Genomic DNA, 114,168 nt, shown 5'->3' with positions numbered 1-114,168 from the left:
GGCCAACATCGTCGCGGCGGAGCTGGGCGCGGGCATCCGGGTGACCAGCGGGCCGGCCATCGAGCGCTCCGGTGACCTGGCCGCGATCCTGACCAGCCTGGCCGAGGGCGACGTGCTCTTCATCGACGAGATCCACCGGATCGCCAAGCCGGCCGAGGAGCTGCTCTACAGCGCCATGGAGGACTTCCGGGTCGACGTGGTGGTCGGCAAGGGCCCCGGCGCCACCGCCATCCCGCTCGATGTGGAGCCGTTCACGCTGGTCGGCGCCACCACCCGCTCGGGTCTGCTGACGGGCCCGATGCGGGACCGGTTCGGCTTCGTCGCGCACCTCGACTTCTACTCGCCGGCCGACCTGGAGACGCTGCTGCACCGCTCCGCCCGGATCCTCGGCGTGCCGATCACCACCGACGGCGCGGCCGAGATCGCCGGCCGGTCCCGGGGCACACCCCGGATCGCCAACCGGCTGCTGCGCCGGGTGCGCGACTACGCCGAGGTGCGGGCCGACGGCGTGGTGACGGTGGAGACGGCGCGGTCCGCGCTGACCGTCTACGACGTGGACGCGCTCGGCCTGGACCGGCTGGACCGGGCGGTGCTCACCGCGCTGGTCGACTCGTTCCGGGGCGGCCCGGTCGGGCTCTCCACCCTGGCGGTGGCCGTGGGGGAGCAGCCGGACACGGTCGAGGAGGTCTGCGAGCCGTTCCTGGTCCGGGCGGGGCTGCTGGCCCGGACCCCGCGGGGTCGGGTGGCGACGGCGGCTGCCTGGCATCATCTGGGGCGTACGCCCCCGAATGGTACATTTGGCGCGGACGCCCCGGCCGGGCCCGATCTGTTCTCGGTCCAGACCGATCAGCCGTGATCCGAACGTGATCTGTGCCGCATTCGGTGTTCTCAGGAGCAGGGACTAGACTTCGCCGCGGTCTGTACAGGACGTGAGAATCCGCCTCCGCTGCGGTGCCCTCCGGGGCCGGCGGGGGCCAACCGGAAGGTCGACACCGTGCTTTACGCAGCAGCGAGTGGCGGGGGAGCCGGCGGTCTGACGCCGATCCTCATGATCGCTCTGCTCTTCGTCGTCATGTACTTCATGATGATCCGTCCGCAGCAGAAGCGCCGCCGTGAGGCCGAGCAGATGCAGTCCGCCCTCTCCCCGGGCGACGAGGTGGTCACCATCGGCGGCCTGCACGGCACGGTCACCGTGGTCGAGGACGACACCGTCCTGCTGGAGGTCGCTCCCGGCGTGCAGACCCGCTACGCGCGCCCGGCCGTCGCCCGGGTGATCAAGCGGGCCGAGGCGCCGGCGGCCGAGACGATCAGCGAGGAAGCCGAGCCGGTCAAGGAGTGACCGCCCGCCCCGGACGGGGCAGCGGGGACACCCGCACAAGTGGATAGTTGGGTCGGCGTCGGACGCCGGCACGCGGGCAGGCCCGCGCGGCGCCCCCGCGTCGCGTCCGGGTCGGCGTGCCGTCCGCCGGGGCCGACCAGCCGGAGCAGTCGGGCGGACACCCCCGGCCCGACAGTTGTCGCCGCCGCGGAAGCGGCGCGACCGTACAGGGAGACAGGACAGCCGTGGCACCACCTCAGGGACAGATGCGCCCCGGACGGCAGCTCGCCGTGCTCGGGTTCATCTTCGTCGTCCTCTATCTTTTGGTGTTCTTCTCGGGCGGCGCCAGCGGTGGCTGGAAGGACCGGCTGGAGCCCCGGCTCGGCCTGGACCTCATCGGCGGCACCCGGATGACGCTCGAGGCCACCAACACGGTGGACGGCAAGCCGCCGACCGCCGACAACCTCGAAGAGGCGCGCCAGATCATCGAGAGCCGGGTCAACGCCTACGGCGTGGCCGAGGCCGAGGTGGTCACCGAGGGCAACCGCAACATCGTCATCTCCCTGCCCGGCCAGAACCGCGACCTGACCGACGTCGGTGAGGCCGCCGAGCTGCGCTTCCGCAAGGTGCTCAAGGCCACCGACGGCAGCGGCGCGGCCCTCGCCCCGCCGCCGAGCCCGAGCGCCAGCCCGGCCCCGTCCGGCAGTGCCAGCCCCAAGCCGTCGGGCAGCGCGTCGGCGAAGCCGTCCGGCAGCGCCTCGCCGAAGGCGAGCACGAGCGCCAAGGCGACCGCCTCGCCGAGCGCCGGCGGGCAGGGCGGCATGGCCCCCGCGCCGAGCGCGACGCCGACTCCGTCGGCGTCGCCGAGCGCCGCCGCGCCGAGCCCGAGCGCCAGCGCCGCCCCGGTGCCGCAGAGCATCGAGCAGCAGCGCAAGGCCGTCGAGCAGAAGGTGGGCGCGGCCGCCTGGGGCGCCGCCTCCGGCCTGAAGGCCCCGGCCGACCTCGCGACCGACCCGTCGCTGGCCGACAAGCTCAAGCCGTTCGGCACGCTCTCCCCGCAGGAGATCGCGGTGCTGCCGGCGGACATGCAGTTCAACGTCCCCTCGATCACCTGCGCCCAGCTCGACAAGCGGCCGGCCGGCTCGATCAACGACCCGAAGCAGACGGCGGTGGCCTGCGAGGCCGGCGCGAAGAACCTGCTCGACGTGGCCAAGGTCGAGGGCACCGACGTCAAGAACGCCTCCGCCCAGCTCGACCAGACCAGCCAGTGGGTGGTCAGCCTCAACTTCACCGGCAGCGGCCAGGAGAAGTGGACCGCGCTGACCCGCGAGTCGTTCAACAACGAGGGTCAGGCCTGCGACCAGACCGCGCTCGGCCAGGACGGCAAGTGCCGGGTCGCCGTGGTGCTGGACAACCGGATCGTCTCCTCGCCGGAGATCCAGGGCGTGCTCACCGGTGACTCGCAGATCACCGGCAGCTTCGACAACAAGTCGGCGAACGCGCTGGCCAGCCAGCTCCGCTACGGCGCGCTGCCGGTGACGTTCGAGCCGCAGGAGAGCCAGAACGTCACCGCGACGCTCGGTGACAGCCACCTCAAGGCGGGTCTGCTGGCGGCCGGCATCGGCATGCTGCTGGTCATCATCTACTCGTTCTTCTACTACCGGCTGCTCGGCTCGGTCATCTTCCTCAGCCTGGTGCTCTCCGCGCTGCTGGTCTTCGGCGCGCTGGTGGTGCTCGGCCGGTCGATCGGCTTCACGCTGACGCTCGCCGGCATCGCCGGCATGATCGTCTCGCTCGGTGTGGCGGCGGACTCGTTCGTCATCTACTTCGAACGACTCAAGGACGAGATCCGCGAGGGCCGCAGCCCGCGCAGCGCGGTCCCGCGCGCGTGGATCCGGGCCCGCCGGACGATCATCTCGGCCAACGCGATCACTCTGATGTCGGCGGTCGTGCTCTACATCGTGTCGGTCGGCGCGGTGAAGGGCTTCGCCTTCGCGCTCGGCCTGGCGACCGTGCTGGACCTGGTCGTCGTGTTCCTCTTCCGCCACCCGATCATGACGATGTTCGCCCGTACCCGGGCGTTCCTGTCCCCGCGGGTCAGCGGTCTGGGTCGGGCGCTGCCGGCCCGGTCGGCCGAGTCGGGCGCCGCCCGCAACCCGCGTGTCAAGGAGGCCTGAGATGGCGAAGAGTGGTCTGGCCGCCCGGCTCTACCGGGGCGAGGCCGATCTCAACATCGTCGGCAAGCGCAAGGTGTGGTTCGCCGTCGCCGGCGCGCTGGTGCTGATCGCCGTGCTCAGCTTCGCGATCCGGGGCTTCAGCCTCGGCATCGAGTTCGCCGGCGGCAACTCGTTCCAGGTGCCGGCCAGCGTGGGCACGCTCGACCAGGCCGAACGCACCGTCGACGACGTGCTGGCCAAGGAGGCGCCCGGCGTCGAGGTGGTCACCGCGCAGAAGGTCGGCGGCGCTGGCGGCGAGACCTACGAGATGCGCACCGGGCAGCTCAGCCAGGACCAGGCCAACGCGGCCAAGGCCGCGATGGCGGAGGAGTTCGGGATCCAGGCCGACCAGATCAGCGGCAGCCAGGTCTCCGAGGCGTGGGGCAGCCAGGTCACCTCGCGGGCGCTGCTCGGCCTGCTGATCTTCATCGCGGTGGTGTCGATCTACCTGGTGCTGCGCTTCGAGTGGCGGATGGCGGTCGCCGCGATCGCCTCGCTGCTGACCAACCTGGTCCTCACCGCCGGCATCTACTCGCTGGTCGGCTTCGAGGTCACCCCGTCGACGATCATCGGCTTCCTCACCATCCTGGGCTTCGCGCTCTACGACGTGGTGGTGGTCTTCGACAAGGTGCAGGAGAACACGCGGGGCATCACCGCGAACAACAACCTCACCTACGGCGAGGCGTCCAACCTGGCGCTCAACCAGAGCCTCATGCGCTCGCTGAACACCTCGGTCGTCGCGTTGCTGCCGGTCGGCGGTCTGCTCTTCATCGGCGCCGGCCTGCTCGGCGCGGGCACGCTGAAGGACCTGGGCCTGGTGCTCTTCGTCGGTATGGCGGTGGCGTTCCTGACCTCGATCCTGCTGGCCACCCCGCTGCTGGTGCTGCTGAAGAACCAGGACCCGCGGATCAGCGCCCACAACAAGCGGGTGCTCGCCCGCCGGGGGGCGCTCGCCCGGGGCGAGATCACCCCGAAGGGCGCGCCGCGCGCCGCGCCGGTCGGCGACGAGCCGATCGACCCGGACGCGGCGGCGCTGGCCGGCGCCGCGCCCAAGGTCGGCGCCCGGCCGGCCGGCAAGCGTCCCAGCGGCGCCCGGGGCGGTCGCCCCGCCGGCGGCGGGGGCAACCGGCCCGGTGGCGCGAAGCGCCGCTGACCCGGACGGAATCGACCGGACGGCGTCCGTCATGCTGGTGTCACGGCATGACGGACGCCGTCGTCGTTTCGAGAGGACATGGGACGCACCGTGACGGAGACCCACACCGCCGGCGTACGGGGAGACAGCGGCCCGGAGGTCGCCCAGCTGGTCGCGAGCCGGCTGCTCGACGTGCCGGACTTCCCCAAGCCGGGGGTCATGTTCAAGGACCTGATGCCGCTCTTCGCCGACGGCGTCGCGTTCCGCGAGGTGATCGACGGGATCATCGCCTACCACGGGCCGGACTCGTTCGACACCGTCGCCGGGATCGAGGCGCGCGGGTTCGTGCTGGCGGCGGCCGTCGCGTACGCCACCGGGGTCGGTGTGGTGCCGGTGCGCAAGGCCGGCAAGCTGCCCCGCGCGACCCACTCCGCCTCCTACGCGCTGGAGTACGGCGAGGCGACGCTGGAGGTGCACCAGGACGCGTTCACCGCCGGGCACCGGGTGCTGGTGCTCGACGACGTGCTGGCCACCGGCGGCACCGCCGAGGCCACCCTCGACCTGGTCGAGCGGGCCGGCGGCACGGTCTCCGGTTTCACCGTCCTGCTGGAGCTGGGCTTCCTCAAGGGCCGCGAACGGCTCGCCCCGCGTCCGGTCCATGCCCTGTTGACCGTTTGACCCGCCGGCCGGTCGGCGCGACCGGCTCGGACCGTCCGGCGGAGCGGCGGCGTACCCTGCGTACGGGTAGCATTGCCCTTTGCCTGACCGGGCGGGCGACCGTCCGGGGCGGCGAGCCGCCGGGGCCCGGCCCCGGTGACCGGCGCGGAACAACACCGACCCCCGGGTCGGTTGAACCAGACGTCGGCCGCACGGCCGACGCATCCCCGGCGAGCGGTGAGGAGGCCGGTGTCCCACGATGTCGTCCCTCCGGTGGAGGGCACGGTGCACCCGACAGGCGACGCGGACGGCTCGGTGACCGAGCGCAGCGGCAACCCTCCGGCCCGGGCGACCGGCGCCACCGGGGGCGTGCCCGACGCGACGGCCGACGGCGGCGCGGTCGTGGTGCCGTTCCCGACCGACGACCCCTCGACCAGCGGCGGGTTCGCCCTCTCCAACGCGCCGACCGGCCGTCGGGTACGCGCCCGGCTGGCCCGGTTCAACGCGCCCTGGCAGACTTCGCAGGTCAGCGAGGTGCTGGAGCCGCTGATCTCCACCCACCGGGACGCCCACCCCAAGGCCGACGCCCGGCTGCTGCAGCGCGCCTTCGACACGGCCGCGCGCTGGCACTCGGGTCAGTACCGCAAGTCCGGCGACCCGTACATCACCCACCCGCTCGCCGTGGCGACCATCCTGGCCAACCTGGGCATGGACACCACGACGCTGGTCGCGGCGTTGCTGCACGACACGATCGAGGACACCGAATACACGCTCGACGCGATGCGGGCCGACTTCGGCGGTGAGGTCGCGCTGCTGGTCGACGGCGTCACCAAGCTCGACAAGGTCAAGCTGGGCGACGCGGCCAAGGCGGAGACGATCCGCAAGATGGTCGTGGCCATGGCGAAGGACCCGCGGGTCCTGGTGATCAAGCTGGCCGACCGGCTGCACAACATGCGGACGCTGACCTTCCTGCCCCGCCCCAAGCAGGAGCAGAAGGCCAAGGAGACGCTGGAGATCCTCGCCCCGCTGGCGCACCGCCTCGGTATGAACACGATCAAGTGGGAGCTGGAGGATCTGGCCTTCGGCACGCTGTTCCCGAAGCGGTTCGAGGAGATCAACCGGCTGATCGGGGAGCACCAGCCGCAGCGCGAGGCGCTGCTGCGCCAGGTGACCCAGAAGGTGTCGACCGACCTGAAGGCCGCCAAGATCAAGGCGGAGACCACCGGCCGGCCGAAGCACCTCTACTCGATCTACCAGAAGATGATCGTGCGGGGGCGCGACTTCAACGACATCTACGACCTGGTGGGTGTGCGGATCCTGGTCGACACGGTGCGCGACTGCTACGCGGCGCTGGGGGTCATCCACGCCAACTGGCAGCCGGTGCCGGGCCGGTTCAAGGACTACATCGCCATGCCCAAGTTCAACATGTACCAGTCGTTGCACACGACGGTCATCGGTCCCACCGGCAAGCCGGTGGAGATGCAGATCCGCACCTACGCGATGCACCGCACCGCCGAGTTCGGCATCGCCGCGCACTGGAAGTACAAGGAGCACAAGGGCACCCCGGTGGTGGGCCCGCCGGCGCACATCGACGAGATGACCTGGCTGCGGCAGCTGCTGGACTGGCAGCGCGAGGCCGCCGACCCGAGCGAGTTCCTGGACGCGCTGCGCTTCGACCTGTCCAGCCAGGAGGTGTACGTCTTCACCCCCAAGGGTGACGTCATCCCGCTGCCGACCGGGTCGACGCCTGTCGACTTCGCGTACGCGGTGCACACCGAGGTCGGGCACAAGTGCATCGGGGCGCGGGTCAACGGCAAGCTGGTGCCGCTGGAGTCGACGCTGTCCAACGGCGACGTGATCGAGATCTTCACGTCGAAGTCCGACACGGCCGGCCCGACGCAGGACTGGCTGGGCTTCGTCAAGAGCCCGCGCGCCCGCACCAAGATCCGCCAGTACTTCAACAAGGAGCGGCGCGAGGAGGCGATCGAGGCCGGCAAGGACGCGATCGTCAAGGCGATGCGCAAGCAGGGCATGCCGTTGCAGCGGATGCTCACCTCGGACGCGTTGATGGCGATCGCCCGGGACCTGCACCTGGCCGACGTGGCCTCGCTCTACGCGGCGGTCGGCGACAGCCAGGTCTCCGCGCAGTCGGTGGTGCAGAAGCTGATGGCCTCCTACGGCGGCGAGGAAGGCGCGGCGGAGGACATCGCCGAGACCGCCGTCGCCACCCGGCCGCCGCGCAGCCGGCAGAGCAGCGCCGACCCGGGCGTGGTGGTCCGCGGCGTCAGCGACGTCTGGATCAAGCTGGCCCGGTGCTGCACACCGGTTCCGCCGGACTCGGTGTTCGGCTTCGTCACCCGCTCCGGCGGGGTCAGCGTGCACCGCGACGACTGCGCCAACGCCGAGGACCTGCGCGCCCAGCCCGAGCGGGTGGTCGAGGTGAGCTGGAAGCTCACCTCCGCCTCCACGTTCCTGGTCGCCATCCAGGTGGAGGCGCTGGACCGGCACAAGCTGCTCGCCGACGTCACCCGGGTGCTCTCCGAGGAGCGGGTGAACATCCTCTCCGCCACCGTCACCACCACCCGGGACCGGGTGGCGGTCAGCCGGTTCAGCTTCGAGATGGCCGACCCGAAGCACCTCGGGCACCTGCTCGCCGCGGTGCGCAAGGTCGACGGCGTCTTCGACGCGTACCGGGTCACCTCGGGGGCCTGAGCCGCCCACCCCGCACGCGGAAGCGCCCGCCGGCTGATCCCAGCCGGCGGGCGCTTCGTCGTCGCGCGGGTGCTCAGCCCTGGATCGGGCTCAGGCTCACCTTCGTCATCACGAGCTCCTTCTTCGGGTGACCGCCGCCGGCCTGCTGGGCGAACGCGCCGTCGTCGCCGGCCGCCGCGACCTGCTTCACCACGTCCATCCCGCCGGTGATCGTGCCCAGCACCGTGTAGTTCGGGTCGAGCTGCGAGTCGCCGTACACGATGAAGAACTGGCTGCCGGTGCTGCCCGGCTGGCCGGAGTTGGCCATCGCGATCACGCCCTGCGGGTACGGCGGGCGCTTGTCGGTGGGGAGGTTCTCCTCGGCCAGGTTGTAGCCCGGCCCGCCGGTGCCGTCGGTGTCCCGCCAGCCCTTGCCCGTCGCGCTCGGGTCGCCGCACTGGAGCACCTGGATGCCCTGGGTCACCAGGCGGTGGCACTTGGTGTTGTCGAAGAAGCCCTTGCTGGCCAGGTGGGTGAAGCTGCCCGCGGTGCAGGGCACCTTGGCGCGGTCCAGCTTGGCGGTGATCGGGCCCAGGTTCGTGTCGATCGTCATCGTCTGGCTGCCCTTGGCCGCCTGCTCCGCCGGCGGCAGCCCGACGTCCTTGATCTGCGCCGGCCGGCCCTCCTTCGGCACCTCGGTGTAGGCGCACTGGACGAAGCCGGCGGCGGTGCCGCCCTGCTTGTCGTCGTCATCGTCGCCGAGCGAGGTGGCGAGCCAGACGGTGCCGGCCACGACGAGCACCAGCACGGCCGCGGCGCCGACGATCGCCTGCGTCTGCCGGCGCTTGCGGGCCTTACCGGCCCGCTCGGCCATCTCCCGTTCGAGCCGGGCCCGCGCCGCCGCGCGCTGGCGGTCTCTCGTGGACGTCACGGTCTCTCCTCACCTGCTGGGTATCGGGGGACGGCGCCGCGCGCCGTCGAGTCATGGGTGGGTCAGCGTCGGCTCAACCGGCGCTGGGGCTGCTCGCCGGCGCGCTGGACGCGGCCGGCGCGGCGTTCGGGTCGCCGACGGTGAGGCTCTGGATCACCACGTCCGTCTTCGGCTTGACCTTCGCGCCGCTGCCATTGTCCACGGTCGGGAGCGCGCCGATCTTCTCCACCACGTCGAGGCCGCCGGTGACCCTGCCGACCACGCTGTAGTCCGGCTTGGCCGGGTTGAAGTCCTTGAAGAAGATCAGGAACTGGCTGCCGTTGGTGCCGGGCGGGTTGCCGATCATGGCGACCGTGCCCTTCGGGTACGCGGGCGGCTGCCCCGGCGCCGGCGAGGCCGACGGGCTGGGCTCCGGCGCGGAGGGGACGTTCTCGTTGTAGAACGAGTAGGTCGGGCCGCCGATCCCGGTGCCGCTCGGGTCGCCGCAGCGCAGCGCGCCCTCGGTGGTGATCTCGTGGCAGTTGGTGCCGTTGTAGAACGACCGGCTGGCCAGGTGGGCGAGGCTCGCCGCGCCGCACGGGGCGTCGGCCAGGTCCAGGCCGACGGTGATCGGCCCACCCTGGTTGGTGGTGATCGTCATCGACCGCGTGCCCTCGGTGGGCAGGTCCTTGGTGGCGGGCGTGCCGACGTCCTTGAGGTTGGTGTTCGCCGCGCCGTCCTGCGGGGTCCAGAGGCAGACGTCCTCGGCGGTCGGCTTCTCCGGATCGGAGTCGAACGCGCCGAGCGCCCAGGCCGAGCCGGCCACGATCAGCGCGAGCACCACCGCGGCGCCGACGCCGGCCTGGATCTGCCGGCGGCGCTTCGCGACCGCGGCCCGCCGGGCGAGCTGCCGGTCGAGCTTGGCCCGCGCCAGTTTGCGCTGCCGGTCCCTACTGGAAGCCACCGGTGCTCCCCTTCCTCTGCCTGATCTGCCGGCGTCGCCGACGCCGCCCGCCGTCCCGGTCGGGGTGCGCCACGCCACACGCCCGCCAGAGTGTACGGGTACCGACTGTGAATGTGGTGTACGAGGTCCCGCCTGCGTTTATCGGAAGGTGTCACTGGGACTGTTGGGGCAGGCGGGTCCGGTGGCGGGCGAAACCCGCTCGCCGGTGCGACTAGGCTGCTGGGCGAGGACGACGACCGGACGGAAAGGGGACGGACGTGCTCGTGGCCGGCTTTCCCGCGGACGCCTTCGGCACCAACTGCTATGTGGTGGCGACCGCTCCGGGGGAGCAGTGCGTGGTGGTCGATCCCGGCATCGGGGTGCTCGACCGGCTCGACGAGGTGCTCGCCGAGCACCGCCTGCACCCGGCCGCCGTGCTGCTCACCCACGGGCACCTGGACCACACCTTCTCGGTCGCGCCGGTCTGCGGGGCGCGCGGCATCGCCGCCTACGTCCACCCGGAGGACCGGGAGCTGCTGGCCGACCCGTCCAAGGCGCTCTCGATGGACCTCACCGCGCTCTTCGGCGGTCGCCTGCCCTACGCCGAGCCCGACGACGTGGCCGAGCTGACCGACGGCGCGACCCTGTCGCTGGCCGGGTTGGAGATCACCGTCGACCACGCCCCCGGCCATACCGGCGGGTCGGTGCTGTTCCGGATGCCCGGCGCCGGCTCGCCCTGGGAGGCCGACGAGATCTGCCTCTCCGGTGACGTGCTCTTCGCCGGCTCGATCGGGCGCACCGACCTGCCGGGCGGCAGCATGCCCCGCATGCTGGCCAGCCTCCGGGAGAAGGTCCTCCCGCTGGCCGACGACACCGTCGTCCTGCCCGGCCACGGTCCCGCGACCACCATCGGCCGCGAGCGCGCGACCAACCCCTACCTCGTCGAGGTGGCGGGGTCCGCGCGCCCGGCCGCGCCCACCCGAGGCCTCTAGACCGCACCCGCGCCCCGCGCGGGTTTCCAAGGAGTACGTCATGAGCAAGCCCACGCCCATCTCCGGCTTCCCCGAGTGGACGCCGGCCCAGCGGATGATCGAGCAGTTCGTGCTCGACCGGATCCGCGCCACGTTCGAGCTGTACGGCTTCGCGCCGCTGGAGACCCGCTCGGTGGAGCCACTCGACCAGCTCCTGCGCAAGGGGGAGACCTCCAAGGAGGTCTACCTGCTGCGCCGGTTGCAGGCCGACGCCGACGGGCCGGCCGGCGACGACGCGCTCGGCCTGCACTTCGACCTGACCGTGCCGTTCGCCCGCTACGTGCTGGAGAACGCCGGCAAGCTGCAGTTCCCGTTCCGGCGCTACCAGATCCAGAAGGTGTGGCGGGGGGAGCGGCCGCAGGAGGGCCGCTACCGGGAGTTCCTCCAGGCCGACATCGACATCGTCGACCGGGACACACTGCCGGCGCACTACGAGGCCGAGATGCCACTGGTGATCGGTGACGCGCTGCGGTCGCTGCCCATCCCGCCGGTGCGGATCCAGGTCAACAACCGCAAGATCTGCGAGGGCTTCTACCGGGGCATCGGGCTGACCGACCCGGAGGCGACGCTGCGCGCCGTGGACAAGCTCGACAAGCTCGGCCCGGCGAAGGTGGCCGATCTGCTGGCCGAGACCGCCGGGGCGAGCGAGGCCCAGGCCAAGGCGTGCCTCGCGCTCGCCGAGATCTCCGCGCCGGACGCCTCGTTCGCCGACGCGGTCCGCGCCCTCGGGGTGAGCGATCCCCTGCTCGACGAGGGCATCGCGGAGTTGACCGCGGTGGTGGAGACCGCCGCCGCGCACGCGCCCGGCCTCTGCGTCGCCGACCTGCGCATCGCCCGGGGCCTGGACTACTACACCGGCACGGTCTACGAGACGCAGATGATCGGCTACGAGCGGTTCGGCTCGATCTGCTCCGGCGGCCGCTACGACAACCTGGCCAGTGCGGGCAGTGTGCGGTTCCCCGGGGTGGGCATCTCGATCGGGGTGACCCGGATGCTCGGCCTGCTCTTCGGCGCCGAGGCGCTGTCGGTGTCCCGCTCGGTGCCGACGTGCGTGCTGGTCGCGGTCACCGCCGAGGAGGATCGGGCGGCCAGCGACGCGGTCGCGGCGGCGCTGCGGTCCCGGGGCGTGCCCACCGAGGTGTCGCCGTCCGCGGCGAAGTTCGGCAAGCAGATCCGGTACGCCGAGCGGCGGGGCATCCCGTACGTCTGGTTCCCCGGCGCGGACGGCGACGAGGTGAAGGACATCCGTTCCGGCGAGCAGGTGGCCGCGGCGGCGGGCGAGTGGACGCCGCCCCGGGCGGACCTCAAACCGCTGGTCGGTCCGGCCGGCACTGGCGCCTGAGGACGTTTGGACCTACGGTGGCGTAAGTTACGCCACCGTAGGGAGAACGTCGTGTCCGTGCTCAGCCAGACCGCCCTGCTCACCGAACTGGAGCCGGTGGTCGAGAAGAACCTCGACCGCCACCTGTCGCTGGCCAAGGAATGGTTCCCGCACGAGTACGTGCCGTGGAGCGACGGGCGCACCTTCGACGGCCCGCTCGGCGGGGAGCCCTGGTCGGAGGCCGACTCGACGATGTCCGAGGTGGCCCGCACCGCGCTGATCGTCAACCTGCTCACCGAGGACAACCTGCCCTCCTACCACCACGAGATCGCCACGCTCTTCGGGCGCGACGGCGCGTGGGGCACCTGGGTGCACCGGTGGACCGCCGAGGAGGGGCGGCACGGCACCGCCATCCGGGACTACCTCACGGTGACCCGGGCGGTGGACCCGGTGGCGCTGGAGCGGGCGCGGATGGTGCACATGTCCGCCGGCTACCGCAACACCCACGACGACGAGGTGCTGCACTCGCTGGCATACGTGTCGTTCCAGGAACTCGCCACCCGCATCTCGCACCGCAACACCGGCCGGGCCACCGGCGACCCCGCCTGCGAGGCGCTGCTGGCCCGGGTGGCGGCGGACGAGAACCTGCACATGGTCTTCTACCGCAATCTGCTCGGCGCCGCGTTCGAGCTGGCGCCGAGCCAGGCCATGCGGGCGGTGGCCGACGTGCTGGCCGACTTCCAGATGCCCGGGGTCGGCATCGACGGCTTCGCCCGCAAGTCGGTGGCGATCGCGCTGGCCGGCATCTACGACCTGCGGCAGCACCGGGACGAGGTGGTGGTGCCGGTGCTGCGCCAGTGGAACCTGTTCGACGTCACCGGCCTGGACGCCGACGGCGAGACCGCCCGCGACCAGATCGCCGCCCACCTGGACACCCTGGAGACCCAGGCGTCCCGCTTCGAGGAGCGCCGCGCCGCCCGCGCCTCCCGCCTCACCACCCCCCGCTGACCACCCCACCCCACCCCACCCCACCCCACCCCACCCCACCCCACCCATCCCTCACCCTCACCCCTCGGCGATCTTGCAGTTGCTGCCCGGGCAAAAGCCGTGGATCAGGCGTTCCGTGGGCCGAAAGTGCAAGATCGCGGGGCGGGGCGGGGCGGGTCAGGCGGGCTGGTCGAGGGGGAAGAGGAGGCAGGTGGAGGTGGCGTGGGCGACGAGGCGGTCGGCGGGGTCCGTCAGGCGGGCCTCGGCCAGGGCGGTGCGGCGACCGCGTTGCAGCACGGTGCCCTCGCAGCGCAGCGTGCCGCTGTCCACGGTGACCGGGCGCAGGAACTTCACGTTGAGGTCGAGCGAGGTGTAGCCGACGCCGGCCGGCAGCGTGGTGTGCACGGCACAGCCGGCGGCGGTGTCCAGCAGCGTGGAGAGGACCCCGCCGTGCACGGTGCCGAGCGGGTTGTAGTGGAACTCCTGCGGCAGCAGCTCGACCACGACCCGGCCCTCGTCGGCCTCCATCCGGGCCATGTCGATGAGGTGCATGACCGGCGGCGCGGCCAGCTCGCCGGCGATCATCGCGCGCAGCAGCTCCAGGCCGCCGCGCCGGCCGACGTGGGCGGCCCCGGCGACCGGGTCGGACCAGGTGAACGTACGGCTGCGCTCCTGCGTCTGTGTCATGGACCCAGCGTCGCAGCGCGTTGCTGAGTCTGTCAATCAGACCTAGCCTGGTCGACATGAGACCCGCGGCACTGGACTGGTCGGTGGAGAACTGCACCATCGCGCGCGCCATGGAGATCCTCGGCGAGCGGTGGACCGTGGTCGTGCTCCGCGAGGTGTTCAGCGGCGTGCGCCGCTTCGACGACATGCGGGTGCGCACCGGCATCCCGCGTCAGGTGCTGACCAACCGCCTGTCGATGCTGGTGGAACGGGGCGTGCTGCGCCGGGAGCCGTACCGGGAGCCGGGCAGCCGGCCGCGGCAGGAGTACCGGCTCACCGAGATGGGACTGGACCTGTGGCCGGTGCTGGTCGCGGTGCTCGGCTGGGGTGACCGCCACCTGGCCGACCCCGAGGGCGCGCCGCTGACCGTGGCGCACCGCGACTGCGGCGCCGAGGTCCGGGTCGCGTTGCGGTGCGCCGACGGGCACGACGTGACCGATCCCCGGGAGGTACTGCCCCGCCCCGGCCCGGGGGCGCGCCGTCGCGCCTGACCGCCCTGAGCGGCTCTGACACTCCATGACGATGTTGTTGCCGCGCCGTTACATCGGGGTCCGGTGCGAATCCGGGCAAAGTCATGTCTTGCTTACGATCTTAAATATGTGAATACTTTGGTCAGCCCGGACGGTTTCCCCAGGTCGCCCGGGTTGTCCTCGGGCGCTTCCCCATGACAGCGCCCGTTCACCCCCATTCGGAGGTTGTTACATGCGACCCACGAGGTCCACGCTCCGTCGCGCCGCCGCCGTCGCCCTGGCCGGCACCCTGGCCACCGGCTCCCTGCTCGGCGCGCCCGCCCAGGCCGCGCCCTCGCCCCTCTCGCCGGACGCCGCCGCGACCCTCGTCGAGAAGCTCGGCGACCGGGCCGCCGGCGCGTACGGCGACGCCAGCGGCAAGATGGTCGTCACGGTGACCGACGCCGCCGCCGCCCGCCAGGTGCACGCCGCCGGCGCCACCCCGAAGCTGGTCACCCGCGGCGCCAAGCAGCTCAGGGCCGCCACCAGCGAGCTGGAGCGCTCCGCCAAGATCCCGGGCACCGCCTGGTGGACCGACGCGGCGACCAACCAGGTCGTCGTCTCCGTCGACAGCACCGTCACCGGCGCCAAGCTGGCGCGGGTCAAGGCCGCCGCCGCCCGCACCGGCGGCGCGGTCCGGATCGAGGCCGAGGCCGGCACGCTCAGCACCCGGATCTCCGGCGGCCAGGCCATCTACGCCGGGGGTGGGGGCCGCTGCTCGCTCGGGTTCAACGTCCGCAGCGGCTCGACCTACTACTTCCTCACCGCGGGCCACTGCACCAACATCTCGTCGAGCTGGTACAGCAACTCCTCGCAGACCAGCCTGCTCGGCACCCGCGCCGGGACGAGCTTCCCGGGCAACGACTACGGCATCGTCCGGCACAGCAACTCGGGCAACGCCGCCGGCAACGTCTACCTCTACAACGGCAGCTACCGCGACATCACCGGCGCCGGCAACGCCTACGTGGGCCAGAGCGTGCAGCGCTCCGGCAGCACCACCGGCCTGCGCAGCGGCTCGGTCAACGCCACCAACGCGACGGTCAACTACGCCGAGGGTTCGGTCTACGGCCTGATCCGGACCAACGTCTGCGCCGAGCCCGGCGACAGCGGCGGCTCCCTCTTCTCGGGCAGCACCGCGCTCGGCCTCACCTCCGGCGGCAGCGGGAACTGCCGCACCGGTGGTACCACCTACTTCCAGCCGGTCACCGAGGCGCTCAGCGTCTACGGCGTGAGCGTCTTCTGATCGAGACCCCACGGACGGGCCGCCGGGTGACCGGCGGCCCGTTCCGCGTTCCCGACCGGGTCGGTGACGCGGGTCAACCACCTGCTCCCGGCCGACCCGGAGGGACCGGCGCGGGGGCGGATGTCGTGGCCGCCCGGCGGGCCGACAGGACCGCGGCCAGCGGCCAGAGCGCGACGGCCAGGGCCGCCACCCGCTCGGCCAGCCCGGTCCGCGAGCCGCCGGTCACCTCCATCACGAACCAGCCGAACAGCACCAGCAGGACCGCGGTCACGGTCAGCGCCACCGGCCGGCGGAACGCCCACGGGGGCGTGCCGGTGGGCGAGGCGGCCACCTCCCGGCGCACGGCGCGCGGCAGGCGCAGGGCCGAGCCGGCGGGCCAGAGCGACAGCGCGAGCACCGCGACCGTGGCCACCACACCGTGCGCCGGCGAGCCGCCCACCTCGGGGCGGGGGAACGCGAGCAACCCGACGGTGGCCGTGCCGCCGAGCGCGAGCAGGAACCGACTGGCCAGCCCGGCGGCGTGCAGCACCGCGGCGGTGGCGACGTAGGCGACGCCGAGCAGCACCAGGACGCCCCCCATCAGCCAGGGGTCGGTCGCCCCCTCGCCGGCCAGCTCGCTGATCGTGTCCCGCACCGGGTCGTAATCCGGGGGCTGGCGGGCGCCGGCGACCGTCCATCCCGTCACCAGCATCGCGGGCGCGGCCGCCGCGACGGCCACGGCCCAGCTCGGTACGGCACGCACCCGGCCACGGTAACCGTCCGCCCGGGTCACGGCCCGGCTTTGCCACACCCCCGGGCCGGGCCGCTCCGACGGGTGCCCGGGAGCCGGCCGGTCCGCCCTGACAGAATGCGGGAAGCAGTCGTGGACCAGATGAGGAGACGCCAGCCGTGATCCGTACCCACAATGCCGGAAGCCTGCGCGCCGCGGACGCCGGCTCGACGGTGACGCTCGCCGGGTGGGTGGCCCGCCGGCGCGACCACGGCGGTGTCATCTTCGTCGACCTGCGCGACGCCTCCGGCGTCGTGCAGGTGGTCTTCCGCGAGGAGGACGCGCACGCGCTGCGCAACGAGTTCTGCGTCAAGGTCGTCGGCGAGGTGACCCGTCGCCCCGAGGGCAACGAGAACCCGGACCTGCCGACCGGCGAGGTCGAGGTGACCGCCGCCGCGCTGGAGGTGCTCTCCGAGGCCGCGCCGCTGCCGCTGCCGGTGGACGACCAGATCGAGGCCGGCGACGACATCCGGCTCAAGTACCGCTACCTGGACCTGCGCCGGGGCGGCCCGGCCAAGGCGATGCGGCTGCGCTCGAAGGCCAACCAGCTCGCCCGCACGGTGCTGCACGAGCGGGACTTCCTGGAGATCGAGACGCCGACGCTGACCCGCTCCACCCCGGAGGGCGCGCGCGACTTCCTGGTGCCGGTGCGGCTGCAGCCGGGCAGCTGGTACGCGCTGCCGCAGTCGCCGCAGCTGTTCAAGCAGCTGCTCATGGTCGGCGGCATGGAGCGCTACTACCAGATCGCCCGCTGCTACCGCGACGAGGACTTCCGGGCCGACCGGCAGCCGGAGTTCACCCAGCTCGACATCGAGATGTCGTTCGTCACCGAGGACGACGTGATCGACCTCGGCGAGGCGATCGTCTCCTCGCTCTGGAAGGACCTGGCCGGGCACGAGATCGTTCGGCCGATCCCGCGGATCACCTGGCACGACGCGATGGCCCGCTACGGTTCCGACAAGCCGGACCTGCGCTACGGCGTGGAGCTGACCGAGCTGACCGACTACCTGCGCGGCACCGAGTTCCGGGTGTTCGCCGGCGCGATCGACGCGGGCGGCTACGTCGGCGCGGTGGTCATGCCCGGCGGCGCGAGCCAGACCCGCAAGGAGCTGGACGGCTGGCAGGACTGGGCCAAGGCGCGCGGCGCGCGCGGCCTGGCCTACGTGGTGCTGGACGCGGAGACCGGCGAGGCGCGCGGCCCGGTGGCCAAGAACCTGTCCGAGGCGCACCTGGCCGGCCTGGCCGACGCGGTCGGCGCGAAGCCCGGTGACGCGGTCTTCTTCGCCGCGAGCACGAACACCCGGGAGGCGCAGGAGCTGCTCGGCGCGGCCCGGATCGAGATCGCCAAGCGGTCGAACCTGGTCGACGAGAGCGCGTGGGCGTTCTGCTGGGTGGTCGACGCGCCGATGTTCGAGCGCACGGACGAGGGCGGCTGGACCGCGGTGCACCACCCGTTCACCTCGCCGAACGCGGAGTGGGTGGACCGCTTCGAGTCCGCGCCGGACCGGGCGTTGGCCTACGCGTACGACATCGTCTGCAACGGCAACGAGATCGGTGGTGGCTCGATCCGTATCCACCGGGGTGACGTGCAGCAGCGGGTGTTCGACCTGCTCGGCATCACGCCCGAGGAGGCGCAGGACAAGTTCGGCTTCCTGCTGGAGGCGTTCAAGTACGGCGCCCCGCCGCACGGCGGGATCGCGTTCGGTTGGGACCGGGTCTGCATGCTGCTGGCCGGCGCGGACTCGATCCGCGAGGTGATCGCGTTCCCGAAGACGCGTGGCGGCTTCGACCCGCTGACCGGCGCGCCGACCCCGATCACCGGGCAGCAGCGCGCCGAGGCCGGCATCGACGCCAAGCCGAAGGCGCCGGTCGGCCCGCACGCCGGCACCGCCGGCCCGGCCGCCCCGGTGGCCGACCCGACCTGATCCTGGCTTCGTCGAAAGGCCCGCGTCATGTGACGCGGGCCTTTTCGATCTTCAGGGGGACGGATGAACCTGCTCGTGGTGGGCGCCAGCGGCTTTCTCGGTGGCGAGGTGTGCCGGCAGGCGGTGGCCGCCGGGCACCGGGTGGTCGGCACCTACCACTCGACCGCCGTCGGGGTGCCGGGCGTCGCGCCGCGCCGGCTCGACGTGACCGACCGCGCCGCCGTGCGTGAGCTCCTGACCCGGGTACGCCCCGACGCGGTCGTGGCGACCCCCTACCGGTACGACGACTGGGCGGTCACGGCGGACGGGGCGGCCCACATCGCGGTCGCCGCCGCCGAGGTGGGCGCGCGGTTGGTGCACCTGTCCAGCGACGCGCTGCACGCGGGGCGGCCGACGGCGTACGCCGACGACGACGTGCCCACGCCGCTGCACGCGTACGGGGCGGCGAAGGCGGCGGCGGAGACGGCGGTGCGGGCGGTGGATCCGGGCGCCGCGCTGGTGCGGACGTCGCTGATCCTGGGGGAGGGGAGCAAGCAGATCCAGCTCTGCCGGGACGCGCTCGCCGGCCGGGCGACGCTCTTCACCGACGAGCTGCGCTGCCCGGTCCACGTCGCCGACCTGGCCGCCGCCGTGCTGGAGCTGGTGCCGGGCGACTACGCCGGGCTGCTGAACGTGGCCGGGCCGGACGCGGTGAGCCGTGCCGAGCTGGGAGTCCTGGTGGCGCGGCACGACGGCGTGGACGCGGGCTCACTGAGGACGACCACGATCGCGGGCGCCGGCCTGCACCGGCCGGCCGAGGTGGTGCTGGACTCCGCCCGCGCCGTCGGGCTGCTGCGGACCCGGCTGCGTGGGGTCGCCGAGCTGTACGGCTAGTTGCACACTTTCTTTGCAAGACTCTTGTGCATGTAATGTGTGCACAGATACTGTGCAACTCATGGAGGAACAGAAGAGAGAGCGGACCGAGGACCGCGCCGTGCGCATCGACCACCGGCAGGTGCGCGCCCTGGCCCAGCCGCTGCGCATGCGGCTGATCGGGGCGCTGCGGGTCAGTGGCCCCGCCACGGCCACCGCCCTCGCCGAGATGCTCGGCACCAACACCGGCGCGACCAGCTATCACCTGCGTCAGCTCGCCGAGGTGGGCCTCGTGGTCGAGGACCCGAACCTCGGCACCGGCCGGCAGCGCTACTGGCGGGCCGCGCACGACGCCACCAGCTGGGAGGCCTCCGACTTCGACGACGACCCGGACGCGCGGGCCGCCATCGAGTGGATCGAGGAGGACTACGTCCGCTTCTTCGCCCATCACGCGGAGCGCTGGTTCGCGGGGCGCCACGAGTGGTCGCCCGCCTGGCGCGACGCGTACGGCATGGGTGACTTCTTCATGCGGATCCCGGCCGCCCGGCTGGAGGCGATCAAGGCCGAGGTCTTCGCGGTCTTCGAACGCCACCGGGACGAGACCGACCCGGACGACCCCGACGCCGAGATGGTCCAGCTCTACCTGGCCGCCTTCCCGCTGAGCACGGTGCTGCCGCCGGCCGGGGAGAAGCCGTGAGCGCGCTGTCCGTACGCCAGGTCCGGTCCCGCTACCTCATCCTCTTCGGCCTGCGCTGGCTGCCCGCCGGCCTGATGATCCCGGTGATGATCCTGCTCATGCAGGAGCGCGGGCTCTCGCTGTCCCAGATCGGCCTGGTCTTCACCGCGCAGGGCCTGGTGGTGCTGGCGCTGGAGCTGCCCACCGGCGGGTTCGCCGACGCGCTCGGCCGCAAGCCGGTGCTGCTGGCCGCCTGGGTGGTCTGCCTCGCCTCGCTCGCGCTCATGGCGGTGGCCGACTCGTTCTGGATGTTCTTCCTGGTCTGGGCGTTGCAGGGTGTCTACCGGGCGCTCGACAGCGGCCCGCTGGAGTCCTGGTACGTCGACGCCACGCTGGCCGCCGACCCGGCCGCCGAGTACGAACGCGGCCTCGGCTGGGCCGGCACCGTCGTCGGCGTCGCGATCGGCGCGGGCGCGCTGCTCAGCGGTGGTCTGGTGGCGCTCGGACCGGTCGGTCCGGTCAGCGCGCTGACCCTGCCGGTGCTGGTCGCGGTCGTGCTCCAGGCGGTCTCGATCGCGGCGCTGCTGGCGTTGCTCGTCGAACGGCGACCCGCCTCCGGCCCGGCCGCGCTGCGCGCCTCGGTGGTCGAGGCGCCCCGGATGGTCGGGCAGGCCGTCGGTCTGCTGCGCCGCAACCGGGTGCTGCTGGCCCTGGTCGCGGTCGAGCTGTTCTGGGGCTTCGGGATGGTCACGTTCGAGTCGTTGCTGCCGGTCCGGCTGTCCGAGGTGGTCGGTGACGCCGACCGCGCGGCCGCGCTGCTCGGCCCCGCCGGCTCCGCGGCCTGGCTGGCCAACGCGGCCGGGGCCGCGCTCACCCCGCTCCTGCTGCGCCGCCTCGGCGCCGCGCCGGCCGCCGCGCTGATGCGGATCCTGCAGGGCGCGACGGTGGTCGGCATGGGCCTGCTGGCCGGCCCGGTCGGTGTGCTCGTGGCCTACCTGGCCTGCTACGCCGTGCACGGCGCCTCGAACCCGCTGCACCAGGGCCTGCTGCACCGGCAGGTCGACGGTCCCTACCGGACCAGCGTGCTCTCGCTGAACTCGATGATGGCCGGAGCGGCAGGAGCGCTCGGTGCGGTGGTGCTGACCGCGCTCGCCGACGCGACGAGCGTCGGGGTCGCCATGCTCGTCGGCGCGGTGGTGCTCGCCGTGGCCGCGCCGCTCTACCTGCCGGCCTGGCGCGCCGGCCGGGCCGCCGCGGACGGCCCTACCGGCCCGGTCGGCGGCCCTACCGGCCCGGATCAAGCCCTCGTCGGTCCCGGCGCGGTGGCCGGTGTGCCGACGTCGGACCGGCCGGCCGTGGCCGGCGCCGCCGACCGGCCCGCCTGACCGGCCGGGAGGTCGGTCGGCGACGACGAACCTGGTGACACGAACGACCCGGGCGGGGCGCGGGACTACGAGGCTCCCGATCCGTCCGGGTCGTCAGGTTCGTCACCACCGCACCCCCGTCCCCGGACCCGCCGCCTGGCCGCCCGGCGAGGTCAGGCCAGGTGGACCGAGGTGCGCGGCTCGGTGCCGGTGAAGCCGAGCCGGCGGTAGAGCCGGATCGCGCCGACATTGGCGGTGTAGACGCCGAGCGCCACGTGGTCGTACCGGGCGAACAGCGCCGCCGTCATCCCTGCGGTCAGCGCCGCGCCCAGCCCTCGGCCCCGGCGCCCGGGTGCTACGGTCAGGCCGGCCACGAAACCGATGTCGCCGCGGCTGCGGTCCGCGCCGCAGGCCACCAGGCGGTCACCGTCCCGGATGCCGTACCAGTCGACCACGCGCGGGTCGCCGGGCTGGGAGGTGGAGCTGGGGAACGCCTCCTCGACGAGCGCGGCGAGCGCGGGGTGGTCGGCCCCGGTGAGCCGGACCACCCGGTCCTGCGCCGGCTGCGGTGGTGGTGGCGCGGTGGTCCAGAGGAAGTCCCACTCGTCGAGGCGGGCCACCGGAAGGCGGGCGGCCACCTCGGCCGGCGCGGTCCGGGGCAGGTGCACCGACTGGCCGGCGCGCAGCGTTCCGTCGGCCCGCAGGCCGGCGAAGACCTCCAGCGCCGGCCCGGCGGCGCCGAGCGCGCCGCCCGCCGGCCCCTGTCCCGGGGGGAGCAGCCAGCCCACCGCGTCGTCGCGTCGCCAACCCCGCGCCTCCTGGTCGCGCCAGAGCGCGTGCCGGGCGTACGGATGGTGGCCGGTGGCGGCGAGCAGGGCCTCGCGCCCGGTCAGCGCCGGGTCGGCAGTGATCATGTCGTCAGCCTAGACACCCGCCCGGGCGAGCCGTTCCACGGTGGAGATTGACGAACAGACCGATCGGGTACATCCCTCGCCGACCTACTGGGAACCCCCACCGGAGGAACGACATGCTCGCCATTCTCGCGGCCATCGTGTTCGGCTTCGCGCTGCTGCTGGACTTCCTGAACACCAACTTCGGCGCGCCGGACCTGTTCAACAACTGGACCCTCAGCCTGATCGGCTTCCTGCTGCTCTCGCTCTACCTGGCCGGCGTCGGCTCCGGCCCGCGCGGTGGCGGTGGCGGCCGCTGGTACCGCGGCCGTCGTCCGGGCCGCGGCTGACCGGAAACGACCACCCGGGTCGGGTCGGCGGCGCGATTCCGGCGCCGTCGGTCCGGCCCGGTACTGTTCTCGTGATGGAATCCGACGCCCTCTTCACCCTCGGCGAGCCCGCCGGAGCGCCCGGCGCACCCGCGGGCTCCGGTGGCGTCGACGGGTTCACCGCCGCCCGGGCCGACTCCCCGCTGCCCGTCCGGATGCGGCCGGCCGGCATCGACGAACTGGTCGGGCAGGAGCACCTGCTCGCCCCCGGCGCGCCGCTGCGCCAGCTGGTCGAGGGCGCGACACCGATGTCGGTGATCCTCTGGGGCCCGCCCGGCAGCGGGAAGACCACCATCGCCCACCTCGTGGCCCGGGCCACCGACCGGCGCTTCGTGGCGATGTCCGCGCTGACCGCCGGCGTGAAGGACGTCCGCGCCGTGATCGAGACCGCCCGGCGGCAGCGCCGCTCCGGTGGCCCGCCCACGGTGCTCTTCATCGACGAGGTGCACCGGTTCAGCAAGACCCAGCAGGACTCGCTGCTCGCCGCCGTCGAGGACCGCACGGTCACGCTGCTCGCGGCGACCACCGAGAACCCCTACTTCTCAGTCATCTCGCCCCTGCTCTCCCGCTGCGTGCTGCTCACCCTCCAGGCGCTCGACGACGACGCCGTGCGCGGGCTGCTGCGTCGCGCGGTGGCCGACGAGCGCGGCCTCGGCGGCACGTTGACCCTGGCCGAGGAGGCGGAGGACCACCTCGTCCGGCTCGCCGGCGGTGACGTCCGCAAGGCGCTCACCGCGCTGGAGGCGGCGGCGGCCACCGCGACCGCGCTCGGCGCCGGCCGCATCGACCTGGCCGTGGCCGAGCAGGCGGTCGACGTGGCGGCCGTGCGCTACGACCGCGACGGCGACGCCCACTACGACGTGACCAGCGCGTTCATCAAGAGCATGCGCGGCTCGGACGTGGACGCGGCGCTGCACTGGCTGGCCCGGATGCTGGTCGCCGGCGAGGACGCCCGGTTCATCGCCCGGCGGATGGTGATCTTCGCCAGTGAGGACGTCGGGATGGCCGATCCCACCGCGCTGACGGTGGCCACCGCCGCCGCCCACGCCGTGGAATACGTCGGCCTGCCCGAGGCGCAGCTCAACCTCGCCCAGGCCGTCATCCACCTGGCCACCGCGCCGAAGTCGAACTCGGCCACCACCGCGATCGGCGCCGCCGTCGCCGACGTGCGCGCCGGGCGGGGCGGGTCGGTGCCGCGCGGGTTGCGCGACGCCCACTACTCCGGCGCCCGTGGCCTCGGGCACGGGGCCGGCTACCGCTACCCGCACGACGACCACCGGGGGGTGGTCACCCAGCAGTACGCTCCGGACGATCTCGTGGGGACGGACTACTACCGGCCCAGCGGGCACGGCGCGGAGCGGGCCGTCGCCACCCGGCTGCCGGTGCTGCGCCGGATCGTCCGGGGGTTGCCGGCACCCGCGACCCGGGCGGGGGCGGGCGCCCCGACCGGGGGCCCGGCGGGGGGCACCGAGCAGGCCAGCGGGGCGAGCGAAGGTGGCGGCGACGTCACCGAGGGGGGTCAGTAGTGATGGCGCGTGGTCCGGAGCGGCCGGCGGACGGCCCCGACGAGCGGCGCGATCCGCGGGCCAAGGGCCGCCGGTGGGGGCGCGGCCGGGCCGAGGCGGAGCCGGATCCGGCCGTCGCCGGCGAGGAGTTCGGCTGGATCGACGACCTGCGCACGGCCAAGCAGCAACGGGGCGAGCTGGGCCCGGAGGGGGAGACGCCGGCCGGTCCGGGCCCTCGGTCCGGCGCCGGCCCCGTCCCGGGACCGGGTCGGCCACCGGGCCCCGGCACCCCGCCCGCACCCGCGCCCGAGCCGGGCCGACCGCCCCGACCGGGCGCCGGTCCCGGCGCGCCCGCGCCGGCTCCGCCCGGTCCCGGCGCGGCGATGCCGCCGGCCGGACCGGGTTCGTCGTCGGGGACCGGTCCGCCGCCCCCGGCGGCCGCCCGGACCGCTCCGCCGCCCGTTCCCGGCCGGCCCCACCCGCCCGCCGCCGCTCGTCCGGACGCGCCGCCGTCGGGCCGTCCCGGCCCGAGCGTGCCGTCGGGTCGCCCGGACGCGACCGCGCCACCGGCCGGCCGTCCCGACCCGATGACGCCGCCGCCCGGCGGCCCCGGCGCGCCGATGCCTCCGACGTCCCGTCGTCCTGGCGCGCCGCCCCCCGGCGCCGGTCGTGCCGGACCCCCGGTCCCCGGCCGATCCGGTGGCGAGATGCCCACCGCCCCCGGCCGGCCCGGTGGCGAGATGCCCACCGCGCATGGTCGGCCCGGTGGCGAGATGCCCACCTCGCCCGGTCGTGCCGGCGCGGCCGTCCCGGGCGGTGGCGGCCGCCCTGGTCCGGAGACGCCCGGCGGCGGTCGCCCCGGGCCGCGTCCTCCGGTCGCGCGCCGTGACCCCGACATGGCCGGACCGGCCGCCCCGCCGGTCCGCCCGGGCGGACCCGATCCGGCCGCCCCGCGTCGCCCCGTCGACGGTCCCTGGCCCGGTGTGCCCGAGGCGCCCCGGCCGGCCGGTTCCCGGTACAGCCGGAGCACGGACGAGCCCACCGGATCGCAACCGCCGGTGGTCGGCCGTCCCGCCGGACCTCCGCCCGCCGGACGACGGGGACCCGAGCGCGCGCCGGCCGAGCCCGCGCCGGGCCGATCCCGGCCCGGGGACGGCGACGACCAGCCGGTCGCGGTGCCACCCACCCCGCGCGGCCGGCACGGCGCCGAGGCTCCCGGCGGAACCCACCCGATGCGCACCGACCCCGCGATGCCGCCCGTGCCCGGTGGACGCCGTGCGCTGCCCGACGACTCCGGCGTCCGTCCCGTGTCCGGCGCGGGTCGTCGGGCGCGGCCCGACGACGTTCCGGCCGCCACGCGACCGGTGTCCGGCGCCGGCCGTCGCGCCGCGCCGGAGGGCGCCGGCCCGAACCCGGCCGGCCCCGACCCGGCCGCCCGTGCGGCCTCCGCCGGCGCGCGGCGGGCCCGCCCGGACGATCCGACCGCCGCCGGTGGCCACCGCGCGCCGGTCGATCCGGCCGCGCGGCCCGTCTCGGGTGCCGGTCGGCGGGCCGCCGAGCCGGACCGGCCGCCCGCCGTCCCGCGCAGCGGAAACGCGCCGCAGATGCCCGGTGCTGGTCCCGCCGCCCCGGTGTCCGGCGGCCCGGCGCCCGCGCCCGGCTCCCGCCGCACCCCGGCCGGCGGCCGGCGCGCCGCGCCCGACCCGGTCGACGCCGCCGACCGCTCCGGTTCCGTCCCCGCCGCACCGGGTCGGGCCGCCCGCGACGAGAACGGCGGGCCGCGACCGCAGCGGCCGGAGCGCCCCGCCGACTGGCTGCGGCAGGCCGGTCGCACGCCGCACACCGACCCCGCCATGCCGGCCGCCCGTCGTCCGGCCGGCGCGCCGCCGGACGGGCCGGGTGCCCGTGCCGGCGCTACCGACCGCGCTCCGGGCGCCCGTGCCGGGGCAGCCGTGCCGCCGGCCCGCACCGAGCAGCCCGGCCCGGCCGCGCCGCCCGTCCGACCCGAACAGGCCGGTCCCGTCCGGGGCGCCGCCCGCGCCGGCGCGCCGCCGACGGCCGGTGGCGGGCCGGGCCGTCCGGGCGTCGCCCCGGCCGCCGGTGACCGCGCGGGTCGTCCCGGCGCCCCGCCGGTGGGTGACCGCGCGGGTCGTCCCGGCGCGCCACCGGTGAGTGACCGCCCGGGTGCCCCGACCGGTCCCGGCATGCCGCCGGGCGCCGGCGACCGCACCGCCGGCGGCCCGGGTCGTCCCGTGGGGCCGGGCGGACCCGCGTCGCCCGGTGACCCCGAACGGACCGGTGGCATGCCGGTCGGTGGCGGCCGTCCCGGAGGGCGTGGACCGGCCGACGACCGGACCCGCGCCGCCGGCCGCCCGTCCGGCGTGGACGGCGGGCGTCCCGGCCCGGACCGGGGCGCGTCCCCGGTCCGCCCCGGACCCGCTCCGTCCGGCCCCGACGGGCCTGGACCGGCCCGTCCGGACGGCGCCGTCGCGCCCGGCGCCGGCGGTCCGCCCCGCCCGGGCACCCGGGGACCGTCCACCGGCCCGGTGGTCGCCCCCGGGCCGGTCGCTGGACCGGCGCCCGTTCGGGCGGCGGCCGGGGTGGCCCGTCCCGCCGGGCCGGAGGAGCGCACCACCGGCCGGGCCGTTCCGCCCGCCCCCGAATCGATGGGGCCGGCTCCGGGCGGGCCGGGACCGGGCGTGCCGGCGGTGGCCCGGGCCGCCGCGGTCGTACCTCCGGTGGAGCCGGCGGGGATCCGGCCCGGCGAGGCGCCGGCGCCGCGACCGACCGGCCCCGACGACGACGCGGCGGCCGGCGGTCTGCGCGGCGCCCGGTCGGAGCTGCGCCGGCAGGTACGCGAGCGGCGTCGACTGCGGATGGGCATCCTCGCCCTGGTCAGCCTCGTGCTGCTGGGCGCGGTGCCGCTCTACTTCGGCATGCGCACGCTCAGCCGCGACCCGGTCTTCGACACCCTCGACGCGCTCGACGTGCCGTCCTGGGCGGCCACCAAGACGGTCGACAACGTCAGCGGCAGCCGGTGGTGCCTGCAGGACTGCCGGCTGCGGGAACGCGCGGTCGAGTCGGAGCAGGGCTGGAAGCAGACGGTGACGGTCTACGAGGCGGCCCTGGCCAAGGACGGCTGGCGACGCTGGAAGGTCGACCGCTGCCCGGAGGAGAAGGTCGAGGGCAGCTACACCTGCTGGCGTCGGGACGAGCTCACGCTCGACCTGTGGGTCCGGGACCCCGCCTGCACCCCGCCGCCGGTGGACGGGGAACCGGCGCCGTCCGCGCCGCCCGCGCCCGCAGCGGCGACGTGCACCGGCTCGTTGGTGTCGGTGAAGGTCCGTAACGCGATCGACGACGAGCGGACCGGGCCGACACCGACCACCGATCCGTCACTCACCGGAGAGGATCCCTACCCGACCCTCACCGACGACCCGCTCGGCGAGCCGACCCCCTCACCGTCGTGAGCCGACTTCCATCACGGACGGTAGGGTCTGGGGCTGGCGCGCCCGCCCGCGCCCGGTGACCGGGTCGGCGTGGCGCGAAGTGGGTAGGGACGGTCGCGCGTCCCGGAGCCGTCCGGCGCCGGGACACTGCTTGAGGAGGACATGCGCGTGAGTGGTGGAGAGATCGCTGCGCTGATCGCGGCCGGTGCGTTCCTGATGCTGGTGCTCGTGCTGGCGGTGCCGATCCTGCGGCTGCGGCACACCGTCGACGCGACGACCCGCATGATCGGTGACCTGAACGACCGCACCGCGCCGCTGCTCGGAGACGTCAACACCACGGTGAAGAACGTCAACGTGGCGCTGGAGCAGGTGCAGACCTCGCTGGACGGGGTGAACCTCCAGCTCGCCAAGGTGGACACGATGACCACGCACGCGCAGAACGTCACCGCGAACGTGGCGAACCTGGCGACCGTGGTCTCCGCCGCCGCCGCGAACCCGCTGGTCAAGGTGGCCGCGTTCGGCTACGGCGTGCGCAAGGCCGCCTCCGCCCGCCGGCACGCCGAGACCGAGCGCGAGGTGCGCGACACCATCAAGCAGCAGCGCCGGGCCGCCAGGCGCGGCAACCGCTGACCCCGACCGGCGTACGCGGAAGGATGAGAGCATGAGGCGGTTGTTCTGGCTGGGCATCGGGCTGGCCGTGGGCGTCCTGGTGGTCCGCAAGGCCACCCGGACCGCGCAGGCGTACACCCCGGCGGGCATCGCCAGCGGGCTGTCCGAGTCCGCCGGCGGGCTTGTCGAGTCGGTGCGCGCCTTCGTGGACGACGTCCGGGTCGGTATGGCCGAGCGTGAGCAGGAGATCCACGAGGCCTTCGCCCGCGGCGAGGCGTACGACGACGAGTTCGCCGAGCTGCGGGAGGACCCGCGGATCGGCGACCGAGAGATTTTCCCGGAGGAGCACCAGCGATGAAGACGGCGGAGATCAAGCGGCGGTTCCTCGCCCACTTCGAGGCGAACGGGCACGCCGTGGTGCCGTCCGCTCCGCTGCCCGCCATCAGCGACCCGAACCTGCTGTTCATCAACGCGGGCATGGTGCAGTTCGTGCCCTACTTCCTGGGCCAGCAGAGCCCGCCGTACGCGCGGGCGACGAGCGTGCAGAAGTGCATCCGGACGCCGGACATCGACGAGGTCGGCAAGACCAGCCGGCACGGCACGTTCTTCCAGATGAACGGCAACTTCTCCTTCGGCGACTACTTCAAGGACGGGGCGATCCCGCTCGCCTGGGACCTGGCCACCAAGTCGGTCGAGGCGGGCGGCTTCGGGCTGGACCCGGAGCGGATCTGGGCGACGGTCTACCTGGACGACGACGAGGCGTACGACATCTGGCGGGCCACCGGCGTGCCCACCGAGCGGATCGTGCGCCGGGGCAAGGCCGACAACTTCTGGTCGATGGGCATCCCCGGCCCGTGCGGCCCGTGCTCGGAGCTCTACTACGACCGCGGCCCGGAGTACGGCCGCGAGGGCGGCCCGGAGGTCGACGAGGACCGCTACCTGGAGTTCTGGAACCTCGTCTTCATGCAGTTCGAGCGCGGTCCGGGCGTCGGCAAGGAGGACTTCCCGATCCTCGGCGACCTGCCGGCGAAGAACATCGACACCGGCATGGGCCTGGAGCGGATGGCCTCGCTGCTGCAGGGCGTGGACAACCTCTACGAGATCGACGAGGTCAAGCCGATCCTGGACCGGGCGGCCGAGCTGACCGGCAAGCGCTACGGCGCGCACTCGGGTCACGCGGCCAACCAGTCGCACCCGGACGACGTGCGGCTGCGGGTGATCGCCGACCACGTGCGCACCGCGCTGATGCTGATCGGCGACGGCGTGACCCCGTCGAACGAGGGCCGCGGCTACGTGCTGCGCCGGATCATGCGCCGGGCCATCCGGGCGGTGCGGCTGCTGGGTTACCAGGACCGGGCCCTGCCGGAGCTGCTGCCGGTGGCGCGGGACTGCATGGCCCCGTCGTACCCGGAGCTGGCCGAGGAGTTCGGCCGGATCTCCCAGTACGCGTACGCCGAGGAGGACGCGTTTCTCGCCACGCTGCGCGCCGGCACCACGATCCTGGACACCGCGATCGCGGAGACCAAGTCGGCGGGCAAGCCGGCGCTCTCCGGTGACAAGGCGTTCCAGCTGCACGACACGTACGGCTTCCCGATCGACCTGACCCTGGAGATCGCGGCCGAGCAGGGCCTGCAGGTCGACGCGGACGGCTTCCGCCGCCTGATGGCCGACCAGCGCAGCCGGGCCAAGGCCGACGCGCAGGCCCGCAAGACCGGGCACACCGACGTGTCGGCGTACCGGTCGGTGCTCGACGGCGGCGGCCCGGTGGAGTTCACCGGCTACACCGAGCTGAACCGCGAGTCCCGGGTGCGCGCGCTGCTGTCCGGCGGCGCCGCGATCTCGGCGGCGGTCGAGGGCGACACGGTCGAGCTGGTGCTCGACACCACCCCGTTCTACGCCGAGGGCGGCGGGCAGCAACCCGACCAGGGCCTGATCACGGTCGGCGGCGGCCAGGTCGAGGTCTTCGACGTGCAGCAGCCGGTGCCCGGCCTGATCGTGCACCGGGCCCGGGTGGTGCGCGGCGAGGTCCGCACCGGCGAGACCGGGTACGCCGAGATCGACGTGTCGCGCCGGCGGGCGATCTCCCGCTCGCACACCGCGACGCACCTGGTGCACCAGACGATGCGCAACTTCCTCGGCGAGTCGGCGACCCAGGCGGGCTCGCTGAACGCGCCGGGCCGGCTGCGGTTCGACTTCAACACCCCGACCGGGGTGGCGCCGAGCGTGCTGCACGACGTGGAGCAGCAGGTCAACGAGGTGCTGCTGGCCGACCTGGAGGTGCACGCGTTCGTCACCAGCCAGGAGGAGGCCCGCCGGATCGGGGCGATGGCCCTGTTCGGCGAGAAGTACGGCGAGCGGGTCCGGGTCGTCGAGGTCGGCGACTACGCCCGCGAGCTGTGCGGTGGCACGCACGTGGCCCGCTCCGCCCAGCTCGGCCTGGTGAAGATCCTCTCCGAGGCGTCGGTCGGCTCCGGCGTACGCCGCATCGAGGCGCTGGTCGGCATGGACGCGTTCGGCTTCCTGGCCCGCGAGCACCTGCTGGTGTCCCGGCTGGCCGAGATGTTCCGGGTGCCCGGCGAGCAGGTCGCCGACCGGGTGGAGCAGACCGTCACCCAGCTGCGCGACGCGGAGAAGGAGCTGGAGAAGCTCCGCGCCCAGCTCGTGCTCGGCGGCGCCGGCGCGCTCGCGGCGCAGGCGAAGGACGTGCGCGGGGTCGCGTACGTGGGCACCGAGGCGCCCGAGGGCGCGGCGGCCAACGATGTGCGGACCCTGGCCCAGGAGATCCGGGGCCGGATCGACGCGGCCCGCCCGGCGGTGGTCGCGGTGGCGGCCCGGGCGAACGGCAAGGCGTCGCTGGTGGTGGCCGTCAACCAGGCCGCCCGGGGGCGGGGCCTGAGCGCCAAGGAGCTGGTCAAGGCGGCGTTCTCCGGGCGGGGCGGCGGCAGCGACGACCTGGCCCAGGGCGGCGGACTGCCCGCCACTGAGGCGCCGAACCTGCTGGTCACGGTGGAGAAGGCGGTCGCGGACGCGGCATGAGCGAACGCACCGAGCGGAGCGAGGGCCGTGAGGGCATGCCCGGTCGGCACGGCATGAGCGAACGCACCGAGCGGAGCGAGGGCCGTGAGGGCATGCCCGGTCGGCACGGCATGAGCGAACGCACCGAGCGGAGCGAGGGCCGTGAGGGCATGCCCGGTCGGCACGGCATGAGCGAACGCACCGAGCGGAGCGAGGGCCGTGAGGGCATGCCCAGCCAGCACGGCATGAGCGCACTGATCGACACCAGGGCGGACCTCCCGGTCCGCCCTGGCCCGTACCGGCTTCGGAGGTGTGGCGGCCGATGACCGAGTTCGCCCGTGGCGTTCGGCTGGGTGTGGACGTCGGCCAGGTCCGGGTCGGCGTGGCCCGCAGCGACCCGCACGGCATCCTCGCCACCCCGCTGGTCACTCTGGCCCGCGACCTGAGCGCCGAGCCGGACGCGGTGCCCGCCGACATGGCCGAGCTGGTTCGGCTGGCCGCCGAGCACGAGGCGGTCGGGATCGTCGTCGGGCTGCCGGTCAACCTCGCCGGAAAGCACGGCCCGGCGGCGGCGAACGTCTCGGCCTACGCCACCCGTTTGGCCGATGTAATGGGGTCGATTCCGGTGACGCTGACGGACGAGAGGATGTCGACCGTCGTCGCGAGTCGTAGGCTGGCCGAACGGGGCGTCCGGGGAAAGCGCCAACGGGCGGTGGTCGACCAGGCCGCCGCGGTGGAGATTCTGCAGAGCTGGCTGGACGCACAGCGGAGGCGGACGCAATGATCGACGACCTTGACCTGGGATTCGACGAGACGGAGAGGGGGGAGAAGGGCCGGCACCGGCGCGGCGCGGTGCGCCGGCGGCAGGGCAAGTCCGGCGGCGGCCGGGGCAAGACCCTCCTCGCCCTCGCGCTCGCGCTGATCCTGCTCGGCGGCATCGGCGGCGGCGCGTTCTACGGTTTCGACCGGGTGCAGAACTACTTCGTCACCCCCGACTACGACGGCTCCGGCACCGGCGAGGCGATCGTCGAGATCAAGCAGGGCGCGTTGCTCGCCGACATGGCCGACGCGCTGGTCGCGGCGGACGTGGTGAAGAGCACCAAGGCGTTCATCGAGGCGGCGGAGGAGAACTCCCGCAGCAAGAACATCCAGCCCGGCACCTACAAACTGCGCAAGCAGATGAGCGGTGACGCGGCGGTCGCGGCCATGCTCGACCTGAAGAACAAGGTCGTCAACGGGCTGACCATCCCCGAGGGGCGCACCGCGAAGAACGTCTACAAGCTGCTCTCCGAGAAGACGGACATCCCGGTCAAGGACTTCGAGGCGGCGGCGAAGGACCCCGAGGCGCTGGGTGTGCCGGACTGGTGGTTCAAGCGCTCGGACGGCAAGAAGGTCAAGCCGTCCATCGAGGGCTTCCTCTTCCCGGACACCTACGAGATCCCGCCGAAGGCCACCGCCGAGTCGGTGCTCAAGCTGATGGTGGACAACTTCCTCACGGTTACCGCGGGCATGCAGTTCGCCGACCGGGTGCAGAAGGAGCGGGGCGGGGTCAGCCCGTACGAGGCGCTGATCGTCGCGTCGCTGGCCCAGGCGGAGGCGGGCAACAAGGACGACCTGGGCAAGGTCGCGCGAGTGGCCTACAACCGGGTCTACGGCGAGTTCGACTGCAACTGCCTGGAGATGGACGTCACGGTCAACTACTACCTGGAGCTGACCGGCCAGAAGACCAAGGCGTCGAAGGACATGACGCCCGCCGAGCTGGACAACCCGAAGAACCCGTACAACCGCAAGCTGCGCGGCTTGGTTCCCACGCCGATCAACAACCCCGGTAAGCAGGCCCTGGAAGGGGCGATGGACCCGCCGCCGGGCAAGTGGCTCTTCTTCGTGGCGATCGACAAGGAGGGCCACTCGGCCTTCGCCGAGACCTACGAGGAACAGAAGCGCAACGAGCAGAAGGCCAAGGAGGCCGGGATCATCTGATGGCGGCCCTCCACCGTGCGGCGGTGGTCGGCAAGCCGATCGCCCACTCGCTCTCCCCGGCGATCCACACCGCCGGGTACGCGGCGGCCGGGTTGACCGGCTGGTCGTACACGACGATCGAGGCCGGCGCGGACGAGCTGCCCGGCCTGGTCGCGGGCCTCGGCCCGGAGTGGGCCGGGCTGTCGGTGACCATGCCCGGCAAGGAGGCGGCGCTCGCGCTGGCCGACGAGGTCTCGCCGGTCGCCGCCGCCGTCGGCGCCGCCAACACGCTGGTACGCCGGCCCGACGGCACCTGGTACGCGGACAACACCGACGTGACCGGCATGGTCGAGGTGCTCACCGGCGCCGGCTGCGTGGCCGGGGCGGTGGTCACCGTGCTCGGCGCCGGCGGCACCGCCCGGGCGGCGATCGCGGCGGCGGCCCGGATCGGCGCGGCCGAGGTGACGGTGGTGGCCCGCCGGCCCGAGGCGGTGGACGAGCTGCGCCCGGTCGCGGAGGCGGCCGGCGTGCCGCTGGCCGGCGCGGAGTGGGACGGTGCGCCCGCGCACGCCCGGGCCGACCTGGTGATCTCGACCGTGCCCAAGGGTGTCGCCGACCCGCTCGCCGACAACTTCGACTGGCGGCCGGAGTCGGTCTTCTTCGACGTGGTCTACGACCCGTGGCCGACGCCGCTCGCCGCCACCGCGCTGGCCTCCGGCTGCCGGGTGGTTTCCGGGCTGGACCTGCTGCTGGCCCAGGCGGTGGGGCAGTTCGAGCACTTCACCGGCGTCGCCGCGCCGCGCGCCGCGATGCGCGCCGCGCTTGCGGTTTAAGGAAGGGCCCCTTCTTAACGCCTCCGGTAGAGGAAGGGCCCCCTGTTAACACCACCGCCCTCTGCTGGGAGATCAGCGCGCGGAGGCGGCCTGTCCGGTGGGCGGGACGCGGCGACCGGCGTACGGCGGCGACCACCCGGCGTGACACACTGACCGCTGTGTTGCGCTGGCTGACTGCAGGTGAATCGCACGGACCCGCCCTCGTCGCGTTGCTGGAGGGGGTGCCCGCCGGCATCGAGGTGACCACCGGGGAGATCTCCGGCGAACTGGCCCGGCGCCGGCTCGGCTACGGCCGGGGCGCCCGGATGTCGTTCGAGCAGGACGAGGTCGAGATCATCGGCGGGCTGCGGCACGGCGTGACGCTGGGCAGCCCGGTGGCGATCCGGGTGGGCAACTCCGAGTGGCCGAAGTGGCGCACCGTGATGGCCGCTGACCCGGTCGACCCGGACGAACTGGCGAGTCAGGCCCGTAACGCGCCGCTGACCCGCCCCCGTCCGGGCCACGCGGACCTCGCCGGCATGCAGAAGTACGGGCACACCGACGCAAGGCCGATCCTGGAGCGCGCCAGCGCCCGGGAGACCGCCGCCCGGGTCGCCGTCGGCACGGTCGCCAAGGCGCTGGTCCGGCAGGCGCTCGGCGTCGAGATCGTCTCGCACGTGGTGGAGTTGGGTCCGGTGGCGGTGAAGCCCGGCCTGCGGCCCACGCCGGAGGACGCGGCCCGGATCGACGCCGACCCGCTGCGCTGCCTCGACGCCGAGGCCAGCGCCCGGATGGTCGCCGAGGTCGATGCCGCGAAGAAGGCCGCCGACACGCTCGGCGGCGTGGTCGAGGTGCTCGCGTACGGGGTGCCGCCGGGCCTGGGCAGCCACGTGCAGTGGGACCGCAAGCTCGACGCCCGCCTGGCCACCGCGCTGATGTCGATCCAGGCGATCAAGGGCGTGGAGATCGGTGACGGGTGGCAGCAGGCCCGCTCCCGCGGCTCCGAGGCGCACGACGAGATCATGCCGACGGCGACCGGGGTGCGCCGGGTGACCGACCGGGCCGGCGGCCTGGAGGGCGGCATCACCACCGGCGAGCCGCTGCGGGTGAAGGCGGCGATGAAGCCGATCTCGTCGCTGAACCGGGCCCTCGCGACGATCGACGTGACCACCGGCGAGCCGGCCACCGCGATCAACCAGCGCTCCGACGTGTGCGCGGTGCCGGCGGCGGCGGTCGTCGCCGAGGCCATGGTGGCGCTGGTGCTGGCCGAGGCGGCGGTGGAGAAGTTCGGTGGCGACTCGATCGCCGAGATGCGGCGCAACCTGGCCAGCTACCTCGACAGCCTGGTGGTTCGGTGAGCGCGAGGAACGCAGCGCAGCGGAGTCCCGCAGTCGCGAACGGAAGGTGGCACCGGTGAGCACCCGACCGGTCTGCGTGCTGGTCGGGGCGCCGGGCTCCGGCAAGACCACGGTGGGGACCGCGCTCGCCGCCGCGCTCGGCGTCGACTTCCGGGACACCGACACCGACATCGAGCGGCAGGCCGGCAAGCCGATCCCGGAGATCTTCGTCGACGAGGGCGAGGATCACTTCCGCGCGTTGGAGCGGGCCGCGGTGGCGGCGGCGCTGGCCTCGCACGCCGGGGTGCTCGCGCTCGGCGGCGGCGCGGTCCTGGCCGAGGAGAACCGGGCCGCGCTGATCGGCCACACCGTGGTGCACCTGTCGGTGGAGCTGCCCGACGCGATCCGGCGGGTCGGGTTGGGCGCGGGCCGGCCGCTGTTGGCGCTGAACCCGCGCGCCACCCTCAAGCACCTGCTGGACCAGCGCCGCCCGCTCTACGCCGAGGTGGCGACCGCGACGGTGATCACCGACGGGCGTGCCCCGGAGGAACTGGCCACCGAGATCGCCGCGCTGCTCAAGCCCTGACCACGGCCCGCCCTCGGCCCGGCCCTGCCCTGGCCGGCGCGCAGGCGGGCAAGTCCGGCCGCATCGTGACACCCATGGTGTTCCACTCGGTGCCGTTGGCGCCGGTGGGTGGAACGCTATGGGTGTCTGCGGAGGGTTGAGGCACCCATGATGTTCCACTCGGTGCCGTCGACGCTGGTGGGTGGAACGCTATGGGTGTGCGGGCGGATCGGGTGCCGGTGGTGGGAGTCACCGGCCAACCACGCGGTCAGCGTGCGGCCCGACGCCGGCTCGCGGGGCGAACTGGCCCGGACTGCTGCGGCCGTCCGCGCGCCGCGTGGTGAGGTGCGGCAGAATAGCGAGCAGCCTGCACGGCGTGTGCGGCAGAAGCCGCGAGCAGTCCGCACGGCGTGTGTGGCAGAGCTGCGAGCATCCTGCACGGCGGGGTGCGGCAGAGCTGCGAGCATCCCGCGCCGCGCGGTCTGTGGTGCGTTCGCGCTGGTCACGCCCGGGCCGGCGCGGGGCCGGTGGCCGAGCGGTCGGCCGGACGGCGGGCCGGGCGCTCCGGACGCCAGGTGGCGAGCAGGGCGAGCGCGAGGGCGATCTCGGCCAGGTCGCCGAGGTAGTACATCAGGGTGGCGCCGGCGCGCAGCTCGGCGGAGCCGGCCGGCACGTCGACGAGGACGCCGGCGTAGAGCAGTTGGGCGATCGTGGCGTGCGCGGCGACCCCGACGCCGAGCACCACCAGCCGGACCGGCACCCGGGGGCGGTGCGGGCCGGGGTCCGGCCCGGCGATCGACCAGGCGAAGAGACAACCGCTGAGCAGGAAGTGGGCCTGCACCAGTGTGTGCAGGGCGGGGTTGTCCAGCGTGGCCCGGTAGAGCGGGGTCAGGTAGAGCAGCCACAGGCCGCCCGCGGTAAGCAGCAGACCGGTCGCCGGGTGGCCGAGCACCCGCGCGACCGGGTGCCGGAGCACGTGGACCAGCCGGCGTCCGGCGCGCCGGTCCAGAGTCCGCAGCACCAGCGTGACCGGCGCGCCGAGGACCAGGGCCAGCGGCGCGAGCATGCCGATCAGCAGGTGCTGCCACATGTGCCCGACGAAGTCGTCGGCCGGCCGGAGCAGCCCGAGGGCCACCAGCAGCGTGCCCAGCCCGAAGCTCGCGGTCCGCCCGTGTGCCCAGCCCGGCCCGTCGGGGTCCCGCAGCCGCAGCGCGGCGGCCAGGTAGGCCCAGAACAGGACCGCCGGGAGCAGCGCGGTCGCCGGGAACCCGTCGGTGGCGTGCCCGGCGTGGGCGAGGGTCACCGACGCTCCGGCGCGCAGAGGTCCACCCCGTCGGCCCGCCGCTGGATCACCCAGCCGACCGCGATCAGGACCACGCCGAGGGCGAGGAAGCCCAGGTCCCACCAGGTCTGGTACGGGCCGGTGCGGACGTGGTGGATGCCGAGCAGGTGGTGATCGACGATCCCCTCGACGAGGTTGAACAGCCCCCAGCCGACCAGGACCCAGCCCCAGAGCATCGGCGAGCGCCAGAGCCGGCCCCGGGACCGGGTCACCCGGGCATAGAGCAGGGCCAGCCCGGTCAGCACCGCCACCCAGGTGACCACGTGGAACAGGCCGTCCCACACCGTGTTCATCTGCAGCCCCGGCACCGTGTCGACCGGGTAGTCCCTGATCCCCACGTGGTCGGCGTTGGTGCTGCTGAGCATGTGGTGCCACTGGAAGACCTGGTGCAGGAGGATGCCGTCGACGAAGCCGCCCAGCCCGATGCCGAGGATCGTGGCGGGGAGCCGGATGCTCGTGCGCTGCGTGCTCTCGCTCATCCGGCCGCCCTACCCGGGGCGCGCGCGGACAAACGCCCCACGGAGTGGACAGTCGCCGCGCCGGGGGCGGGCGCTGGACTAGGCTGCCGGCGATGGACGAGGTGACCCGGATCCCGGTCGGCGGCGAACGGCCGTACGACGTGCTGGTGGGACGCGACCTGCTCGACCCGCCGCCCCGGCTGCTGCCCGGCGCGGAGCGGGTGGCCTTCCTGTACGCGCCGCCGCTGAAGGCGCTGGCCGAACGGCTCGCCGAGCGGCTCCGCGCCGACGGCGTGGCGCCGCTGCTGGTGGAGGTGCCCGACGCCGAGGCGGGCAAGCACGTCGACGTGGCCGCCGGCTGCTGGGACCGGCTCGGCGCGGCGGGCTTCACCCGTACCGACGCGGTGGTCGGGGTGGGCGGCGGCGCGGTCACCGACCTGGCCGGCTTCGTCGCGGCCAGCTGGCTGCGCGGCGTGCGCTGGGTGCCGGTGGCGACGTCGCTGCTCGGCATGGTCGACGCCGCGGTGGGCGGCAAGACCGGGATCAACACGGCGGCCGGCAAGAACCTGGTGGGCGCGTTCCACCCGCCGGTCGGCGTGATCTGCGACCTGGCGACGCTGGACAGCCTGCCCCCGGCCGACCTGGCCGCCGGCCTGGCCGAGGTGGTCAAGTGCGGGTTCATCGCCGACCCGGTGATCCTCGACCTGGTGGAGCGGGATCCGGCCGCCGCGCTGGACCCGACCGGCCCGGTGCTGCGCGAGCTGGTCGAGCGCGCGGTGCGGGTCAAGGCCGACGTGGTCGGCGGTGACCTGCGCGAGTCCGGGGTACGCGAGGTGCTCAACTACGGGCACACCCTCGCCCACGCGATCGAGAAGGTCGAGGGCTACCGCTGGCGGCACGGGCACGCGGTCGCGGTCGGGCTGGTCTACGCGGCCACCCTCGCGCGACTCGCCGGCCGGCTCGACGAGGCGACCGCGCGCCGGCACCGTGACGTGCTGGCGGCGCTCGACCTGCCCACCGGCTACCGGGCCGACGCCTGGCCGGAGCTGCTCGCCGCGATGCGGGTGGACAAGAAGGCCCGGGGCAGCCGGCTGCGGTTCGTGGTGCTGGACGGGCTCGCCCGCCCGGCGATCCTGGAGGCGCCGTCGGACGACCTGCTCGCCGAGGCGTACCGGGAGATCAGCTCGTGAGGGTCCACGTGCTCAACGGGCCGAACCTGGGCCGGCTCGGCACCCGCCAGGTCGACGTCTACGGCGTGACCAGCTACGCCGACCTGGTGGCCGACTGCGAGCGGACCGGGCGTGAGCTGGGCCTGGACGTGGTGGTGCGGCAGACCGACGCCGAGCACGAGCTGCTGGGCTGGCTGCACCAGGCGGCCGACGAGGAGGCGGCGGTGGTGCTCAACCCGGCCGCCTGGTCGCACTACTCGATCGCGGTCCGCGACGCCTGCGCCCTGCTGCGCGGCCCCCTGGTGGAGGTGCACATCTCCAACATCCACGCCCGCGAGGAGTTCCGGCACCACTCGGTGGTCTCCGCCGTCGCCACCGGGGTGATCTGCGGCCTGGGCGTGGACGGCTACCGGCTGGCCCTGCACCACCTGGCGCTCCGGCTCGGTGCTGGCGCCTGACGCTGCGTCACCTGGGGCCGGGGTCCGATTCGACACAGCTAGTAGACTTGGTGGGTCTGTCCGCCAATTGATGATCAAGGCAGGAAATGGCCACCACCAACGACCTGAAGAACGGCCTGGTACTCAACCTGGACGGCGAGCTGTGGGCCGTCGTCGAGTTCCAGCACGTCAAGCCCGGTAAGGGTGGTGCCTTCGTGCGCACCACGCTGAAGAACGTGCTGTCCGGCAAGGTGGTCGACAAGACCTTCAACGCGGGCACCAAGGTCGAGACGGCGACCGTGGACAAGCGCACCATGCAGTACCTGTACGCCGACGGCGAGGACTACGTCTTCATGGATCTGGAGACGTTCGACCAGATCACCGTCATGGGCGGCGTCGTCGGTGAGGCCGCCAACTACCTCCTCCCGGAGGCCGAGGCGACCGTCGCCACCCACGAGGGCGTCCCGCTCTACATCGAGCTGCCGACCTCGGTCGTGCTCGAGGTCACCTACACCGAGCCCGGCCTGCAGGGCGACCGGTCGACCGGCGGCAACAAGCCGGCCACCGTCGAGACGGGCGCCACGGTCCAGGTGCCGCTGTTCATCACCACCGGTGAGAAGATCAAGGTCGACACCCGCGACGGCCGTTACCTCGGCCGAGCCTGATGGCCGAGGGTCCGAAGCAGCAGATGCCGGCGCGCCGCAAGGCGCGCAAGCGGGCGCTGGACGTGCTCTTCGAGGCCGACCTGCGCGACCGGCCCCCGGTCGAGGTCCTGGCCGGTTACCTGGAGCGGATCGAGCAGCCCCGCCCCGACCACCTCGGCTACGCGGTCGGGCTGGTCGAGGGCGTCGCGGCGCACCTCGACCGGATCGACGAGACGATCGCCAGCTACGCCGAGGGGTGGACGCTCGACCGGATGCCGGTGGTCGACCGCAACCTGGCCCGGATCGCCGTCTACGAGCTGCTCTACGTCGACGAGATCGACGACGCGGTGGCGATCAGCGAGGCCGTCGAGCTGGCCCGGCAGATGTCGACCGACGACTCGCCCCGGTTCCTCAACGGCATCCTCGGCCGGATCGCCGAGTACGCCACGCGCTGACGCGCCGCGACGACGAAGGGCCCGTGCCGGACGGCACGGGCCCTTCGACGTACGGGTGGGTCAGGAGGCGAAGAACGCCCGCGGGTCGGCGACCAGCACACCGTGCTCGGTCAGCCGCTCGATCAGACCCGACGGCGAGGCGTCGTAGACGATGGCGAGGGCGCGCAGGTCGTCGGCGCGGATGGAGAGCACCCGGCCGTTGTAGTCACCGCGCTGCTGCTGGATGGCGCGGGCGTACCGGGCGACGTACGCGAGGTCCTCGGAGGCCTCGTCGTAGAGCCGCTCCAGGTCCAGCACGATCTTGCTGGTGGGCTCGTGACGCACCCCACTGCCGTCGGGCAGCAGCTCCGAGACGGGAACGCGGTAGAAGTCGGCCAGCTCCGCCAGGCGGGACACGGTGACGGCCCGGTCGCCGCGCTCGTACGAGCCGACCACCACGGCCTTCCACCGCCCGTTCGACTTCTCCTCCACACCCTGCAGGGACAGGCCCTGCTGCTGGCGGATGGAGCGCAGGCGGGCGCCCAGCGACTTGGCGTATTCAGAGGGCATTCGGACACTCCCAGTGCTGCTCGGGGTTCTCCCAGCTATCGCTACGGAGCGTGACGGTACGGGGATTGCGACACGTGGTCAAGTGTTGCTCTCCACCGGGTCCGGGGGGCCGGTCTGGCTTGTCCGCATTTCTCCGGGCTGACCAGCAGGTCAGGACCGGCGACGGGGGGCCCGGTGACCGCTGGTAACGTGGCGTGAAGCCCCGGTCCGGGCCCCCGCGGGTCCGCCGGAGTCGATCAGACGTCCTTTAACGACCCGTCCCGTGAGGCGGGGAAGGAGGTCCGCCGTGGCCTACCCACCGGCTGCCCAACCGTCGCCGCCGCGACAACCCTCGGTGAAGGTGATCCTCGCCGCCGCCGACGTCTCGCGGGTGGTCGACCGCATCGCCCACCAGATCCTGGAGAAGACCCAGGGCGCCGCCGACACCGTGCTGCTCGGCATCCCCACCCGGGGCGTGCCCCTGGCCAGACGGCTCGCCGCCCGGATCAGCACCTTCGAGGACGTGACCGTCCCGGTCGGCGTGCTCGACATCACCCTCTACCGCGACGACCTGCGCCGGCACGCCACCCGCGCGGTCGGCCCGACCGACCTGCCGCCCGGCGGGATCGACGGCAAGCGGGTCGTCCTCGTCGACGACGTGCTCTTCTCCGGCCGCACCGTGCGGGCCGCGCTGGACGCGCTCAGCGACGTCGGCCGCCCGGCCTCCGTGCAGCTCGCCGTCCTGGTCGACCGCGGCCACCGCCAGCTGCCGATCCGCGCCGACTACGTGGGCAAGAACATCCCCACCGCGCTGGCCGAGAACGTCAAGGTCACCCTCGCCGAGACCGACGGCACCGACGAGGTCAAGTTGTACGGGGGGTCACCCGCATGATCCGTCATCTGCTCTCCGGCGCCGACCTGGACGCCGACACCGCCACCCTGGTCCTGGACACCGCGGCCGAGATGGCCACCGTGGCCGGCCGCGAGGTCAAGAAGCTGCCCGCGCTGCGCGGGCGCACCGTGGTCAACCTCTTCTACGAGGACTCCACCCGGACCCGGATCTCGTTCGAGGCGGCCGCCAAGCGGCTCAGCGCCGACGTGATCAACTTCTCCGCCAAGGGCTCCAGCGTGGCCAAGGGCGAGAGCCTCAAGGACACCGCGCTGACCCTCCAGGCCATGGGCGCCGACGCGGTGGTCGTGCGGCACCCCGCCTCCGGCGCGCCGCACCGGCTGGCCGACTGGGTGGACGGGTCGGTGGTCAACGCCGGCGACGGCACCCACGAGCACCCCACCCAGGCGCTGCTCGACGCGTACACGATGCGGTCCCGGCTGGGCCGGCTCGCCGGCCTGCACGTGGCGATCGTCGGCGACGTGCTGCACTCCCGGGTGGCCCGCTCGAACGTGCTGCTGCTCAGCACGCTGGGCGCCAAGGTCACCCTGGTCGGCCCGCCGACGCTGATCCCGCGCGACATCTCCCCGGCGCTCGCCCCCGGCACCGACGTCTCCTACGACCTCGACACCGTTCTTCCCGGTGTGGACGTGGTGATGATGCTGCGGGTGCAGCGGGAGCGGATGAGCGACTCCTACTTCCCCTCGGCCCGGGAGTACGCCCGCCGCTACGGGCTCGACGGGCCGCGCATGCGTCGGCTGCCCGAGCACGCGATCGTCATGCACCCCGGCCCGATGAACCGGGGGATGGAGATCACGCCCGAGGTCGCCGACTCGTCCCGCTCCACCATCGTCGAACAGGTCGCCAACGGGGTCTCCGTGCGGATGGCCGTCCTCTACCTGCTGCTCGGAGGGAACAACCGGTGACCGCGTACCTCATCAGGAACGTCCGTGTGCTCGACGGCGAGCCGACCGACCTGCTCATCCGCGACGGTGTGGTGGCCGGGGCCGGCGCCGGCCTGACCGCCGACGACGCCACGGTGCTCGACGCGACCGGCCTGGTCGCGCTGCCCGGCCTGGTCGACCTGCACACCCACCTGCGCGAACCCGGCCGGGAGGACGCCGAGACGGTCGAGTCCGGGTCCCGGGCGGCGGCGCTCGGTGGCTACACGGCGGTCTGCGCGATGGCGAACACGTCGCCGGTCGCCGACACCGCCGGCGTGGTCGAGCAGGTCTGGCGGCTCGGCCGGGAGGCCGGCCTGGTCGACGTGCAGCCGATCGGCGCGGTCACCGTCGGGCTGGCCGGGGAGCGCCTGGCCGAGCTGGGCGCGATGGCCGACTCCGCCGCCCGGGTGCGGATCTTCTCCGACGACGGGCACTGCGTGGCCGACCCGCGGCTGATGCGCCGGGCGCTGGAGTACGTCAAGGCGTTCGACGGGGTGATCGCCCAGCACGCCGAGGAGCCCCGGCTCACCGAGGGCGCGCAGATGCACGAGGGCGAGGTGTCCACCCGGCTCGGGCTGACCGGCTGGCCGGCCGTCGCCGAGGAGGCGATCATCGCTCGGGACGTGCTGCTGGCCGAGCACGTCGGCAGCCGGCTGCACGTCTGCCACGTCTCCACCGCCGGCAGCGTCGAGGTGCTGCGGCAGGCCAAGGCGCGCGGGGTGCGGGTGACCGCCGAGGTGACGCCGCACCACCTGCTGCTGACCGACGACCGGGCCGAGACGTACGACCCGGTCTTCAAGGTCAACCCGCCGCTGCGCACCGCCGCCGACGTCGCCGCGCTGCGGGCCGCGCTGGCCGAGGGCGTGATCGACATCATCGCCACCGACCACGCGCCGCACGCCGTGGAGGACAAGGAGTGCGAGTGGGCGTACGCCCGGCCGGGCATGCTCGGCCTGGAGACGGCGCTGTCCATCGCGCTCGACGTGTTCGGCCCCCGCTGGGACCTGATCGCCGAGCGGATGTCCCGCACGCCGGCCCGGATCGCCGGGCTGACCGGGCACGGCCTCGACCCGGCGCCCGGCGTGCCGGCCAACCTGACCCTGGTCGACCCGGCCGCCCGCCGCGTGATCGAGCCGGCGGAGCTGGCCAGTCGCAGTCGCAACACCCCGTACGCCCGCATGACGCTGCCGGGTCGCATCGTGGCGACCTTCCTGCGCGGCGAGCCGACGGTCCTGGACGGAAAGGCTGTGAAGTGAAGAGACGTTCCGCGATCCTCGTCCTGGAGGACGGGCGCACGTTCCACGGCGAGGCGTACGGCAGCGTCGGGGAGACCTTCGGCGAGGCGGTCTTCAACACCGGCATGACCGGCTACCAGGAGACGCTCACCGACCCCTCCTACCACCGGCAGGTGGTGGTGCAGACCGCGCCGCACATCGGCAACACCGGCGTCAACGGCGAGGACGACGAGTCCGGCCGGATCTGGGTGGCCGGGTACGTGGTGCGCGACCCGGCCCGGATCGGCTCGAACTGGCGCGCCACCGGCGGCCTGGAGGACCGGCTCGCCGCCGAGGGCGTGGTCGGCATCAGCGGGGTGGACACCCGGGCGCTCACCCGGCACCTGCGTGAGCGCGGCGCGATGCGGGTCGGTGTCTCCAGCGTCGAGGACGACCCGGCCGCGCTGCTGGAGCGGGTACGCCGCTCGCCGCAGATGGTCGGCGCCGACCTGTCCGCCGAGGTGAGCACCGCGCAGCCGTACGTCGTCGAGGCGCAGGGCGAGCACCGGTTCACGGTGGCCGCGCTGGACCTGGGCATCAAGCGCAACGTGCCGCGCCGGCTCGCCGCCCGCGGCGTCACCACCCACGTCCTGCCGGCCGGCTCGACGATCGACGACCTGCTGGCCACCGGCGCGGACGCGGTGTTCTTCTCGCCCGGCCCGGGCGACCCGGCGACCGCCGACGGCCCGGTGGCCCTGGCCCGGGAGGTGCTGACCCGGCGGATCCCGCTGTTCGGCATCTGCTTCGGCAGTCAGATCCTCGGCCGGGCGCTCGGCTTCGGCACCTACAAGCTCGGGTACGGCCACCGCGGCATCAACCAGCCGGTGCTCGACCGGGTCACCGGCAAGGTCGAGGTGACCAGCCACAACCACGGCTTCGCGGTCGAGGTGCCGGGCGCCGGGGACGGCGCGGTGGTGCCGGATCAGGTGATCCAGACCGAGTTCGGCGGCGTCCAGGTGTCACACCTCTGCCTCAATGACAACGTGGTCGAGGGGCTGCGGGCCGTGGACGTGCCTGCCTTCACCGTCCAGTACCACCCGGAGGCGGCGGCCGGTCCGCACGACGCGGACTACCTGTTCGACCGCTTCGCCGAGCTCATCGAAGGCGGCAAGAATGCCTAAGCGGACCGACCTGAAGCACGTGCTGGTGATCGGCTCCGGGCCGATCGTGATCGGACAGGCCTGCGAGTTCGACTACTCCGGCACCCAGGCCTGCCGGGTGCTGCGCAGCGAGGGGATCCGGGTCAGCCTGGTCAACTCCAACCCGGCGACGATCATGACCGACCCGGAGTTCGCCGACGCCACCTACGTCGAGCCGATCACCCCGGAGTTCGTCGAGCTGGTCATCGCCAAGGAGCGCCCGGACGCGCTGCTGCCCACCCTGGGCGGGCAGACCGCGCTGAACACCGCGGTCGCCCTGCACGAGGCGGGGGTGCTGGAGAAGTACGGCGTCGAGCTGATCGGCGCCAACATCGAGGCGATCAACCGGGGCGAGGACCGGCAGCTGTTCAAGGACATCGTGGCCAAGGCCGGCGTACGCCTGGGCCTGGACGACCCGTCGACGCTGACCCCGCGCTCGCGGGTCTGCCACTCGATGGACGAGGTCCGGGACACGGTCGCCGAGCTGGGCCTGCCGGTGGTCATCCGCCCGTCGTTCACCATGGGCGGTCTCGGCTCCGGCATGGCGCACACCGACGAGGACCTGGAGCGCATCGCCGGCTCCGGGCTGGCCGCCAGCCCGGTGCACGAGGTGCTCATCGAGGAGAGCGTGCTCGGCTGGAAGGAGTACGAGCTCGAGCTGATGCGCGACCGCCACGACAACGTGGTGGTGGTCTGCTCGATCGAGAACGTCGATCCGATGGGCGTGCACACCGGCGACAGCGTCACCGTCGCCCCGGCCATGACGCTGACCGACCGGGAGTACCAGCGGCTGCGCGACCTCGGCATCGCCGTGCTGCGCGAGGTCGGGGTGGACACCGGTGGCTGCAACATCCAGTTCGCGGTCAACCCGGCCGACGGCCGGATCGTCGTGATCGAGATGAACCCGCGGGTGTCGCGCTCCTCGGCGCTGGCGTCGAAGGCCACCGGCTTCCCGATCGCCAAGATCGCCGCGAAGCTCGCCATCGGCTACACGCTGGACGAGATCCCCAACGACATCACGCTCAAGACGCCGGCCGCGTTCGAGCCGACGCTGGACTACGTGGTGGTGAAGATCCCCCGGTTCGCGTTCGAGAAGTTCCCCGGCGCCGACCCGGAGCTGACCACCACCATGAAGTCGGTGGGCGAGGCGATGAGCCTGGGCCGCAACTTCACCGAGGCGCTGAACAAGGCGATGCGCTCGATGGAAACGAAGTCGTCCGGTTTCTGGACCACCCCGGACCCGGCGGGCGCCACGAAGGAGAACACGCTCGCCGCGCTGCGGATGCCGCACGACGGCCGGCTCTACACCGTCGAGCGGGCGCTGCGCCTGGGCGCGTCGATCGCCGAGGTGGCCGAGGCCTCCGGCGGCATGGACCCCTGGTTCCTGGACCAGATCACCGCCCTGGTCGAGCTGCGCGCCGAGATCGTCGACGCCCCGGTGCTCGACGCCGCCCTGCTGCGCCGGGCCAAGCGGGCCGGCCTGTCCGACCGGCAGCTCGCCGCGCTGCGGCCCGAGCTGGCCGCCGAGGACGGGGTACGCACGCTGCGCCACCGGCTCGGGGTCCGGCCGGTCTACAAGACGGTGGACACCTGCGCGGCCGAGTTCGAGGCGACCACGCCGTACCACTACTCGACCTATGACCAGGAGACGGAGGTGGCGCCCTCGGAGCGGCCGAAGGTGCTCATCCTCGGCTCGGGGCCGAACCGGATCGGGCAGGGCATCGAGTTCGACTACTCGTGCGTGCACGCCGTCCAGGCCCTCCGGGACGTGAACTACGAGACCGTGATGGTCAACTGCAACCCGGAGACCGTCTCCACCGACTACGACACCGCCGACCGGCTCTACTTCGAGCCGCTGACCTTCGAGGACGTGCTGGAGGTCTGGCACGCCGAGGACTCGTCGGGCAGGGCGGCCGGCGGGCCGGGCGTGGTCGGGGTGGTCGTCCAGCTCGGCGGCCAGACCCCGCTGGGCCTGGCGCAGCGGCTCAAGGACGCCGGGGTGCCGATCGTCGGCACCTCCCCGGAGTCGATCCACCTGGCCGAGGAGCGGGGCGCGTTCGGCGCGGTGCTGGCCCGGGCCGGACTGCGGGCGCCCGCGCACGGCATGGCCACCTCGTACGACGAGGCGAAGGCGATCGCCGACGAGATCGGGTACCCGGTGCTGGTGCGGCCGTCGTACGTGCTCGGCGGTCGGGGCATGGAGATCGTCTACGACGACGCCACGCTGCGCGACTACATCGGCCGGGCCACCGACATCTCGCCCGACCACCCGGTGCTGGTGGACCGCTTCCTCGACGACGCCATCGAGATCGACGTGGACGCGCTCGTCGACGCGGACGGCGACGTCTACCTGGGCGGCGTGATGGAGCACATCGAGGAGGCCGGCATCCACTCCGGCGACTCCTCCTGCGCGTTGCCGCCGATCACGCTGGCCGGCTCGCACCTGACGCAGGTGCGCCGCTACACCGAGGAGATCGCCCGCGGCGTCGGGGTGCGCGGCCTGCTCAACGTCCAGTACGCGTTGCAGGGCGACACGCTCTACGTGCTGGAGGCCAACCCCCGCGCCTCGCGTACGGTGCCGTTCGTGTCGAAGGCCACGGCGGTGCCGCTGGCCAAGGCGGCGGCCCGGATCGCGTTGGGCGCGACGATCGCGCAGCTGCGCGCCGAGGGCCTGCTGCCACCGACCGGTGACGGCGGCACCATGCCGGCCGACGCGCCGATCGCGGTCAAGGAGGCGGTGCTGCCGTTCAAGCGGTTCCGCACCCCGGCCGGCAAGGGCATCGACGTGCTGCTCGGCCCGGAGATGCGGTCCACCGGCGAGGTGATGGGCATCGACACCGGCTTCGGCCGGGCGTTCGCCAAGTCGCAGGCCGCCGCGTACGGGTCGCTGCCGACGGCCGGGAAGATCTTCGTCTCGGTGGCGAACCGGGACAAGCGCGGCATGATCTTCCCGATCAAGCGCCTGGCGGACCTCGGCTTCGAGATCGTCGCCACCACCGGCACGGCCGAGGTGCTGCGCCGGCACGGCATCGCCTGCGAGCAGATCCGCAAGCACTACGAGTCGGGCGAGGGGGCGGACGCGGTCTCGCTGATCCTCGGCGGCGACGTGGCGCTGGTGGTCAACACCCCGCAGGGCTCCGGCGCGAGCGCCCGCTCGGACGGCTACGAGATCCGCAGCGCCGCGGTCACCGCGGACATCCCGTGTGTCACCACCGTCCCCGGCGCCGCCGCCGCGGTCATGGGCATCGAGGCGAGGATCAACGGCGACCTCCAGGTCCGCCCCCTCCAGGACCTGCACGCCGCCCTGCGGGCCGGCGAGTGACCACCCCGACGTCCGCGTCGATCATGAGGTTGGCGGCGGCAGCGGAGATCCACATCGCCGCCAACCTCATGGTCAACGGGTCGGGGGCGGGGCGGTGATCTTCGAGAAGGTGGTGCGGCCGCGGCTGTTCGCGCTCGGGGGCGGGGACGCCGAGGCGGCGCACGAGTGGACCCTCGCCCGGCTGGCCGCGCTGTCCCGGCGGCCGGCGGTCCTGGCGGCGCTGCGTCGGACGTACTTCCGGGCCTCGCCGCGGGAGGTGTTCGGGGTGCGCTTCCCGAACCCCGTCGGCTTGGCCGCCGGCATGGACAAGAACGGTCTGGCGCTGCCCGCCTGGCCGGCGCTCGGCTTCGGTTTCGTCGAGGTCGGCACCGTGACCGCGCACGCCCAGCCGGGCAACCCCCGGCCCCGGCTGTTCCGGCTGCGCGACAGCGAGGCCGTGATCAACCGGATGGGCTTCAACAACGCCGGCGCGGACGCCCTGGCCGCCCGGCTGGCGGCGCTGCCGCGCCCGCTCGGCGTGCCGCTGGGCATCTCGCTGGGCAAGTCCAAGGTGACCCCGCTGGACGAGGCGGTCGAGGACTACCTCGCCTCCTACCGGGCGCTCAAGGGGCACGGCGACTACTTCGCGGTCAACGTGTCCTCGCCGAACACCCCGGGTCTGCGGTCGTTGCAGGACCGGTCCCATCTGGACGCCCTGCTCGCCGCGCTGGTGGGGGAGAAGCCGGTGCTGGTGAAGATCGCCCCGGACCTCAGCGAGCCGGCCGTCGCCGAACTGCTGGAGGTGTGCCTGGACCGGGGCGCGGCCGGCGTCATCGCCACCAACACCACGCTCGGTCGGGACGGGCTCGCCCCCGCCGACCGGGCGCGCGCCGCCGAGACGGGCGGCCTCTCCGGCCGGCCGCTGACCGACCGCGCCCGGGAACTGGTCGGCTTCGTGCACCGGGAGACCGGGGGCCGCCTGCCGGTGATCGGCGTCGGCGGCATCCTCGACCCCGACGACGCGACCCGGATGTTCGATGCCGGCGCCGCCCTGGTCCAGCTCTACACCGGCTTCATCTACCGCGGCCCCGCCCTCACCCGGGCCATCACCCGCACCACCCGTTGACCCCAGTTCGCGCGATCTTGCAGTTTCGGCCCCGGCACACCGCTCACACCGGGCGCGACCCGGGCCGATACCGCAAGATCGCCGGGGAGGGGCGAAGGAGGAGAGTCCGTGACGCCTGACGAGATTCTCGCCGTTGATCGCCGGCACGTCTGGCATCCCTACGCGACGCTGCCGCCGGCCAGCCCGCCGCTGGTGGTGGAGAGCGCCGCCGGGGTGCGGTTGCGGCTGGGCGACGGGCGGGAGCTGGTCGACGGCATGTCGTCCTGGTGGGCGGCGATCCACGGCTACCGGCACCCGGTGCTGGACGCCGCGGTGACCGACCAGCTCGGACGGATGAGCCACGTGATGTTCGGCGGCCTCACCCACGAGCCCGCGGCACGCCTGGCGCGCACCCTGGTCGAGCTGGCCCCGGACGGGCTGGAACACGTCTTCCTGGCCGACTCCGGCTCGGTGAGCGTCGAGGTCGCGGTGAAGATGTGCCTGCAGTACCAGCGCGCCGTCGGGCGCCCGGGACGCCGCCGGCTGGGCACCTGGCGGGGCGGCTACCACGGCGACACGTTCCACCCGATGAGCGTCTGCGACCCGGAGGGCGGCATGCACCACCTGTGGGGCGACGTGCTGCCCCGTCAGGTGTTCGCGCCGGTGCCGCCGCCCGGCTTCGACGCCACGCCCGACCCGGCGTACGAGGCGGCGCTGGTGGAGGCGGTGGAGCGGCACGCCGACGAGCTGGCCGCGGTGATCGTCGAGCCGGTGGTCCAGGGCGCCGGCGGGATGCGGTTCCACCACCCGCACTACCTGCGGGTGCTGCGCGAGGTGACCCGGCGGCACGGCATCCTGCTGGTCTTCGACGAGATCGCCACCGGCTTCGGCCGGACCGGCCGGATGTTCGCCGCCGAGCACGCCGGCGTCACGCCGGACGTGCTCTGCGTCGGCAAGGCGCTCACCGGTGGCTACCTGACGCTGGCGGCGGCGCTCTGCACCCCCGAGGTGGCCGGGGCGATCTCCGCCGACGGCGTGCTGGCGCACGGTCCGACGTTCATGGGCAACCCGCTCGCCTGCGCGGTCGCCAACGCCTCCCTGGGCCTGCTGCGGGCCGGGGACTGGTCCGGGCGGGTGGCGGGGATCGCGGCGGGCCTGCGGGCCGGCCTGGAGCCGTTGCGCGGCACGCCGGGCGTGGCCGACGTGCGGGTGCTCGGCGCGATCGGCGTGGTGCAACTGGACCACGAGGTGGACCTGCCGCGGGCGACCGCCGCCGCGGTCGGGGAGGGGGTGTGGCTGCGCCCGTTCCGGGACCTGGTCTACACCATGCCGCCGTACGTCTGCGACGAGGCGGACGTGGCCCGGATCGCGGCCGGCGTGGCCGCCGCGGTCAAGGCCGGCTGAGTCCCGGCCGGGCGGTCGAGGCCGGCCAGGTCCGGCCGGGCGGTCGGGGCCGGCCGGGACGACCTGACGCGACGGGAGGTCCGTCGCCTGGACACGGAGGCGGCCCCGGCCGCCGGAAGAGGGAGATGCGCGATGGAGACGTTCGGCGCCCGCCTGCACCGGGCCGTGGCGGAGCGGGGACCGCTCTGCGTGGGGATCGACCCGCACCCGGGTCTGCTCGCCGACTGGGGCCTGCCCGACGACGTCGAGGGGCTCGAGCGGTTCAGCCGCACCGTGGTGGAGGCGATCGGCGACCGGGTGGCCGTGGTCAAGCCGCAGTCGGCTTTCTTCGAGCGCTTCGGTGCGCGGGGTGTCGGCGTGCTTGAGTCAACTATCCGACAGTTGCGAAATGCGGGCGCGCTCGTTCTTCTCGACGTCAAGCGCGGTGACATCGGTTCGACGGTCCGCGCGTACGCCTCGGCGTACCTCGATCCATCCAGCCCGCTGTATGTCGACGCGGTCACCGCGAGCCCCTACCTGGGGGTGGGTTCGCTCGCCCCGATGTTCGAGTTGGCCGCCGCGCACGGCGGCGGGGTGTTCGTCCTGGCGCTCACCTCGAACCCCGAGGGCGCCGCCGTGCAGCGTGCCGTGGCCGCCGACGGACGCACCGTGGCGCAGACCGTGATCGACGAGATTTCCCAGCTCAACCGGGGTGCGGAGCCGCTCGGCAGCATCGGCCTGGTGGTCGGCGCGACGATCGGTGAGACCGGTCACGACCTGGATGCGGTCAACGGTCCGCTGCTCGCGCCGGGCCTCGGTGCGCAGGGCGGGACGCCCGCCGGGCTGCGGGCGGTCTTCGGCGCCGCCCTGCCGTCGGTGCTGCCGTCGTACTCCCGTGAGGTGCTGGGCGCGGGGCCGGACCAGGAGGCCCTGCGGGCCGCCGTCGAGCGGGTGCTGACCGACTGCCGGGCCGCCCTGACCACCGCCTGACTGACTGACGGCTCCGTCACTTTACGTTGATCATCGCGCGTCCACGTTGCCGAAAACTCCGTTGACCGCTAGTTTTCCCCGCGCTGGGAACCACGGACCCCTTTGGTTGCCAGCGACACCACGTTTCACAGCTGCGGTGGGGCGCTCCGCCCGCCGTACTAGGGACCTGAGGAGAACTGGTGCCGCTCCCGTCACTGACCCCCGAACAGCGCGCTGCCGCGCTGGAGAAGGCCGCGGAGATCCGCAAGGCCCGCGCTGAGCTGAAGGAGCAGCTCAAGCAGGGCAAGACCACCCTCGCCACCGTCCTCGAGCGGGCCGAGTCCGACGACGTCGTGGGCAAGCTGAAGGTTTCGGCAGTGCTCCAGGCGATGCCGGGCATCGGCAAGATCCGGGCCACCCAGATCATGGAGAAGCTCAAGATCGCGGACAGCCGTCGCCTGCGCGGCCTCGGCGAGCAGCAGCGTAAGGCGCTGCTCGGAGAGTTCGCCGCCAACTGAACGGCCCACCGTGTAGAAACAAGCGGTGAGCACGGATGACGAGGCGCGCTCGGCGGCTCGGCTCACTGTCCTTTCCGGCCCCTCGGGGGCCGGGCGGGGCAGTGTCGTCGAGTTGGTCCGGGCGCGCCTCGCGTCCGTGTGGGTGCCGGTGGTCGCCACCACGCGGCCGCCGCGCCCGGGGGAGCGCGACGGTGTGGACCGGCTCTTCCTCGACCCGCCCGCCTTCGACCGGCTGGTCGCGGCCGGTGAGCTGCTGGAGTGGTGCCGGATCGGGCCGTACCGCCGGGGTGTGCCCCGCGCGGACGTGCGGTCCCGGCTCGCGCAGGGCCGTCCGGTGCTGCTGCCGTTGGACCTGGCCGGCGCGCTCGCCGTCCGGGCGGTGGCGCCGCGGGCCCGGCTGGTGCTGCTCGCGCCGCCGGCGTACCGGGCCGAGCCGGCCGTCGCGGCCGCCTTCACACACGCCGTGGCGCACGACCGAACCGAGCGTGCCGCCACCGAGCTGGTAGGATTGCTCGGTTCGTCATTCCTGGCCCCGGCCCGACCGCCTCCCGGCGGTTGAGCGGCCCGCCAGCCGGTCACCGCCCCTGGGCGGCGCACGAGACGCAGAGGTTTGAATTCGTGGGATCCATCGCCACCAACCCCGAGGGCATCACCAACCCGCCGATCGACGAGCTGCTCGAGAAGACCACCTCGAAGTACGCGCTGGTCATCTTCGCCGCCAAGCGTGCCCGCCAGGTCAACGCCTACTACAGCCAGCTCGGTGAGGGCCTGCTGGAGTACGTCGGCCCGCTGGTGGAGACCACCCCGCAGGAGAAGCCGCTCTCCATCGCGATGCGGGAGATCAACGCGGGCCTGCTCACCGCCGAGCCGACCGACCAGCCGTAGTTCCGCCCGCGCCGATGCCCGCCGAGATCGTCCTCGGGGTCGGCGGTGGCATCGCCGCCTACAAGGCGTGTGAGCTGCTCCGGCTCTTCACCGAGTCGGGTCACCGGGTCCGGGTCGTGCCGACCGCGTCGGCGCTCCGCTTCGTCGGGGCGCCGACCTGGGCCGCGCTCTCCGGCCAGCCGGTGGCCGACGACGTCTGGTCCGACGTGCACGAGGTGCCGCACGTGCGGCTCGGGCAGCACGCCGACCTGGTCGTGGTGGCGCCGGCCACCGCCGACCTGCTCGCCAAGGCCGCGCACGGCCTCGCCGACGACCTGCTCACCAACACGCTGCTGACCGCGCGCTGCCCGGTGGTGCTGGCCCCGGCCATGCACACCGAGATGTGGGAGCACCCGGCGACCGTGGCCAACGTGGCCACGCTGCGCTCCCGGGGCGTACGGGTGATCGAGCCGGCGGTCGGCCGCCTGACCGGGCGGGACACCGGCAAGGGCCGGCTGCCCGACCCGGCGGAGATCTTCGCCGTCGCCCGGCGGGCGCTGGCCCGCGGCGTGGCCGCCCCGGCCGACCTGGCCGGCCGGCACGTGGTGGTCACCGCCGGCGGCACCCGCGAGCCGCTCGACCCGGTCCGCTTCCTCGGCAACCGGTCCTCCGGCAAGCAGGGGTACGCGTTCGCCCGCGCCGCCGTGGCCCGGGGCGCCCGGGTGACGCTGGTGTCGGCGAACGTGGCCCTCGCCGACCCGGCCGGCGCCGACCTGGTCCGGGTGGGCACCACCGAGGAGCTGCGCGAGGCCACGCTGGCGGCGGCCGCCGACGCGGACGCCGTGGTGATGGCCGCCGCGCCCGCCGACTTCCGTCCGGCCAGCTACGCCACCGGGAAGATCAAGAAGTCGGAGGACGGCGTCGCGCCGACCGTCGAGCTGGTCACCAACCCGGACATCGCCGCCGAGTTGGGCCGGGATCGCCGGCCCGGGCAGGTGCTGGTGATCTTCGCCGCGGAGACCGACGACGCCGAGGCCAACGGCCGGGCCAAGCTCGCCCGCAAGCGCGCCGACCTGATCGTGGTCAACGAGGTGGGTGTCGACAAGGTCTTCGGCGCGGAGACCAACGCGGCGACCGTGATCGGGGCCGACGGCGCCGTGCACCGGCTGCCCGAGCAGCCCAAGGAGGACCTGGCCGACGCCGTCTGGGATCTCGTGGCGGCGCGCCTGGGCCCGCCGTCCTGACGGTTGGTCTGCTCGCCGTTCCCGGGGCCGGACCGGAACGGGGGCGACTAAACTGCCGCCGAGCGACCTTTAAAAGTCTTCACATGCTTAGGAGTGCCGTGACACGTCTCTTCACGTCCGAATCGGTCACGGAGGGCCACCCGGACAAGATCGCCGACCAGATCAGTGACGGCATTCTCGACGCGCTGCTCGCGCAGGACCCGCACAGCCGGGTCGCGGTGGAAACGCTGATCACCACCGGGCAGGTGCACGTCGCCGGCGAGGTGACCACCAAGGCGTACGCCGACATCCCGACCATCGTCCGGGAGACCATCCTCGGCATCGGCTACGACTCGTCGAAGAAGGGCTTCGACGGCGCGTCCTGCGGCGTGAGCGTGTCCATCGGCGCCCAGTCGCCGGACATCGCGCAGGGCGTGGACAACGCGTTCGAGCTGCGCACCGGTGGCTCGGAGAGCGCGCTGGACGCGCAGGGCGCGGGCGACCAGGGCATGATGTTCGGCTTCGCCTGCTCCGAGACGCCCGAGCTGATGCCGCTGCCGATCGCGCTGGCGCACCGGCTGGCCCGCCGGCTCGCCGCGGTGCGCAAGGACGGCACCATCCCCTACCTGCGTCCGGACGGCAAGACCCAGGTCACCATCGAGTACGACGGCCTGCGTCCGGTGCGCCTGGACACGGTGGTCGTCTCCAGCCAGCACGCGGCGGACATCTCGCTGGAGTCGCTGCTCACGCCGGACGTGCGGGAGCACGTCATCACGCCGGAGCTGGAGGGCCTGGGTCTGGAGACCGAGGGCTACCGGCTGCTGGTGAACCCGACCGGGCGGTTCGAGATCGGCGGCCCGATGGGTGACGCCGGCCTGACCGGCCGCAAGATCATCGTGGACACCTACGGCGGTTACGCCCGGCACGGCGGGGGCGCGTTCTCCGGCAAGGACCCGTCGAAGGTCGACCGGTCCGCCGCGTACGCGATGCGCTGGGTGGCCAAGAACGTGGTCGCCGCCGGCCTGGCCGAGCGGTGCGAGGCGCAGGTCGCGTACGCGATCGGCAAGGCGCACCCGGTGAGCCTGTTCATCGAGACCTTCGGCACCGAGACGGTGGCGGTGGCCTCGATCGAGAAGGCGGTGGCCGAGGTGTTCGACCTGCGTCCCGCCGCGATCATCCGGGACCTGAACCTGCTGCGCCCGATCTACCAGCAGACCGCCGCGTACGGCCACTTCGGCCGGGAGCTGGCGGATCTGACCTGGGAGAGCACCGAGCGGGCCGCCGACCTCAAGTCGGCCGCGGGAGCCTGACCGCCACCACGCGCCGCGACCGGCGACCCGCCGAGGGGTCGCCGGTCGCTCGCGTCTGCGTGGACGTGCCGCTGCCGCACCTCGACCGGCCGTTCGACTACCTGGTCCCGGAGGCGCTGGACGCCGACGCCCGGCCCGGGGTGCGGGTGAAGGTCCGGTTCGCCGGGCAGCTCGTCGACGGCTGGCTGCTGGAACGCGTCGCCGAGTCGGCGCACCCCAAGCTGGCGTACCTGGAGAAGGTCGTCTCCCCGGTGCCGGTGCTCTCGCCGGAGGTGGCCCGGCTGGCCCGGGCGGTCGCCGACCGCTACGCCGGGAGCCTGGCCGACGTGCTCCGCCTCGCCGTGCCGCCCCGGCACGCCCGCGCCGAGAAGGCCGTCACCGCCGCCGACGCGTCCGCGGACCCCGACCCCGCCCCGGACGCCGCCGGAGAGACCCGCGTCGACGCCGGCGTCGCGCCGTCGGCGGCCGCCGACACGTCCGCGGACCCCGACCGCGCGCCTGCCGCCACCCCGGCGGACCCCGGGTCCGCGCGACCGGAACCGGTCGGCGCGCCCGTCGATCCGCGCGGCTGGCGGGACTACCCGGCCGGGCCGGCGCTGATCCGGGCGCTCGCCGACGGCCGGGCGCCCCGCGCCGTGTGGTCCGCGCTGCCGGGGGAGGACTGGGCCGAGCGGTACGCCGACGCCGTGGCCGCCACCGTGGCCGGCGGCCGGGGAGCGCTGGTCGTGGTCGCCGACGCCCGGGACCTGGACCGCCTCGACGCGGCGCTGACCGCGCTGCCGGGCGCGGGGCGGCACGTCCGGCTCACCGCCGCCGACGGCCCGGCCGCCCGGTACCGCGCCTTCCTGACCGCCCGCCGGGGCGAGGCGCGGGTGGTGATCGGGACCCGGGCCGCCATGTTCGCCCCGGTGGAGCGGCTCGGCCTGGTGGCCGTCTGGGACGACGGCGACGACCTGCACGCCGAACCCCGCGCGCCCTACCCGCACACCCGCGAGGTGCTGCTCACCCGGGCCCAGCTCACCGGCGCGGCCGCCCTGGTCGGCGGCTACGCCCGGACCGCCGAGGCGCAGCTGCTGGTGGAGACCGGCTGGGCCCGGGAGGTGGTCGCCGACCGCGCCATCGTCCGGGCGCGGATGCCGGCCATGGCGCCCACCGGCGACGACCCGCAGCTGGCCCGGGACCCCGGCGCGGCCTCCGCCCGGCTGCCCAGCCTGGCCTGGACAACCGCCCGGGACGCGCTCCGCGCCGACCTGCCGGTGCTGGTGCAGGTGCCCCGCCGCGGCTACCTGCCCTCGGTCGCCTGCGCCGACTGCCGGGCCCCGGCCCGCTGTCCGCACTGCGCCGGTCCGCTGAGCCTGCCCTCGGCCCAGGGCACGCCGGCCTGCCGCTGGTGCGGTCGGGTGGCCGCCGCGTACGCCTGCCCGGAGTGCGGCGGGCGGCGGCTGCGGGCCTCGGTCACCGGCGCCCGGCGCACCGCCGAGGAGCTGGGCCGGGCGTTCCCGGGCGTGCCGGTGCGGACCTCGGGCCGGGAGGAGGTGCTGGCCGCCGTGCCGGGTGGGGCCGGGCTGGTGATCGCCACCCCGGGCGCGGAGCCGGTGGCCGAGGGCGGCTTCGGCGCGGTGCTGCTGCTCGACTCGTGGGCGCTGCTCACCCGGGCCGACCTGCGGGCCGGGGAGGAGGCGCTGCGTCGGTGGATGGCCGCCGCCGCGCTGGCCCGCCCCGGCGCGGCCGGGGGCCGGGTGGTGGTGGTCGCCGACGGTGCCCTCGCGCCGGTGCAGGCGCTGCTGCGCTGGGACGCGGCCTGGTTCGCCGAACGGGAGCTGGCCGAACGCCGCGAGCTGGGTTTCCCGCCGGCGGTGCGGATGGCCAGCGTCACCGGCGTGGCCGAGGCGGTGGCCGACCTGCTGGCCGGCGCCCGGCTGCCGGACGACGCGGAGGTCCTCGGCCCGGTGCCGGCGGAGGAGGGGCGGGAGCGGATGCTGGTCCGGGTCCCCCGGGCCCGGGCCGCCGCCCTGGCCGACGCGTTGCACGCGGCGGCCGGGCAGCGCAGCGCGCGCAAGGCGGTCGATCCGGTCCGGCTCCAGGTCGATCCGCTCAGCCTGTTCTGACCGGCCCCCGACGGCCGTGACCCAGCGCACCCGGGCCGGCGCGCACGGTCGTGAGCTGGGGTTTGCCGCACACCTGGTCCGGCAATTGGGTAGCGGGCGGTGATAGCATCGCCCGTCATGCCCAGGCGCGCGGTTTTCCGCGCGGGACACGGCGCGGCGAATGCTCCCAGCACGTCGGGCCGACACGGATTCGATGTCGTCAGTCAGCCGGTGAGCAGGGGTGGACCAGTCGTGACCGTTCGTCAGTCGATCGTCTTCAACGGCGACCTCGGCAGCGGCAAGAGCACCGTTTCCGTCGAGATCGCCAAGCGGCTCGGCCTGCGCCGGGTCAGCGTCGGCGACCTCTACCGGCAGATGGCCCAGGAGCGGCAGATGACCGCCCTCCAGCTCAACCTGCACGCCGAGCTGGACCAGGCCGTCGACGGCTACGTCGACCAGCTCCAGCGCGACATCGCCGCCTCGGGCGAGTCGCTGGTGATGGACTCCCGCCTGGCGTGGCACTTCTTCACCGACGCGCTCAAGGTGCACATGATCACCGAGCCGACCGAGGCGGCCCGGCGGGTGCTGGCCCGCCCGTCCGGTCCGGCCGAGAGCTACACCTCGCTGGAGGAGGCGCGGGCCAAGCTGCGCGAGCGCAGCGAGAGCGAGCGCGGCCGCTTCATCGTCCGGTACGGCGTCGACAAGGCCCGGCTGCGCAACTACGACCTGATCTGCGACACCACCCGGGCCAACCCGGAGCAGGTGATCCAGCACGTGGTCGACGTCTACGAGGGCCGGCTCGGTGCCGAGGTGCTGCGCGCCGGCCAGCCGCTGCTGCTGCTCGACCCGAACCGGGTCTACCCGACCGAGGACGTGGCCACGCTGCGCGGTCTCTGGGACTCGGAGTTCGCCGGCGAGGTGGCCGAGGCCGGCGACGAGGCGCTGGAGCCGCTGAGCATCGGCTACACCGGTGAGTACTTCTTCGTCGTCGACGGGCACCGGCGGCTCAGCGCCGCGGTGCGCGGCGGGTTCCCGCTGGTGCCCGCCCGGCTGGTCGCCGAGGTCGACGAGCCGGTGGTCGGCGGCATGAGCGCCGTCGACTTCTTCGCCGCCCAGGCCCGGCCGGGTCTGATCCACGACTGGGAGGACGCGCACGGCATCGCGCTGACGCTGCCGGAGCACGCCCTGCTCGGCGGTGGTGCGGTGCTCGCCGGGGAGCCGGGCGCCGGGGCCTGACGGCCGTCCGGGCGCGGCGACGGGATCGCCCGATCCGGCGGAAACGGGGCATGATGGGGGTCTCCGACGCCTGGGGAGGCCGACCGTGGACCCTGCCGATGCCCTCGCGCTGCTGATGTCCCCCGCGGGTCGGGTCGACCCCTACCCGACGTACGAGCGGTTGCGCGCGCACGGCCCGGTGGTCCAGGCCGGGCCCGTCTTCTACGTGGTGACCGGGTACGCCGAGGCCGACGCGATCCTGCGCGACGCCCGGTTCGGGGTGATGGACGACGGCCTGCGCGACCAGTTCATGCCCGGCTGGCGGGAGAGCCCGGCGGTGCTGTCCATCTCCCGGTCGATGCTGCGCACCAACCCGCCCGACCACAGCCGGATGCGGCGCCTCGCCGCCGGCGCGTTCACCCCCCGCCGGATCGCCGCGATGCGCGACGTGGTGCAGGCGCAGGCCGACGACCTGGTCGACCGGCTGCTGGCCGGCGGGCGGGGCGGCGCGCCGGTCGACTTCATGGCCGAGTTCGCGTACCCGCTGCCGGTCGGGGTGATCTGCGCGCTGCTCGGCGTCCCGGCGGCGGACCGGCCGCTGTTCCGGCGCTGGGCCACCGACCTGACCGGGGTGCTGGAGCCGGAGATCACGGCCGACGAGCTGGCCGTGGCCGACCGGGGCGCGGGCGAGCTGCGGGCCTACTTCACCGAGCTGGTCGCGGCCCGCCGCCGGGCCCCCGCCGACGACCTGACGACCGCGCTGGTCCAGGCCCACGACGGCCATAATTCGGCCTCCGCGCCGCAAGACGGCGCTCCGGACCGAATGAGGGCCGACGCCGACGGTGAGAGCCTCTCCGGCGACGAGCTGCTGGCCAACCTGATCGTGCTGCTGGTGGCGGGCTTCGAGACCACCACCAACCTGCTCGGCAACGGTCTGGTGGCGCTGCTCGACCACCCCGACGCGGCCGCGACGCTGCGCGAGCACCCGGAGTTCGCCCCCGGATACGTCGACGAGCTGCTGCGCTACGACTCGCCGGTGCAGCTGACCTCCCGGATGAGCACCGAGCCGTCCCGGCACGGCGGCCTCGACCTGCCGCCGGAGAGCTGGGTCATCGTGATGCTCGGGGCGGCCAACCGTGATCCCCGCCGCTACCCGGAGCCGGCGCGCTTCGACCCGTGGCGACCGCAGATCCACCCGCTGTCCTTCGGCGCCGGGCCGCACTACTGCCTCGGCGCCGCGCTGGCCCGGCTGGAGGCACAGGTGGCGTTCCCGCTGCTGCTGCGCCGGCTGCCCGGCCTGGCTCTGGCCGGCGCGCCCGAGCGGCGGGTCCGGCTCACCCTGCGCGGTTACGCCACGCTGCCGGTCACCGTCGGGCGGGAGGCGGCCCCGGTCACCGTTCCCGGTACGCCACCGGAGGCGTCCGGCCGCACTCCGTAGACTGGGACGGCACCACCCGTCCCAGACAAGGAGCCACGCCGCGTGACCGTCCAGCCCATCCGTCTGTTCGGCGACCCGGTGCTGCGCACGCCGGCCGACCCCGTGGTCGACTTCGACGCCGAGCTGCGCAAGCTGATCGCCGACCTGACCGACACGATGCGCGAGCAGAACGGCGCCGGCCTGGCCGCGCCGCAGCTCGGGGTGGGCCTGCGGGTGTTCACCTTCGACGTCGACGACATGCTCGGCCACCTGGTCAACCCGGTGCTGGAGTTCCCCGACGAGGAGGAACAGGACGGCCCGGAGGGTTGCCTGTCCATCCCTGGGCTCTACTTCGACACGAAGCGCCGGCAGAACGTGATCGCCAAGGGCTTCACCGCCCACGGCGACCCGATGCAGATCGTCGGCACCGGCCTGATGGCCCGCTGCCTGCAGCACGAGACCGACCACCTCGACGGGGTGCTCTTCCTGGACCGCCTCGACGCGGCCGGCCGCAAGGAGGCCATGAAGGCGATCCGGCAGGCGGACTGGTACGACCAGGCCGCCCCGCCCACGGTCAAGCTGAGCCCGCATCCCGTCACCAACCCGTTCGGCCTGGGGCGGTGACCCGGATGCGCCTGGTCTTCGCCGGCACGCCGGCGGTCGCCGTGCCGGCCCTGGACGCGATCGCCGCCTCCGGCCACGAGCTGCTCGCGGTGGTCACCCGCCCCGACGCCCCGGCCGGCCGGGGCCGAGGGCTGCACCGCTCGCCCGTCGGCGCGTGGGCCGACGCGCACGGCGTCGAGGTGCTCACCCCGGCCCGGCCACGCGAACCGGAGTTCCTCGACCGGCTGCGCGCGTTGGCGCCGGACTGCGTCCCCGTGGTCGCCTACGGCGCGCTGGTGCCGCCGGTGGCGCTGGAGATCCCCCGGCACGGCTGGATCAACCTGCACTTCTCGCTGCTGCCCGCCTGGCGGGGCGCGGCGCCGGTCCAGCACGCCGTGCTGCACGGCGACGAGCTGACCGGGGCCAGCGTGTTCGAGCTGGAGGAGGGGCTGGACACCGGCCCGGTCTACGGCACGGTCACCGACGAGATCCGTCCCACCGACACCTCCGGCGACCTGCTGGAACGGCTGGCCCACTCGGGCGCCGGGCTGCTGGTCGCCGTGCTCGACGCGATCGACGCCGGCACCGCCCGGGCGCAGCCGCAGCCGTCGGAGGGCGTCTCGCTCGCCCCGAAGCTCACCGTCGAGGACGCGCGGGTGCGCTGGACCGACCCGGCGTTCGCGGTGGACCGGCGGATCCGCGCCTGCACGCCGGCCCCGGGCCCGTGGACCACCTTCCGCGACGACCGGGTCAAGCTCGGCCCGGTCACCCCGCTGGCCAACGGCCCGGAGCTGAAGCCGGGCGAGCTGCTGGCGGAGAAGTCCGGCGTCCTGGTCGGCACCGCGACCGGGCCGGTGCGCCTCGGTGAGGTGCGTGCCGCCGGCAAGAAGCCCATGTCGGCCGGAGACTGGGCGCGCGGCGCCCGGGTCGCCGCGGGCGAGGTTTTCGCGTGACGCGGCCGGAACGGCCCGTCGAGGGCGAGCGTCCCCGGGGGTACGGGCGCGGCGAGCGCGGTTCCGGGCGTCCCGGAGACCGGTCCGGCGGGCCGTCGCGGGGCGGCTACGACCGGCGGGACGCGCGCCGCCCGGTGCGGCCCGCGGTGGACCTGCCCCGGCAGGTCGCCTACGAGGCGATCGCCGCGGTGCACCGCGACGACGCGTTCGCCAACCTGGTGCTCCCGACGATGCTGCGCGAGGCGGGGCTCAGCGGCCGCGACGCGGCGTTCGCCACCGAGCTGACCTACGGCACGCTGCGGCACACCGGCACCCTGGACGCGATCGTCACCGACGCGGCGGGCCGGGACGTGCAGCGCATCGACCCGCCGGTGCGGGACGCGCTGCGGCTCGGGGCCTACCAGCTGCTGCACACCCGGGTGCCGGCGCACGCCGCGGTCTCCTCCACCGTGGACTTGGTCCGCACGGTGGGGCCCGGCGCGACCGGCTTCGCCAACGCGGTGCTGCGCGAGATCGCCGGGCGGGACGCCGACGCGTGGGTGGCCAAGCTCGCCCCGGCCGAGGAGACCGACCCGATCGGGCACCTGGCGCTGGCGTACAGCCATCCGCAGTGGATCGTCCGGGCGTTCGCCGAGGCGCTCGGCGGTGACCTGGGGGAGACCACCCGGCTGCTGATCGAGGACAACGAGCGCCCACCGGTGCACCTGTGCGCCCGACCCGGCCTGGCCGACCCGGTGGCGCTGGCCGACGAGGTCGGCGGCGCGCCGGGCGCGTTCTCGCCGTACGCGGTCTACCTGCCCGGCGGCGCGCCGGGTGACCTGGCGGCGGTGGCCGACGGGCGGGCGCACGTGCAGGACGAGGGCTCCCAGTTGGTGGCCGACGCGCTGGCGAACGCGCCGCTGGAGGGCCCGGACGGCCGGTGGCTGGATCTGTGCGCCGGCCCGGGCGGCAAGTCCGGCCTGCTCGGTGCGATCGCGGCGACGCGCGGGGCGCGGTTGACCGCGGTCGAGGTGGCCGAGCACCGGGCCCGCCTGGTCGCCCAGGCCACCCGCGGGCTGCCGGTCACGGTGGTGCACACCGACGGGCGCACCGTCGGCGGGGACCCGAAGTTGCCGGAGGGGCACTTCGACCGGGTGCTGGTCGACGCGCCGTGCACGGGGCTGGGGTCGCTGCGCCGCCGGCCGGAGTCGCGCTGGCGTCGCCAGCCGGCGGACCTGCCGCCGTTGACCCGCCTGCAGCGTGAGCTGCTCACCGCCGCGCTGCGCGCGGTCCGTCCGGGTGGCCTGGTCGCGTACGTGACCTGCTCGCCGCACGTGGTGGAGACGCACGTGACGGTGACCGAGGCGTCCCGGCGCTGCGGCCTCCCGGTCGACTTCGTCGACGCCCGGCCGCTGCTGCCGGCCGGCATGCTGGGTCTGGGCGACGGCCCGACGGTGCAGCTCTGGCCGCACCGTCACGGCACGGACGCCATGTTCCTGGCCGTCCTGCGCCGAGGCTGACCGGCTCCGCCCCTCCGCTGGGTTGATCAAGGAGTTCGCCGTCGGATCGCCGACGGCGAACTCCTTGGTCAGTCCGAAGGTGGCGGGAGAGAGGCATCCCGGGGGCGGTAGGGGGTTGGTGGGATGTGACGCGCCGTTGACTGCGCGATCGATACATGTAACTGTTCCGATCACCGGTCGACCCGTCACCCCCGCCCGCCGACCCCCATGAGGAGTCTCCATGAGACGCAGCACGCCGACCACGAGCCTCGCGCTCGCCCTCGTCGCCACCCTGACGACGGCGAGCCTGGCCGGCACCGCCTCCGCCGCTCCCGCGCCGGCCCCCGCCCCGGCGCCCGCCACCGCCGCCGCGCTCGCCGCGCCGGACGTCTCCCTGGCCAACATCCAGGCCCACCTCACCCAGTTCAACTCCATCGCCAGCAGCAACGGCGGCAACCGACGGGCCGGCTCGGCCGGCTACGCCGCGTCGGTCAGCTACGTCAAGGGCAAGCTCCAGGCGGCCGGTTACACGGTCACCGAGCAGAACTGCACCACCTGCACCTACCCGGGCAGCAACCTCATCGCCGAGTGGCCGCAGGGCCCGACCGACCAGGTCGTCATGTTCGGCGCCCACCTGGACAGCGTCTCCGCCGGCCCGGGCATCAACGACAACGGCTCCGGCTCGGCCACCCTGCTGGAGAACGCCCTGGTGCTCGCGGCGCAGAACCCCACCATGACCAAGCGGGTCCGGTTCGCCTGGTGGAACGGCGAGGAGCAGGGGCTGCAGGGCTCGAAGCACTACGTCAACCAGCTCAGCTCCACCCAGCGGGGCTACATCAAGGGCTACTACAACTTCGACATGGTCGGCTCGCCCAACGGCGGCTACTTCATCAACCGGATCACCTCGGCCACCGCGGCGCCGCTGAAGGCGTACTGGGACTCCTTCGGCATCCAGCCGGAGGAGAACACCGAGGGCCAGGGCCGCTCCGACGACTACTCGTTCGCCAACGCCGGCATCCAGACCTCCGGGTACGCGGCGGGCGCCAGCTACACCAAGACCGCGGCGCAGGCCAGCAAGTGGGGCGGCACCGCGGGCGCGGCGTACGACGGCTGCTACCACCGCTCCTGCGACACCACCAGCAACATCAACACGACCGTCCTCAACCGCAGCGCCGACGGCGTGGCGTACGCCATCTGGCAGCTCGCGGTCGGCGGCGGCACCCCGACCAACGACTTCTCCGTCGCGGTGAGCCCCACCTCCGGCAGCGTCGCCCGGGGCGGCTCCACCACCGCCACCGTCAGTACCGCCACCACCAGCGGCAGCGCGCAGACCGTGGCGCTGTCCGCCAGCGGCGCCCCGAGCGGCGTCTCGGTGAGCTTCAGCCCGTCCTCGGTCACCTCGGGCGGCTCCGCCACCATGACGGTCACCGCCTCGTCGTCGGCGACCACCGGCACGTTCACGCTCACCGTGACCGGCACCGGCTCGGCCACCCGCACCGCCAGCTACACGCTCACCGTGACCGGCGGGGGCGGCGGCTGCACCGGCGGACAGCTCATCGGCAACAGCAGCTTCGAGTCGGGCAGCACGCCGTGGACGGCCAGCTCGGGCGTGATCACCAACGACTCCGGCCAGGCGGCCCGGACCGGCTCCTACAAGGCGTGGCTGGACGGCTACGGCTCGTCGCACACCGACACGCTGAGCCAGTCGGTCACCCTGCCGGCCGGCTGCGCCAGTTACACGCTGGCCTTCTGGCTGCACATCGACTCGGCCGAGACGACCACCTCGACCGCGTACGACAAGCTGACCGTGCAGGTCGGCTCGACCACGCTGGCGACCTACTCGAACCTGAACAAGGCCACCGGCTACACCCAGCGCACCTTCAACCTCGCCGCGTACGCCGGTCAGACGGTCACGCTCAAGTGGACCGGTGTCGAGGACTCCTCGTTGCAGACCAGCTTCGTCCTGGACGACGTGACGCTCCAGGTCGGCTGAGCACACCGGGCGGGGTGGGCCGACGCCCGCCCCGCCCCCGGCTCAGGTGACCGGCAGCGCCTTCGCCCCGGCGCCCCGGACCGACCGGGTCAGCGTGCGGTCGGAGACCCAGAGGAAGCACTGCACGCCCCGGTCGCCGTCGCGCCACTGCTGCTCGTACGGGTGGTAGATGATGGTGCCGGCCCGGTACTGCATGTTGCCGTCGTTCGGCACCTTGGCGTACGTGGCGATCAGTCCCCGGCACGCCTTGTGCGCCCGCAGCGAGGTGCGCTGGAACTCCGCGTAGCTGATGTCCGGCGCCTGCCAGATCCCGACGAACTCGGCGTGGTGCTTCGCGGTGCAGGCGACCGGCCGCATCGCCTCGATGTCGTCCTTGACCAGCTTCGGGTTGAAGCAGCCCAGCGCCAGCGGCGAACCGGGCCTCAGAGCGGCGCGCAGGCTGCCCTGACGCTCGGTCACCGTGCCGTCGTCCAGGTCGTTGACCTCGGCGACGTCGCAGCGGTACCAGCGGGCCCCGCCGGACCACGCCGGGGCCGACGGGAAGACCACGGACAGCTGCAGCCGTCCCGACCGCCAGTCCGCGCCGACGGCCTTGGTGACCTGCCGGGCGCAGTCGGCGTGGGCGGCGCGCAGACCGGCGGATCCGCCCCGCGGAGGCGCGGAGCGCGCGGCCTCCGGCCCGGTGAGCGTGCCGACGTGCAGCGTCTCGGCCCGGTGCGTGGTGGCGCAGTCGACCGGTTGGTAGCCGCTGAGGTAGCCGACGTCGGCGACGGTCGGGTGGCAGACGTCGGCCTTCGGCACGAAGCCCACGGGCGCGGCGAACGCGGGCCAGTCGTCGGCCAGGTCACGGTCCACCCCGGCCGGCGCGCCACAGCCGCCGAGCGCCAGCACCGCCACCGTGCCCGCGGCGACCGCCGCCCACCATCGCCGCATCGCGACCGACCTCCCCGCCGTCCGGAGCCGCCCGGCCGACCGGTACGCCTCGGCGACGCAGCATACGGCACTGATGCTCAGATGACGGGTAGTCCCTCCGGGCCGGCCCCGCGCATCGAGCGGGTCAGCTTCCGGTCGTCGCTCCACAGGAAACAGCGCACCCCCCGGTCGCCCTCCTCCCACTCCCGCTGCGACGGCGGGTAGAAGATGGACCCGGCCCGGTACGGCAGTTCGGCGTTGTCCGGCACGTCGGCGAAGGCGGCGATCAACGTCATGCAGCGCCGGTGCACCGACGGCGCGCCCCGGGTGAACTCCGCCCAGCTCACGTCGCGTTCGGTGTAGACGCCCACGAACTCGGCCCGGTGCGGCTCGGTGCAGAGCACCGGCGCCATGTAGTTGAGGTTCTGCCCGATCAGCTTCGGGTCGAAGCAGCGGTGCACCAGCGGGTTGTCCCCGACCAGGGCGCCGCGCAGGCTGCCGATCCGGTTGACCGGCCGGGTGTTGTCGATGCTGTCGGTCTCGGCCAGGTCGCAGCGGAACCAGCGCGCGCCGGCGACCCAGGCGGTGGCCGGGGGCAACGCGATGTTCAGCGTGAGCCGGGCGGCGTGCCAGTCCCCGCCGATCATCTCCCGGGCCCGCTGGTCGCACTCGGTGCGCGCGACGCGCAGCGCCGGGGAGCCGGGCTCCGGGCGGGCGCCGGCGGCCGCCGGACCGGTGAACGTGCCGACGTGGACCGCCTCGGCCAGGTGGCTGCCGGCGCAGTTCACCGTCTCGTACGTGGCGGCCTGCACCACCGCGGTGAGCCGGGGCAGACACGCGTCGGTGGCCGGGACGAACAGCTGGGGCGCGGGCAGCGCCGCCCAGTCGTCGACGAGGTCCCCGTCGGCCCGGTGCGCCGGGACGCAGCCGGCGATCACCGCCGTCACGGCACCGGCCAGCGCGAGCGTGTGGAGCAACCGTCGCATCGTCCGCCCCTTCGCCGGAGAGATGGCAGCCGCACACCGCAGGCCCGTGCGGCGTCCCCCGCGCCCGGGCGGCAGCATACGTGACCGTCCCTGTAGGAGTTTCGTCATCTTTCAATCGATCGGCCAGTCACCGACGACTATTCGTGTCGATTTCCCGCCCGGACGGGCCAATGGTGCACCACAGGTGACGGGCGGGTCACAGCCTGTCCCACACGGTGCCGCGCTGCGGACGGCGGGTGACCACGTTCGTACACTGGCCCCGTGACCGTACCGCCGCCGATCGTCGCGCCCAGCATCCTGGCCGCCGATTTCGCCCGCCTCGCCGACGAGGTCCGTGCCGTGGAGTCCGCCGCCGACTGGCTGCACGTGGACGTCATGGACAACCACTTCGTGCCCAACCTGACCATCGGGCTGCCGGTGGTGCAGAGCCTGCGCGCGGTGACCCAGATCCCGTTCGACGTGCACCTGATGATCGAGGACCCGCGCCGCTGGGCCCCCGGATACGCCGACGCCGGCGCGTACAACGTCACGTTCCACGCCGAGGCGTGCGACGACCCGGTGGCGCTGGCCAAGGACCTGCGCTCGGCCGGCGCGAAGGCGGGGCTGGCGATCGACCGGGACACCCCGATCGAGCCGTACCTGGAGCTGCTGCCCAGCTTCGACACGCTGCTGATCATGACGATCAAGGCCGGCTTCGGCGGCCAGCGCTTCCTGCCGCAGCTGCTGGACAAGGTGCGCGCCGCCCGCCGGCACGTCGACAGCGGGCACCTGGAGCTGCGCATCGAGGTGGACGGCGGCATCGCCGCGGACACCATCGAGCAGGCCGCCGCGGCCGGCGCGGACGCGTTCGTCGCCGGCACCGCGGTCTACGGCGCCGACGACCCGGCCGAGGCGGTACGCCGCCTGCGGGGCCTGGCGGAACGTGCGATGACCGGGGCCTGAGATGGACCCGGCCGACGACCGACCCGACGTGATCCTGGTCGTCGACGACGACGAGGACATCGCCCGCTTCGTCGAGTTCAACCTGCGCCTGCACGGCTTCGAGGTGCTGCACGCCGCGGACGGCCAGGAGGCGCTGGAGGTCATCGAGCGGGAACGGCCGGACCTGGCCGTGGTCGACCTGATGATGCCCCGCATCGACGGGCTGGAGCTGACCCGCCGGCTGCGCGCCGACCCGATGACCTCGGCGCTGCCGGTGATCATGCTGACCGCCAAGGGGATGACCTCCGACAAGGTCAACGGTCTCAGCGCGGGCGCCGACGACTACCTGGTCAAGCCGTTCGACACCGCCGAGCTGGTCGCCCGGGTCAGCTCCACGCTGCGCCGCAACAAGGAGTTCCGGGAGGTCTCCCCGCTGACCGGCCTGCCCGGCAACAGCCGCATCCGGCGGGAGATCAGCGACCGGGTGCGCAACGGGGTGGACTACGCCGTCGGCTACATCGACATCGACCGGTTCAAGAGCGTGAACGACCGGTACGGCTTCGTCCGCGGTGACGAGTTCATCTCCGCGCTGGCCCGCAGCCTGCACCGCGCGGTGGTGTCGATCGGCCTGCCGCCGGCCTTCCTCGGCCACGTCGGCGGCGACGACTTCGTCATCGTCTGCGCACCCGAACAGGTCCGGCCGCTGACCTTCCGGGCGGTGGAGGACTTCGAGAAGGCCGCCGACGGGCTCTACGACCCGATCGACCGGGAACGCGGCTTCGTCGAGTTGAAGGACCGCCGCGGCAACATCCGCCGGGCCGCCCTGGTCACCCTCTCCATCGGGGTGTCACTGTCCGATTCCGGCAAGCGGTTCACCGACCCGCTGGAGGCCATCGCCGTGGCCTCGGAGATGAAGACGGTGGCCAAGAGCCAGCCCGGGTCGTACGTGGCGGTCGACCGCCGCCGGGGCGTGACCTGAACCGGACATCCGCTGCTGTGAGGTAGCTCGCCTCTGTGGCGCGCGCCGCCGCCGAACGTGTAAGACTTCCGGTGTACCCACCACGCGCTGGCGGGGCTCGGTGAAATTCCGAACCGGCGGTGATCCACGGTCCGACCGTGGTAAGCCCGCGACCCGGACGGCTTCGGCCGGACGGTGGACCTGGTGAGAATCCGGGGCCGACGGTTGGGGTGCGGCTCGTCCGCCCCCAGACAGTCCGGATGGGAGACAGCGCGCGGAACGGGGGAGGTCCCTGGTGGCCGCTGAGCACCCTCAGCCGCGCCCGTGGGCTCCCCGGGGTCGGCGTCGCCGTCCCCGGGTCTCTCCGCCGCCGCGTGTGCGCGGTGCCCGTGCCGCTCCTGTCGAACCCGCCCGCGCGTGACCGGCGAGCGGGAGGGCAGGGCAGGCCATGGCGAGCGTCTCCGTCGACGAGGCGATGCGTCGTGCCGTCGCGCTGGCCGCCCGCGGCCTCGGCGCGACCAGCCCGAACCCGGTCGTCGGCTGCGTGCTGCTCGACGCCGACGGCGAGGTCGTCGGCGAGGGCTTCCACGCGTACGCCGGCGGGCCGCACGCCGAGATCGTCGCGCTGGCGCAGGCCGGCAAGCGCGCCCGGGGCGGCACCGCGGTCGTCACACTGGAGCCCTGCGACCACACCGGCCGCACCGGCCCCTGCAGTCACGCGCTCATCGCGGCCGGCGTCTCCCGGGTGGTGGTCGCGGTGCCCGACCCGAACCCGGTGGCCTCCGGCGGCGCGGCCACCCTGCGCGCCGCCGGGATCGAGGTCACCCTCGGGGTACGCACCGAGGAGGCCGAGGCCGGCAACATCGCCTGGCTCACCTCGATGCGCCGCGGCTGGCCGTACCTGATCTGGAAGTACGCCGCCACGCTCGACGGGCGCTCCGCCGCCGCCGACGGCACCAGCATGTGGATCACCTCGGAGGCGGCGCGGACCGACGTGCACGCGCTGCGCGGCACCGTCGACGCGGTGCTGGCCGGGGTCGGCACCGTGCTCGCCGACGACCCCCGGCTCACCGCCCGCAACCTGCGCGACGGCACCCTGGCCATCCGGCAGCCGCTGCGGGTCGTGGTGGACAGCTCGGGGCGTACCCCGGCCGACGCCCGGGTCCGCGACGGCGCGGCCCGGACCTGGGTGGCCACCGCCGCCGAGGTCGGCGCCGGCCCGGACGGCCGGGTCGACCTGACGGCGCTGCTCGCCGAACTGCACCACCGCGGGGTACGCGCCGCGCTGCTGGAGGGCGGCCCCACGCTGGCCGGCGCGTTCCTCGCCGCCGGCCTGGTCGACAAGATCGTCGGCTACGTCGCGCCGAAGCTGCTCGGCGCCGGCCCGACCGCGCTGCGCGACGCCGGCGTGACGACGATCGCCGACGCCATCGACCTGGAGATCACCGACGTTACGCCGGTCGGTCCCGACCTGCGGATCACCGCGCTGCCCCGGAAGAGGGAGGCCTGAACATGTTCACCGGCATCGTCGAGGAGCTGGGCGAGATCGTCCGGAGCACCGAGACCGGGGACGACTCGGCGCTGGTCGCCATCCGCGGCCCGCTGGTCACCTCGGACGCGCGGCACGGCGACTCGATCGCGGTCAACGGGGTCTGTCTGACCGTGGTCGACGTCGACGGCGGCGTGTTCACCGCCGACGTGATGGGCGAGACGCTGCGGCGTACCGCGCTCGGCGCGCTGCGCCCCGGCGACCCGGTCAACCTGGAGCGGGCCGCCGCGTTGAACAGCCGGCTGGGCGGCCACCTGGTGCAGGGGCACGTCGACGGCGTCGGCGAGGTCATCGGCCGGGAGCCGGCCGCGCAGTGGGAGACGGTCCGGTTCCGGCTGCCGGCCGGGCTGGCCCGCTACGTGGTGGAGAAGGGCTCGATCACCGTCGACGGCGTGTCCCTGACCGTCGCCGAGGTGGGCGACGACTGGTTCTCGGTCGGCCTGATCCCGACCACGCTGAAGCTCACCGTGCTCGGCACGAAGCAGGTCGGCGACCCGGTCAACCTCGAGGTCGACGTGCTGGCCAAGTACGTCGAGCGGCTGATGGGGGGTGCCCGGTGACGGGCCCGCTCGGCTGGCTGCTCGACGCCCAGGTGCACGTCGCCGGCTCGCCGGTGCTGGTCCGGGAGATCGTCGGCAACGTCTTCGGGCTCGCCTCGGCGCTGCTCGGGTTGCGCCGGGTGGTGTGGGCCTGGCCGGTCGGCATGATCGGCAACGCGTTGCTGTTCACCGTCTTCCTCGGCGGCGTCTTCGCCACCCCGCAGGCACACGACCTCTACGGCCAGGCCGGCCGCCAGGTCTTCTTCTTCGCGGTGAGCGTCTACGGCTGGTGGCGCTGGTCGCGCAACCGCCGCGCGGGTGGCGGCGGCGAGCCGGCCGTCGTCCCGCGCTGGGCCACCTGGCGGGAGCGGCTGGGCCTGCTCGCGGTCGCGGCCGTCGGCACCGCCGCCGCCTACCCGGCGCTGGCCGCGCTCGGCTCGTGGGGCCCGCTGCCGGACGCCTGGATCCTGGTCGGCAGCCTGCTCGCCACCTACGGCATGGCGCGGGGCTGGGTGGAGTTCTGGCTGATCTGGATCGCGGTGGACGCGGTCGGCGTGCCGCTGCTGCTGCGCGGCGGCTTCTATCCGTCGGCCGCCATGTACCTGGTCTACGGCGCGTTCTGCGCCGCCGGCCTGTACAGCTGGTGGCGCACCTCCCGGGCCGTCACGGCCGCCCGCACCCGCATTCCGGCGACGTACTCGGAGGTCGTGGCATGACCATCTTCGGTTCCATCGAGCAGGCGGTGGCGGACATCGCCGCCGGTCGCCCCGTGGTCGTGGTCGACGACGAGGACCGGGAGAACGAGGGCGACCTGATCTTCGCGGCCGAGCTGGCCACGCCGGAGCTGGTCGCGTTCATGGTCCGCTACACCTCCGGTTACATCTGCGTGCCGCTGACCGAGGACGAGTGCGACCGGTTGGACCTGCCGCCGATGCACCACACCAACCAGGACCGGCGCGGCACCGCGTACACGGTCACGGTGGACGCCCGCGAGGGGGTCACCACCGGCATCTCCGCCGCGGACCGCTCGCACACCATCCGGCTGCTCGCCGACGCCGGGACCGACCCGACCGACCTGGCCCGTCCCGGCCACGTGGTGCCGCTGCGCGCGCGGTCGGGCGGGGTGCTGCGCCGGGCCGGGCACACCGAGGCGGCGGTGGACCTGACCCGGCTGGCCGGGCTGCGCCCGGCCGGGGTGCTCTGCGAGCTGGTCAACGACGACGGCACCATGATGCGCGTGCCGGACCTGGAGAAGTTCTGCGCCGAGCACGGGCTGACGCTGGTCACCATCGCCGACCTGATCGCCCACCGGCGACGCACCGAGAAGCAGGTCGAACTGGCCGCCGAGGCGCGGATGCCCACCCCGTACGGGGTGTTCCGGGCGCTCGGCTACCGCGCCGAGCACGACTCGGCCGAGCACGTCGCGCTGGTCATGGGCGACCTCGGCGACGGGCGGGACGTGCTGGTCCGGGTGCACTCCGAGTGCCTCACCGGCGACGTGTTCGGCTCGCTGCGCTGCGACTGCGGACCGCAGTTGCAGGCGTCACTGGCCCGGGTCGCCCAGGAGGGACGCGGGGTGGTGCTCTACGTGCGCGGGCACGAGGGGCGCGGCATCGGCCTGCTGCACAAGCTCCAGGCGTACCAGTTGCAGGACCAGGGGCGCGACACGGTGGACGCGAACCTCGACCTGGGTCTGCCGGCCGACGCGCGGGACTACGGCACCGGCGCGCAGATCCTCTACGACGTCGGCGTCCGCTCGATGCGGCTGCTGACCAACAACCCGGCCAAACGGGCCGGCCTGGAGGGGTACGGCCTCACCGTGACCGGCCGGGAGGGCATGCCGGTGCGGTCCAACCCGGAGAACGTGCGCTACCTGCGCACCAAGCGGGACCGGATGGGCCACCTCCTGGACGGGCTGGACGAGGCGACCGAGGCCCCGATGGGCCGGCCGGTCGCCGGTGACGAGATCGGAGCGTAGGACGATGGCGGGTTTCGGAGAGCCGGGCGTGACCGCGGTGGACGCCGCCGGCATGACCGTCGGCGTGGTGGCGGCCCGCTGGCACGGCGAGCTGACCGACCACATGGCCGAGCGGGCGGTCGCCGCGGCCGAGGCGTGCGGCGCGCGGGCCGTGGTGGCCCGGGTGGCCGGCTCGGTGGAGCTGCCGGTGGTGGCCCAGGCCATGGCACGCCGGTACGACGTGGTCGTCGCGCTCGGCGTGGTGGTGCGTGGCGCGACCGCGCACTTCGACTACGTCTGCCAGTCGGTCACCGAGGGGTTGACCCGGGTGGCGCTGGACGAGGGCAAGCCGGTGGCGCACGGGGTGCTCACGGTGGACACCATCGAGCAGGCCCGGGACCGGGCCGGGCTGCCCGGCTCGGCCGAGGACAAGGGCTGGGCGGCCACGGTGGCCGCCCTCGACGCCGCACTGGCCGTCCGTACCCTGGACGCCCACGCCTCCCACCGCGTCGGCTTCGCCTGACCGCCTGACCGCCTGACCGCCTGACCGCCTGACCGCCTGACCGCCTGACCGCCTGACCGCCCGGTCGCCTGGTCGCGTGACCGCCTGGCCGGCGGAGTGCGCCCGCCGTCCAGGTGGTCGGGCGGCAGGGCAGACGACGGCGGCCGGTGACCCGTTGGGTTCGCACCGCCTTTAGAGCTGATATCAGAAGCGACTCACCCGTTCGAACCGGCGTGCCGCGGCCGGCGATCGCCCCCGTGCCGCCCGGTCCCGTGCCGCCCGGTCCCGTGCCGCCCGCCCGGTTCCCGTGCCACCGGTCCCCGTCCACGACCGCCGCTCGTAGGGGCCGGATGATCGACTCAGTACGCCGAGCTGCCGGTCCGGCGCGGTCGGCGGCCCGAGTCGTTTCTGATATCAGCTCCACAGGCGGCGTGGAGGCACCCGGACCGATGGCGGCCGCCGGAGGGCCGGCACGCCAGCGGAGAGCGCCGGAGCGGAGGGCTACCCCGATCCGCCCGCGAGGGTGCGACGGCGGCCGGTCGAACCCGCCCGACGGACCCGGGGCGAGCGGCCCCGTCGGGCGGCTGGAAGAATCGCCTTCCGTGAAGACGTTCGAGGAGTTGTTCGCCGAGCTGCAGGCCAAGGCCGCCGCCGGCACCCCCGGCTCGGGCACCGTCGACGCGCTCGCGAAGGGCGTGCACTTCATCGGCAAGAAGGTCGTCGAGGAGGCGGCCGAGTCGTGGATGGCGGCCGAGCACGAGGGCCCGGAGCGGGCCGCCGAGGAGATCTCCCAGCTGCTCTACCAGGCGCAGGTGCTGATGCTGGCCACCGGTCTCGACCTGAAGGACGTCTACCGACATCTCTGAGTGCCCGTCCGCTGATCATCCGATCGAACGAAGGAGCACTCCCATGCTGCGTGTCGCCGTACCCAACAAGGGCGCCCTGGCCGAGTCGGCCGCCGGGATGCTGCGCGAGGCGGGCTACCGCCAGCGCACCGACCCGAAGGACCTGGTCTGCCGGGACGAGCCCAACGACATCCAGTTCTTCTACCTGCGCCCCAAGGACATCGCCACCTACGTCGGCTCCGGTGACCTGGACGTCGGCATCACCGGGCGCGACCTGCTGATCGACTCCGGCGCGCCGGCCGAGGAGGTGGTCGACCTCAACTTCGGTCGGGCCACCTTCCGGTTCGCCGCCCGCCCCGACGACGTCGCCTCCGTCCAGCAGCTCGGCGGGCACCGGATCGCCACCGCGTACCCGGGTCTGGTCGAGCGGCACCTGGGCGAGCTGGGCGTCAAGGCCGAGGTGATCCGGCTCGACGGCGCGGTGGAGAACGCCATCCGGCTCGGCGTGGCCGACGTGGTCGCCGATGTGGTGGAGACCGGCGCCACGCTGCGCCAGGCCGGCCTGGTGGTCTTCGGTGAGCCGTTGCTGCGCTCCTCGGCGGTGCTGGTCCGCCGGGCCGGCGCGCCCGGCGGCGCCCAGCAGGAGCAGCTCCAGCGTCGGCTGCACGGCGTGCTGGTCGCCCGCCGCTACGTGATGCTCGCCTACGACGTGCCGGCCGGCCTGCTCGACCGGGCCAGTGCGCTCACCCCGGGCATCGAGTCGCCCACGGTCTCGCCGCTGCACCGGGAGGGCTGGGTCGCGGTGCAGGCGATGGTGCTCCGCGACGACGTGCACCGGATCATGGACGAGCTGTACGAGTTGGGCGCCCGGGCGATCCTGGTCACCAACATCCACGCCTGCCGGCTGTGAGGCCGCTGCCGCTCCCGGCCGCGCTGGCCGTCGTCGTCCTGGGTGGCGTGGCCTCGGCCGCCCAGGGCGTGGTCAACGCGGAGCTGGGGGAGCGGACCGGTGATCCGGTGCTCGGCGCCGTGGTCAACAACCTGGGCGGCTGCCTGCTCGTGCTGGTCGGGCTGGCCGTCGTGCCCTCGATGCGGGCCGGGCTGGCCGGGCTGCGCCGCGCCGGGCTGCCCTGGTGGGCGTACCTGGGCGGGGTGGGCGGCGCGGTGATCGTCCTCGTGGCGCCGGTGGTGGTGCCGGTGCTCGGGGTTGCGGTGTTCACGATCGCGCAGGTCGCCGGGGGCAGCCTCGGCGGCCTGGCGGTGGACCGGGCCGGGCTGGCCGCCACCGGGCGGCTGCCGCTCACGCTGCCCCGCGTCGGCGGGGCGGTGCTCGGCGTCGGCGCGGTGGCACTCGCGCAGCTGGGCCGCCCGATCGGCGACCTCGCGGTCGGGCTGGTGCTGCTCTGCGTCGTGGGCGGGCTGGCGGTGGCCGGGCAGTCCGCGCTCAACGGTCGGGTCGCCGCGTCCGTCGGTCCGGCCGCCGGCCTCGCGGTGAACTTCGCGGTCAGCACGTCGGTGATCGGTGCGGTTGCGGTGCTGGGCGGCACGCTGGCCGAGCAGCCGCGCTGGCCCACGCAGTGGTGGCTCTACGTCGGCGGCCTGTTCGGCGTCGGCATCGTGCTGGCGCTGCTGGTCGGCGTCCGCGCGGCCGGGGTGCTGCGCACCGGCCTGGCGCTGGTGGCCGGGCAGCTCGGCGGGGCGCTGCTGCTCGACCTGGCGCTGCCCGGCGGGCCCGGCGTCCGGCTGCCGGTGCTGGCCGGCGCGGTGCTCACGCTGGTGGCCGTGCTCGTGGCCGGGGTACGCCGGCGCGGCGCGGTCCGTGTGGCGGCCGAACGTGAGCGCGAGCCGGATGGCAGACTGGTCGGGTGAGCGATTCCGTGGTGACCGTGCGGCCCCGCCGCGTCCGGGTGGTCTGCTGGGCGTCGGCCGTCGCGCTGCTGGTGGTGTTCAGCCTCGTCGCGACCTCGTTGTCCGGTTCCACCGGTGAGGGCTACGGCACGTTCCAGCGCGGCGACCAGTTCGCCATGGTCGGTCTCGGGGTCTTCGGCGCGCTCGGCTTCCTGCTGTTCACCCGCCCCCGGGTGACCGCCGACGCCCGCGGCGTGCGGGTCCGCAACGTGATCAGCTCCTACGAGCTGCCCTGGGAGGTCGTGCGCGGGGTCCGGTTCGACCGCGGCGCCCCGTGGGCCAGCCTGGAGCTGCACGACGACGACCTGCTGCCGATGGTCGCCCTGCAGGCCGCCGACAAGGAGAGCGCGGTCGAGGCGGTCCGGGCGCTGCGCCGCCTGCACCAGGCGCACCTGGCCGCGCTCGCCGCCGGCCAGCCGGCACCCCGCTGACCTGCGGGGCCCGGTTTGGGCCGGGCTGGGCCGAGGGTGTAGTCTTGCGGAGTCGACCAGACTGCCCCCGTCCCTGACGCGCGGGTGGTCATGAAGCGGAGCGCCCGCTCCCACCCGAGTCGCCGTCCAGGTGTCCGGGTCCGGTCCCCGGGTTTCGGGCACGTCCCGATCCCGGATGCGCGATCCTGTGATCGTGCCGACCGGTCGAGTGGGCCCTGGCATACGCCGGGGCCTTCTGCTTTCCGAGTCGGCTCCCGCCCGGGAGCCCACGGAGTCGGCACCACACGAGACTTCGACTCGAGGAGGCCCCATCAGCGTCGAACCACGCGTGAACGAGCAGATCCGGGCACGTGAGGTCCGACTGGTCGGCCCCGAGGGTGAGCAGGTGGGCATCGTCCCGCTGGAGCGCGCCCTGCAGCTGGCCGCGGACGTCGACCTGGACCTGGTCGAGGTTGCGCCGATGGCGCGCCCGCCGGTGTGCAAGCTCATGGACTTCGGCAAGTTCAAGTACGAGAGCGCACTCAAGGCGCGCGAAGCGCGGCGTAACCAGCAGCAGACCGTCATCAAGGAGATGAAGCTCCGGCCGAAGATCGACCCGCACGACTACGAGACCAAGAAGGGTCACGTGGTGCGGTTCCTCAAGGCGGGCGACAAGGTCAAGGTGACGATCATGTTCCGTGGTCGCGAGCAGAGCCGCCCGGAGCTGGGTTACCGGCTCCTGCGCCGGCTCGAGTCCGAGATCACGGACCTGGGATACGTCGAGGCCGCGCCGAAGCAGGACGGTCGAAACATGATCATGGTTCTCGCTCCGCACCGGGCCGTCAAGGCCTCCGCGGTCGCCGCCACGGCGTCGCGCGGTGGGCCCCGGGACCGCGCCGCGGAGGAGTCCGGAGCCCCGGCAGGTGGCGAGGCCCCGGCGGCCGGCGAGACCGCAGCAGCCGGTGAGACCGGCCCGACCGCTGACACCAGCGGCCAGTAACAGGGAGAGACGTTCCACATGCCGAAGATGAAGAGCCACACGGGTATGGGCAAGCGGGTCAAGGTGACCGGCAAGGGCAAGATCGTCGCCCAGCAGGCCGGCCTCCGCCACAACCTGGAGAAGAAGGCCAGCACCCAGACCCGTCGGCTGACCGGCACGGTCGAGCTGGCCAAGGCCGACACCAAGCGCATCAAGAAGCTGCTCGGCCGCTGACGCGCGCCACCTGAACCGAAGAAGGAGTTGAGATGGCACGCGTCAAGCGGGCTGTGAACGCCCAGAAGAAGCGTCGTACCCTGCTGGAGACCGCGAGCGGTTACCGCGGTCAGCGCTCCCGGCTCTACCGCAAGGCCAAGGAGCAGGTGCTGCACTCGATGCAGTACTCCTACCGGGACCGTCGCGACCGCAAGGGCGACTTCCGGCAGCTCTGGATCCAGCGGATCAACGCCGGAGCCCGGGCCAACGGCCTGACCTACAACCGGCTGATCCAGGGCATGCGCCTGGCCGGCATCGAGGTCGACCGCAAGATCCTGGCCGACATGGCCGTCAACGACGCCGCCGCGTTCGCGGCGATCGTCGAGCTGGCCCGCGCCGCCGTGGCGGCCGAGGGCACCGGTGGCGCCGCGGCCCAGGCCGCCTGACCCACCTGTACGCGGCCCAGGCCGCTGACCCACCTGTACGCGGCCCAGGCCGCCGGACCCACCCGTACGGCAGATCGAGGCGTCTCCCATGCAGTCACCGTCGCAGGGGAGGCGCCTCGACGCCGTTCCCGGTCCGTTCACCCCGCGTACCCCGAGGGTCGTCGCGGCCCGCCGGCTGCAGCGCCGGCGCGACCGCGAGCAGACCGGCCGGTTCCTGGCCGAGGGGCCGCAGGCGGTGCGCGAGGCGCTCGCCCTCGGCGGCGCCGTGGTCGAGCTGTTCGGCACCCCGGCGGCGCTCGACCGGTACGCCGACCTCGCCGCCGGCGCCGCCCGCGCGGACGTGCAGGTCTCCGAGGTCACCGACGACGCCCTGGCGGCGCTCGCCGAGACCGTGGCCCCGCAGGGCCTGGTGGCGGTCTGCCGGCACCTCGACGTCCCGATGGACGAGGCCCTGGCGCGCGGGCCGCGCCTGGTCGCGGTGCTCGCCGGGATCCGCGACCCGGGCAACGCCGGAACGGTGCTGCGCACCGCGGACGCGGCCGGCGCCGGCGCGGTGGTCTTCGCCGGCGAGGCCGTCGACCCCTACAACGGCAAGTGCGTGCGGGCCTCCGCCGGCAGCCTCTTCCACGTCGACGTGGTGCGCGCCGCCGACCCGCTCGTGGCCGTCGAGGCGCTGCGGGCCGCCGGCCTGTCGATCCTCGCCACCACCGGGTACGGCGACAGCGACCTCGACGACCTCGCCGACGCCGGCCGGCTCGCCGCCCCCACCGCGTGGCTGTTCGGCTCGGAGGCGCACGGCCTGCCGGAGGAGCTGACCACGGCCGCCGACGCCCGGGTCCGGGTGCCGCTGCACGGGCGCGCGGAGAGTCTCAATCTGGCTGCGGCGGCGGCCGTCTGCCTGTATTCTTCGGCGAGAGCACTGCGTCGACCCACGGTCACGCAGGACGGAGCAGGGGAGTCCGCCACGTGATGAACGCGCCACGGCGTTCGTTTAGCCAGCCCGCCGGTGTCGGCGGGCGGCAGGCCTGACCTTCCTCCCTGCACGACTCCCACCGGCGGGCTGCGGCGAAGCCGCGCGTCCGTAGACTCGTCTGGCCGCCTGAGAAGGGCCGGCGCCGCCGTGAGGGAGTGCCCGTTCACCATGAGCTACCGCAACGATCCGTACGACCCGAAGCAGGTCGCCCTGCTCGACCCGGACGCCCTGGCCGGGGCCGTGGCCGACGCCGAGAAGGCGTTCGCCGCCGCCGCCGACCCCGACGCGTTGACCGCGCTGCGTCCCGCGCACCTGGGGGACCGGTCCCCGGTGTCGCTCGCGCGCCGGGAGATCGGCGCGCTGCCGCCGGCCGCGAAGTCCGACGCCGGCAAGCGGGTCAACGAGGCCCGGCGCGCCATCGAGTCCGCGTACGCCGCCCGGCAGGAGATCCTGGACCGGGAGCGGGCCGAGCGGGTGCTGGTCGAGGAGCGGGTCGACGTGACCCTGCCGTACGACCGCCGGCCGCGCGGCGCCCGCCACCCGCTGACGGTGCTGATGGAGCAGATCAGCGACCTGTTCATCGGCATGGGCTACGAGGTGGCCGAGGGTCCCGAGGTCGAGCTGGAGTGGACCAACTTCGACGCGCTGAACATCCCGGCCGACCACCCGGCCCGCGGCCTGATGGACACGTTCCACATCGCACCCGCCGACGGCTCCACCGCGGCTTCGGCCAGCTCTGCGGGTTCGGGCCTTGTTCTCCGTACGCACACGTCGCCGGTGCAGGCGCGCACCATGCTCAGCCGCAAGCCGCCGATCTACGTGGTGGTACCGGGCCGGGTCTACCGCACCGACGAGTTGGACGCCACCCACGCGCCGGTCTTCCACCAGGTCGAGGGCCTGGTGGTGGACAAGGGCATCACCATGGCGCACCTGCGCGGCACGCTGGACCACTTCGCCCGGGCCATGTTCGGTGAGGGCGCGAAGACCCGCTGGCGGCCGCACTACTTCCCGTTCACCGAGCCGTCGGCGGAGTTCGACGTCTGGTTCCCGGAGCACCGGGACGGGCCGCAGTGGGTCGAGTGGGGTGGCTGCGGCATGGTCAACCCGCGCGTGCTGCGCGCCTGCGGGATCGACCCGGAGGTCTACTCCGGATTCGCGTTCGGCATGGGCATCGACCGGACCGTGATGGTCCGGCACGGGGTCAGCGACATGCGGGACATGGCCGAGGGCGACGTGCGGTTCACCCGCGCGTTCGGCGCCTGAGCTACGGGAACGGTGGAAGAAGAGTCATGCGAGTTTCTGTCAGTTGGTTGCGGGAGTACGTTGACCTCCCGACCGACCTGCCCACCGGCGACCTGGAGCAGGCGCTGGTCGACCTCGGCATCGAGGTCGAGTCGATCGTGGACCTGCGGGAGAGCGTCACCGGTCCGCTGGTCGTGGGCGAGGTCCTGGAGATCGAGGAGCTGACCGGCTTCAAGAAGCCGATCCGCTTCTGCCGGGTGGACGTGGGCGCCGCGAACGGCACCGGCGAGCCGCAGGAGATCGTCTGCGGGGCGCGCAACTTCGCCCAGGGCGACCGGGTCGTGGTGATCCTGCCGGGCGGGGTGCTGCCCGGCAACTTCACCATCGGCGCGCGCAAGACGTACGGGCGCAACTCCCACGGCATGATCTGCTCGGCGCAGGAGCTGGGGCTCGGCGACGACCACTCGGGCATCATCGTGCTGCCCGAGGACGTGAAGGCCCAGCCCGGCGACGACGCGCGGCCGATCGTCGGCCTGGACGACGTGGTGGTCGAGATGGAGATCACCCCGGACCGCGGGTACGCGCTCAGCGTCCGCGGCATCGCCCGAGAGCTGTCGCACGCGCTCGGCGTGCCGTTCCGTGACCCCGCCGACGCGCCCGCGTCGGGCGGCACCGCCGAGCCGGCGTACCCGGTGGAGGTCCGCGACCCGGTCGGCTGCGACCGGTTCGCCGCCCGGATGGTGCGCGGCGTCGACCCGACCGTCGAGACGCCCGGCTGGATGCGGCAGCGGCTCACCGTCGCCGGCGTGCGCAGCATCTCGCTGCCCGTCGACATCACCAACTACCTGATGCTCGAACTCGGCCAGCCGATGCACGCCTTCGACGCCGACCGGATCGTCGGGCCGCTGGTGGTGCGCCGCGCCGAGCCGGGGGAGAAGCTGACCACCCTGGACGGGGTGAGCCGTGCCCTCGTACCGGAGGACATGGTGATCTGCGACGACACCGGTCCGATCTCGCTGGCCGCGGTGATGGGTGGCGAGACCAGCGAGGTACTCGCCTCCACCACGAACGTGCTCTTCGAGGCGGCGCACTGGGACCCGGCGATGGTCGGGCGCACCGCCCGGCGGCACAAGCTGTTCAGCGAGGCCGCCAAGCGTTGGGAGCGGGGCGTCGACCCGACGCTGCCGCTGGTCGCGCTGGAGAAGGCGGTCCGGCTGCTCACCGACCTGGCCGGCGGTGCCGCCGGCGCCGAGGTGCTCGACCTCGACCACGTCCGTCCGCGGACGCCGGTCGCGCTGCCGGTGGACCTGCCGTCGCGCCGGGTCGGCGTGACGTATGCGCCGGACCGGGTGGTGGAGCTGCTGGAGCAGGTCGGGTGCGCGGTCACGCGCGGCGCCGACCGGCTCGGCGAGGACCCGGGCGCCGCCGGGGTGGCCGCGTCCGGCGCGGGCGAGGTGCTCACCGTGACGCCGCCGAGCTGGCGGCCCGACCTGACCGACCCGGCCGACCTGGTGGAGGAGGTGGTCCGCCTCGACGGGTACGACCGGGTGCCGTCGGTGCTGCCCACCGCGCCGGCCGGCCGGGGCCTGACCCCGCAGCAGCAGCGTCGCCGGGCCGTCGCCCGTTCCCTGGCGGAGCGCGGCCTGGTCGAGGTGCTGTCCCAGCCGTTCGTGGCGCCCGAGCTGGCCGACCAGCTCGGCCTGCCGGCCGACGACCCGCGCCGACCCGCGGTGCGGCTGGCCAACCCGCTGTCCGAGGAGGAGCCGCTGCTGCGCACCACACTGCTCGGCCCGCTGCTGGGCATCGTCAAACGCAACGTGGGTCGGGGCCAGCGGGACGTGGCGATCTACGAGATCGGCGCGGTCTTCCACCCGCGTCCGGGCGTCGGCGCCCCGCCCGCCATGGGCGTGGACCGGCGGCCCACCGACGAGGAGTTCGCCGCCGCCGACGCGGTGGTCCCGGCGCAGCCGCGGCACGTCGCCGTGGCGCTCTGCGGCGAGATCGAGCCGGCCGGCTGGTGGGGCGCGGGCCGGGCGGCCGGCTGGGCGGACGCCGTCGAGGCCGGCCGGGCGGTGCTGGACGCCGCCGGTATCCCGGCCGACCGGGTGACCGTGCGGGCCGGTGAGCGGGCGCCCTGGCACCCGGGGCGCTGCGCCGAGCTGCTGGTGGACGACGTCGTCGTCGGGCACGCCGGCGAGCTGCACCCGGCCGTGGTGGCCGCGCTGGAGCTGCCCCGCCGCACCAGCGCCATGGAGCTGGACCTGGACGCGCTGCCCGCCGCGCCGCTGGCGACCGGGCCGACCATCTCCACGTTCCCGCCGGCGCTGATCGACGTGGCGCTGGTGGTGGACGAGGCGGTGCCGGCGGCGGAGGTGCGGCGGGCCCTGGCCGAGGGCGCCGGCCCGCTGCTGGAGGACGTCCGGCTCTTCGACGTCTACGCCTCCGCGCAGCTCGGCGCGGGGCGGAAGTCGCTGGCCTACAAGCTGACGTTCCGGGCCCCGGACCGCACGCTGGCCGGCGAGGAGGCGGTGGCCGCCCGCGACGCCGCGGTGGCGCTCGCCGCGCAGCGCTTCGGCGCCACCCTCCGCGGCGCCTGAGGTGTAAGGAAGGGCCCCCGCTTAACGCCTCCGGTAGAGGCGGGGGCCCTTCTTAACGCTCGGGTCCCGCTGTTCTTGTGCTGTCGGGATTCGTACAGACGGACCCGCTCGCGCACGGCCGGCGCCTACAGTCCTTCGACATTCGTCAGATGAAGGACGCTCATGCCGGATTCGCCTTCCACCCCGCTCCTGACCTCCGTCCAGGAGGCCGTGGTGCAGGCGTACTACCCGGACCGCGTGCGCGCGGCGTCGAGCGCCCGGACCCGGGCCCAGGCCGCACAGTCCGTCGTCACCGTCTTCGCCGGTGCCCTGGTGGCGACGTTCACCCTCACGGCGCTGGCATCGGCGGCGCCGGTGACCCGGGTGGCCGGGTGCGTCGCCGTCGCGTTGTGGCTGTTCGCCGCGGTCCTGTACGTCCGCGCCATCGCGACGGTCGTGCCGCCACCGCCGACCGCCGCGCGCGAGGCGCCCGACGCCCGCTCGCTCATCGAGGAGGTCCTCCGGCGGGGAGACCGGGAGGCGCGGCAGGTCGACCGCCGGCAGACGTGGGCGAACCTGGTGTCCGTCGTCGCCCTCGCGGCGACCGTGGCGACCTTCTGCGCCGCCCTGTTCGTCGAACATCCCGACAAGACCCGACCCGGGGTGCTCATTCTCGGGCCGGACGGCCAGGCCACCATTCGTGCCCTCTGCGGCCCCGCTGTCGGCCCGAAGGTCGAGGGGAAGGTCGACGTGCGCTCGATGTCGGGGCAGTTCGTCTCCGTCAGGCTCGCCCGTTGCGGCGATCGTCGTGACGTCACCGTCCGAGTTCCGAGGAGCGCGGTGTCGGCCGCGCTGACCAGGGAGGGCTGAGCCGATGGCACTGCACAACGACCCCACGTTCCTGATCGTGCGAGGTTCGCCCTCGATCGCCTCCGACGCGGAGGCCCTGGGGAGTCGCTGCGCGGCTGCGGTGGCCCGCCTGCACGACGAGGGCGGCGCGGTGGACGCGCTGGTGCTCGTCGGCGACCTCACGTCGTCGGCTTCGGCGGACGAGTTCGCCGCGGTGTCGGCGGTCGTGGACCGGATCCTCGCCGAGTGCTGTGAGGCTCCGGTGCCGACGGAACTCCCCGCCGTCCTGGCCGTACCCGGCCTCGCGGACCGCGCACCGCTCTCCCCGGCTCTGCCGACCGTCCGGTCGCTGACCGACTGGTGGCACATGGTGCGGGACGACTTCTGGCGCGACGAGACGCCGGACGTGCGGGAGGCGATCCGGGCCGGCTTCCGGCCCTGCCTGGACTGGTACGCCGGCTACGTGCCCGAGGGCGGCTGGCAGCCCGGGCTGCTGCCCGGTGAGGGCGGCCTGGTGCTCGACACCGGAAACGTTCGCCTCGGCGTGGCGACCGTCAACACCGCCTTCCGGATGCTCACCGCGGACGCCTCGCCCGAACTCGCCACCCTGCACTCCCGTCAGGTGAGCGCCCTGACCGCGGGCTGGGCCCGGCCGGTGGACGCGGTGGCGGTCGTCGCTCCGACCGGCGCCGAGCTGCCGGGGGATGCCGCGATCCCGGTGCTCCCGGTCGCCGGCTCCGAGGGCGGGAGCGGATCCGGCTGGCTGATCCCCGACGCCGGGCCGCAGGTCGTGGTCGCCCGGCAGGTGGAGGGTGGCGTACGCCTGGTCGACCTGGACGGGGGCACCCTGCTCGACGCCGTCCGGCCCGCACCGGTGCCGCCGGCGGCGGAGCCGGTGGTGGAGCCGGAGCCGGCACGCGCGGACCCGGGCGATCTGCTCGCCGAGATCGACCAGATCATGGCCACCGGGCAGGCCGTCCTGGTCCTCACCTCCGGCATCGAGGCGGAGTCGCGCGGCGAGTGGTCCAGCCCGCTCGCCAGCCCGGACGAGCTGTTCGACGCGCTGGCGGACCAGCTCGCCCAACCGATCGCGGACGGCCGGGTGACCCTGGCGGCGCTGATGCAGCGGCTGCGGCAGGCGGACCCGTCGCTGGTGCGGCGCACCATCGGGGGGATGCTGGTGGCGGACGGCACCACCATCAACGACACCGCCCTGCGACTGCTGCTGGCCCCGTGGTACCGGGTGTACGACTGCACCGGCACGAACGTCTTCCACGACATCGCCGCGCGGATGGAGGTCGGCAGCAATGTGGTCGTGGTGGACGCGCACCGGGACCCGCCCGGCCGGGGCCGCCCGCAGCTGGAGGTCGTGGCGATGCACGGCATCGCGCCGGGCAGCGCCGCCGGGCCGGTGACGTTCGACATCGACGACCGGGGGCGTGGCGCCCGCGGCCAGTGGTTCCGGCAGTTGAAGGCGGATCTGATCACCCACCCGGTGGTGTTCGGAGCGAGCACCGTCGATAGTCGGCACCTGTCGCTCTACCTGGACACGCTGACCGGCGACGCCGGGGCGTCGGGTGCGCCCCGGCGTTTCGTGGTGGCGCCGGGCGACGACGCGACCGCCTCGTGGAAGTTGGCCGGGGCGGGCACCGTCCAGGTTCCGCTCACCGTCGCCGAGTTGGCCCGCGAGCGGCTCGGTGCCACCCGGGAGCCGATGCGTCGGGGCGCGCAGCTGCGCGCCCGGATGCGGTCCGTGCTCGACCGCAATGCCGGGGTGCAGCTCGTCTCCACCCTGCTGGAGGCGGCGCCGCCCGGCGACCCGCTGTACCTGAGGGGGACCGACCCGACGTGGGGTGACGTCGCGCAGAACATCCCGGCGCAGTTGTCCACCCTGTCGGCGATGCTGGAACGCGCCGGTTCGGCCGGGCCGCAACAGCCGGTGCTCGTGCTCAACGACCGGTCCGGCACCGGCAAGTCCACCACTCTGATGCAGTTCGCGGTGGCCCTGCACGTCCGGGGCCTGGCGGTCGGGTGGGTGGACCGGGCGACGACCAAGTCGAGCCAGGACGTCATCAGCGAGTGCGTGGAACTCGGACTGGACGCGGTCCTGATCGACGACGTCGACATCTTCGGCGCGGAGGCGGCCCGCCTGATGACCCGGCTCGGCCAGCGCGGCACGATCCTGGTCGCGGCGACCATCCGCAGCACCCGGGGTCATCTGCTCGACGAGGTGGCGGGCCTGACCCGGGTGCCACCGCTGCGGCTGACCGACGACGACCTGAACAGCCTGGTGGAGCGGTTGGAGGCGTATCGGCAGCTCGGCAAGCTCAAGCAGTACAAGCTGCACGACACGCGGGTGGACCGGCTGCGGCAGGTCTCCGACCGCGACCTGATGGCCGCGATGGTCGAGGTGATCACCGGATACCGGTTCGAGGAGCGGGTCAACAGCGAGTTCGCCCAGCTCGATCCGCGGGAGCGGGACATCTACGCCACGGTCTGCCTCTTCGAGGCGCTGCAGTACGAGGACCGGTCGTTGACCCTGCCGCAGAACGCCCTGCTCCAGATCGCCTCGGACGGCCCCCCGGACCCGGCCGTCAACCAGGCGATCGAGCGTCTGGTGTCCGGTCGCCGGATGCTGGTGCGGCGGGAGTCGGGGCACATCCGCAGCCGGCACCGGGTGGTGGCGGAGGCGATGGAGAAGTCGATCCGGGAGGACAAGGACTACTTCCTGGAGATCTTCACTCGGCTGCTGCTGTTCTACGTCCAGCGCGGTGCCGGCATCACCGACCGCAACGACCCGACCCGCCGCGCCATGGTGGCGCTGATCAACCACCGGGTGATGATGAAGTCGGGCCTGCCGATCGACTCGGTGCGCGAGGTCTATCAGCAGCTGCACGACTACCTCAAGGACGACTTCCACTACTGGCTCCAGTGCGGGTCGTACGAGCTGGAGCGGCGGAACCTGGACCTGGCCGCCACCTACCTGGAGACGTCCCGGGGCTGCGACGGCGGCCAGGACCACTTCAAGGTGGTCACCACCTGGGCGATGGTGTGTCTGCGGCGGGCCAGCGCCCGCCCGACGGACAACGGCCTGCACGAGGTGGCGGTGGACGCGTTCCGGGAGCTGGAGCGCATCGCGAAGCAGGAGGGCGACCGGTCACCGCACACCATCGTCACGATCGTCCGGGACGGGACGAGCTGGCTGCAGCGCGGTGTGTTCTTCACCGAGGACGAGCAACAGAGCACGGCGCGCCGGATCCTGCGGTGGATCGAGATCGGGCACCGGTTGCTGGCGATGAACGGCGAGTTCCGCTCGGCGGCCGAGCACTGCACGGGTCCGCTGGAGCGCATGGTGCGCGCGGAGGACGAGCGGGCGATACCGCTCTGAACCCGGCTCCGCCCGAGAAGCGTACGTCCATGCAGTGGACCGCATGAACTTGCAGTGACGGGATGGCCCTGCTAACCTCTATGCATAGTCATGCGGAGGGCAGTATGGGCATTCGAGTTGCGGTGGCCGGGGCGAGTGGATACGCCGGCGGCGAACTGTTGCGCCTGCTCGCCGGTCACCCCGAGTTCGACCTGGTCACCGCTACCGCGCACAGCCAGGCCGGTCAGCCCGTCACCGCCGTACACCCGCAGCTCGTCGGCCTGGACCTGGTGTTCGGGGCGACCGAGCCGGCGGCCCTGGCCGACGCGGACCTGGTCTTCCTGGCCCTGCCGCACGGCCAGTCGGCGGCGCTCGCGGCGGCCCTCCCCGACAGCGTCGCGGTGGTCGACCTCGGCGCCGACCACCGGTTGCGCGACGCGGACGCCTGGGCCCGCTACTACGCCGGCGCGTACGCCGGCGCGTGGACGTACGGCCTGCCCGAGCTGCCCGGCCAGCGGGCGGAGATCGCCGCGGCCCGGCGGGTGGCCAGCACCGGCTGCTACGCCGCAGCCACCACCCTCGCCCTGGCGCCGCTGATCGCCGCCGGCGCGGTACGCCCCGACGACGTGGTGGTGGTCGCCGCCTCCGGCACCTCCGGCGCCGGCCGGGCCGCGAAGGCGCACCTGCTCGGCAGCGAGGTGATGGGCGACCTGTCGCCCTACAAGGTGGGCGCACACCAGCACGTGCCGGAGATCAAGCAGGCCAGCGGCGCGGCCGGCCTGTCGTTCACGCCCGTCCTCGCGCCCATGCCGCGCGGGATCCTGGCCACCGTCACCGCGCTGCCGACCGGTGACGCCGACCCGCGCGCGGTGCTGGCCGCCGCCTACGCCGACGCGCCGTTCGTGCACGTGCTGCCCGAGGGGGCGTGGCCGCACACCGCCGCCACCGCCGGCTCGAACTCCTGCCACCTCCAGGCGACCGTGGACGTCGACTCGGGGCGGGTGATCGTGGTCAGCGCCATCGACAACCTGGGCAAGGGCGCGGCCGGCCAGGCCGTGCAGAACGCCAACCTGATGGTCGGTCTCCCCGAGACCACCGGTCTGTCCGTCTTCGGAGTAACCCCATGAGTGTCACCACCCCCCGCGGCTTCCGTGCCGCCGGTGTCGCCGCCGGCCTCAAGACCTCCGGCGCCGGTGACGTCGCGCTGGTCGTCAACGACGGCCCGGACGCCGGGGTCGCCGGCGTGTTCACCGCCAACCGGGTCAAGGCCGCCCCGGTGCTCTGGACCCAGCGCGTCGTCCACGGCGGCGTGGTCCGTGCCGTGGTGCTCAACTCCGGCGGCGCGAACGCCTGCACCGGCCCGGCCGGCTTCCAGGACACCCACGCCACCGCCGAGCACACCGCCGCCGCGCTCACCGGCAGCAGCCCCCGGCTGATCGTCGGCGCCGGCGAGGTCGCGGTCTGCTCGACCGGCCTGATCGGCGAGCGGCTGCCGATGGACAAGCTGCTGCCCGGCGTACGCGACGCGGTGCGCGGACTGTCCCGCGACGGCGGCGGACCGGCCGCCGAGGCGATCATGACCACGGACACCCGACCCAAGACGACGGTGGCGCGCGGCAGCGGCTGGACCGTCGGCGGGATGGCGAAGGGCGCCGGGATGCTGGCGCCGGCCATGGCCACCATGCTCTGCGTGCTCACCACCGACGCGGTGGCCGGCCCGGACGTGCTGGACGCCGCGCTGCGGGCCGCCACCCGGGTCACGTTCGACCGGGTCGACTCCGACGGCTGCATGTCCACCAACGACACCGTGCTGCTGCTGGCCAGCGGCGCGTCCGGCATCGAGCCGACCGAGGCCGAGCTGACCGCCGCGGTCACCGCCGCCTGCCACGACCTGGCCCAGCAGCTCCTCGCCGACGCGGAGGGCGCGACCAAGCAGGTCGCCGTCGACGTGGTGGGCGCGGCGAACGAGGACGAGGCCGTGGAGGTGGGCCGCGCGGTGGCCCGCAACAACCTGGTGAAGACCGCGCTGTTCGGCAACGACCCGAACTGGGGTCGCATCCTCGCCGCCGTCGGCACCACCGCCGCCACGTTCGAGCCCGACGACGTCGACGTGGCGGTCAACGGGATCTGGGTGTGCCGGGCCGGCGCCGCCGCCGAGGACCGCGCCAAGGTGGACCTCACCGGCCGCGACGTGACCATCCGGATCGACCTGCACGCCGGTGGCGCCGCGGCCACCGTCTGGACCAACGACCTGTCCCACGCGTACGTGCACGAGAACTCGGCCTACTCCACATGAACCTCACCGCTGACCTCAGCCAGGCCCAGGCCAAGGCCGCCACGCTGATCGAGGCGCTGCCCTGGCTGGCCCGCCTCGCCGGCGCGACCGTCGTGGTCAAGTACGGCGGCAACGCCATGGTGGACCCCGCGCTCCAGCGGGCGTTCGCCGCGGACATGGTCTTCCTCCGGTACGCCGGCCTCAAGCCGGTCGTCGTGCACGGCGGCGGCCCGCAGATCTCCGCCATGCTGGGCCGCCTCGGCATCGCCAGCGAGTTCCGGGGCGGCCTGCGGGTCACCACCCCCGAGGCCATGGACGTGGTCCGGATGGTCCTCGTCGGGCAGGTCGGCCGGGAGCTGGTCGGCCTGGTCAACGCGCACGGCCCGTTCGCGGTCGGGCTCTCCGGCGAGGACGCCGGCCTGTTCACCGCGGTGCGCCGGCCGGCGTACGTGGACGGGGAGCCGGTCGACGTGGGGCAGGTCGGCGACGTGGAGTCGGTGAACGCCTCCGCGGTCACCGACCTGATCGCGGCCGGCCGGATCCCGGTCATCTCCACCGTCGCCCCGGACGCCGACGGGGTGCTGCACAACCTCAACGCGGACACCGCCGCCGCCGCGCTCGCGGTCGCCCTGGACGCGCGCAAGCTGGTCGTCCTCACCGACGTGCCCGGTCTGTACGCGGACTGGCCCGACACGTCCAGCCTGATCAGCGAGATCACCGCCGACGAGCTGGCGACGCTGCTGCCGTCGCTGGAGTCGGGCATGGTCCCGAAGATGGAGGCGTGCCTGCGGGCGGTGCGTGGGGGAGTACCCGCCGCGCACGTCGTCGACGGCCGGGTCGCGCACTCCACGCTGCTGGAGGTCTTCACCTCGGAAGGGTTCGGAACGATGGTGATCGGCTCATGAGCACGCTGGTGCGGCGCTGGCGCGCCACCATGATGGACAACTACGGCACACCGCCACTGGCGCTCGTCTCCGGCTCCGGCGCCGTCGTGGTCGACGAGGCCGGCCGGGAGTACGTGGACCTGGTCGGCGGCATCGCCGTCAACGCGCTCGGCCACGCGCACCCGGCCGTGGTGGCCGCCGTCACCCGGCAGGTCGCGACGCTGGGGCACGTGTCGAACCTGTTCGTCGCCGAACCGCCGGTCGCGCTGGCCGAGCTGCTGCTGGCCCTCGCGGGCCGGCCGGGCCGGGTCTTCTTCGCCAACTCCGGCGCGGAGGCCAACGAGGCGGCGTTCAAACTCTCCCGGCTCACCGGTCGACGCCACGTGGTGGCCGCCCACGGTGGTTTCCACGGCCGGACCATGGGCGCGCTGGCGCTCACCGGTCAGCCGGCCAAGGCCGACCCGTTCCGCCCGCTGCCCGGCGACGTGACCCACGTGCCCTACGGCGACGTCGACGCGCTGGCCGAGGCGGTCACCGACGCCACCGCGATGGTGATCCTGGAGCCGATCCAGGGGGAGAACGGCGTGGTCGTCCCGCCGCCGGGCTACCTCGCGGCGGCCCGGCGGATCACCGCCGCACGCGGCGCGCTGCTGGTGCTCGACGAGGTGCAGACCGGCGTCGGGCGTACCGGGCACTGGTTCGCCCACCAGGCCGAGGGCGTCGAGCCGGACGTGGTCACGCTGGCCAAGGGGCTCGGCGGCGGCCTGCCGCTCGGCGCGTGCCTGGCCTTCGGCCCGGCCGCCGACCTGCTCACCCCCGGCTCGCACGGCACCACGTTCGGCGGCAACCCGGTCAGCTGCGCCGCCGCGCTCGCGGTGGTCGCCACGATCGCGAACGAGGGGCTGCTCGACCACGTCAAGCGGGTCGGCGAGCGGCTGCGGCGCGGCGTCGAGGCGCTCGGGCACCCGCTGGTGCGCGGGGTGCGCGGCGCCGGCCTGCTGCTCGGCGTCGAGCTGGCCGCCCCGGTCGCCGCCCCGGTGACCGAGGCGCTGCGCGCCGCCGGTTTCCTGGTCAACCCGGTGCAGCCCGGCGTGGTCCGGCTCGCGCCGCCGCTGATCCTCACCGCCGCGCAGGCCGACGCGTTCCTGGCCGCCCTACCCGCCGCGCTCGACGCGGCCGCTCCCGCGCCGACCGGACCCACCGCCACGGAGGCCCTCGCATGATCCGCCACTTCCTGCGCGACGACGACCTCACGCCGGCCGAGCAGGCCGCCGTGCTCGACCTCGCCGCCCGGATGAAGGCCGAGCGGTACGCCCACAAGCCGCTGGCCGGGCCCCGGTCGGTGGCGGTGCTGTTCGACAAGCAGAGCCTGCGCACCCGGATCTCGTTCGACGCCGGCATCGCCGAGCTGGGCGGCCACCCGCTCGTCGTGGACACCCAGGTCACCCACTTCGGTCGGGGCGAGACGCTGGCCGACGCCGGCCGGGTGCTGTCCCGCTACGTCGCGGCGATCGTGCTGCGGACCCACGGCGACGACCGGATCGCCGAGGTGGCGGCGCACGCCACCGTGCCGGTGGTCAACGCGCTCACCGACACCTACCACCCCTGCCAGCTCCTGGCCGACCTGCTCACCGTGCGCGAGCGGTTCGGCGCCACGGCGGGCCGGATCCTCACGTACGTCGGCGACGCGGCGAACAACATGGCGCACTCGTACCTGCTGGCCGGCGCGACCGCCGGCATGCACGTGCGGATCGCCGGACCGGCGGGGTTCCACCCGGACCCGGAGATCGTCGCCCGGGCGGAGAAGATCGCGGCCGGCACCGGTGGATCGGTCCGGGTCCTCGTCGACCCGGTCGAGGCGGTCCGGGACGCGCACGTGGTGGCCACCGACACCTGGACGTCCATGGGGCAGGAGGCCGACGGGCTGGACCGGATCACCCCGTTCCGGCCCTACCAGGTCGGCGACGCCCTGCTCGCCCACGCCGCGGCCGACGTGATCGTGCTGCACTGCCTGCCCGCGCACCGCGGCGAGGAGATCACCGACGAGGTGCTCGACGGCCCGCGCAGCGCGGTGTTCGACCAGGCGGAGAATCGCCTGCACGCCCAGAAGGCGCTGCTGACCTTTCTCCTGGAGGCATCCACATGACCGCCCCGCTGACCCGCGCCGCGCGGCACGCCCGCATCGTCGAGCTGATCCGCGACACGCCCATCCACTCGCAGACCGAGCTGGCCGACCTGCTCGCCGGTGACGGCATCCAGGTCACCCAGGCCACGCTCTCCCGGGACCTGAAGGAACTGGGGGCGGTGACCGCGCGCGGCGGCGACGGGCGGGGCGTCTACCTGATCCCGGAGGACGGCCACCGTCCGTTGCGCGACGCCGAGGGCGCGCCGGCCCGGCTGGTACGCCTGCTGCGGGAACTGCTCAACGGGGTCGACGCCAGCGGGAACATCGCGGTGCTGCGCACCCCGCCGGGCGCGGCCCACTACCTGGCCAGCGCGTTGGACCGGGCCGGCCTGTCCGAGATCGTCGGCACCATCGCCGGCGACGACACCATCCTCGTCGTGGCCCGCGAGCCCGACGGCGGTGCGGCACTGGGCGACCGGCTCGCCGCCTGGGCCCGCCGGGACGAGAACGTCGAAGGGAACAGCACACCATGACCGAGCGGGTCGTCCTGGCGTACTCCGGGGGTCTCGACACCTCCGTCGCCATCCCGTACCTGGCCGAGCAGGCCGGCGCCGAGGTGATCGCGGTGGCGGTCGACCTCGGCCAGGGCGGCGAGGACATGACCGTCGTCCGGCAGCGCGCCCTGGACTGCGGCGCCGTCGAGGCGGAGGTGATCGACGCGCGGGACGAGTTCGCCGCCGGATACTGCGTGCCGGCGATCCGGGCCAACGCGCTCTACATGGACCGCTACCCGTTGGTCTCCGCGCTGTCCCGGCCGTTGATCGTCCGGCACCTGGTCGCCGCCGCGCGCCGGCACGGCGGCACGATCGTGTCGCACGGCTGCACCGGCAAGGGCAACGACCAGGTCCGGTTCGAGGTCGGCCTGGCCGCGCTCGCCCCCGACCTGAGGATCGTCGCGCCGGCCCGGGACCTCGCCTGGACCCGGGACAAGGCGATCGCCTTCGCCGAGGAGAAGGGGCTGCCGATCGACGTCACGGCGCGGTCACCGTACTCGATCGACCAGAACCTGTGGGGGCGGGCCGTGGAGACCGGCTTCCTGGAGGACATCTGGACCGCGCCGGTGGAGGACCTCTACGCGTACACGTCCGACCCGGCCCTGGAGCGCGACCCGGACGAGGTGGTCATCACCTTCGACGGCGGCGTCCCGGTGGCGATCGACGGCGAGACGGTCACCCCGTACCAGGCGATCCTGGACCTCAACCGGCGCGCCGGCGCCCACGGCGTGGGCCGGCTCGACATGGTCGAGGACCGGCTGGTCGGCATCAAGAGCCGCGAGGTGTACGAGGCGCCCGGCGCGGTCGCCCTGATCACCGCCCACCAGGAGCTGGAGGCGGTCACGGTCGAGCGGGACCTGGCCCGGTTCAAGCGCGGCGTCGACCAGCGCTGGGGCGAGCTGGTCTACGACGGTCTCTGGTTCTCCCCGCTGCGCCGGGCGCTGGACGCGTTCGTCGACGACGCCCAGCGGCACGTCACCGGCGAGGTGCGGCTGACCCTGCACGGCGGCCGGGCCGTGGTGACCGGGCGGCGCTCCGAGGCCAGCCTCTACGACTTCGGCCTGGCCACCTACGACACCGGCGACACGTTCGACCAGTCGCTGGCGAAGGGTTTCGTGCGGTTGTGGGGCCTGCCCAGCGGCCTGGCCGCCGCGCGGGACGCCCGGTTGGGAGAGGTGAGCTGGTGACCTTCACAATGGGTGGGGTGGACGACAAGAGCCTGACCGAGAACAGCGCCGCCACCAACCGGACGAGCCTCTGGGGAGGCCGGTTCGCCGGCGGTCCCGCCGAGGCGCTCGCGCGGCTGTCGGTGAGTGTCCAGTTCGACTGGCGTCTCGCCCCGTACGACCTCGCCGGTTCCCGGGCGCACGCCCGGGTCCTCGCCGGCGCCGGTCTGCTCGACCCGGAGGAGCTGGGTCGGATGCTGGCCGCGCTGGACGACCTGGAGGCGGCGTGCGCGTCCGGCGCGTTCCGTCCCACGGTGGACGACGAGGACGTGCACACCGCCCTGGAGCGGGGCCTGCTGGAACGGCTGGGCAGCCTCGGCGGCAAGCTGCGCGCCGGCCGGTCCCGCAACGACCAGGTCGCCACCGACCTGCGGCTCTACCTGCGTGACCACGCCCGTGGGGTGGCGGCCCGGCTGGTCGAGCTGGCCGAGGCGCTGGTCGAGCAGGCGGAGCGGCACGTCGACACCGCGGCGCCGGGCATGACGCACCTGCAGCACGCCCAGCCGGTGACGTTCGGGCACTGGCTGCTGGCCCACGTGCAGCCGCTGCTGCGCGACCTGGAGCGGCTGCGCGACTGGGACGAGCGGACCGCGATCAGCCCGCTCGGGGCGGGCGCGCTGGCCGGCTCGGGTCTGCCGCTGGACCCGGTGGCCGTCGCCAAGGAGCTGGGCTTCCGCACCTCGTTCGCCAACTCGATGGACGCGGTCGCCGACCGGGACTTCGTGGCCGAGTTCCTCTTCGTCACCGCGATGGTCGGCGTGCACCTGTCCCGCCTCGGCGAGGAGGTGGTGCTCTGGACGTCGCAGGAGTTCGGCTGGGTGGAGCTGGACGACGCGTTCGCCACCGGCTCGTCGATCATGCCGCAGAAGAAGAACGCGGACATCGCCGAGCTGGCCCGGGGCAAGTCCGGCCGGCTGGTCGGTGGCCTGATGAGCGTGCTGACCATGCTCAAGGGCCTGCCGATGACCTACGACCGGGACATGCAGGAGGACAAGGAGCCGGCGTTCGACGCGGTCGACACGCTGGAGCTGCTGCTGCCCGCGCTGGCCGGGATGATCTCCACGATGACGGTCCGGGTGGACCGTCTGGTGGCCAGCGCGCCGTCCGGCTTCTCCCTGGCCACCGAGGTCGCCGACTGGCTGGTCCGGCGCAACGTGCCGTTCCGCGACGCGCACGAGATCACCGGCCGGCTGGTCGCGCTCTGCGCGGCCCGCGACTGCGCGCTGGACGAGGTCTCCGACGCCGATCTGGCCGCGGTCAGCGAGCACCTGGACCCGTCGGTGCGCGACGTGCTCTCGGTGCGCTCGGCCCTCGCGGCCCGCACCACCCCCGGCTCCACCGGCCCCGGGCCGGTCGCCGATCAGCTCGCCGCCGCGGCGGACAAGCTGGCGGGGTGGCGGGAGTGGGCCGCCGAGGGGGTCGTGCCCCGCTGAGCCACCCGGTCCCGGGGCGGGCGCTGGCCCGCCCCGGTCGAGCGGCGTCCTGCCCCGCGGGCGGTCAACCGGCCGGCCGCTCGCGTTTCGGCAGCTTGGCCACCACCGCGTCGTAGGACCCGTCGGCGGCGTCGACCAGTTCGTCGTCGGGGATGCCGCCCTCGAGGCGCAGCGTGTTCCAGCCGGACCGGCCGATGTAGGGCGACGGGCGGGCGTCGGCCGGGAACCGGTGCACCCACTCGTCGGCGACCTCCCGCGTCGGGCCGCACTTGACGCCGATCCTGGCCTCGCCCTCGGGCGAGCCGAGGAAGGCGAAGATCCGGCTGCCCACCTTCACCACCTCGTCGCCCTCCCACGGCCGGTCGAGCCAGGCTCCCGGCTTGGCCAGGCAGTAGGCCAGCATCTCCTCGCGCGTCATCGCGTCCTCCCGTGCCGTCGTCCGGCACAGTCTCGCCCGCCGCTGTGACAGTCCGCCGGCCCGAGGCTCAGTCGCCGGTGCCGGTGCGGACGGTGAGCCGCTCGTAGCGCTGCCGGGCGGCCTGCGCGCTGCCCAGCCCCAGCCCGAACGCGATCGCCTGCCAGGTCATGCCGCGCCCGCGGGCCACCTGCAGCAGCCCGGCCTCCAGCACGTCGACCTCGGCCCGCACGTGCGGGATCAGGGTCAGCGCGGCCATCAGGTCGGCCTGGTCGACCGGTTCCTCGCCCTCCTGCAGTTCGGCGCCGCCGGCGAGCGCCATCACCAGCGTGGCCGCCTCGTACGCGTCGGGCACGTCGGGGTGCGCGTAGCGGCGACGGCGGGAGTTGGTGCCGGCGTGCCGCTCGGCGATCCGCAGCAGCGCCGCGTAGTTGCGGTGCGCGCGGGCCTGGGCAGCATCCGGAGCGGTGAACGGGTCGTTGTCCACGGTGACCATGTCGTCCATCCCACACCCGATAGCGGCATGTTGTCAACACCCCGTTGAAAGTCACTCGTGCGCAACGCCCTGCCCTCCTGACAGTGAGACGCTCCGCGGGACCATCGGGTTGCCACCCCACCCCACCTGCCTTCCCGCTCCTCCCGCCCGCGCCGCGCGTTGATCAAGGAGTTAGCGTCAGCCGCCCTCTCCTGCCGTGACGCGAACCCCTTGATCGGCGTGGCTGGGGTCGGCGGGCGCGGCGCGGGCGCCGGGCGGGTGCGGGCGGGGTGGGGGGCTAGCGGGGGAGCGGCGAGCGGCGGCGGGGGGTGTGGCGGCGGTAGACGCTCACGGTGGGCTCGTCGGCCAGCCAGAACCGCCACGGCAGGTCGTGGGCGGCGGCCACGCCGACCCGCGGGCCGGCGACGATCCGCGCGGGGTCGACCGGCGTTCCGGGCGGGGTCAGCAGCAGCGGGCCGGTGCCGTCGACGGCCGAGGTGCCGTTGGCGTCCCGACCGAGGCCGAGCGCGCTGACCAGGCGGGCCGGCCCGCGCGCCAGGTCCCGGTCCGACGCGCGGGGGCGGCGCTCCCGGGCGGTCTCGATCCCGTCCACCACCGCGCCGGCGCGCAGCAGCACGGCCGCCGCCTCGCCGTCCCGACCGCAGACGATGTTGGCGCACCAGTGCATGCCGAACACGAAGTACACGTAGACGTGCCCGGCGGGGCCGAACATGACCTGGTTGCGGGGCGTGGGTCCGCGGTGGGCGTGCGAGGCGGGGTCCTCGCCGGTGCCGGCGTACGCCTCGACCTCGGTCAACCGCACGCGCACGCCGTTCGCCGAGACGGTCCAGCCGAGGAGGGTCTGCGCGGTGGCCGCGACCCGCGCCGCCGGGGCCCGGAGCCAGGGGTACGTCATCGCGGCAAGGTTAGCCGGACGGTCGGGGCCACGCGCCTCCTGGAATAGTTGACTCGTCAAGTATGTTGTGCGGGGCGATCCCCGGACCGCCCGGTCCGCACCCCACCCGAGGAGCTGGTCATGCAGTTCGGAATCTTCACCGTAGGTGACGTCACGGTCGACCCGACCACCGGTCGGCTGCCCTCCGAGCGCGACCGGATCACGGCCATGACCACCATCGCGCTCAAGGCCGAGGAGGTCGGGCTGGACGTGTTCGCCACCGGCGAGCACCACAACCCGCCGTTCGTGCCGTCGTCGCCGACCACCATGCTCGGCTGGATCGCCGCGCGCACCGAGCGGCTGCTGCTGTCCACCTCGACCACGCTGATCACCACCAACGACCCGGTGAAGATCGCCGAGGACTACGCGATGCTCCAGCACCTGGCCGACGGCCGGGTGGACCTGATGATGGGGCGCGGCAACACCGGCCCGGTCTACCCGTGGTTCGGGCAGGACATCCGCAACGGCATCCCGCTCGCCATCGAGAACTACGACCTGCTGCACCGGCTGTGGCGCGAGGACGTGGTCGACTGGAAGGGACGCTTCCGCACCCCGCTGCAGTCGTTCACCTCGACCCCGCGCCCGCTCGACGGCATCCCGCCGTTCGTCTGGCACGGCTCCATCCGCAGCCCCGAGATCGCCGAGCAGGCCGCCTACTACGGCGACGGCTTCTTCGCCAACCACATCTTCTGGCCCAAGGAGCACACCCAGCGGATGGTCGGCCTCTACCGTGAGCGCTTCGCGCACCACGGCCACGGCTCACCCGACCAGGCGATCGTCGGCCTCGGCGGGCAGGTCTTCATGCGCCGCAACTCCCAGGACGCGGTGCGCGAGTTCCGGCCCTACTTCGACAACGCCCCGGTTTACGGGCACGGCCCGTCGCTGGAGGAGTTCACCCGGGAGACGCCGCTGACCGTGGGCAGCCCGCAGCAGGTCATCGACCGCACGCTGGGCTTCCGCGAGTACGTCGGCGACTACCAGCGGCAGCTGTTCCTGATGGACCACGCCGGCCTGCCGCTGAAGACGGTGCTGGAGCAGCTCGACCTGCTGGGCGAGGAGGTGGTCCCGGTGCTGCGCAAGGAGTTCGACTCGATGCGTCCCGCGCACGTGCCCGAGGCGCCCACCCACGCCGCCCTGCTCGCCGCCCGCGACGCCGCGACGACCACGGAGGAGGACCGGTGACCCGGCGTACGTTCGCGGTCGTCTCGGCCGGTCTCGGCCAGCCCTCGTCCACCCGCCTGCTCGCCGACCAGCTCGCCGCGGCCGCCCGCGACGAGCTGGCCGGTCGTGGCGCGGACGTCGACCTGCACGCGGTGGAGCTGCGCGAGCACGCGCACGACGTGGTGAACCACCTGCTCACCGGCTTCCCACCGGGCGCGCTGCGCCGGACGCTGGACGCGGTCGCGGCGGCCGACGGGCTGATCGCCGTCACGCCGGTGTTCAACGCGTCCTACAACGGGCTGTTCAAGTCCTTCTTCGACGTGGTCGACCGGGACGCGCTGGCCGGCAAGCCGGTGCTGATCGCGGCGACCGGTGGCACCGCGCGGCACTCGCTGGCGCTGGAGCACGCGGTGCGCCCGATGTTCACGTACCTGCGGGCGGTCGTGCTGCCGACGGCGGTCTTCGCCGCGCCCGAGGACTGGGCCGGCGACGACGGCGACAGCGCGCTGCGGGTCCGGATCCGGCGGGCCGCCGGCGAACTGGCCGAGCAGGTGGACCACCGACCGCCCGCGACCGGCCCGGCCGACCCGTTCGCGCTCACCACCGACTTCGCCGACCTGCTCGCCGGCCGCGACCCGTCCTGAACCCGGCTCGGCCGGACCGGTCGCCGACCGAGGTCAGTCGTCGGCCGGTTCCGGCCGGTGGGCCACCAGCACCGGGCAGTGGGCGTGCTGCACCAGGGCCTGGCTGACCGAGCCGAGCAGCAGCCCGGCGAAGCCGCCCCGACCCCGGGAGCCGACCACCACCAGCGACGCCTCGCCGCTCGCCTCCCGCAACGCGGACTCCGGGGAGGCGGCGACGACGGCGCGCTCGGTCACCCGCAGTCCCGGATGCTCCCGGCGGACCGTGTCGGCCGCCGTGGCCAGCAGCTCCGTCGCCTCGGCCCGTTCGGCGGCGCCCGCCTCGGCGGCGACCTCCGGCGCCACCGCGCCGCGCTCCGGCGACCGGACGTGCAGCAGCGCCAGCTCGGCGTCGCGGCGGTCGGCCTCGTCCGCGGCCAGCTCCACCGCGTACGCCGCGGAGTCGGAGCCGTCCACCCCGACCACCACCGGACCGCCCACCGGGATCGGCTCCTCGGCCGGGCGGACCACCAGCACCGGGCAGTGCCCGTGCTGCGCCAGCTGCCCGCCCACCGAGCCGAGCAGCAGGCCGGCGAAGCCGCCCACGCCCCGGCTGCCCACCACCACCAGCTCGGCCCGGCGCGACTCCTCGACCAGGGCCGCGCCCGGGCCGCCGGCGACCTGCCGCACCTGCGCCCGCAGGCCGGGATGCCGTTCGGCCAGCTCGGCGGCGACGCGTTCCAGCATCTTCTCCGCCTCCTCGGTCGGCGCCGGCACCCCGAGGTCGTACGGGTTGAGCGGCACCCCGTAGCCGAGCGGGTGCAGGTAGCCGTGCACCAGCAGCAGGGGCCGGGACCGCGCGACGGCGGTCGCGGCGGCCAGCTCGGCGGCGGCCAGGCTGGACGGCGATCCGTCCACCCCCGCCACGACGGGTCGGTTCATCGGGACCCCCTCGGTCGACTCCCGCCATTGTGGCCGTCCCGGCCCCGCCGCGCGGGCGACGCCACGGATCCGGGCGCCGGTCGGGCGGCTGCGCACCCGACCGGCGCCCGTGGACGCGGACCGGTCAGCCGGCCGGCTCCCGGCGGTGCCGCACGATCGCCAGCGGGCTGCGGCAGTGGTGCAGCACCGCGTGGCTGACCGAGCCGAGCAGCAGCCCGCCGAGGGTGCCCCGCCCGTGCGCGCCGACCACGGTCAGCTGCGCGTCGGTGGACTCCTCGACCAGCGCCCGGGCCGGGGTGGCGGCGATCAGCTTCGGCCGCACCGTGACCTCCGGGTAGCGCTCCGCCCAGCCGGCCACCGACTCGGCGAGCACCCGCTCCTCGTCCGCGCGCAGCCGCTCCGGGTCGTACACCAGGGGCATGATGTCGCCGTAGCTCTCCCGCCGCGTCACCGGCTGCGGATAGAGCCAGGTGTGCACGACGACCAGGTCGGCGCCGCGCCGGGCGGCCTCGGCGAACGCGAAGCCGACCGCCTCGGTCGACAGCGCGGAGCCGTCCACCCCGACCACCACCGGTCCGGCCGCCCGGGCGTCGCCCCGGGCGATCAGCACCGGGCAGTCGGCGCGGGCGGAGAGCTGCACCGCCGCCGAACCGACCAGCAGCTCGGCGAAGCCGCCCAGACCGCGGTGACCCAGCACCAGCAGCGCCGCGCCGCGACTCTCCCGCAGCAGCACCGCGACCGGCCCGCCGTCCACCACCGCTCCGCTCACCGGCAGGTCGGGGTCGACCTTGCGGGCTTCGTCGATCGCCTCCTGGACCAGCTTGCCGGCCTCCTGCCGCAGCTCGTCGTCGGGCAGCGTGGCGGCGACCGGACCGAGCGGCGTGCCGAGCAACGGCCACAGGAACGCGTTCACCACCCGCAGCGGCCGGTGCCGGAGCACCGCCTCCCGCGCGGCCAGCCGCACCGCGTCCAGCGCCGACGGGGAACCGTCCACACCCACCACGACGGGGGCACCGGATCTGTCGGTCATCACGTCCTCCTTCGTCCACCTCCAGCCTGGTCCCGCGGGCCGTGCCGGGGCAGGGGCGGCCGCCCCGCGCAGCTCGGGACCATCGGCCCCTTCCGCGTCGGGGGCGTGACGGGGTGTGATGGGACCACGGCTTTCTTCTGCCGACCGTGGAGGCGCCATGACCCCGCTGGAGATGCTCCGGGTCCACCCGTTCCTGGCCGGGCTGCCCGACGAGTGGCTGCCCCGGCTCACCGGGTACGCCCGCCCGGTGGTCTGGCACCCCGGGCACCGGCTGTTCCGCGCCGGCCAGCCGGCCGAGCGGTTCTGGCTGGTCCGGGGCGGCCAGGTCGCGCTGGACTTCCCGGTGCCCGGTCGCGGCGACGTGGGCATCGAGACGATCGGGGCGGGCGGGGTGCTCGGCTGGTCCTGGCTGTTCCCGCCCTACCGCTGGCAGTTCGGCGCGGTGGCCACCCAGCGCAGCACGGCGGTCGAGCTGGACGCGGACGGGGTGCGCCGGCTGATGGAGTCCGACGACACGCTCGGCCGGCAGCTCACCGCCCGGTTGATGAGCGTCGTGGTGGATCGCCTGCAGGCCTCCCGGGTGCGCCTGCTCGACCTGTACGGCTATCCCACGTCCGTGGCGAGCTGACCCGGGTCGGTGGTGCGCCGCACGACCAGCTCGCCCACCTCCAGCCGACCGATGCGCAGCTCGCGGATCACCGCGCGGCGCACGGCCAGCCGGCCGATCACGAGCGAGCCCACCGCCAGGGCGCCCACCGCCACGGCGCCCAGGGCCAGCGCGCCGACGGCCCGCGCGCCGGTCGCGCCCGCTCCGGTGGCCTTCGCCCCGACGGCCGTGGCGCCCGTGGCCCGCGCACCGGTCACGCTCGCGAGCGCGGTGCGGAGGTCTGCGGTCCGGCGGCGGCGCGATCGTACGGAAGGCATGCGCCCATCCTAGGGTCGCGCCGGCCGGATCAGGTGACGGTCAGGCCGCGCTCGGCGAACTGTCCGCGTACCCGGGCCAGCAGCTCCGGGTCCGGCGGTGCGGTGTCCGCCAGCGGGAAGGTCAGGCCCAGCTCGGCGTACTTGTGCGCGCCGAGCCGGTGGAACGGCAGCACCTCGACCCGCTCGACGGTGGCCAGCCCGGCGGCCGCGTCGGCCACCCGGGCCACCTCGTCGGGGGCGTCGGTCAGCCCCGGGACCAGCACGTACCGGATCCACATCGGCGTGCCCCGGTCGGCCAGCCGGCGGGCGAAGCGCAGCGTCGGCGCGAGCCGGCCGGTGCCGGTGACCCGCCGGTACGTCGCCGGGCTGCCCGCCTTCACGTCGAGCAGCACCAGGTCGGTGGCGTCCAGCAGCGACTCGTCGGCGCGGTCGCCGAGGAACCCGGAGGTGTCCAGCGCGGTGTGCAGGCCGAGCGCGTGACAGCGGCGCAGCAGCTCCCCGGTGAACGCCGGTTGCAGCAACGGTTCGCCGCCGCTGACCGTGACGCCGCCGCCGGCCACCGCGACGAAGCGGCGGTACCGGGTCGCCAGGGCCACCATCTCGTCCACCGTGCGCCGCCGGCCGCTGCGCCCGTACCAGGTGTCCGGGCTGTGGCAGTAGCGGCAGCGCAGCGGGCAGCCGGCGAGGAAGACGACGAACCGGGTGCCCGGCCCGTCCACCCCCACCGAGGTGTCCCAGGAGTGCACCGCCCCGTGGAGAACCGGTGGCGCCGCGACGGGCGCCACCGGCGGGCGGTCGGTCACAGCGACCCGTGGAACGTCCGGGACACCACGTCCCGCTGCTGCTCACGGGTGAGCCGGACGAAGTTCACCGCGTACCCGGAGACCCGGACGGTGAGCTGCGGGTACCGCTCCGGGTGGGCCATCGCGTCCAGCAGCGTGGCCCGGTCCAGCACGTTGACGTTGAGGTGGAACCCGCCGGCGTCGGTGTAGCCGTTGAGCACCCCGGCCAGGTTGGTGATCCGCTCCTCGCGGGTGTGACCCAGGCCGTCGGGGGTGACCGTGCCGGTCAACGAGATACCGTCGCGGGCCGCGTCGTACGGCAGCTTCGCCACCGACAGCGCCGAGGCGACCAGGCCGTGGGTGTCCCGGCCGTTCATCGGGTTGGCGCCGGGCGCGAACGGCTCGCCGGCCCGCCGCCCGTCCGGGGTGGCGCCGGTGTGGGTGCCGTAGACGACGTTCGACGTGATGGTGAGCACCGACATGGTCAGTTCGGCGTCCCGGTAGGTGCGCTGCCGGCGCAGCTTCGCGGCGAACGTCTCGACCAGCCACACGGCGATCTCGTCGGCCCGGTCCTCGTCGTTGCCGTACGTCGGGAACTCGCCCTCGACCGCGTAGTCGACGGCCAGCCCGGTCGCGTCGCGCAGCACCTTGACCCGGCCGTACCGGATGGCCGAGAGGCTGTCCACCGCGACCGAGAGGCCGGCGATGCCGGTGGCCATGAACCGCCGCACCGGGTGGTCGTGCAGCGCCATCTCCAGCCGCTCGTACGCGTACCGGTCGTGCTGGTGGTGGATCACGTTCAACGCGTCCACGTACGTCTCGGCGAGCCAGTCCAGCGTCCGGTCGTACGCGGCGAGCACCTCGTCGTGGTCGAGCGTCTCGCCGCCCACCGGCGGGGTCGGCGGGGCGACCTGCGCGCCGGTCAGCTCGTCCCGGCCGCCGTTGATCGCGTAGAGCAGCGCCTTGGCCAGGTTCGCCCGGGCGCCGAAGAACTGCATGTCCCGGCCGACGCGCATGGCCGACACGCAGCAGGCGATCGCGGTGTCGTCGTCGTACGCGGGGCGGATCAGCTCGTCGTTCTCGTACTGGATGGCGCTGGTGTCCAGCGACACCTGGGCGCAGAAGCGCTTGAACCCGTCGGGCAACCGGGGCGACCAGAGCACGGTCAGGTTCGGCTCGGGGGCCGGACCGAGGTTGTAGAGCGTCTGGAGGTAGCGGTACGTGGTGCGGGTGACCAGCGGCCGGCCGTCCGCGCCCATCCCGCCGAGCGACTCGGTGACCCAGGTCGGGTCGCCGGAGAACAGCTGGTCGTACTCGGGGGTGCGGAGGAAGCGGATGATCCGCAGCTTGATCACGAAGTCGTCGACCAGCTCCTGCGCGCCGGTCTCGTCCAGCCGCCCCTCGGCGATGTCCCGCCGCAGGTAGACGTCGACGAAGCCGGCGGTGCGCCCGAGCGACATGGCCGCGCCGTTCTGCTCCTTGGTCGCGGCCAGGTAGGCGAAGTAGAGCCACTGGATCGCCTGCTGCCCGGTGGCGGCCGGGCGGGAGATGTCGAAGCCGTACGAGGCCGCCATCTCCTTCAGCTCGCCGAGCGCGCGGATCTGCTCGGCCAGCTCCTCCCGGTCCCGGATCACGTCGTCGGTGCTGCGTCGGTCGTCCAGCGCGGCCCGGTGGGCGCGCCGCTCCTCGACCAGCCGGTCCACCCCGTACAGCGCCACCCGGCGGTAGTCGCCGATGATCCGGCCCCGCCCGTAGGCGTCGGGCAGCCCAGTGATCACGTGCGAGCGCCGGGCGGCCAGCACCGCCTCCGGGTACGCGTCGAAGACCGCGTCGTTGTGGGTGCGGCGGTACCGGGTGAAGATCTCGTGCACGCGCGGGTCGGGCTCGCGGCCGTACGCCCGCAGCGCGGTCTCCACCATCCGCAGCCCGCCGGCCGGCATGATCGCCCGGCGCAGCGGCGCGTCGGTCTGCAACCCGACGATCAGCTCGCGCTCCCGGTCGACGTAGCCGGGCGCGTGCGAGGTGATGGTCGACGGGGTCGCCGCGTCCACGTCGTACACCCCGCGCCGGCGCTCCTCCGGGAACAGGGCCCGCAGCCGGTCCCACACCGCGAGGGTGCGGGGGGTCGGGCCGGTGAGGAACGACGCGTCGCCGGTGTAGGGCTCGTGGTTGCGCCGGACGAAGTCGGCCACGTCGACGGTCTCCCGCCACGGTCCGTCCCGGAATCCCCGCCACGGATCCACGGTGCGCTGGTTGCCGCTCATGCTCGCTCCCTCGTTCGACCTTCACCCCGAGCCTCCCGCCCCGCCGGCCCTCCCGGCAGAGCCCCACGGACCCCGTGCCCGGGACCTACGCCCCTCCCGCCGACCGGGTCGACGCGACGACCGGCGCCGCGCCGGGCGGGCCGCCCGGCGCGGACAGGGGGGGGTCAGCGGGGGAGGGGGTGGGCCCGCAGGAGGCGGGCCCACCAGGGACGGTCGTCGGGGCGGGGGCGGGGGATCGACGCGCCGCGGAGGCTGAGCCAGCCGCCGGGGCCCATCGTCACCGTGCCGACCGCCGGTGGGCGGCGGCGGGACCACAGCGCCACGGCGGCGGTGAGCGCGGCCACCGCGAACGCGCCGGTGGCGGCCGCGACCAACTGGTCGGGGTCGACCACCCGGCGGTAGCGGACCCGGCCGTCGACCAGGACGAACGCGCCCACCGGGCGACCGGAGCAGGTCACCGGCACCAGCGCGGCGCCCGGCGTGCCGGGCAGCTCCAGCACCGGCCCCACCGGACCGACGGCGGTCGGGACCACCGGCTCGGGGGCGGCGGGCGCCGGGTCCGGGGCCGGCGGCGCGGGCCGGGGGACCGGGGGAACGGTGGCCAGGCCGGTCGGGTTGAAGATGGCGGTCATGACGCTGCCCTCCTAGCGGGAGTCGGAGTTGTCGGTGCCGGCCTCGACCGCGGCCCGGCCGGCGGCCAACCGCGCCACCGGCACCCGGTACGGCGAGCAGGACACGTAGTCGAGTCCGGCCGCGGCGAAGAACGCGATCGAGTCGGGGTCGCCGCCGTGCTCGCCGCAGACGCCGACGGTCAGGTCCGGCCGGGTCGCCCGGCCCTCGGCGACGGCGAGCCGGACCAGCCGCCCGACGCCGGCGGTGTCGACGCTCTCGAACGGCGACACCCCGAAGATGCCCCGGGCCAGGTACGCGGGGAAGAACGACCCCTCCACGTCGTCCCGGGAGAACGCCCAGGTGGTCTGCGTCAGGTCGTTGGTGCCGAGGGAGAAGAAGCTCGCCTCGCCGGCGATCTCCGCGGCGGTGAGCGCCGCCCGGGGCGTCTCGACCATGGTGCCGATCGGGATCTCCGGTGCGCCGTCGACAGCGGCCAGCACACGGCGCGCCTCGTCCCGGACGGCGGCGAGTTCCCGCACGTCCCCGACCAGCGGGACCATGATCTCCGGACGCGGGTCGCCGCCGGCCCGCAGCCGCTGCGCGGCCGCCTCCGCGAGCGCCCGCACCTGCATGGCGAACAGTCCCGGCACCACCAGCCCGAGCCGGACGCCGCGCAGCCCGAGCATCGGGTTCGCCTCGTGCATCCGCCGCACCGCCGCCAGCAGCGTGGCGTCGCGACCCGGGTCCTCGCCGCGCGCCTCGGCACGGGCCACCCGGGCGGTCAGGTCGGCCAGCGGCGGCAGGAACTCGTGCAGCGGCGGGTCCAGCAGCCGCACGGTGACCGGCAGACCGTCCATCGCGGCCAGCAGCCCGACGAAGTCGGCCCGCTGCAACGGCAGCAGCGCGTCCAGCGCCGCCCGCAGCTCGGTCGGGTCCGTGGCCAGGATCAGCCGCTCGACCAGTTCCCGGCGCTCGCCGAGGAACATGTGCTCGGTCCGGCACAACCCGATCCCGGCGGCGCCGAAGCGGCGGGCCCGGCGCGCGTCTTCCGGCGTGTCCGCGTTCGCCCGCACCCCGAGCGTCCGCACCGCGTCGGCGTGCGTGAGCAGGCGGTGCACGGCGGCGACCAGCGGGTCGCTCTCCGGGCGCAGCTCACCGGCCAGATAGCGGGCCACCGGGGACGGCTGCACCGGCACCTCGCCGAGCCAGATCCGTCCACTGGTGCCGTCGATCGAGACCAGCTCCCCGGCCGGCACCACCCGGTCGCCGACGCGGAACTCGCCGCGCTCGACGTCGATGCGCAGCGCGTCCGCCCCGCACACGCAGGTGCGGCCCATGCCCCGGGCCACCACGGCGGCGTGCGAGGTCTTGCCGCCGCGCGAGGTGAGCACGCCGGCCGCGGCGATCATGCCGGGCAGGTCGTCCGGGGTGGTCTCCGGGCGGACCAGGATCACCGGCCCGGTGGCCGCCGCCGCGGCGGCGGAGTCGAACACCACCCGCCCCACCGCGGCTCCCGGCGACGCGCCCACCCCGACGGCGAGCGGCTCCGGCGCGCCGGTCGTGTCGAAGGCGGGGAACGCGAGCTGGGCGAGCTGCGCCCCGGTGACCCGGGTCAGCGCCTCGTCGGCGGTGATCAGCCCCTCCTCGGCCAACTGGGCGGCGATCACGAACGCGGCCGCCGGGGTGCGCTTGCCGACCCGGGTCTGCAGCATCCACAGCCGGCCGCGCTCGATGGTGAACTCGACGTCGCACAGGTCGCGGTAGTGCCGCTCCAGCGTCGCCATGATCTCCCGCAGCCGGTGGAAGCTCGCCGGGTCCAGCCGGGCCAGCTCGGTCAGCGGCACCGTGTTGCGGATGCCGGCCACCACGTCCTCGCCCTGCGCGTCGGTCAGGTAGTCGCCGTACACGCCGGGCGCGCCGGTGGCCGGGTCGCGGGTGAACGCCACCCCGGTCCCGGAGTCGGGGCCGAGGTTGCCGAACACCATGGCCATCACGTTGACCGCGGTGCCCAGGTCGTCCGGGATCCGCTCCTGCCGCCGGTAGATCCGGGCCCGCTCCGAGTGCCAGGAGGAGAACACCGCCCGCACGGCCAGGAAGAGCTGCTCGTGCGGGGCCTGCGGGAAGTCGTGACCGACGTGCCGGGCGAAGATCTTCTTGTACGTGTCGACCAGGTCGCGCAGCTGCTCGGCGCTCGGCCCGCCCGGCCCGGCGGTGGCCCGCACCGCCGCCAGCTCGTGCTCGAACTCCTCGGCCGGGATGCCGTGCACGGTGCGGCCGAACATCTGGATCAACCGCCGGTAGGAGTCCCAGGCGAAGCGCTCCTCGCCGGTGCGCGCGGCGAGCCCGGCCACCGTGGCGTCGTTCAGCCCGATGTCCAGGATCGTCTCCATCATCCCCGGCATCGAGAACCGCCCGCCGGAGCGGACCGCCAGCAGCAGCGGGTCGCGCGGGTCGCCCAGCCACCGGTCCAGCCGCGCCTCGACCTCGCGCAGGTGCGCGTTGATCTCCTCGTACAGCCCGGCCGGCGGGGCGCCGGTGGCCAGGTAGGCGCGGCAGGCGTCGGTGGTCACGGTGAACCCGGGTGGCACGGGCAGCCCGAGCCGGGTCATCTCGGCCAGGTTGGCGCCCTTGCCGCCGAGCAGGTCGGCCCGGCTCCGGTCACCCTCGATGAAGTCGTAGACGTACTTCGGCATGGTCCGGCCTCCTCGGCTGTGTCGTTCCTCCTCCTTGGTAGCGGTGCCGGCGGTCGGCGCGGCAGGGCCGGACGGGACCTGTGGCGGGCCGGAGGTCCCGAGGGTGTCGGTGGGGCCGCGTATCGTTCCCGGCCGTGACCAGTGAGGTGCGGCTCCGCCCGGTACGCGACGACGACCTGCCCGCGTTCTTCGCCCACGAGCAGGATCCGCAGGCCGCCTGGATGGCCGCGTTCGGCCCGGCCGACCCGTCCGACCGGGCCGCGTTCGACGCCCACTGGGCGCGCATCCGCGCCGACGAGCGGGTCGTCAACCGCGCCGTGGTGGTCGACGGCGAGCTGGTCGGGCGGGTGGCCGCGTTCCCGGTCGGTGAGCGCACCGAGGTCAGCTACTGGATCGACCCGGCCCGCTGGGGTCGCGGTCACGCCACCGCCGCGCTCCGCGCGCTGCTGCGCGAGCTGCCGCCGGGGCCGGTGCACGCCCGCGCCGCCAAGGACAACGCCGCCTCCCTCGCGGTGCTGCGCAAGTGCGGCTTCGTCGTGGTCGGCGAGGACTCCGGATACGCCGCGGGCCGCGGCGCGGAGGTCGAGGAGTACGTGCTGGAGCTGCCCGCCGGGGCGGCTGACCAGGGCGCCCACTAGTCTCCCCGGGGTGAACTGGCTGGAACTCGTCGGCTGGGCCGGCTCCGCGCTGCTGGTCTGGTCCCTGCTGCAGACGCGCATCCTGCGGCTGCGCGCGCTCAACCTGGTCGGCTGCCTGATCCTGATCGGCTACAACGCCGCCGTGCACGTCTGGCCGATGGTCGGGCTGAACGTGGTGCTCGCCGTGATCAACGTCTGGTACCTGCGCCGGCTGCTGGCCACCCGACACGACGAGCAGACCTACCAGGTGGTGGAGGTGGGCACCGACGACGCGTTCCTGGCCCACACGCTGCGGGTGCACGCCGCCGACATCGCCCGGTTCAACCCGGCGTTCCGGTGGGACCCGACCGACGCCGACCGCTCCGCCTTCCTGGTGGTCCGGTCCGACGAGGTGGTGGGCGTGATGGTGTCGCACGCCGAGGCCGGCGGGGTGGCCCAGATCGACCTGGACTACGTCACCCCGCCGTTCCGCGACTTCACCCCCGGCGAGTTCGTCTACCGGCGCAGCCGCCTCTTCACCGACCGGGGCTTCCGCCGGGTGGTCAGCCCGCCGGGCATGGTCGCCCCCTACTACCACCGGCTCGGCTTCCGTCCCGAGGGCGACGCGTACGTGCTGGACCTGCCCACCCCGGCCTGACGGCCGGTCGGTCCCGGGTCCGGCCGAACCAGCGGGCGAGCCTGGCGCGCTGCCCGTCCGGTCCGGTCCCGCGCGGCGGACGCCCAGGTCACGAAGCAGTCCGGCCGAAACCACCGGGGGGTCAGCCTCTTCGCAGGATTCAGTCGTGCGCTCGCGGGGCACAGAGGGGCCGACGCCGACCGGGCCTGCCGGCCGGCGAGTCGGCCATCGGCCGACCCGGATCGGGTCGAGGGAGATAACCGGTCGTGCAGAGCTACTGGAGCCAGTTGGCCCTGGTCGGTGTGCTGGTGATCGTCAACGCGGCCTTCGCCGGCAGCGAGATGGCCCTGGTCTCGTTGCGGGACAGCCAGCTGCAGCGGCTGGAGCGCAGCAGCCGCGCCGGCCGCACGCTGGCCCGCCTCGCCAAGGACCCGAACCGGTTCCTGGCCACCATCCAGATCGGCATCACCCTCGCCGGGTTCCTCGCCTCCGCCGCCGCCGCGGTCTCGCTGGCCCGCCCGCTGGTGCCGCTGCTCGGCGCGTTCGGCGACGCCGCCGAGACCGTCGCCATCGTCGCGGTAACCCTGGCCCTCACGTTCGTCACGCTGGTCTTCGGCGAACTGGCACCCAAGCGCATCGCCATGCAGTCCGCCGAGCGGTGGGCGCTGCTGGTGGCCCGCCCGCTGGACATGCTGGCCAGCGTGACCCGGCCGGCGGTGTGGGCGCTCGGCGCCACCAGCGACCTGGTGGTCCGCCTGTTCGGCCTCGACCCCAAGCACGAGCCCGACGAGATCGGTCCGGACGAGCTGCGCGACATCGTCGCCGGCAACCACGGCTTCACCAAGGAGCAGCGCACCATCATCGCCGGCGCGGTGGAGATCGCCGACCGTCAGCTGCGCGCGGTCCTCGTACCCCGGTTGCAGGTCTTCACGCTCGACAGCGGCACCACCGCGGACGCCGCGCGGCTGGTCCTCGCGGCGACCGGCCACTCCCGGGCGCCCGTGGTCCGCCACGGCGGCCTGGACGACGCGGTCGGCGTGATCCACCTGCGCGACCTGGTCGGCGTCCCCGACGACCGGCCGGTCGACGAGATCGCCCGACCGCCGATGCTGCTGCCCGACTCGCTTCCCGTGGTCGACGCGCTGCGTCAGTTCAAGGCCGAGCGCCAGCACATCGCGCTGGTGGTGGACGAGCGCGGCGCGGTCGACGGGATCGTCACGCTGGAGGACATCCTCGAGGAGATCGTCGGCGAGATCTACGACGAGACCGACCGGGACCTGCGCGCGGTCCGCACCGAGGCCGACGGGACGCTGGTGCTGCCCGGCACCTTCCCGGTGCACGACCTCACCGACGTCGGCGTGGACCTGCCGAACCGGCCGGCCGGCGACTACACCACCGTCGCCGGGCTGGTCCTGATCTGCCTCGGCCACATCCCGACGGTCGCCGGGGAGACGGTCCAGGTCGACGGTTGGGAACTGACCGTCGCCGGCGTCGACCAGCGCGCCATCACCGAGGTGCATGTCCGGCGCCGCAGCCGGCGCGGCCCGGACGACGGCGACGGGGACACCGTCGCCGACCCGGCCGACGGCACGGACGAGGCGACCGACGGGTCCACGGCCCGGGCCCTGGACGAGGCCCGGCACTGAGCCGTCTCCCGGCCGGCCCGGGTCACCGACGGTCGGCCGGCGGGCCGAACGGGAAACCGGGCACCGGCGGCCGCAGCTGCACCGCGTCCGCCGGCAGTTGGTGCGTGCTGCGCCCGATCAGCCGGGCGACCGCCCGCAGCAGCCACGGCCCGGACGGGTGCAGTTCCGGTCCGATCAGCCGGCTCGTCACCCGGGTCCACCAGTGGCCGGCGACGATCACGTCGGTGATCCGCAGCCGGTCCGGCGGCCAGCCGCCCCGCACCACCACGTCCACCACCCGGCCCAGCCGCTGCCCGTGCAGGTCGTACGCCGTGCGGCCGAGAAGCTCACCCGCTCGCACGGTTCGACCCCGGGATCCGTTCGATCAGGTGCCGGCGCAGCCACGACTCCACCGGTGACGGCGGCAGGTCCGCGGCCCGGCAGCGCAACCGGACCGCGCTGTCCACCCGGGCCACCTGGGCCAGCGGCACGCGCAACGGCGGCACCGGCGGGTCGTCGGTGAACCGGTCGGCCACCCCCACCAGCAGCCGCCCCACCCAGCCGCCGATCCGCTGGCCGAGCGCCCCCTGACCGGTGAGCAGACAGTCCACGTACGGATAGCCCTCGTCGTCGACCGCGAACGCGATGTCGTCGACCCGCCCCACGAGCCGACCATCGACGTCGACGATCTGCCGGTCGAGCAGCCGTTTCGCGAGCTGGACCCTCATCGCCCCATCCCCGTCATCACCGCCAGCGGGATCGCCGCCACCGACGCGGCCACGATCAGCAGCAGGAACACCGCGCCGAGCAGGTTGGTCCACCACCCGTTGACCCGGTCGCCGAGGTATCCCCGGTCGTTGGCCACCACCAGGATCGGCAGATAGGTCAACGGGAGCACCACCGCGCTCAGCACCAGCATGTACTCGGTCAACCGCACCGGGTCCACGGTCGTCATCAGCATCACCACCCCGAGCAGCAGCCCGACCAGCAGGACGCTGTGGAACCGGGCCGCCTCCCGAGGGCTGACCCGCTTGCCCCACTGCCACCCGAAGTACTGCGCCGCCGCGTACGCCGCGGACAGCCCGGTCTCCAACGCCGCGCCGAACGTCACCGCGAAGAACGCCAGCACGGCCGCGGCCAGCCCGGCCCCGCCCAGCGCGGTCGCCACCGGCCGGGCCACCTCGTCCAGCGTGCCCAGCGACGTCCCGGACGGGTGGTAGGCCACCGTCGCCACGGCGATCAGCGACAGCGCGAGGAACCCACCCACCGGGAAGCCGATCAGCACGTTGGAGCGGGCGTCCGCCAGGTCCGCCGCGCTCCACCGCTCCTCGACCCCGCCGGAGGAGAAGAAGAACACCTCGTACGGGCTGACGGTCGAGGCGAACAGCGCCACCGCCACGAACCAGTACAGCGGCCAGCCGTGCCCGGCCGCGCCGACCTGCCACGCCCCGCGTCCCAGCTCCGCCCAGTCGGTCGGCAGCGCGACCAGCGCGACCGCGAACACCAGCAGCGCCAGCCCGGCCAGGCCGAAGATCCGTTCCATCAGCTCGAACCGCATCCGCCACAGCACCAACCAGACCGCCAGCGCGGCCAGCGGCACCCAGAGCAGGTGGCTCAGCCCGGTCGCCAGTTGCAGCGCGAGCGCCACCCCACCCAGCTCCGCCGCCAGGGTGACCACCGTGACCAGCCACGACGCGACCAGGTTGAGCAGCGCCACCCGCGGGCCGAGCCGCTCCCGGACCAGGTCGAACACCGCCCGGCCGCTCACCGCCGCGATCCGGCCGGCCATCTCCGCGTACGCGCAGATGCCCACCACCCCGACCAGCAGCACCCAGGCGTGGGCCATGCCGAACAGCGCGCCGGCCTGGCTGGCGGCCACCAGGTCGCCGATGTCGACGAAGCCGCCGACCGCCGACAGCACGCCCAGGGTGACGGCGAGGAGCTTCCTCACGTCGGGTCGGCAGCGCGCAGTCTCATCGACGCGACGATATCGGCGTCAGCGCCCGGTTTCGGGCGAATGCGTCAGCCGGCGGTGAGGTTCTGCAACCGCACCTGGCCGCGCGCGACCAGACGGGCGTCCCCGTCGGTGATCTCCACCAGCCAGAGCTGCTGGCTGCGCCCCCGGTGCACCGGGGTGCCGACCGCGGTGAGCTCCCCGTCGCGGACCGCGCGCAGGAAGTCGGTCTGGTTCGACACCCCGACCACGTTGCCCCGCTCGCCCAGCCAGAGTGCGCCGCCGACGCTGGCCGCGGTCTCCACCACCGAGCAGTAGACGCCGCCGTGCTGGAT

At 74.1% G+C, this 114,168-nt stretch carries 108 protein-coding genes and 1 riboswitch (2 of these 109 only partly in view); of the genes, 84 read left to right on the top strand and 24 right to left on the bottom strand.

Going from position 1 to position 114,168, the window contains the following annotated elements; all coding sequences use genetic code 11:
• The 6 genes from ruvB to GA0070622_RS22150 form a co-directional block, all read left to right on the top strand.
• Window positions 1–856, top strand: partial view of a Holliday junction branch migration DNA helicase RuvB gene (ruvB, locus tag GA0070622_RS22175; RefSeq protein ID WP_091578134.1) — the 3' portion only. 209 nt of this gene lie to the left of the window's left edge; the window shows 856 of its 1,065 coding nt (coding positions 210–1,065); the start codon falls outside the window, past its left edge; it ends in the stop codon at window positions 854–856.
• A 138-nt stretch (window positions 857–994) separates the two neighbouring features.
• Window positions 995–1,339, top strand: coding sequence for a preprotein translocase subunit YajC (gene yajC / locus GA0070622_RS22170; protein WP_091578132.1), 345 nt, complete (start codon window positions 995–997; stop codon window positions 1,337–1,339).
• A 224-nt stretch (window positions 1,340–1,563) separates the two neighbouring features.
• Window positions 1,564–3,495: a protein translocase subunit SecD gene (gene secD, locus GA0070622_RS22165; RefSeq protein WP_176710562.1), complete on the top strand. Its 1,932-nt coding sequence runs from the start codon at window positions 1,564–1,566 to the stop codon at window positions 3,493–3,495.
• A gap of 1 nt (window position 3,496) precedes the next feature.
• Window positions 3,497–4,687: a protein translocase subunit SecF gene (gene secF, locus GA0070622_RS22160; protein ID WP_091578127.1), complete on the top strand. Its 1,191-nt coding sequence runs from the start codon at window positions 3,497–3,499 to the stop codon at window positions 4,685–4,687.
• Window positions 4,688–4,777: 90 nt separating this feature from the next.
• On the top strand, window positions 4,778–5,344 hold the full coding sequence (locus GA0070622_RS22155) for an adenine phosphoribosyltransferase (RefSeq protein WP_091583745.1): 567 nt from the start codon (window positions 4,778–4,780) through the stop codon (window positions 5,342–5,344).
• 252 nt (window positions 5,345–5,596) lie between these two features.
• On the top strand, window positions 5,597–8,035 hold the full coding sequence (locus tag GA0070622_RS22150) for a RelA/SpoT family protein (RefSeq protein WP_172967999.1): 2,439 nt from the start codon (window positions 5,597–5,599) through the stop codon (window positions 8,033–8,035).
• A 73-nt stretch (window positions 8,036–8,108) separates the two neighbouring features.
• Here GA0070622_RS22150 and GA0070622_RS22145 read toward each other — a convergent pair whose 3' ends face one another.
• Complete coding sequence (locus GA0070622_RS22145; protein ID WP_091578121.1) at window positions 8,109–8,945, bottom strand: peptidylprolyl isomerase; 837 nt, start codon at window positions 8,943–8,945, stop codon at window positions 8,109–8,111.
• A gap of 73 nt (window positions 8,946–9,018) precedes the next feature.
• Window positions 9,019–9,888 (bottom strand): peptidylprolyl isomerase, encoded by an 870-nt coding sequence (locus tag GA0070622_RS22140; RefSeq protein ID WP_091578119.1) that lies wholly within the window; start codon window positions 9,886–9,888, stop codon window positions 9,019–9,021.
• Window positions 9,889–10,145: 257 nt separating this feature from the next.
• On the opposite strand from GA0070622_RS22140, the gene GA0070622_RS22135 reads away from it, so the two are divergent.
• From GA0070622_RS22135 to GA0070622_RS22125, 3 genes are read left to right on the top strand one after another with little or no spacing between them, the layout of a single operon-like run.
• A complete protein-coding gene (locus tag GA0070622_RS22135; protein WP_091578116.1) occupies window positions 10,146–10,859 on the top strand; it encodes an MBL fold metallo-hydrolase in 714 nt (237 codons plus the stop codon).
• Between the two features lie 40 nt (window positions 10,860–10,899).
• On the top strand, window positions 10,900–12,240 hold the full coding sequence (hisS, locus tag GA0070622_RS22130) for a histidine--tRNA ligase (protein WP_091578114.1): 1,341 nt from the start codon (window positions 10,900–10,902) through the stop codon (window positions 12,238–12,240).
• Window positions 12,241–12,291: 51 nt separating this feature from the next.
• Window positions 12,292–13,227, top strand: coding sequence for an acyl-ACP desaturase (locus tag GA0070622_RS22125; RefSeq protein ID WP_091578111.1), 936 nt, complete (start codon window positions 12,292–12,294; stop codon window positions 13,225–13,227).
• Window positions 13,228–13,383: 156 nt separating this feature from the next.
• On the opposite strand, the gene GA0070622_RS22120 is transcribed toward GA0070622_RS22125, so the two are convergent.
• On the bottom strand, window positions 13,384–13,893 hold the full coding sequence (locus tag GA0070622_RS22120) for a PaaI family thioesterase (RefSeq protein WP_091578108.1): 510 nt from the start codon (window positions 13,891–13,893) through the stop codon (window positions 13,384–13,386).
• Between the two features lie 56 nt (window positions 13,894–13,949).
• Between GA0070622_RS22120 and GA0070622_RS22115 the strand changes: the two genes are divergently transcribed.
• Window positions 13,950–14,423: a winged helix-turn-helix transcriptional regulator gene (locus tag GA0070622_RS22115; protein ID WP_091578105.1), complete on the top strand. Its 474-nt coding sequence runs from the start codon at window positions 13,950–13,952 to the stop codon at window positions 14,421–14,423.
• Window positions 14,424–14,634: 211 nt separating this feature from the next.
• Complete coding sequence (locus GA0070622_RS22110; RefSeq protein ID WP_091578102.1) at window positions 14,635–15,684, top strand: S1 family peptidase; 1,050 nt, start codon at window positions 14,635–14,637, stop codon at window positions 15,682–15,684.
• A gap of 73 nt (window positions 15,685–15,757) precedes the next feature.
• Here the strand turns inward: GA0070622_RS22110 and GA0070622_RS22105 are convergent, their stop codons facing one another.
• Window positions 15,758–16,426 (bottom strand): DUF998 domain-containing protein, encoded by a 669-nt coding sequence (locus GA0070622_RS22105; protein WP_245666732.1) that lies wholly within the window; start codon window positions 16,424–16,426, stop codon window positions 15,758–15,760.
• A 146-nt stretch (window positions 16,427–16,572) separates the two neighbouring features.
• Between GA0070622_RS22105 and aspS the strand changes: the two genes are divergently transcribed.
• The 4 genes from aspS (at window position 16,573) to GA0070622_RS22085 (ending at window position 21,291) form a co-directional block, all read left to right on the top strand.
• Window positions 16,573–18,378 carry an aspartate--tRNA ligase gene (gene aspS, locus GA0070622_RS22100; protein WP_091578100.1) on the top strand — a complete coding sequence of 602 codons (1,806 nt, stop codon included), beginning with the start codon at window positions 16,573–16,575 and terminating at the stop codon, window positions 18,376–18,378.
• Between the two features lie 63 nt (window positions 18,379–18,441).
• Window positions 18,442–19,251 carry a sugar nucleotide-binding protein gene (locus tag GA0070622_RS22095; protein WP_091578097.1) on the top strand — a complete coding sequence of 270 codons (810 nt, stop codon included), beginning with the start codon at window positions 18,442–18,444 and terminating at the stop codon, window positions 19,249–19,251.
• A gap of 61 nt (window positions 19,252–19,312) precedes the next feature.
• Window positions 19,313–19,927, top strand: a complete 615-nt coding sequence (locus tag GA0070622_RS22090; protein WP_091578094.1) for an ArsR/SmtB family transcription factor — start codon at window positions 19,313–19,315, stop codon at window positions 19,925–19,927.
• Entirely contained in the window at window positions 19,924–21,291 is a 1,368-nt protein-coding gene (locus tag GA0070622_RS22085; protein WP_091578092.1) for an MFS transporter, read from the top strand. The genes GA0070622_RS22090 and GA0070622_RS22085 overlap by 4 nt, the downstream gene beginning before the upstream one ends.
• Before the next feature lie 152 nt (window positions 21,292–21,443).
• On the opposite strand, the gene GA0070622_RS22080 is transcribed toward GA0070622_RS22085, so the two are convergent.
• Window positions 21,444–22,184, bottom strand: coding sequence for a GNAT family N-acetyltransferase (locus tag GA0070622_RS22080; protein WP_091578089.1), 741 nt, complete (start codon window positions 22,182–22,184; stop codon window positions 21,444–21,446).
• A 113-nt stretch (window positions 22,185–22,297) separates the two neighbouring features.
• Here GA0070622_RS22080 and GA0070622_RS22075 point away from each other — a divergent pair, with 113 nt between their 5' ends.
• The 12 genes from GA0070622_RS22075 to GA0070622_RS22020 all read left to right on the top strand — a co-directional run bounded on the left by GA0070622_RS22075 (window position 22,298) and on the right by GA0070622_RS22020 (window position 35,821).
• The gene (locus GA0070622_RS22075; protein ID WP_091578088.1) at window positions 22,298–22,510 is read left to right on the top strand and encodes a hypothetical protein; all 213 of its coding nucleotides are present in this window, start codon (window positions 22,298–22,300) and stop codon (window positions 22,508–22,510) included.
• A gap of 74 nt (window positions 22,511–22,584) precedes the next feature.
• A complete protein-coding gene (locus tag GA0070622_RS22070) occupies window positions 22,585–24,075 on the top strand; it encodes a replication-associated recombination protein A (protein ID WP_091578085.1) in 1,491 nt (496 codons plus the stop codon).
• A 2,645-nt stretch (window positions 24,076–26,720) separates the two neighbouring features.
• Window positions 26,721–27,524: a hypothetical protein gene (locus GA0070622_RS33600; RefSeq protein ID WP_425412789.1), complete on the top strand. Its 804-nt coding sequence runs from the start codon at window positions 26,721–26,723 to the stop codon at window positions 27,522–27,524.
• Window positions 27,525–27,671: 147 nt separating this feature from the next.
• On the top strand, window positions 27,672–28,133 hold the full coding sequence (locus tag GA0070622_RS22060) for a DUF948 domain-containing protein (protein ID WP_091578082.1): 462 nt from the start codon (window positions 27,672–27,674) through the stop codon (window positions 28,131–28,133).
• A gap of 31 nt (window positions 28,134–28,164) precedes the next feature.
• The gene (locus tag GA0070622_RS22055; protein WP_091578080.1) at window positions 28,165–28,470 is read left to right on the top strand and encodes a DUF6167 family protein; all 306 of its coding nucleotides are present in this window, start codon (window positions 28,165–28,167) and stop codon (window positions 28,468–28,470) included.
• Window positions 28,467–31,148, top strand: a complete 2,682-nt coding sequence (gene alaS / locus GA0070622_RS22050; RefSeq protein ID WP_091578078.1) for an alanine--tRNA ligase — start codon at window positions 28,467–28,469, stop codon at window positions 31,146–31,148. Before GA0070622_RS22055 ends, alaS begins: the two co-directional genes overlap by 4 nt.
• On the top strand, window positions 31,145–31,453 hold the full coding sequence (locus GA0070622_RS33250; protein WP_245666727.1) for a hypothetical protein: 309 nt from the start codon (window positions 31,145–31,147) through the stop codon (window positions 31,451–31,453). Before alaS ends, GA0070622_RS33250 begins: the two co-directional genes overlap by 4 nt.
• Entirely contained in the window at window positions 31,450–31,911 is a 462-nt protein-coding gene (gene ruvX / locus GA0070622_RS22040; RefSeq protein WP_091578075.1) for a Holliday junction resolvase RuvX, read from the top strand. The genes GA0070622_RS33250 and ruvX overlap by 4 nt, the downstream gene beginning before the upstream one ends.
• Window positions 31,908–33,107, top strand: a complete 1,200-nt coding sequence (mltG, locus tag GA0070622_RS22035; RefSeq protein ID WP_091578073.1) for an endolytic transglycosylase MltG — start codon at window positions 31,908–31,910, stop codon at window positions 33,105–33,107. The genes ruvX and mltG overlap by 4 nt, the downstream gene beginning before the upstream one ends.
• A complete protein-coding gene (locus GA0070622_RS22030) occupies window positions 33,107–33,919 on the top strand; it encodes a shikimate dehydrogenase (protein ID WP_091578070.1) in 813 nt (270 codons plus the stop codon). Before mltG ends, GA0070622_RS22030 begins: the two co-directional genes overlap by 1 nt.
• Window positions 33,920–34,077: 158 nt before the next feature.
• Window positions 34,078–35,256 (top strand): chorismate synthase, encoded by a 1,179-nt coding sequence (gene aroC / locus GA0070622_RS22025; RefSeq protein WP_091578068.1) that lies wholly within the window; start codon window positions 34,078–34,080, stop codon window positions 35,254–35,256.
• 55 nt (window positions 35,257–35,311) lie between these two features.
• A complete protein-coding gene (locus GA0070622_RS22020) occupies window positions 35,312–35,821 on the top strand; it encodes a shikimate kinase (protein ID WP_091578065.1) in 510 nt (169 codons plus the stop codon).
• Window positions 35,822–36,302: 481 nt separating this feature from the next.
• Here GA0070622_RS22020 and GA0070622_RS22015 read toward each other — a convergent pair whose 3' ends face one another.
• Window positions 36,303–37,103: a cytochrome c oxidase assembly protein gene (locus GA0070622_RS22015; RefSeq protein ID WP_091578063.1), complete on the bottom strand. Its 801-nt coding sequence runs from the start codon at window positions 37,101–37,103 to the stop codon at window positions 36,303–36,305.
• Complete coding sequence (locus tag GA0070622_RS22010) at window positions 37,100–37,621, bottom strand: DUF2243 domain-containing protein (RefSeq protein ID WP_091578060.1); 522 nt, start codon at window positions 37,619–37,621, stop codon at window positions 37,100–37,102. Before GA0070622_RS22010 ends, GA0070622_RS22015 begins: the two co-directional genes overlap by 4 nt.
• A 92-nt stretch (window positions 37,622–37,713) precedes the next feature.
• On the opposite strand from GA0070622_RS22010, the gene aroB reads away from it, so the two are divergent.
• The 4 genes from aroB (at window position 37,714) to nusB (ending at window position 40,305) form a co-directional block, all read left to right on the top strand.
• On the top strand, window positions 37,714–38,790 hold the full coding sequence (gene aroB / locus GA0070622_RS22005) for a 3-dehydroquinate synthase (protein ID WP_091578057.1): 1,077 nt from the start codon (window positions 37,714–37,716) through the stop codon (window positions 38,788–38,790).
• Window positions 38,787–39,227, top strand: coding sequence for a type II 3-dehydroquinate dehydratase (gene aroQ / locus GA0070622_RS22000; protein ID WP_091578055.1), 441 nt, complete (start codon window positions 38,787–38,789; stop codon window positions 39,225–39,227). The genes aroB and aroQ overlap by 4 nt, the downstream gene beginning before the upstream one ends.
• Before the next feature lie 86 nt (window positions 39,228–39,313).
• Window positions 39,314–39,871 carry an elongation factor P gene (gene efp / locus GA0070622_RS21995; RefSeq protein ID WP_091578052.1) on the top strand — a complete coding sequence of 186 codons (558 nt, stop codon included), beginning with the start codon at window positions 39,314–39,316 and terminating at the stop codon, window positions 39,869–39,871.
• A 23-nt stretch (window positions 39,872–39,894) separates the two neighbouring features.
• On the top strand, window positions 39,895–40,305 hold the full coding sequence (gene nusB, locus GA0070622_RS21990; protein ID WP_176558877.1) for a transcription antitermination factor NusB: 411 nt from the start codon (window positions 39,895–39,897) through the stop codon (window positions 40,303–40,305).
• A 60-nt stretch (window positions 40,306–40,365) separates the two neighbouring features.
• Here the strand turns inward: nusB and bldD are convergent, their stop codons facing one another.
• Window positions 40,366–40,854 (bottom strand): transcriptional regulator BldD, encoded by a 489-nt coding sequence (gene bldD, locus GA0070622_RS21985; protein ID WP_013285505.1) that lies wholly within the window; start codon window positions 40,852–40,854, stop codon window positions 40,366–40,368.
• Window positions 40,855–41,140: 286 nt separating this feature from the next.
• On the opposite strand from bldD, the gene pyrR reads away from it, so the two are divergent.
• The 20 genes from pyrR to GA0070622_RS21885 all read left to right on the top strand — a co-directional run bounded on the left by pyrR (window position 41,141) and on the right by GA0070622_RS21885 (window position 65,498).
• Complete coding sequence (gene pyrR, locus GA0070622_RS21980) at window positions 41,141–41,725, top strand: bifunctional pyr operon transcriptional regulator/uracil phosphoribosyltransferase PyrR (protein ID WP_091578047.1); 585 nt, start codon at window positions 41,141–41,143, stop codon at window positions 41,723–41,725.
• Window positions 41,722–42,648, top strand: coding sequence for an aspartate carbamoyltransferase catalytic subunit (locus tag GA0070622_RS21975; RefSeq protein WP_091578045.1), 927 nt, complete (start codon window positions 41,722–41,724; stop codon window positions 42,646–42,648). The genes pyrR and GA0070622_RS21975 overlap by 4 nt, the downstream gene beginning before the upstream one ends.
• The gene (locus GA0070622_RS21970; protein ID WP_091578043.1) at window positions 42,645–43,922 is read left to right on the top strand and encodes a dihydroorotase; all 1,278 of its coding nucleotides are present in this window, start codon (window positions 42,645–42,647) and stop codon (window positions 43,920–43,922) included. The genes GA0070622_RS21975 and GA0070622_RS21970 overlap by 4 nt, the downstream gene beginning before the upstream one ends.
• Window positions 43,919–45,061, top strand: a complete 1,143-nt coding sequence (carA, locus tag GA0070622_RS21965) for a glutamine-hydrolyzing carbamoyl-phosphate synthase small subunit (RefSeq protein ID WP_091578040.1) — start codon at window positions 43,919–43,921, stop codon at window positions 45,059–45,061. The genes GA0070622_RS21970 and carA overlap by 4 nt, the downstream gene beginning before the upstream one ends.
• The gene (gene carB / locus GA0070622_RS21960; RefSeq protein ID WP_091578037.1) at window positions 45,054–48,401 is read left to right on the top strand and encodes a carbamoyl-phosphate synthase large subunit; all 3,348 of its coding nucleotides are present in this window, start codon (window positions 45,054–45,056) and stop codon (window positions 48,399–48,401) included. Before carA ends, carB begins: the two co-directional genes overlap by 8 nt.
• Before the next feature lie 94 nt (window positions 48,402–48,495).
• A complete protein-coding gene (locus tag GA0070622_RS21955; RefSeq protein ID WP_091578034.1) occupies window positions 48,496–49,506 on the top strand; it encodes a quinone-dependent dihydroorotate dehydrogenase in 1,011 nt (336 codons plus the stop codon).
• Between the two features lie 108 nt (window positions 49,507–49,614).
• Window positions 49,615–50,889: an adenosylmethionine--8-amino-7-oxononanoate transaminase gene (locus GA0070622_RS21950; protein ID WP_091578031.1), complete on the top strand. Its 1,275-nt coding sequence runs from the start codon at window positions 49,615–49,617 to the stop codon at window positions 50,887–50,889.
• Window positions 50,890–51,021: 132 nt separating this feature from the next.
• On the top strand, window positions 51,022–51,858 hold the full coding sequence (gene pyrF, locus GA0070622_RS21945; RefSeq protein ID WP_091578028.1) for an orotidine-5'-phosphate decarboxylase: 837 nt from the start codon (window positions 51,022–51,024) through the stop codon (window positions 51,856–51,858).
• 179 nt (window positions 51,859–52,037) lie between these two features.
• Window positions 52,038–52,355 (top strand): integration host factor, actinobacterial type, encoded by a 318-nt coding sequence (mihF, locus tag GA0070622_RS21940; RefSeq protein ID WP_013285515.1) that lies wholly within the window; start codon window positions 52,038–52,040, stop codon window positions 52,353–52,355.
• 25 nt (window positions 52,356–52,380) lie between these two features.
• Complete coding sequence (locus tag GA0070622_RS21935; protein ID WP_091578025.1) at window positions 52,381–52,914, top strand: nucleoside/nucleotide kinase family protein; 534 nt, start codon at window positions 52,381–52,383, stop codon at window positions 52,912–52,914.
• 59 nt (window positions 52,915–52,973) lie between these two features.
• Window positions 52,974–53,240: a DNA-directed RNA polymerase subunit omega gene (rpoZ, locus tag GA0070622_RS21930; RefSeq protein ID WP_013285517.1), complete on the top strand. Its 267-nt coding sequence runs from the start codon at window positions 52,974–52,976 to the stop codon at window positions 53,238–53,240.
• Between the two features lie 14 nt (window positions 53,241–53,254).
• Entirely contained in the window at window positions 53,255–54,463 is a 1,209-nt protein-coding gene (gene coaBC / locus GA0070622_RS21925) for a bifunctional phosphopantothenoylcysteine decarboxylase/phosphopantothenate--cysteine ligase CoaBC (protein ID WP_091578022.1), read from the top strand.
• Between the two features lie 98 nt (window positions 54,464–54,561).
• Entirely contained in the window at window positions 54,562–55,752 is a 1,191-nt protein-coding gene (metK, locus tag GA0070622_RS21920) for a methionine adenosyltransferase (RefSeq protein ID WP_245666717.1), read from the top strand.
• Window positions 55,753–55,811: 59 nt separating this feature from the next.
• Window positions 55,812–57,860 carry a primosomal protein N' gene (locus GA0070622_RS21915; RefSeq protein WP_091578016.1) on the top strand — a complete coding sequence of 683 codons (2,049 nt, stop codon included), beginning with the start codon at window positions 55,812–55,814 and terminating at the stop codon, window positions 57,858–57,860.
• Window positions 57,861–58,091: 231 nt separating this feature from the next.
• On the top strand, window positions 58,092–59,075 hold the full coding sequence (locus tag GA0070622_RS21910; RefSeq protein ID WP_091578014.1) for an AAA family ATPase: 984 nt from the start codon (window positions 58,092–58,094) through the stop codon (window positions 59,073–59,075).
• 85 nt (window positions 59,076–59,160) lie between these two features.
• Window positions 59,161–60,492 carry a cytochrome P450 gene (locus GA0070622_RS21905; protein ID WP_091578012.1) on the top strand — a complete coding sequence of 444 codons (1,332 nt, stop codon included), beginning with the start codon at window positions 59,161–59,163 and terminating at the stop codon, window positions 60,490–60,492.
• A 42-nt stretch (window positions 60,493–60,534) separates the two neighbouring features.
• Window positions 60,535–61,095 (top strand): peptide deformylase, encoded by a 561-nt coding sequence (gene def, locus GA0070622_RS21900; RefSeq protein ID WP_091578009.1) that lies wholly within the window; start codon window positions 60,535–60,537, stop codon window positions 61,093–61,095.
• Between the two features lie 5 nt (window positions 61,096–61,100).
• Entirely contained in the window at window positions 61,101–62,027 is a 927-nt protein-coding gene (fmt, locus tag GA0070622_RS21895; protein WP_091583734.1) for a methionyl-tRNA formyltransferase, read from the top strand.
• On the top strand, window positions 62,024–63,526 hold the full coding sequence (locus tag GA0070622_RS21890) for an RsmB/NOP family class I SAM-dependent RNA methyltransferase (protein ID WP_091578006.1): 1,503 nt from the start codon (window positions 62,024–62,026) through the stop codon (window positions 63,524–63,526). Before fmt ends, GA0070622_RS21890 begins: the two co-directional genes overlap by 4 nt.
• Before the next feature lie 220 nt (window positions 63,527–63,746).
• Entirely contained in the window at window positions 63,747–65,498 is a 1,752-nt protein-coding gene (locus GA0070622_RS21885; protein ID WP_091578004.1) for a M28 family peptidase, read from the top strand.
• A gap of 42 nt (window positions 65,499–65,540) precedes the next feature.
• Here GA0070622_RS21885 and GA0070622_RS21880 read toward each other — a convergent pair whose 3' ends face one another.
• A complete protein-coding gene (locus GA0070622_RS21880) occupies window positions 65,541–66,431 on the bottom strand; it encodes a septum formation family protein (protein WP_091578002.1) in 891 nt (296 codons plus the stop codon).
• 77 nt (window positions 66,432–66,508) lie between these two features.
• On the bottom strand, window positions 66,509–67,396 hold the full coding sequence (locus GA0070622_RS21875; RefSeq protein WP_091577999.1) for a septum formation family protein: 888 nt from the start codon (window positions 67,394–67,396) through the stop codon (window positions 66,509–66,511).
• 261 nt (window positions 67,397–67,657) lie between these two features.
• Here GA0070622_RS21875 and rpe point away from each other — a divergent pair, with 261 nt between their 5' ends.
• From rpe to argH, 27 genes are all read left to right on the top strand, one after another.
• The gene (rpe, locus tag GA0070622_RS21870; RefSeq protein ID WP_091577996.1) at window positions 67,658–68,338 is read left to right on the top strand and encodes a ribulose-phosphate 3-epimerase; all 681 of its coding nucleotides are present in this window, start codon (window positions 67,658–67,660) and stop codon (window positions 68,336–68,338) included.
• Window position 68,339: 1 nt separating this feature from the next.
• A complete protein-coding gene (locus GA0070622_RS21865; RefSeq protein ID WP_091577993.1) occupies window positions 68,340–69,296 on the top strand; it encodes a GGDEF domain-containing response regulator in 957 nt (318 codons plus the stop codon).
• A gap of 82 nt (window positions 69,297–69,378) precedes the next feature.
• A riboswitch (FMN riboswitch) is annotated at window positions 69,379–69,551 on the top strand.
• Between the two features lie 172 nt (window positions 69,552–69,723).
• The gene (ribD, locus tag GA0070622_RS21860) at window positions 69,724–70,785 is read left to right on the top strand and encodes a bifunctional diaminohydroxyphosphoribosylaminopyrimidine deaminase/5-amino-6-(5-phosphoribosylamino)uracil reductase RibD (RefSeq protein ID WP_091577991.1); all 1,062 of its coding nucleotides are present in this window, start codon (window positions 69,724–69,726) and stop codon (window positions 70,783–70,785) included.
• A 2-nt stretch (window positions 70,786–70,787) separates the two neighbouring features.
• Entirely contained in the window at window positions 70,788–71,384 is a 597-nt protein-coding gene (locus GA0070622_RS21855) for a riboflavin synthase (protein ID WP_091577988.1), read from the top strand.
• Window positions 71,381–72,079, top strand: coding sequence for a nicotinamide riboside transporter PnuC (pnuC, locus tag GA0070622_RS21850; RefSeq protein ID WP_091577986.1), 699 nt, complete (start codon window positions 71,381–71,383; stop codon window positions 72,077–72,079). The genes GA0070622_RS21855 and pnuC overlap by 4 nt, the downstream gene beginning before the upstream one ends.
• Entirely contained in the window at window positions 72,076–73,341 is a 1,266-nt protein-coding gene (locus tag GA0070622_RS21845) for a bifunctional 3,4-dihydroxy-2-butanone-4-phosphate synthase/GTP cyclohydrolase II (protein ID WP_091577983.1), read from the top strand. The genes pnuC and GA0070622_RS21845 overlap by 4 nt, the downstream gene beginning before the upstream one ends.
• 4 nt (window positions 73,342–73,345) lie before the next feature.
• Window positions 73,346–73,843, top strand: coding sequence for a 6,7-dimethyl-8-ribityllumazine synthase (ribH, locus tag GA0070622_RS21840; RefSeq protein WP_091577981.1), 498 nt, complete (start codon window positions 73,346–73,348; stop codon window positions 73,841–73,843).
• A 581-nt stretch (window positions 73,844–74,424) separates the two neighbouring features.
• The gene (locus GA0070622_RS21835) at window positions 74,425–74,688 is read left to right on the top strand and encodes a phosphoribosyl-ATP diphosphatase (protein ID WP_091577978.1); all 264 of its coding nucleotides are present in this window, start codon (window positions 74,425–74,427) and stop codon (window positions 74,686–74,688) included.
• Window positions 74,689–74,731: 43 nt separating this feature from the next.
• Window positions 74,732–75,577 carry an ATP phosphoribosyltransferase gene (gene hisG, locus GA0070622_RS21830; RefSeq protein ID WP_091577975.1) on the top strand — a complete coding sequence of 282 codons (846 nt, stop codon included), beginning with the start codon at window positions 74,732–74,734 and terminating at the stop codon, window positions 75,575–75,577.
• On the top strand, window positions 75,574–76,536 hold the full coding sequence (locus GA0070622_RS21825) for a DMT family transporter (RefSeq protein WP_091577973.1): 963 nt from the start codon (window positions 75,574–75,576) through the stop codon (window positions 76,534–76,536). The genes hisG and GA0070622_RS21825 overlap by 4 nt, the downstream gene beginning before the upstream one ends.
• Window positions 76,533–77,006, top strand: coding sequence for a PH domain-containing protein (locus GA0070622_RS21820; protein ID WP_172967807.1), 474 nt, complete (start codon window positions 76,533–76,535; stop codon window positions 77,004–77,006). Before GA0070622_RS21825 ends, GA0070622_RS21820 begins: the two co-directional genes overlap by 4 nt.
• Window positions 77,007–77,334: 328 nt before the next feature.
• On the top strand, window positions 77,335–77,985 hold the full coding sequence (gene infC / locus GA0070622_RS21815) for a translation initiation factor IF-3 (protein WP_091577968.1): 651 nt from the start codon (window positions 77,335–77,337) through the stop codon (window positions 77,983–77,985).
• Between the two features lie 18 nt (window positions 77,986–78,003).
• Window positions 78,004–78,198 (top strand): 50S ribosomal protein L35, encoded by a 195-nt coding sequence (gene rpmI / locus GA0070622_RS21810; protein ID WP_091309655.1) that lies wholly within the window; start codon window positions 78,004–78,006, stop codon window positions 78,196–78,198.
• Between the two features lie 32 nt (window positions 78,199–78,230).
• Window positions 78,231–78,623: a 50S ribosomal protein L20 gene (rplT, locus tag GA0070622_RS21805; RefSeq protein WP_091577965.1), complete on the top strand. Its 393-nt coding sequence runs from the start codon at window positions 78,231–78,233 to the stop codon at window positions 78,621–78,623.
• A gap of 88 nt (window positions 78,624–78,711) precedes the next feature.
• Window positions 78,712–79,593, top strand: coding sequence for a TrmH family RNA methyltransferase (locus GA0070622_RS21800; protein WP_091577962.1), 882 nt, complete (start codon window positions 78,712–78,714; stop codon window positions 79,591–79,593).
• Window positions 79,594–79,764: 171 nt separating this feature from the next.
• Window positions 79,765–80,859: a phenylalanine--tRNA ligase subunit alpha gene (gene pheS, locus GA0070622_RS21795; protein ID WP_091577959.1), complete on the top strand. Its 1,095-nt coding sequence runs from the start codon at window positions 79,765–79,767 to the stop codon at window positions 80,857–80,859.
• A gap of 26 nt (window positions 80,860–80,885) precedes the next feature.
• Complete coding sequence (gene pheT / locus GA0070622_RS21790; RefSeq protein WP_091577957.1) at window positions 80,886–83,435, top strand: phenylalanine--tRNA ligase subunit beta; 2,550 nt, start codon at window positions 80,886–80,888, stop codon at window positions 83,433–83,435.
• 162 nt (window positions 83,436–83,597) lie between these two features.
• Complete coding sequence (locus tag GA0070622_RS21785; protein ID WP_091577954.1) at window positions 83,598–84,284, top strand: hypothetical protein; 687 nt, start codon at window positions 83,598–83,600, stop codon at window positions 84,282–84,284.
• A 4-nt stretch (window positions 84,285–84,288) separates the two neighbouring features.
• On the top strand, window positions 84,289–87,651 hold the full coding sequence (locus GA0070622_RS21780) for a P-loop NTPase (RefSeq protein ID WP_091577951.1): 3,363 nt from the start codon (window positions 84,289–84,291) through the stop codon (window positions 87,649–87,651).
• 104 nt (window positions 87,652–87,755) lie between these two features.
• Complete coding sequence (gene argC / locus GA0070622_RS21775; RefSeq protein WP_091577949.1) at window positions 87,756–88,757, top strand: N-acetyl-gamma-glutamyl-phosphate reductase; 1,002 nt, start codon at window positions 87,756–87,758, stop codon at window positions 88,755–88,757.
• Window positions 88,754–89,926 carry a bifunctional glutamate N-acetyltransferase/amino-acid acetyltransferase ArgJ gene (gene argJ / locus GA0070622_RS21770; RefSeq protein ID WP_091577947.1) on the top strand — a complete coding sequence of 391 codons (1,173 nt, stop codon included), beginning with the start codon at window positions 88,754–88,756 and terminating at the stop codon, window positions 89,924–89,926. The genes argC and argJ overlap by 4 nt, the downstream gene beginning before the upstream one ends.
• A complete protein-coding gene (gene argB / locus GA0070622_RS21765) occupies window positions 89,923–90,810 on the top strand; it encodes an acetylglutamate kinase (protein ID WP_091577944.1) in 888 nt (295 codons plus the stop codon). The genes argJ and argB overlap by 4 nt, the downstream gene beginning before the upstream one ends.
• Entirely contained in the window at window positions 90,807–92,012 is a 1,206-nt protein-coding gene (locus GA0070622_RS21760) for an acetylornithine transaminase (protein ID WP_091577941.1), read from the top strand. The genes argB and GA0070622_RS21760 overlap by 4 nt, the downstream gene beginning before the upstream one ends.
• Window positions 92,009–92,935 (top strand): ornithine carbamoyltransferase, encoded by a 927-nt coding sequence (gene argF / locus GA0070622_RS21755; protein WP_091577939.1) that lies wholly within the window; start codon window positions 92,009–92,011, stop codon window positions 92,933–92,935. Before GA0070622_RS21760 ends, argF begins: the two co-directional genes overlap by 4 nt.
• Window positions 92,932–93,447, top strand: a complete 516-nt coding sequence (locus GA0070622_RS21750; RefSeq protein ID WP_091577936.1) for an arginine repressor — start codon at window positions 92,932–92,934, stop codon at window positions 93,445–93,447. Before argF ends, GA0070622_RS21750 begins: the two co-directional genes overlap by 4 nt.
• Window positions 93,444–94,655 carry an argininosuccinate synthase gene (locus GA0070622_RS21745; protein WP_091577933.1) on the top strand — a complete coding sequence of 404 codons (1,212 nt, stop codon included), beginning with the start codon at window positions 93,444–93,446 and terminating at the stop codon, window positions 94,653–94,655. Before GA0070622_RS21750 ends, GA0070622_RS21745 begins: the two co-directional genes overlap by 4 nt.
• Before the next feature lie 8 nt (window positions 94,656–94,663).
• On the top strand, window positions 94,664–96,127 hold the full coding sequence (gene argH / locus GA0070622_RS21740) for an argininosuccinate lyase (protein WP_091577930.1): 1,464 nt from the start codon (window positions 94,664–94,666) through the stop codon (window positions 96,125–96,127).
• Between the two features lie 64 nt (window positions 96,128–96,191).
• On the opposite strand, the gene GA0070622_RS21735 is transcribed toward argH, so the two are convergent.
• The 3 genes from GA0070622_RS21735 to GA0070622_RS21725 all read right to left on the bottom strand — a co-directional run bounded on the left by GA0070622_RS21735 (window position 96,192) and on the right by GA0070622_RS21725 (window position 97,933).
• The gene (locus GA0070622_RS21735) at window positions 96,192–96,545 is read right to left on the bottom strand and encodes an MmcQ/YjbR family DNA-binding protein (RefSeq protein ID WP_091577928.1); all 354 of its coding nucleotides are present in this window, start codon (window positions 96,543–96,545) and stop codon (window positions 96,192–96,194) included.
• Between the two features lie 67 nt (window positions 96,546–96,612).
• Complete coding sequence (locus tag GA0070622_RS21730; protein WP_245666715.1) at window positions 96,613–97,047, bottom strand: DNA-binding protein; 435 nt, start codon at window positions 97,045–97,047, stop codon at window positions 96,613–96,615.
• Window positions 97,048–97,315: 268 nt separating this feature from the next.
• On the bottom strand, window positions 97,316–97,933 hold the full coding sequence (locus GA0070622_RS21725) for a DNA-3-methyladenine glycosylase (RefSeq protein ID WP_091577925.1): 618 nt from the start codon (window positions 97,931–97,933) through the stop codon (window positions 97,316–97,318).
• A gap of 120 nt (window positions 97,934–98,053) precedes the next feature.
• On the opposite strand from GA0070622_RS21725, the gene GA0070622_RS21720 reads away from it, so the two are divergent.
• Window positions 98,054–99,154 carry an LLM class flavin-dependent oxidoreductase gene (locus GA0070622_RS21720; protein WP_091577923.1) on the top strand — a complete coding sequence of 367 codons (1,101 nt, stop codon included), beginning with the start codon at window positions 98,054–98,056 and terminating at the stop codon, window positions 99,152–99,154.
• Window positions 99,151–99,777 (top strand): FMN reductase, encoded by a 627-nt coding sequence (locus GA0070622_RS21715; protein ID WP_091577920.1) that lies wholly within the window; start codon window positions 99,151–99,153, stop codon window positions 99,775–99,777. The genes GA0070622_RS21720 and GA0070622_RS21715 overlap by 4 nt, the downstream gene beginning before the upstream one ends.
• Window positions 99,778–99,810: 33 nt before the next feature.
• Here GA0070622_RS21715 and GA0070622_RS21710 read toward each other — a convergent pair whose 3' ends face one another.
• Together GA0070622_RS21710 and GA0070622_RS21705 are read right to left on the bottom strand one after the other, a co-directional pair.
• Window positions 99,811–100,695 (bottom strand): universal stress protein, encoded by an 885-nt coding sequence (locus GA0070622_RS21710; RefSeq protein ID WP_091577917.1) that lies wholly within the window; start codon window positions 100,693–100,695, stop codon window positions 99,811–99,813.
• A gap of 124 nt (window positions 100,696–100,819) precedes the next feature.
• The gene (locus tag GA0070622_RS21705) at window positions 100,820–101,725 is read right to left on the bottom strand and encodes a universal stress protein (RefSeq protein ID WP_091577915.1); all 906 of its coding nucleotides are present in this window, start codon (window positions 101,723–101,725) and stop codon (window positions 100,820–100,822) included.
• Window positions 101,726–101,882: 157 nt separating this feature from the next.
• On the opposite strand from GA0070622_RS21705, the gene GA0070622_RS21700 reads away from it, so the two are divergent.
• Window positions 101,883–102,353, top strand: coding sequence for a cyclic nucleotide-binding domain-containing protein (locus GA0070622_RS21700; RefSeq protein WP_091577912.1), 471 nt, complete (start codon window positions 101,883–101,885; stop codon window positions 102,351–102,353).
• On the opposite strand, the gene GA0070622_RS21695 is transcribed toward GA0070622_RS21700, so the two are convergent.
• The 5 genes from GA0070622_RS21695 to ppdK form a co-directional block, all read right to left on the bottom strand.
• Window positions 102,329–102,649, bottom strand: a complete 321-nt coding sequence (locus GA0070622_RS21695) for a hypothetical protein (protein ID WP_218012360.1) — start codon at window positions 102,647–102,649, stop codon at window positions 102,329–102,331. The two genes, GA0070622_RS21700 and GA0070622_RS21695, sit on opposite strands and share 25 nt — an antisense overlap.
• 29 nt (window positions 102,650–102,678) lie before the next feature.
• A complete protein-coding gene (gene pflA / locus GA0070622_RS21690; protein WP_245666713.1) occupies window positions 102,679–103,452 on the bottom strand; it encodes a pyruvate formate-lyase-activating protein in 774 nt (257 codons plus the stop codon).
• Window positions 103,449–105,695: a formate C-acetyltransferase gene (gene pflB / locus GA0070622_RS21685; protein WP_091577906.1), complete on the bottom strand. Its 2,247-nt coding sequence runs from the start codon at window positions 105,693–105,695 to the stop codon at window positions 103,449–103,451. Before pflB ends, pflA begins: the two co-directional genes overlap by 4 nt.
• A gap of 164 nt (window positions 105,696–105,859) precedes the next feature.
• The gene (locus tag GA0070622_RS21680) at window positions 105,860–106,327 is read right to left on the bottom strand and encodes a hypothetical protein (protein ID WP_091577903.1); all 468 of its coding nucleotides are present in this window, start codon (window positions 106,325–106,327) and stop codon (window positions 105,860–105,862) included.
• A 12-nt stretch (window positions 106,328–106,339) separates the two neighbouring features.
• Entirely contained in the window at window positions 106,340–109,000 is a 2,661-nt protein-coding gene (gene ppdK, locus GA0070622_RS21675; RefSeq protein ID WP_091577900.1) for a pyruvate, phosphate dikinase, read from the bottom strand.
• Window positions 109,001–109,134: 134 nt separating this feature from the next.
• On the opposite strand from ppdK, the gene GA0070622_RS21670 reads away from it, so the two are divergent.
• From GA0070622_RS21670 to GA0070622_RS21660, 3 genes are all read left to right on the top strand, one after another.
• The gene (locus GA0070622_RS21670; protein ID WP_091577897.1) at window positions 109,135–109,638 is read left to right on the top strand and encodes a GNAT family N-acetyltransferase; all 504 of its coding nucleotides are present in this window, start codon (window positions 109,135–109,137) and stop codon (window positions 109,636–109,638) included.
• 10 nt (window positions 109,639–109,648) lie between these two features.
• Window positions 109,649–110,275 (top strand): YgjV family protein, encoded by a 627-nt coding sequence (locus tag GA0070622_RS21665; protein WP_091577894.1) that lies wholly within the window; start codon window positions 109,649–109,651, stop codon window positions 110,273–110,275.
• A 245-nt stretch (window positions 110,276–110,520) separates the two neighbouring features.
• On the top strand, window positions 110,521–111,900 hold the full coding sequence (locus tag GA0070622_RS21660; protein ID WP_245666711.1) for a hemolysin family protein: 1,380 nt from the start codon (window positions 110,521–110,523) through the stop codon (window positions 111,898–111,900).
• Between the two features lie 22 nt (window positions 111,901–111,922).
• Here GA0070622_RS21660 and GA0070622_RS21655 read toward each other — a convergent pair whose 3' ends face one another.
• The 4 genes from GA0070622_RS21655 to GA0070622_RS21640 all read right to left on the bottom strand — a co-directional run.
• On the bottom strand, window positions 111,923–112,240 hold the full coding sequence (locus tag GA0070622_RS21655; protein WP_091577892.1) for a hypothetical protein: 318 nt from the start codon (window positions 112,238–112,240) through the stop codon (window positions 111,923–111,925).
• On the bottom strand, window positions 112,227–112,607 hold the full coding sequence (locus tag GA0070622_RS21650; protein ID WP_091577890.1) for a hypothetical protein: 381 nt from the start codon (window positions 112,605–112,607) through the stop codon (window positions 112,227–112,229). Before GA0070622_RS21650 ends, GA0070622_RS21655 begins: the two co-directional genes overlap by 14 nt.
• Window positions 112,604–113,830: an NRAMP family divalent metal transporter gene (locus GA0070622_RS21645; RefSeq protein WP_091577888.1), complete on the bottom strand. Its 1,227-nt coding sequence runs from the start codon at window positions 113,828–113,830 to the stop codon at window positions 112,604–112,606. Before GA0070622_RS21645 ends, GA0070622_RS21650 begins: the two co-directional genes overlap by 4 nt.
• 71 nt (window positions 113,831–113,901) lie before the next feature.
• Window positions 113,902–114,168 carry the 3' portion of a PaaI family thioesterase gene (locus GA0070622_RS21640; RefSeq protein WP_172967997.1) on the bottom strand. It continues 117 nt past the right edge of the window, so only the last 267 of its 384 coding nucleotides appear in the window; the start codon falls outside the window, past its right edge; the stop codon is at window positions 113,902–113,904.

Origin of the sequence: Micromonospora sediminicola (assembly GCF_900089585.1) — a bacterium.
In the GTDB taxonomy this organism is placed as follows: Bacteria; Actinomycetota; Actinomycetes; order Mycobacteriales; family Micromonosporaceae; genus Micromonospora; species Micromonospora sediminicola.
Note: the sequence above shows the minus strand (reverse complement) of the source record. Positions and strands in the feature narration are given on the sequence as shown.

What these genes read in the sequence shown, in the direction of transcription:
- secF (WP_091578127.1), top strand. Translation starts at nt 3,497, where the DNA reads ATGGCGAAGAGTGGTCTGGCCGCCCGGCTCTACCGGGGCGAGGCCGAT.
- hisS (WP_091578114.1), top strand. Translation starts at nt 10,900, where the DNA reads ATGAGCAAGCCCACGCCCATCTCCGGCTTCCCCGAGTGGACGCCGGCC.
- GA0070622_RS22120 (WP_091578108.1), bottom strand. Translation starts at nt 13,893, where the DNA reads ATGACACAGACGCAGGAGCGCAGCCGTACGTTCACCTGGTCCGACCCG.
- GA0070622_RS22115 (WP_091578105.1), top strand. Translation starts at nt 13,950, where the DNA reads ATGAGACCCGCGGCACTGGACTGGTCGGTGGAGAACTGCACCATCGCG.
- GA0070622_RS22110 (WP_091578102.1), top strand. Translation starts at nt 14,635, where the DNA reads ATGCGACCCACGAGGTCCACGCTCCGTCGCGCCGCCGCCGTCGCCCTG.
- GA0070622_RS22095 (WP_091578097.1), top strand. Translation starts at nt 18,442, where the DNA reads ATGAACCTGCTCGTGGTGGGCGCCAGCGGCTTTCTCGGTGGCGAGGTG.
- GA0070622_RS22090 (WP_091578094.1), top strand. Translation starts at nt 19,313, where the DNA reads ATGGAGGAACAGAAGAGAGAGCGGACCGAGGACCGCGCCGTGCGCATC.
- GA0070622_RS22080 (WP_091578089.1), bottom strand. Translation starts at nt 22,184, where the DNA reads ATGATCACTGCCGACCCGGCGCTGACCGGGCGCGAGGCCCTGCTCGCC.
- GA0070622_RS22075 (WP_091578088.1), top strand. Translation starts at nt 22,298, where the DNA reads ATGCTCGCCATTCTCGCGGCCATCGTGTTCGGCTTCGCGCTGCTGCTG.
- GA0070622_RS22070 (WP_091578085.1), top strand. Translation starts at nt 22,585, where the DNA reads ATGGAATCCGACGCCCTCTTCACCCTCGGCGAGCCCGCCGGAGCGCCC.
- GA0070622_RS33600 (WP_425412789.1), top strand. Translation starts at nt 26,721, where the DNA reads ATGGGGCCGGCTCCGGGCGGGCCGGGACCGGGCGTGCCGGCGGTGGCC.
- GA0070622_RS22055 (WP_091578080.1), top strand. Translation starts at nt 28,165, where the DNA reads ATGAGGCGGTTGTTCTGGCTGGGCATCGGGCTGGCCGTGGGCGTCCTG.
- alaS (WP_091578078.1), top strand. Translation starts at nt 28,467, where the DNA reads ATGAAGACGGCGGAGATCAAGCGGCGGTTCCTCGCCCACTTCGAGGCG.
- GA0070622_RS33250 (WP_245666727.1), top strand. Translation starts at nt 31,145, where the DNA reads ATGAGCGAACGCACCGAGCGGAGCGAGGGCCGTGAGGGCATGCCCGGT.
- ruvX (WP_091578075.1), top strand. Translation starts at nt 31,450, where the DNA reads ATGACCGAGTTCGCCCGTGGCGTTCGGCTGGGTGTGGACGTCGGCCAG.
- mltG (WP_091578073.1), top strand. Translation starts at nt 31,908, where the DNA reads ATGATCGACGACCTTGACCTGGGATTCGACGAGACGGAGAGGGGGGAG.
- GA0070622_RS22030 (WP_091578070.1), top strand. Translation starts at nt 33,107, where the DNA reads ATGGCGGCCCTCCACCGTGCGGCGGTGGTCGGCAAGCCGATCGCCCAC.
- GA0070622_RS22010 (WP_091578060.1), bottom strand. Translation starts at nt 37,621, where the DNA reads ATGAGCGAGAGCACGCAGCGCACGAGCATCCGGCTCCCCGCCACGATC.
- aroB (WP_091578057.1), top strand. Translation starts at nt 37,714, where the DNA reads ATGGACGAGGTGACCCGGATCCCGGTCGGCGGCGAACGGCCGTACGAC.
- efp (WP_091578052.1), top strand. Translation starts at nt 39,314, where the DNA reads ATGGCCACCACCAACGACCTGAAGAACGGCCTGGTACTCAACCTGGAC.
- nusB (WP_176558877.1), top strand. Translation starts at nt 39,895, where the DNA reads ATGCCGGCGCGCCGCAAGGCGCGCAAGCGGGCGCTGGACGTGCTCTTC.
- bldD (WP_013285505.1), bottom strand. Translation starts at nt 40,854, where the DNA reads ATGCCCTCTGAATACGCCAAGTCGCTGGGCGCCCGCCTGCGCTCCATC.
- GA0070622_RS21975 (WP_091578045.1), top strand. Translation starts at nt 41,722, where the DNA reads ATGATCCGTCATCTGCTCTCCGGCGCCGACCTGGACGCCGACACCGCC.
- carB (WP_091578037.1), top strand. Translation starts at nt 45,054, where the DNA reads ATGCCTAAGCGGACCGACCTGAAGCACGTGCTGGTGATCGGCTCCGGG.
- pyrF (WP_091578028.1), top strand. Translation starts at nt 51,022, where the DNA reads ATGGAGACGTTCGGCGCCCGCCTGCACCGGGCCGTGGCGGAGCGGGGA.
- coaBC (WP_091578022.1), top strand. Translation starts at nt 53,255, where the DNA reads ATGCCCGCCGAGATCGTCCTCGGGGTCGGCGGTGGCATCGCCGCCTAC.
- fmt (WP_091583734.1), top strand. Translation starts at nt 61,101, where the DNA reads ATGCGCCTGGTCTTCGCCGGCACGCCGGCGGTCGCCGTGCCGGCCCTG.
- GA0070622_RS21885 (WP_091578004.1), top strand. Translation starts at nt 63,747, where the DNA reads ATGAGACGCAGCACGCCGACCACGAGCCTCGCGCTCGCCCTCGTCGCC.
- GA0070622_RS21880 (WP_091578002.1), bottom strand. Translation starts at nt 66,431, where the DNA reads ATGCGGCGATGGTGGGCGGCGGTCGCCGCGGGCACGGTGGCGGTGCTG.
- GA0070622_RS21875 (WP_091577999.1), bottom strand. Translation starts at nt 67,396, where the DNA reads ATGCGACGGTTGCTCCACACGCTCGCGCTGGCCGGTGCCGTGACGGCG.
- GA0070622_RS21865 (WP_091577993.1), top strand. Translation starts at nt 68,340, where the DNA reads ATGGACCCGGCCGACGACCGACCCGACGTGATCCTGGTCGTCGACGAC.
- ribD (WP_091577991.1), top strand. Translation starts at nt 69,724, where the DNA reads ATGGCGAGCGTCTCCGTCGACGAGGCGATGCGTCGTGCCGTCGCGCTG.
- GA0070622_RS21855 (WP_091577988.1), top strand. Translation starts at nt 70,788, where the DNA reads ATGTTCACCGGCATCGTCGAGGAGCTGGGCGAGATCGTCCGGAGCACC.
- GA0070622_RS21845 (WP_091577983.1), top strand. Translation starts at nt 72,076, where the DNA reads ATGACCATCTTCGGTTCCATCGAGCAGGCGGTGGCGGACATCGCCGCC.
- ribH (WP_091577981.1), top strand. Translation starts at nt 73,346, where the DNA reads ATGGCGGGTTTCGGAGAGCCGGGCGTGACCGCGGTGGACGCCGCCGGC.
- hisG (WP_091577975.1), top strand. Translation starts at nt 74,732, where the DNA reads ATGCTGCGTGTCGCCGTACCCAACAAGGGCGCCCTGGCCGAGTCGGCC.
- rpmI (WP_091309655.1), top strand. Translation starts at nt 78,004, where the DNA reads ATGCCGAAGATGAAGAGCCACACGGGTATGGGCAAGCGGGTCAAGGTG.
- rplT (WP_091577965.1), top strand. Translation starts at nt 78,231, where the DNA reads ATGGCACGCGTCAAGCGGGCTGTGAACGCCCAGAAGAAGCGTCGTACC.
- GA0070622_RS21800 (WP_091577962.1), top strand. Translation starts at nt 78,712, where the DNA reads ATGCAGTCACCGTCGCAGGGGAGGCGCCTCGACGCCGTTCCCGGTCCG.
- pheS (WP_091577959.1), top strand. Translation starts at nt 79,765, where the DNA reads ATGAGCTACCGCAACGATCCGTACGACCCGAAGCAGGTCGCCCTGCTC.
- pheT (WP_091577957.1), top strand. Translation starts at nt 80,886, where the DNA reads ATGCGAGTTTCTGTCAGTTGGTTGCGGGAGTACGTTGACCTCCCGACC.
- GA0070622_RS21785 (WP_091577954.1), top strand. Translation starts at nt 83,598, where the DNA reads ATGCCGGATTCGCCTTCCACCCCGCTCCTGACCTCCGTCCAGGAGGCC.
- GA0070622_RS21780 (WP_091577951.1), top strand. Translation starts at nt 84,289, where the DNA reads ATGGCACTGCACAACGACCCCACGTTCCTGATCGTGCGAGGTTCGCCC.
- argC (WP_091577949.1), top strand. Translation starts at nt 87,756, where the DNA reads ATGGGCATTCGAGTTGCGGTGGCCGGGGCGAGTGGATACGCCGGCGGC.
- argJ (WP_091577947.1), top strand. Translation starts at nt 88,754, where the DNA reads ATGAGTGTCACCACCCCCCGCGGCTTCCGTGCCGCCGGTGTCGCCGCC.
- argB (WP_091577944.1), top strand. Translation starts at nt 89,923, where the DNA reads ATGAACCTCACCGCTGACCTCAGCCAGGCCCAGGCCAAGGCCGCCACG.
- GA0070622_RS21760 (WP_091577941.1), top strand. Translation starts at nt 90,807, where the DNA reads ATGAGCACGCTGGTGCGGCGCTGGCGCGCCACCATGATGGACAACTAC.
- argF (WP_091577939.1), top strand. Translation starts at nt 92,009, where the DNA reads ATGATCCGCCACTTCCTGCGCGACGACGACCTCACGCCGGCCGAGCAG.
- GA0070622_RS21750 (WP_091577936.1), top strand. Translation starts at nt 92,932, where the DNA reads ATGACCGCCCCGCTGACCCGCGCCGCGCGGCACGCCCGCATCGTCGAG.
- GA0070622_RS21745 (WP_091577933.1), top strand. Translation starts at nt 93,444, where the DNA reads ATGACCGAGCGGGTCGTCCTGGCGTACTCCGGGGGTCTCGACACCTCC.
- argH (WP_091577930.1), top strand. Translation starts at nt 94,664, where the DNA reads ATGGGTGGGGTGGACGACAAGAGCCTGACCGAGAACAGCGCCGCCACC.
- GA0070622_RS21735 (WP_091577928.1), bottom strand. Translation starts at nt 96,545, where the DNA reads ATGACGCGCGAGGAGATGCTGGCCTACTGCCTGGCCAAGCCGGGAGCC.
- GA0070622_RS21730 (WP_245666715.1), bottom strand. Translation starts at nt 97,047, where the DNA reads ATGGACGACATGGTCACCGTGGACAACGACCCGTTCACCGCTCCGGAT.
- GA0070622_RS21725 (WP_091577925.1), bottom strand. Translation starts at nt 97,933, where the DNA reads ATGACGTACCCCTGGCTCCGGGCCCCGGCGGCGCGGGTCGCGGCCACC.
- GA0070622_RS21720 (WP_091577923.1), top strand. Translation starts at nt 98,054, where the DNA reads ATGCAGTTCGGAATCTTCACCGTAGGTGACGTCACGGTCGACCCGACC.
- GA0070622_RS21710 (WP_091577917.1), bottom strand. Translation starts at nt 100,695, where the DNA reads ATGAACCGACCCGTCGTGGCGGGGGTGGACGGATCGCCGTCCAGCCTG.
- GA0070622_RS21705 (WP_091577915.1), bottom strand. Translation starts at nt 101,725, where the DNA reads ATGACCGACAGATCCGGTGCCCCCGTCGTGGTGGGTGTGGACGGTTCC.
- GA0070622_RS21700 (WP_091577912.1), top strand. Translation starts at nt 101,883, where the DNA reads ATGACCCCGCTGGAGATGCTCCGGGTCCACCCGTTCCTGGCCGGGCTG.
- GA0070622_RS21695 (WP_218012360.1), bottom strand. Translation starts at nt 102,649, where the DNA reads ATGCCTTCCGTACGATCGCGCCGCCGCCGGACCGCAGACCTCCGCACC.
- pflB (WP_091577906.1), bottom strand. Translation starts at nt 105,695, where the DNA reads ATGAGCGGCAACCAGCGCACCGTGGATCCGTGGCGGGGATTCCGGGAC.
- GA0070622_RS21680 (WP_091577903.1), bottom strand. Translation starts at nt 106,327, where the DNA reads ATGACCGCCATCTTCAACCCGACCGGCCTGGCCACCGTTCCCCCGGTC.
- ppdK (WP_091577900.1), bottom strand. Translation starts at nt 109,000, where the DNA reads ATGCCGAAGTACGTCTACGACTTCATCGAGGGTGACCGGAGCCGGGCC.
- GA0070622_RS21650 (WP_091577890.1), bottom strand. Translation starts at nt 112,607, where the DNA reads ATGAGGGTCCAGCTCGCGAAACGGCTGCTCGACCGGCAGATCGTCGAC.